The organism is Gardnerella sp. KA00243 (assembly GCF_049244105.1).
In the GTDB taxonomy this organism is placed as follows: Bacteria; Actinomycetota; Actinomycetes; order Actinomycetales; family Bifidobacteriaceae; genus Bifidobacterium; species Bifidobacterium leopoldii.
In genome coordinates this window covers 57,672-173,014 of the sequence record NZ_CP058375.1, presented here as the reverse complement: position 1 = coordinate 173,014, position 115,343 = coordinate 57,672, and the positions used below count along the sequence as shown (strand labels likewise).

Annotated in this window: 119 protein-coding genes, 2 tRNA genes and 3 pseudogenes (2 of these 124 cut by a window edge); 28 read left to right on the top strand and 96 right to left on the bottom strand. The window is 39.9% G+C overall.

Going from position 1 to position 115,343, the window contains the following annotated elements:
* Positions 1 to 51, top strand: partial view of a type II toxin-antitoxin system RelB/DinJ family antitoxin gene (locus HXT50_RS00785; protein ID WP_032842270.1) — the 3' end only. It extends 228 nt beyond the left edge of the window; 51 of the gene's 279 nt are visible here — the last part of the coding sequence; its start codon lies off the left edge, out of view; its stop codon occupies positions 49 to 51.
* Between the two features lie 371 nt (positions 52 to 422).
* A complete protein-coding gene (locus tag HXT50_RS00780; protein ID WP_421776902.1) occupies positions 423 to 662 on the top strand; it encodes an IS3 family transposase in 240 nt (79 codons plus the stop codon).
* 39 nt (positions 663 to 701) lie between these two features.
* Here HXT50_RS00780 and HXT50_RS00775 read toward each other — a convergent pair whose 3' ends face one another.
* The 7 genes and pseudogenes from HXT50_RS00775 to HXT50_RS00745 all read right to left on the bottom strand — a co-directional run bounded on the left by HXT50_RS00775 (position 702) and on the right by HXT50_RS00745 (position 8,009).
* Positions 702 to 947: a hypothetical protein gene (locus HXT50_RS00775; RefSeq protein WP_004573997.1), complete on the bottom strand. Its 246-nt coding sequence runs from the start codon at positions 945 to 947 to the stop codon at positions 702 to 704.
* Between the two features lie 371 nt (positions 948 to 1,318).
* Positions 1,319 to 2,259 (bottom strand): annotated as a pseudogene (locus HXT50_RS00770) (hypothetical protein).
* 123 nt (positions 2,260 to 2,382) lie between these two features.
* Positions 2,383 to 2,892 carry a GNAT family N-acetyltransferase gene (locus tag HXT50_RS00765; protein ID WP_116971426.1) on the bottom strand — a complete coding sequence of 170 codons (510 nt, stop codon included), beginning with the start codon at positions 2,890 to 2,892 and terminating at the stop codon, positions 2,383 to 2,385.
* A gap of 202 nt (positions 2,893 to 3,094) precedes the next feature.
* Positions 3,095 to 3,739 (bottom strand): helix-turn-helix transcriptional regulator, encoded by a 645-nt coding sequence (locus tag HXT50_RS00760; RefSeq protein WP_004573989.1) that lies wholly within the window; start codon positions 3,737 to 3,739, stop codon positions 3,095 to 3,097.
* Positions 3,740 to 4,136: 397 nt separating this feature from the next.
* A complete protein-coding gene (locus tag HXT50_RS00755; protein ID WP_004104912.1) occupies positions 4,137 to 4,433 on the bottom strand; it encodes a type II toxin-antitoxin system RelB/DinJ family antitoxin in 297 nt (98 codons plus the stop codon).
* Between the two features lie 149 nt (positions 4,434 to 4,582).
* Entirely contained in the window at positions 4,583 to 7,474 is a 2,892-nt protein-coding gene (locus tag HXT50_RS00750; protein WP_421776901.1) for an ATP-binding cassette domain-containing protein, read from the bottom strand.
* A gap of 100 nt (positions 7,475 to 7,574) precedes the next feature.
* Entirely contained in the window at positions 7,575 to 8,009 is a 435-nt protein-coding gene (locus HXT50_RS00745; protein ID WP_421776900.1) for a hypothetical protein, read from the bottom strand.
* A 771-nt stretch (positions 8,010 to 8,780) separates the two neighbouring features.
* Here HXT50_RS00745 and HXT50_RS00740 point away from each other — a divergent pair.
* Complete coding sequence (locus HXT50_RS00740; RefSeq protein ID WP_421776899.1) at positions 8,781 to 9,032, top strand: type II toxin-antitoxin system Phd/YefM family antitoxin; 252 nt, start codon at positions 8,781 to 8,783, stop codon at positions 9,030 to 9,032.
* Between the two features lie 238 nt (positions 9,033 to 9,270).
* Here the strand turns inward: HXT50_RS00740 and HXT50_RS00735 are convergent, their stop codons facing one another.
* From HXT50_RS00735 to HXT50_RS00720, 4 genes are all read right to left on the bottom strand, one after another.
* Positions 9,271 to 9,417 carry a hypothetical protein gene (locus HXT50_RS00735; RefSeq protein ID WP_162720527.1) on the bottom strand — a complete coding sequence of 49 codons (147 nt, stop codon included), beginning with the start codon at positions 9,415 to 9,417 and terminating at the stop codon, positions 9,271 to 9,273.
* Complete coding sequence (locus tag HXT50_RS00730) at positions 9,404 to 9,889, bottom strand: NUDIX hydrolase (RefSeq protein WP_004136341.1); 486 nt, start codon at positions 9,887 to 9,889, stop codon at positions 9,404 to 9,406. The genes HXT50_RS00735 and HXT50_RS00730 overlap by 14 nt, the downstream gene beginning before the upstream one ends.
* A 190-nt stretch (positions 9,890 to 10,079) precedes the next feature.
* Positions 10,080 to 10,571: an NUDIX hydrolase gene (locus HXT50_RS00725; RefSeq protein WP_421776898.1), complete on the bottom strand. Its 492-nt coding sequence runs from the start codon at positions 10,569 to 10,571 to the stop codon at positions 10,080 to 10,082.
* Positions 10,572 to 10,617: 46 nt separating this feature from the next.
* A complete protein-coding gene (locus tag HXT50_RS00720; RefSeq protein ID WP_004573940.1) occupies positions 10,618 to 10,956 on the bottom strand; it encodes a hypothetical protein in 339 nt (112 codons plus the stop codon).
* A gap of 129 nt (positions 10,957 to 11,085) precedes the next feature.
* Between HXT50_RS00720 and HXT50_RS00715 the strand changes: the two genes are divergently transcribed.
* A complete protein-coding gene (locus HXT50_RS00715) occupies positions 11,086 to 11,889 on the top strand; it encodes a sulfite exporter TauE/SafE family protein (protein WP_415707252.1) in 804 nt (267 codons plus the stop codon).
* A gap of 744 nt (positions 11,890 to 12,633) precedes the next feature.
* Here HXT50_RS00715 and HXT50_RS00710 read toward each other — a convergent pair.
* The 54 genes and pseudogenes from HXT50_RS00710 to HXT50_RS00445 all read right to left on the bottom strand — a co-directional run bounded on the left by HXT50_RS00710 (position 12,634) and on the right by HXT50_RS00445 (position 58,570).
* Positions 12,634 to 13,245 carry a CadD family cadmium resistance transporter gene (locus HXT50_RS00710; RefSeq protein ID WP_004573936.1) on the bottom strand — a complete coding sequence of 204 codons (612 nt, stop codon included), beginning with the start codon at positions 13,243 to 13,245 and terminating at the stop codon, positions 12,634 to 12,636.
* 511 nt (positions 13,246 to 13,756) lie between these two features.
* Positions 13,757 to 14,008, bottom strand: coding sequence for an integrase (locus HXT50_RS00705; RefSeq protein WP_421776897.1), 252 nt, complete (start codon positions 14,006 to 14,008; stop codon positions 13,757 to 13,759).
* A 159-nt stretch (positions 14,009 to 14,167) separates the two neighbouring features.
* Positions 14,168 to 15,058: a GIY-YIG nuclease family protein gene (locus HXT50_RS00700; protein WP_421776896.1), complete on the bottom strand. Its 891-nt coding sequence runs from the start codon at positions 15,056 to 15,058 to the stop codon at positions 14,168 to 14,170.
* A 129-nt stretch (positions 15,059 to 15,187) separates the two neighbouring features.
* Positions 15,188 to 15,466 (bottom strand): annotated as a pseudogene (locus HXT50_RS00695) (hypothetical protein).
* A 183-nt stretch (positions 15,467 to 15,649) separates the two neighbouring features.
* Complete coding sequence (locus tag HXT50_RS00690) at positions 15,650 to 15,829, bottom strand: hypothetical protein (RefSeq protein WP_004104935.1); 180 nt, start codon at positions 15,827 to 15,829, stop codon at positions 15,650 to 15,652.
* A gap of 443 nt (positions 15,830 to 16,272) precedes the next feature.
* Positions 16,273 to 17,751 (bottom strand): Lsa family ABC-F type ribosomal protection protein, encoded by a 1,479-nt coding sequence (locus HXT50_RS00685; RefSeq protein WP_004113321.1) that lies wholly within the window; start codon positions 17,749 to 17,751, stop codon positions 16,273 to 16,275.
* 107 nt (positions 17,752 to 17,858) lie between these two features.
* Positions 17,859 to 18,143, bottom strand: a complete 285-nt coding sequence (locus tag HXT50_RS00680) for a hypothetical protein (RefSeq protein WP_004114737.1) — start codon at positions 18,141 to 18,143, stop codon at positions 17,859 to 17,861.
* Between the two features lie 91 nt (positions 18,144 to 18,234).
* Positions 18,235 to 18,828 carry a hypothetical protein gene (locus HXT50_RS00675; protein ID WP_421776895.1) on the bottom strand — a complete coding sequence of 198 codons (594 nt, stop codon included), beginning with the start codon at positions 18,826 to 18,828 and terminating at the stop codon, positions 18,235 to 18,237.
* A 527-nt stretch (positions 18,829 to 19,355) separates the two neighbouring features.
* The gene (locus HXT50_RS00670) at positions 19,356 to 20,933 is read right to left on the bottom strand and encodes a recombinase family protein (RefSeq protein ID WP_421776894.1); all 1,578 of its coding nucleotides are present in this window, start codon (positions 20,931 to 20,933) and stop codon (positions 19,356 to 19,358) included.
* The gene (locus HXT50_RS00665; protein WP_421776893.1) at positions 20,930 to 21,340 is read right to left on the bottom strand and encodes a recombinase family protein; all 411 of its coding nucleotides are present in this window, start codon (positions 21,338 to 21,340) and stop codon (positions 20,930 to 20,932) included. Before HXT50_RS00665 ends, HXT50_RS00670 begins: the two co-directional genes overlap by 4 nt.
* Entirely contained in the window at positions 21,310 to 22,905 is a 1,596-nt protein-coding gene (locus tag HXT50_RS00660; RefSeq protein WP_421776892.1) for a recombinase family protein, read from the bottom strand. Before HXT50_RS00660 ends, HXT50_RS00665 begins: the two co-directional genes overlap by 31 nt.
* 60 nt (positions 22,906 to 22,965) lie before the next feature.
* On the bottom strand, positions 22,966 to 23,178 hold the full coding sequence (locus tag HXT50_RS00655; RefSeq protein ID WP_421776891.1) for an SHOCT domain-containing protein: 213 nt from the start codon (positions 23,176 to 23,178) through the stop codon (positions 22,966 to 22,968).
* Complete coding sequence (locus tag HXT50_RS00650; protein WP_421776890.1) at positions 23,165 to 23,572, bottom strand: LuxR C-terminal-related transcriptional regulator; 408 nt, start codon at positions 23,570 to 23,572, stop codon at positions 23,165 to 23,167. Before HXT50_RS00650 ends, HXT50_RS00655 begins: the two co-directional genes overlap by 14 nt.
* 145 nt (positions 23,573 to 23,717) lie before the next feature.
* Positions 23,718 to 24,638 (bottom strand): GH25 family lysozyme, encoded by a 921-nt coding sequence (locus tag HXT50_RS00645; protein WP_421776889.1) that lies wholly within the window; start codon positions 24,636 to 24,638, stop codon positions 23,718 to 23,720.
* Positions 24,631 to 25,050, bottom strand: a complete 420-nt coding sequence (locus tag HXT50_RS00640) for a phage holin family protein (protein ID WP_103014086.1) — start codon at positions 25,048 to 25,050, stop codon at positions 24,631 to 24,633. The genes HXT50_RS00645 and HXT50_RS00640 overlap by 8 nt, the downstream gene beginning before the upstream one ends.
* Positions 25,051 to 25,210: 160 nt before the next feature.
* Positions 25,211 to 25,555, bottom strand: a complete 345-nt coding sequence (locus HXT50_RS00635; RefSeq protein ID WP_421776888.1) for a toxin — start codon at positions 25,553 to 25,555, stop codon at positions 25,211 to 25,213.
* Positions 25,555 to 25,719, bottom strand: a complete 165-nt coding sequence (locus tag HXT50_RS00630; RefSeq protein ID WP_019260890.1) for a hypothetical protein — start codon at positions 25,717 to 25,719, stop codon at positions 25,555 to 25,557. Before HXT50_RS00630 ends, HXT50_RS00635 begins: the two co-directional genes overlap by 1 nt.
* A 67-nt stretch (positions 25,720 to 25,786) precedes the next feature.
* Entirely contained in the window at positions 25,787 to 28,594 is a 2,808-nt protein-coding gene (locus HXT50_RS00625) for a phage tail spike protein (RefSeq protein ID WP_421777136.1), read from the bottom strand.
* 12 nt (positions 28,595 to 28,606) lie between these two features.
* Positions 28,607 to 29,260 carry a hypothetical protein gene (locus tag HXT50_RS00620; protein ID WP_421776887.1) on the bottom strand — a complete coding sequence of 218 codons (654 nt, stop codon included), beginning with the start codon at positions 29,258 to 29,260 and terminating at the stop codon, positions 28,607 to 28,609.
* Between the two features lie 11 nt (positions 29,261 to 29,271).
* Positions 29,272 to 31,839 (bottom strand): hypothetical protein, encoded by a 2,568-nt coding sequence (locus HXT50_RS00615; RefSeq protein WP_421776886.1) that lies wholly within the window; start codon positions 31,837 to 31,839, stop codon positions 29,272 to 29,274.
* Positions 31,840 to 32,330: 491 nt separating this feature from the next.
* Positions 32,331 to 32,987 (bottom strand): hypothetical protein, encoded by a 657-nt coding sequence (locus HXT50_RS00610; RefSeq protein WP_421776885.1) that lies wholly within the window; start codon positions 32,985 to 32,987, stop codon positions 32,331 to 32,333.
* A gap of 288 nt (positions 32,988 to 33,275) precedes the next feature.
* Positions 33,276 to 33,641, bottom strand: coding sequence for a hypothetical protein (locus HXT50_RS00605; RefSeq protein WP_076002850.1), 366 nt, complete (start codon positions 33,639 to 33,641; stop codon positions 33,276 to 33,278).
* 17 nt (positions 33,642 to 33,658) lie between these two features.
* Positions 33,659 to 34,231, bottom strand: coding sequence for a major tail protein (locus HXT50_RS00600; RefSeq protein WP_076002849.1), 573 nt, complete (start codon positions 34,229 to 34,231; stop codon positions 33,659 to 33,661).
* A complete protein-coding gene (locus tag HXT50_RS00595) occupies positions 34,215 to 34,553 on the bottom strand; it encodes a hypothetical protein (protein WP_116691949.1) in 339 nt (112 codons plus the stop codon). Before HXT50_RS00595 ends, HXT50_RS00600 begins: the two co-directional genes overlap by 17 nt.
* Entirely contained in the window at positions 34,546 to 34,926 is a 381-nt protein-coding gene (locus HXT50_RS00590) for an HK97 gp10 family phage protein (protein ID WP_016815970.1), read from the bottom strand. Before HXT50_RS00590 ends, HXT50_RS00595 begins: the two co-directional genes overlap by 8 nt.
* A complete protein-coding gene (locus tag HXT50_RS00585; RefSeq protein ID WP_016815968.1) occupies positions 34,923 to 35,255 on the bottom strand; it encodes a phage head closure protein in 333 nt (110 codons plus the stop codon). Before HXT50_RS00585 ends, HXT50_RS00590 begins: the two co-directional genes overlap by 4 nt.
* On the bottom strand, positions 35,256 to 35,534 hold the full coding sequence (locus tag HXT50_RS00580; protein WP_016815967.1) for a head-tail connector protein: 279 nt from the start codon (positions 35,532 to 35,534) through the stop codon (positions 35,256 to 35,258).
* Positions 35,535 to 35,564: 30 nt separating this feature from the next.
* Positions 35,565 to 36,749, bottom strand: coding sequence for a phage major capsid protein (locus HXT50_RS00575; RefSeq protein WP_016815966.1), 1,185 nt, complete (start codon positions 36,747 to 36,749; stop codon positions 35,565 to 35,567).
* Between the two features lie 2 nt (positions 36,750 to 36,751).
* Positions 36,752 to 37,495, bottom strand: coding sequence for a head maturation protease, ClpP-related (locus HXT50_RS00570; RefSeq protein ID WP_103084279.1), 744 nt, complete (start codon positions 37,493 to 37,495; stop codon positions 36,752 to 36,754).
* Between the two features lie 116 nt (positions 37,496 to 37,611).
* Entirely contained in the window at positions 37,612 to 38,379 is a 768-nt protein-coding gene (locus HXT50_RS00565; RefSeq protein ID WP_004104990.1) for a hypothetical protein, read from the bottom strand.
* A 21-nt stretch (positions 38,380 to 38,400) separates the two neighbouring features.
* Positions 38,401 to 38,838 carry a DUF7689 domain-containing protein gene (locus HXT50_RS00560; RefSeq protein WP_421776884.1) on the bottom strand — a complete coding sequence of 146 codons (438 nt, stop codon included), beginning with the start codon at positions 38,836 to 38,838 and terminating at the stop codon, positions 38,401 to 38,403.
* Between the two features lie 383 nt (positions 38,839 to 39,221).
* Positions 39,222 to 40,469 carry a phage portal protein gene (locus HXT50_RS00555; protein WP_016815961.1) on the bottom strand — a complete coding sequence of 416 codons (1,248 nt, stop codon included), beginning with the start codon at positions 40,467 to 40,469 and terminating at the stop codon, positions 39,222 to 39,224.
* Between the two features lie 11 nt (positions 40,470 to 40,480).
* Positions 40,481 to 42,073 (bottom strand): terminase large subunit, encoded by a 1,593-nt coding sequence (locus HXT50_RS00550; protein WP_421776883.1) that lies wholly within the window; start codon positions 42,071 to 42,073, stop codon positions 40,481 to 40,483.
* Positions 42,074 to 42,204: 131 nt separating this feature from the next.
* Positions 42,205 to 42,429, bottom strand: coding sequence for a DUF7678 domain-containing protein (locus tag HXT50_RS00545; protein ID WP_421776882.1), 225 nt, complete (start codon positions 42,427 to 42,429; stop codon positions 42,205 to 42,207).
* Between the two features lie 150 nt (positions 42,430 to 42,579).
* Positions 42,580 to 42,864 carry a transcriptional regulator gene (locus HXT50_RS00540; RefSeq protein ID WP_421776881.1) on the bottom strand — a complete coding sequence of 95 codons (285 nt, stop codon included), beginning with the start codon at positions 42,862 to 42,864 and terminating at the stop codon, positions 42,580 to 42,582.
* A 163-nt stretch (positions 42,865 to 43,027) separates the two neighbouring features.
* Complete coding sequence (locus HXT50_RS00535; protein ID WP_421776880.1) at positions 43,028 to 43,192, bottom strand: hypothetical protein; 165 nt, start codon at positions 43,190 to 43,192, stop codon at positions 43,028 to 43,030.
* Complete coding sequence (locus HXT50_RS00530; RefSeq protein WP_421776879.1) at positions 43,176 to 43,826, bottom strand: virulence protein; 651 nt, start codon at positions 43,824 to 43,826, stop codon at positions 43,176 to 43,178. The genes HXT50_RS00535 and HXT50_RS00530 overlap by 17 nt, the downstream gene beginning before the upstream one ends.
* 98 nt (positions 43,827 to 43,924) lie before the next feature.
* The gene (locus tag HXT50_RS00525; protein WP_421776878.1) at positions 43,925 to 45,160 is read right to left on the bottom strand and encodes a site-specific DNA-methyltransferase; all 1,236 of its coding nucleotides are present in this window, start codon (positions 45,158 to 45,160) and stop codon (positions 43,925 to 43,927) included.
* A 14-nt stretch (positions 45,161 to 45,174) separates the two neighbouring features.
* Positions 45,175 to 45,960, bottom strand: a complete 786-nt coding sequence (locus HXT50_RS00520; protein ID WP_421776877.1) for an S-adenosylmethionine synthetase N-terminal domain-containing protein — start codon at positions 45,958 to 45,960, stop codon at positions 45,175 to 45,177.
* 12 nt (positions 45,961 to 45,972) lie between these two features.
* A complete protein-coding gene (locus HXT50_RS00515; protein WP_421776876.1) occupies positions 45,973 to 46,524 on the bottom strand; it encodes a terminase in 552 nt (183 codons plus the stop codon).
* A 158-nt stretch (positions 46,525 to 46,682) separates the two neighbouring features.
* A complete protein-coding gene (locus HXT50_RS00510) occupies positions 46,683 to 47,042 on the bottom strand; it encodes an HNH endonuclease (protein ID WP_410295943.1) in 360 nt (119 codons plus the stop codon).
* A gap of 151 nt (positions 47,043 to 47,193) precedes the next feature.
* Positions 47,194 to 47,622 carry an RNA polymerase subunit sigma-70 gene (locus tag HXT50_RS00505; protein WP_421776875.1) on the bottom strand — a complete coding sequence of 143 codons (429 nt, stop codon included), beginning with the start codon at positions 47,620 to 47,622 and terminating at the stop codon, positions 47,194 to 47,196.
* Complete coding sequence (locus HXT50_RS00500; protein WP_421776874.1) at positions 47,582 to 49,021, bottom strand: SNF2-related protein; 1,440 nt, start codon at positions 49,019 to 49,021, stop codon at positions 47,582 to 47,584. Before HXT50_RS00500 ends, HXT50_RS00505 begins: the two co-directional genes overlap by 41 nt.
* Entirely contained in the window at positions 49,002 to 49,292 is a 291-nt protein-coding gene (locus tag HXT50_RS00495) for a VRR-NUC domain-containing protein (protein WP_421776873.1), read from the bottom strand. Before HXT50_RS00495 ends, HXT50_RS00500 begins: the two co-directional genes overlap by 20 nt.
* Positions 49,264 to 49,599 (bottom strand): hypothetical protein, encoded by a 336-nt coding sequence (locus HXT50_RS00490; RefSeq protein WP_421776872.1) that lies wholly within the window; start codon positions 49,597 to 49,599, stop codon positions 49,264 to 49,266. The genes HXT50_RS00495 and HXT50_RS00490 overlap by 29 nt, the downstream gene beginning before the upstream one ends.
* Positions 49,600 to 49,996: 397 nt before the next feature.
* The gene (locus tag HXT50_RS00485) at positions 49,997 to 52,216 is read right to left on the bottom strand and encodes a phage/plasmid primase, P4 family (RefSeq protein ID WP_421776871.1); all 2,220 of its coding nucleotides are present in this window, start codon (positions 52,214 to 52,216) and stop codon (positions 49,997 to 49,999) included.
* Positions 52,210 to 52,578 (bottom strand): hypothetical protein, encoded by a 369-nt coding sequence (locus HXT50_RS00480; protein ID WP_421776870.1) that lies wholly within the window; start codon positions 52,576 to 52,578, stop codon positions 52,210 to 52,212. Before HXT50_RS00480 ends, HXT50_RS00485 begins: the two co-directional genes overlap by 7 nt.
* Entirely contained in the window at positions 52,571 to 53,362 is a 792-nt protein-coding gene (locus HXT50_RS00475; protein ID WP_065189430.1) for a phage antirepressor, read from the bottom strand. The genes HXT50_RS00480 and HXT50_RS00475 overlap by 8 nt, the downstream gene beginning before the upstream one ends.
* Positions 53,363 to 53,459: 97 nt before the next feature.
* Positions 53,460 to 55,436 carry a DNA polymerase gene (locus HXT50_RS00470; protein WP_421776869.1) on the bottom strand — a complete coding sequence of 659 codons (1,977 nt, stop codon included), beginning with the start codon at positions 55,434 to 55,436 and terminating at the stop codon, positions 53,460 to 53,462.
* 226 nt (positions 55,437 to 55,662) lie between these two features.
* On the bottom strand, positions 55,663 to 56,211 hold the full coding sequence (locus HXT50_RS00465) for a DUF2815 family protein (RefSeq protein ID WP_410311423.1): 549 nt from the start codon (positions 56,209 to 56,211) through the stop codon (positions 55,663 to 55,665).
* A gap of 1 nt (position 56,212) precedes the next feature.
* On the bottom strand, positions 56,213 to 57,343 hold the full coding sequence (locus tag HXT50_RS00460; RefSeq protein ID WP_421776868.1) for a DUF2800 domain-containing protein: 1,131 nt from the start codon (positions 57,341 to 57,343) through the stop codon (positions 56,213 to 56,215).
* Positions 57,336 to 57,644 (bottom strand): hypothetical protein, encoded by a 309-nt coding sequence (locus HXT50_RS00455; protein WP_421776867.1) that lies wholly within the window; start codon positions 57,642 to 57,644, stop codon positions 57,336 to 57,338. Before HXT50_RS00455 ends, HXT50_RS00460 begins: the two co-directional genes overlap by 8 nt.
* Positions 57,645 to 57,655: 11 nt before the next feature.
* Complete coding sequence (locus HXT50_RS00450; RefSeq protein WP_016815920.1) at positions 57,656 to 57,877, bottom strand: hypothetical protein; 222 nt, start codon at positions 57,875 to 57,877, stop codon at positions 57,656 to 57,658.
* Positions 57,878 to 57,937: 60 nt separating this feature from the next.
* Positions 57,938 to 58,570 carry a sigma-70 family RNA polymerase sigma factor gene (locus HXT50_RS00445; RefSeq protein ID WP_415693941.1) on the bottom strand — a complete coding sequence of 211 codons (633 nt, stop codon included), beginning with the start codon at positions 58,568 to 58,570 and terminating at the stop codon, positions 57,938 to 57,940.
* 360 nt (positions 58,571 to 58,930) lie between these two features.
* On the opposite strand from HXT50_RS00445, the gene HXT50_RS00440 reads away from it, so the two are divergent.
* The 6 genes from HXT50_RS00440 to HXT50_RS00415 are packed head-to-tail and all read left to right on the top strand — an operon-like array spanning position 58,931 to position 64,281.
* Positions 58,931 to 60,109, top strand: a complete 1,179-nt coding sequence (locus HXT50_RS00440; protein WP_020758843.1) for an ABC-three component system protein — start codon at positions 58,931 to 58,933, stop codon at positions 60,107 to 60,109.
* Entirely contained in the window at positions 60,093 to 60,317 is a 225-nt protein-coding gene (locus HXT50_RS00435) for an ABC-three component system middle component 7 (protein ID WP_020758844.1), read from the top strand. Before HXT50_RS00440 ends, HXT50_RS00435 begins: the two co-directional genes overlap by 17 nt.
* Positions 60,308 to 61,960 (top strand): DUF2326 domain-containing protein, encoded by a 1,653-nt coding sequence (locus HXT50_RS00430; RefSeq protein ID WP_020758845.1) that lies wholly within the window; start codon positions 60,308 to 60,310, stop codon positions 61,958 to 61,960. The genes HXT50_RS00435 and HXT50_RS00430 overlap by 10 nt, the downstream gene beginning before the upstream one ends.
* A gap of 1 nt (position 61,961) precedes the next feature.
* Positions 61,962 to 62,165 (top strand): helix-turn-helix domain-containing protein, encoded by a 204-nt coding sequence (locus HXT50_RS00425; protein WP_032839416.1) that lies wholly within the window; start codon positions 61,962 to 61,964, stop codon positions 62,163 to 62,165.
* Between the two features lie 23 nt (positions 62,166 to 62,188).
* Entirely contained in the window at positions 62,189 to 63,388 is a 1,200-nt protein-coding gene (locus tag HXT50_RS00420; protein WP_230469197.1) for a DNA methyltransferase, read from the top strand.
* On the top strand, positions 63,361 to 64,281 hold the full coding sequence (locus HXT50_RS00415) for a Bpu10I family restriction endonuclease (RefSeq protein ID WP_018645400.1): 921 nt from the start codon (positions 63,361 to 63,363) through the stop codon (positions 64,279 to 64,281). The genes HXT50_RS00420 and HXT50_RS00415 overlap by 28 nt, the downstream gene beginning before the upstream one ends.
* 329 nt (positions 64,282 to 64,610) lie before the next feature.
* Here the strand turns inward: HXT50_RS00415 and HXT50_RS00410 are convergent, their stop codons facing one another.
* Positions 64,611 to 64,811, bottom strand: coding sequence for a hypothetical protein (locus tag HXT50_RS00410; RefSeq protein ID WP_421776866.1), 201 nt, complete (start codon positions 64,809 to 64,811; stop codon positions 64,611 to 64,613).
* 345 nt (positions 64,812 to 65,156) lie between these two features.
* On the opposite strand from HXT50_RS00410, the gene HXT50_RS00405 reads away from it, so the two are divergent.
* The 7 genes and pseudogenes from HXT50_RS00405 to HXT50_RS00375 all read left to right on the top strand — a co-directional run.
* Complete coding sequence (locus HXT50_RS00405) at positions 65,157 to 65,870, top strand: TetR/AcrR family transcriptional regulator (RefSeq protein WP_004105048.1); 714 nt, start codon at positions 65,157 to 65,159, stop codon at positions 65,868 to 65,870.
* A complete protein-coding gene (locus HXT50_RS00400) occupies positions 65,867 to 67,612 on the top strand; it encodes an ABC transporter ATP-binding protein (RefSeq protein ID WP_018645403.1) in 1,746 nt (581 codons plus the stop codon). The genes HXT50_RS00405 and HXT50_RS00400 overlap by 4 nt, the downstream gene beginning before the upstream one ends.
* Entirely contained in the window at positions 67,605 to 69,377 is a 1,773-nt protein-coding gene (locus HXT50_RS00395; RefSeq protein ID WP_018645405.1) for an ABC transporter ATP-binding protein, read from the top strand. Before HXT50_RS00400 ends, HXT50_RS00395 begins: the two co-directional genes overlap by 8 nt.
* A 47-nt stretch (positions 69,378 to 69,424) precedes the next feature.
* Positions 69,425 to 70,009 carry an MptD family putative ECF transporter S component gene (locus tag HXT50_RS00390; RefSeq protein ID WP_004105054.1) on the top strand — a complete coding sequence of 195 codons (585 nt, stop codon included), beginning with the start codon at positions 69,425 to 69,427 and terminating at the stop codon, positions 70,007 to 70,009.
* Entirely contained in the window at positions 70,009 to 70,743 is a 735-nt protein-coding gene (locus HXT50_RS00385; RefSeq protein WP_004105056.1) for an energy-coupling factor transporter transmembrane component T, read from the top strand. The genes HXT50_RS00390 and HXT50_RS00385 overlap by 1 nt, the downstream gene beginning before the upstream one ends.
* A complete protein-coding gene (locus tag HXT50_RS00380) occupies positions 70,740 to 72,188 on the top strand; it encodes an ABC transporter ATP-binding protein (RefSeq protein ID WP_020759052.1) in 1,449 nt (482 codons plus the stop codon). Before HXT50_RS00385 ends, HXT50_RS00380 begins: the two co-directional genes overlap by 4 nt.
* 73 nt (positions 72,189 to 72,261) lie before the next feature.
* Positions 72,262 to 72,359 (top strand): annotated as a pseudogene (locus HXT50_RS00375) (type II toxin-antitoxin system Phd/YefM family antitoxin); the annotation flags it as partial.
* Between the two features lie 401 nt (positions 72,360 to 72,760).
* On the opposite strand, the gene HXT50_RS00370 reads toward HXT50_RS00375, so the two are convergent.
* From HXT50_RS00370 to HXT50_RS00320, 11 genes are all read right to left on the bottom strand, one after another.
* Entirely contained in the window at positions 72,761 to 73,441 is a 681-nt protein-coding gene (locus HXT50_RS00370; RefSeq protein WP_101889409.1) for a hypothetical protein, read from the bottom strand.
* A gap of 19 nt (positions 73,442 to 73,460) precedes the next feature.
* Entirely contained in the window at positions 73,461 to 74,399 is a 939-nt protein-coding gene (locus tag HXT50_RS00365) for a recombinase family protein (protein ID WP_421776865.1), read from the bottom strand.
* 280 nt (positions 74,400 to 74,679) lie between these two features.
* Entirely contained in the window at positions 74,680 to 76,098 is a 1,419-nt protein-coding gene (locus HXT50_RS00360) for a class I SAM-dependent RNA methyltransferase (RefSeq protein WP_421776864.1), read from the bottom strand.
* Positions 76,099 to 76,180: 82 nt separating this feature from the next.
* A complete protein-coding gene (locus HXT50_RS00355; RefSeq protein WP_004573927.1) occupies positions 76,181 to 77,002 on the bottom strand; it encodes a DUF3159 domain-containing protein in 822 nt (273 codons plus the stop codon).
* A gap of 24 nt (positions 77,003 to 77,026) precedes the next feature.
* On the bottom strand, positions 77,027 to 77,791 hold the full coding sequence (locus HXT50_RS00350; protein ID WP_004105066.1) for a DUF3710 domain-containing protein: 765 nt from the start codon (positions 77,789 to 77,791) through the stop codon (positions 77,027 to 77,029).
* 179 nt (positions 77,792 to 77,970) lie between these two features.
* Entirely contained in the window at positions 77,971 to 78,837 is an 867-nt protein-coding gene (locus HXT50_RS00345; protein WP_421776863.1) for an exodeoxyribonuclease III, read from the bottom strand.
* Between the two features lie 179 nt (positions 78,838 to 79,016).
* Positions 79,017 to 81,041 (bottom strand): dipeptide ABC transporter ATP-binding protein, encoded by a 2,025-nt coding sequence (locus HXT50_RS00340; RefSeq protein ID WP_004105069.1) that lies wholly within the window; start codon positions 81,039 to 81,041, stop codon positions 79,017 to 79,019.
* A gap of 24 nt (positions 81,042 to 81,065) precedes the next feature.
* On the bottom strand, positions 81,066 to 82,058 hold the full coding sequence (locus HXT50_RS00335; RefSeq protein WP_004105075.1) for an ABC transporter permease: 993 nt from the start codon (positions 82,056 to 82,058) through the stop codon (positions 81,066 to 81,068).
* A 12-nt stretch (positions 82,059 to 82,070) separates the two neighbouring features.
* Entirely contained in the window at positions 82,071 to 82,997 is a 927-nt protein-coding gene (locus HXT50_RS00330) for an ABC transporter permease (RefSeq protein ID WP_004105077.1), read from the bottom strand.
* A gap of 201 nt (positions 82,998 to 83,198) precedes the next feature.
* Positions 83,199 to 84,827 (bottom strand): peptide ABC transporter substrate-binding protein, encoded by a 1,629-nt coding sequence (locus HXT50_RS00325; RefSeq protein ID WP_101885958.1) that lies wholly within the window; start codon positions 84,825 to 84,827, stop codon positions 83,199 to 83,201.
* 384 nt (positions 84,828 to 85,211) lie between these two features.
* Complete coding sequence (locus HXT50_RS00320; RefSeq protein ID WP_421776862.1) at positions 85,212 to 86,180, bottom strand: tyrosine recombinase XerC; 969 nt, start codon at positions 86,178 to 86,180, stop codon at positions 85,212 to 85,214.
* 85 nt (positions 86,181 to 86,265) lie between these two features.
* Between HXT50_RS00320 and HXT50_RS00315 the strand changes: the two genes are divergently transcribed.
* Positions 86,266 to 86,559 carry a DUF6725 family protein gene (locus HXT50_RS00315; protein ID WP_391496356.1) on the top strand — a complete coding sequence of 98 codons (294 nt, stop codon included), beginning with the start codon at positions 86,266 to 86,268 and terminating at the stop codon, positions 86,557 to 86,559.
* 23 nt (positions 86,560 to 86,582) lie between these two features.
* Here the strand turns inward: HXT50_RS00315 and HXT50_RS00310 are convergent, their stop codons facing one another.
* The 10 genes from HXT50_RS00310 to asnB all read right to left on the bottom strand — a co-directional run bounded on the left by HXT50_RS00310 (position 86,583) and on the right by asnB (position 96,827).
* On the bottom strand, positions 86,583 to 87,686 hold the full coding sequence (locus HXT50_RS00310) for a prephenate dehydrogenase (protein WP_421776861.1): 1,104 nt from the start codon (positions 87,684 to 87,686) through the stop codon (positions 86,583 to 86,585).
* On the bottom strand, positions 87,680 to 88,678 hold the full coding sequence (locus tag HXT50_RS00305; protein WP_004573916.1) for a prephenate dehydratase domain-containing protein: 999 nt from the start codon (positions 88,676 to 88,678) through the stop codon (positions 87,680 to 87,682). The genes HXT50_RS00310 and HXT50_RS00305 overlap by 7 nt, the downstream gene beginning before the upstream one ends.
* 136 nt (positions 88,679 to 88,814) lie before the next feature.
* Positions 88,815 to 89,222 carry a hypothetical protein gene (locus HXT50_RS00300; RefSeq protein WP_004573915.1) on the bottom strand — a complete coding sequence of 136 codons (408 nt, stop codon included), beginning with the start codon at positions 89,220 to 89,222 and terminating at the stop codon, positions 88,815 to 88,817.
* Between the two features lie 42 nt (positions 89,223 to 89,264).
* Positions 89,265 to 91,190, bottom strand: a complete 1,926-nt coding sequence (typA, locus tag HXT50_RS00295) for a translational GTPase TypA (protein WP_004105095.1) — start codon at positions 91,188 to 91,190, stop codon at positions 89,265 to 89,267.
* A 191-nt stretch (positions 91,191 to 91,381) separates the two neighbouring features.
* Positions 91,382 to 92,221: a ParA family protein gene (locus HXT50_RS00290; protein WP_004105096.1), complete on the bottom strand. Its 840-nt coding sequence runs from the start codon at positions 92,219 to 92,221 to the stop codon at positions 91,382 to 91,384.
* Between the two features lie 48 nt (positions 92,222 to 92,269).
* Positions 92,270 to 93,229 carry a site-specific tyrosine recombinase XerD gene (gene xerD / locus HXT50_RS00285; RefSeq protein WP_004105098.1) on the bottom strand — a complete coding sequence of 320 codons (960 nt, stop codon included), beginning with the start codon at positions 93,227 to 93,229 and terminating at the stop codon, positions 92,270 to 92,272.
* Between the two features lie 93 nt (positions 93,230 to 93,322).
* Positions 93,323 to 93,706 (bottom strand): 50S ribosomal protein L20, encoded by a 384-nt coding sequence (gene rplT, locus HXT50_RS00280; protein WP_004105106.1) that lies wholly within the window; start codon positions 93,704 to 93,706, stop codon positions 93,323 to 93,325.
* Between the two features lie 67 nt (positions 93,707 to 93,773).
* Positions 93,774 to 93,968: a 50S ribosomal protein L35 gene (gene rpmI, locus HXT50_RS00275; protein WP_004128670.1), complete on the bottom strand. Its 195-nt coding sequence runs from the start codon at positions 93,966 to 93,968 to the stop codon at positions 93,774 to 93,776.
* Positions 93,949 to 94,686: a translation initiation factor IF-3 gene (infC, locus tag HXT50_RS00270; RefSeq protein ID WP_064621401.1), complete on the bottom strand. Its 738-nt coding sequence runs from the start codon at positions 94,684 to 94,686 to the stop codon at positions 93,949 to 93,951. The genes rpmI and infC overlap by 20 nt, the downstream gene beginning before the upstream one ends.
* 254 nt (positions 94,687 to 94,940) lie before the next feature.
* Positions 94,941 to 96,827, bottom strand: coding sequence for an asparagine synthase (glutamine-hydrolyzing) (gene asnB, locus HXT50_RS00265; protein ID WP_004105112.1), 1,887 nt, complete (start codon positions 96,825 to 96,827; stop codon positions 94,941 to 94,943).
* A 300-nt stretch (positions 96,828 to 97,127) separates the two neighbouring features.
* On the opposite strand from asnB, the gene HXT50_RS00260 reads away from it, so the two are divergent.
* The 4 genes from HXT50_RS00260 to HXT50_RS00245 all read left to right on the top strand — a co-directional run bounded on the left by HXT50_RS00260 (position 97,128) and on the right by HXT50_RS00245 (position 100,242).
* Positions 97,128 to 97,925, top strand: a complete 798-nt coding sequence (locus HXT50_RS00260) for a thiamine diphosphokinase (RefSeq protein WP_032835267.1) — start codon at positions 97,128 to 97,130, stop codon at positions 97,923 to 97,925.
* 372 nt (positions 97,926 to 98,297) lie between these two features.
* Positions 98,298 to 99,353, top strand: a complete 1,056-nt coding sequence (gap, locus tag HXT50_RS00255; RefSeq protein ID WP_004573912.1) for a type I glyceraldehyde-3-phosphate dehydrogenase — start codon at positions 98,298 to 98,300, stop codon at positions 99,351 to 99,353.
* Between the two features lie 176 nt (positions 99,354 to 99,529).
* Positions 99,530 to 100,030: a Cys-tRNA(Pro) deacylase gene (gene ybaK / locus HXT50_RS00250; RefSeq protein ID WP_004105119.1), complete on the top strand. Its 501-nt coding sequence runs from the start codon at positions 99,530 to 99,532 to the stop codon at positions 100,028 to 100,030.
* A gap of 137 nt (positions 100,031 to 100,167) precedes the next feature.
* Entirely contained in the window at positions 100,168 to 100,242 is a 75-nt protein-coding gene (locus tag HXT50_RS00245; protein ID WP_369803150.1) for a 50S ribosomal protein bL37, read from the top strand.
* A 68-nt stretch (positions 100,243 to 100,310) separates the two neighbouring features.
* On the opposite strand, the gene HXT50_RS00240 is transcribed toward HXT50_RS00245, so the two are convergent.
* Entirely contained in the window at positions 100,311 to 100,988 is a 678-nt protein-coding gene (locus HXT50_RS00240) for a sigma-70 family RNA polymerase sigma factor (RefSeq protein ID WP_174191522.1), read from the bottom strand.
* A 149-nt stretch (positions 100,989 to 101,137) separates the two neighbouring features.
* Between HXT50_RS00240 and HXT50_RS00235 the strand changes: the two genes are divergently transcribed.
* The 4 genes from HXT50_RS00235 (at position 101,138) to HXT50_RS00220 (ending at position 105,888) form a co-directional block, all read left to right on the top strand.
* Positions 101,138 to 101,917: an exonuclease domain-containing protein gene (locus HXT50_RS00235; protein WP_032842302.1), complete on the top strand. Its 780-nt coding sequence runs from the start codon at positions 101,138 to 101,140 to the stop codon at positions 101,915 to 101,917.
* A 25-nt stretch (positions 101,918 to 101,942) separates the two neighbouring features.
* A complete protein-coding gene (locus tag HXT50_RS00230; protein ID WP_421776860.1) occupies positions 101,943 to 103,748 on the top strand; it encodes a UDP-N-acetylmuramoyl-L-alanyl-D-glutamate--2,6-diaminopimelate ligase in 1,806 nt (601 codons plus the stop codon).
* A 134-nt stretch (positions 103,749 to 103,882) separates the two neighbouring features.
* Positions 103,883 to 105,124 (top strand): carboxylate--amine ligase, encoded by a 1,242-nt coding sequence (locus tag HXT50_RS00225; RefSeq protein ID WP_116442641.1) that lies wholly within the window; start codon positions 103,883 to 103,885, stop codon positions 105,122 to 105,124.
* 35 nt (positions 105,125 to 105,159) lie between these two features.
* Entirely contained in the window at positions 105,160 to 105,888 is a 729-nt protein-coding gene (locus tag HXT50_RS00220; protein ID WP_421776859.1) for an aspartate/glutamate racemase family protein, read from the top strand.
* Between the two features lie 13 nt (positions 105,889 to 105,901).
* Here the strand turns inward: HXT50_RS00220 and HXT50_RS00215 are convergent, their stop codons facing one another.
* Positions 105,902 to 107,359, bottom strand: a complete 1,458-nt coding sequence (locus HXT50_RS00215; protein ID WP_421776858.1) for a bifunctional folylpolyglutamate synthase/dihydrofolate synthase — start codon at positions 107,357 to 107,359, stop codon at positions 105,902 to 105,904.
* Positions 107,360 to 107,637: 278 nt separating this feature from the next.
* Here HXT50_RS00215 and HXT50_RS00210 point away from each other — a divergent pair, with 278 nt between their 5' ends.
* Together HXT50_RS00210 and HXT50_RS00205 are read left to right on the top strand one after the other, a co-directional pair.
* Positions 107,638 to 109,233, top strand: a complete 1,596-nt coding sequence (locus tag HXT50_RS00210) for an aminopeptidase P family protein (protein ID WP_004573905.1) — start codon at positions 107,638 to 107,640, stop codon at positions 109,231 to 109,233.
* A gap of 283 nt (positions 109,234 to 109,516) precedes the next feature.
* Positions 109,517 to 110,419, top strand: a complete 903-nt coding sequence (locus HXT50_RS00205; RefSeq protein ID WP_004105130.1) for a carbohydrate kinase family protein — start codon at positions 109,517 to 109,519, stop codon at positions 110,417 to 110,419.
* An 80-nt stretch (positions 110,420 to 110,499) separates the two neighbouring features.
* On the opposite strand, the gene HXT50_RS00200 is transcribed toward HXT50_RS00205, so the two are convergent.
* From HXT50_RS00200 to dusB, 7 genes are all read right to left on the bottom strand, one after another.
* Positions 110,500 to 110,573: transfer RNA gene (locus HXT50_RS00200), tRNA-Ile, on the bottom strand.
* A gap of 113 nt (positions 110,574 to 110,686) precedes the next feature.
* Entirely contained in the window at positions 110,687 to 111,367 is a 681-nt protein-coding gene (locus tag HXT50_RS00195) for an ECF transporter S component (RefSeq protein WP_032842304.1), read from the bottom strand.
* A 282-nt stretch (positions 111,368 to 111,649) separates the two neighbouring features.
* Positions 111,650 to 111,721 (bottom strand) — tRNA-Glu (locus tag HXT50_RS00190).
* 107 nt (positions 111,722 to 111,828) lie between these two features.
* Positions 111,829 to 112,647 carry a tRNA (guanosine(46)-N7)-methyltransferase TrmB gene (gene trmB, locus HXT50_RS00185; protein WP_410297418.1) on the bottom strand — a complete coding sequence of 273 codons (819 nt, stop codon included), beginning with the start codon at positions 112,645 to 112,647 and terminating at the stop codon, positions 111,829 to 111,831.
* Positions 112,648 to 112,806: 159 nt separating this feature from the next.
* On the bottom strand, positions 112,807 to 113,265 hold the full coding sequence (locus tag HXT50_RS00180) for a cell division protein SepF (protein WP_004105139.1): 459 nt from the start codon (positions 113,263 to 113,265) through the stop codon (positions 112,807 to 112,809).
* Between the two features lie 24 nt (positions 113,266 to 113,289).
* Positions 113,290 to 114,501: a cell division protein FtsZ gene (gene ftsZ / locus HXT50_RS00175; protein ID WP_032835254.1), complete on the bottom strand. Its 1,212-nt coding sequence runs from the start codon at positions 114,499 to 114,501 to the stop codon at positions 113,290 to 113,292.
* A gap of 202 nt (positions 114,502 to 114,703) precedes the next feature.
* On the bottom strand, positions 114,704 to 115,343 hold the 3' portion of the coding sequence (gene dusB, locus HXT50_RS00170; protein WP_004573903.1) for a tRNA dihydrouridine synthase DusB. Its footprint extends 515 nt past the window's final position; the window shows 640 of its 1,155 coding nt (coding positions 516-1,155); the start codon falls outside the window, past its right edge; it ends in the stop codon at positions 114,704 to 114,706.

Genomic DNA, 115,343 nt, shown 5'->3' with positions numbered 1-115,343 from the left:
CCATCGTATTCCTCTATGGAAGACCTTAAGAAAGCGTTGTTGCAAGACTGATGTACAACGTTAAGTTCACGAATGCCACATCAAGGCAGACTGGTTACTTGTTTATTTACTAGAGGATGATATTCTCACATTCACATTCGCACTTTTAGTAACTGCCATATCAACCAACCTCCATACACACACCATAAAATACTGTATCGCATATTGCAACACATTTGCACGAATGGGATTTTTTGACTGTCATACACGATTTTTATGTTCGCATTACTACATCAGATAGCACGATCAAGCACCGTGATGGTAGGAAGCCCCGCTTATTTTCTCGTTTGAGTTTGAACATAAAAATAGCAGATAAAGGGAAGGAAATGAATTTACACCAAAGTGAGGGCTTAATCGCTAACAGCATGCTCGCAATATAAAAATTGCAAATAACGTTCTCATTGCATAACTTTTTCGCAATTTGTCATCTAAGTCGCAGTAGCTGGGATAGTACAGAAGAATTACGTCAAGCTATTCATACTTATATTGATTTTTACAACAATCACAGAATTAAAATGGGGCTTAAAAGACAATTATGGAACATCGTGCTATGGTTGCACAAAATGTCTAAAAATTGTCCTAAGCCCCTTTTGTTTTCAATGTCAAGTAATGCTGAATGTTAAGCTTTTTTAGCTTAATAACAGCGAGTTTTCCGTGGTATTTCAACGATAACTCGGGTTTTTAGACACACTTTTTTGCCGCTTATCCTCAAAAATGGTTCCTTCATTAGGCAACGACATCGTTGTCATCAAAGCAAGCATGAACATAAGCGGACCGAGCGCATTCCCATACGTTTTGAACATCACACCAAAATCATGGCCGAATACCACCATCGACAAGTAAAGGAACATAAAATTCACAGCTGTAAACAGAACCAACTTCAGCACGAACATAAGAACCTTGTACATAAGAATATTCTCCTCACTTACTCCACGGAGTCGCACACCAAATAGGTTTAATACTCATTCTATCCAATAATTTTTTGCCATACAATTGTTGTTGTTATTTTTGATAACACATAAAATGTATAAGGTGTTCTAAGTTTTACTTGTAACAAATAGAAATAGGGTTATGCTGTCCCTTTCACGGAGATTTTTGCAGCAAAAACTAGGACTTTTTTGAACTTCTATTGTAATTACTTTTATAGTTACTTTTGCATAAACCACCCTGGGTGCATAGATAAACACCAAATTCTCAGCTGCAAGTCTTTTTCGATTATAGTCGATAAATTTATCATTTTTTACATTTGTTTCTATTATAAACGAAACAAATTAAAAATTCACCTTTTAGGGTGCTGCTTGATAACGAAAATAATATCGGTAAGCACAATACCAACAACTACGCTTATCCATGCCAAGCTCGGTGTAAGAAGCCAAGCGAGAACACCGAAGATAAGCAGTCTAAGCAATACAGCAGTAGTCAAAAAAGACCAACTTTTTGTTGGGCATTTCTGTTGGCCAGCCTTCAATGCTCCCATCAGAACCATAACCGCAGCCGCCGCGCAAGAAAATAGCATATTGCCCAAGAATATGACGAGTAGCGTGCTCCAGCCATCGATAGTACCCAGCATCCACCATTGCAGCATCAATGCAAGCACAAATATAACGACATCGTATACTGCTTCCATCAGCATATTCGCAACGATTAACGAGGAGAATGTTAGAGACACGCCTCTAGGAGTGTCTGTTTTACCTGCGCTCGCATGCTGTAATGCAATCATGTTGCTTACCTCTCGCGCTTTACGCGTTCTTCTTCAAGCATTTGAACGCCAAGCTCAACAGCTTTCTTTGAAGCTTCCTGTAATTGCGCATCCGTCATACCACGCTGCCAAGGCTTTTCAAAAACAAACAGCAATACACTAGTAATCGCTGCGCCAATAATAATGCTTAGCAGCGTAGTATTGGAAACAAGCAATAAAGCAATACCAGAGGTCACCAGCAGCCTGAGAACAAAATCGATGATTCCAATGAGCAAATCGCCAGACCCGTCATCTGGCCTTCGATGCCTATCCCACTGCAGATACGCTGTGCTTAGCAGGGAAAACACCACAACACTCAACGCGAGTATGACCACAGTTTCCCAACCTAGTACGCGGTGCCCTACGAACTGCTGTACAAGCAGCGCAATAATAAGCGTGCAAATGCCAGCAACAGTTTCTGTAATCACATGACCCCAAAAAGCATGCTTGAAAAGCACTGGCCTTACATTCGTCTCACTCATCATCTTTCTCCAGAAAATGCAATTACGGAATATCGTGCTTTGATTATACAAAATGTATAAAAAATTGTCCTAAGCCCCGATTGAGTGGTCAGTATAGATAAAATTTAATATTTTTTCTATATATTAATCTAGATTAATCCAATACCTTCTTGTCGTAACATTTCCTCTTGATAAGCTATTTTTCACTTTGTTCTCCAAAATTCCACCATTATTTTCTATAACTTTTATCGATCCAATATTGTCATCATCACATGTAATCAAAACTTTATGTAGATTCAGAGTCTCTTTACAATATGTAAGTGCCATAGAAAGCATTTTTGTTCCATAACCCTTCATACATTCAGATTGCCTAATTTCGTACCCTATGTGACCACCATAGTTAATTAAAAAAGAATTTAATTCATGCCTAATATTAATTTCACCAATAAATTTTTCATTATCTATCAGCCAAAATGTAGTAGCTCTAACATAATTTTCAGGCAGATTTATACCATGTTCATAGTTATAAGAACTCTCTATAATTGTGTCATAATTTCTAAAACGTCTTTCTGCATTCGGCCTAAAAATTTCATCTTCTTCATTTGCTTCTATATAACCTTGAATATATTTACTATCTGGTCTAATTAATTTCATAAGTTCTCCTTATTCTTAATATGCAATTCTAATAAGAATACGATTCTATTAAAATTAGAATCCATACCAGGCTGTTTAGCCTTAATAGTATTACTATTTAAAAAAAAACCACACATACAAACCTTATTAAAGAAAAATTTTTTTATTTTTCCAATAAGTGCAGGCTTTTCGAATCCATAAAATTTTTCTTTCCACCTATTTACTACTTATTACGAAGAAAACCAACTTTCATAAATTCCTTATCTCCAATACGGAACTTTTTACTATTAAACGCCACTCCCATAATTCTGCTAATAATATACTCATCAGTTATAAGCACGAAATACTGCTTATCTTTTTTATCCACCAAATAATACTGATCAGCCCCAAGAGTGGAGACAGCTTTACTGAAATCATATATGCCAAACAATGGCAATCCTCCAAGGAGAGTAGAAAACCATCCAACAAAATTATCCACTATCTTCTCAGATGAACTGTTATAAGTTTTAACAACAGTTAGCATATTGATTTCTGAGTCAGGATATTCATCTAAGACAATCTGCTCTTTAATTTTCGACTTCTTAAAACTGCTCACCCTACCGTCGAAACAATATTTATTGAGATTAATAGGCTTCTTAGTAATAGAAAAATCAACGCTATTGTTCTCATCCAAAAGATAATCAACGCTCACGCTTAGAGCAGATGCAATAAATTTCAGATTCTCGATATCCGGCAAACCCCGATTCGTTTCCCATTTTGCTACAGCAGCACGAGATACCATCAATAATTCCGAAAGCTCCTCCTGCGTCAACCCAGCTTCCAGACGAGCCTTTCTAATTTTTTCTCCCAAAGATATAACGCTACTCATAACACAACTCCTTTCAAATCACTTATTACACATCATGAAATTACTTGACGGAAACCAAATTAGTATTGAAACATTTGATTTAGATACCGCCTAATTACAAACTAACAAATAATTTACAACGGAAAAAGAAACAAGATGAAACACTATAGTTACCAACTGTAACAGCATAAGAAATCAAATAATGTAGGGAACTTTTTTACGACTATTGCGACGGTTTGTTCCCCAAAACACAAGCAACTAAATCAATAGGCACTCGAGTAAGAAACAGCCAAAACACGCTCAAAAAAACCGCTCCAAGCCAGCCTAAAGCCGTCGCATACTAAACTTTTTAACGATATAAAAAGCTATCGTTAAAAAGTTTAATTTTCTAAAACCAAGCTTACCTCACGGTTTCCTATCATCGTTCAAGCTCCTCAAAAACATCATCTATCGGATAACTATCACCTTGAACCGCCTGATCATAGCCTTTAGCTATCAAAGCATTAAACGTTTTCTCATCCATATCATCTTGTGCCGGAAGAGGCGTTGGAATAGTAAGCGGAAACGGAATTCCCTTATTAAGAATGATTTGACGGTAAAACATGTCAATAGCCGTAGCCCTAGAAATTCCAATCGTTTCCAAAATCTGCTCAGCCTGCTGCTTAATATTTTCTTGTATTCTCACATTCACATTCGCACTTTTAGTAACTGCCATATCAACCAACCTCCATACACAAATCATAAACACTGTATCGCATATCGCGACACATTCCACTTGTTGCTTCACAAACGTATACAGTATGCAATTACAATATGAATTCAAGCCCAACAATCCACCATCAGTAACGTCTCAACGAACGCAACTCACAGTACTTTTGGATTCTTATAATATTCATCAAAATTAATTACCTTATCGAATACATCACAATTAGTTTGCGCGTGCAACACAACTACAAGCTTGTTATTCCTCGTTTTAGCACATCTGATAGCTTGCATGATTATTTCACGTTCACTACAACCATCAGCATCAGTTACACTTTTGAACGTCTCATCCAACATAATAACAGTTCGCTGTTGAGAACCAATACATTTTGTAAGCGACGTGAAATCTGGAGCAACAATAGCACCGTCATCATCAAATAAGTAATCTTCAATCAGCAGACAATTCTGAGTATTGTTATGATCAAACCAATCTCGCAACAATACTGATTTACCAGCACCACTAGCGCCAATAATAGCAACTGAAGAAATACCACTATCAGCAATAGTCTTACTAAGATTCTGGTATGCTAATTCATTCCTCTTATACGCTTGCTGCTTACGCTCATAATTTTCCAAGCTGAAAACTCGTTGAGCAGTCTGGGTTAAAACTCCTGAATCTTGCAAAGTTTCAATCACATTTTCCAAGCTTGACGACAGCATTACCACAAAATACAACACAGCACTAGCAGAAGCAAAATTCATTGATGATACTGTAAGCATATAAAGTATTGAAAATTCCAACACTAAAGAGAGACTTTGCATCATGCAATTTCTCACTGTGTAAATATTGATAAAACGACGCATACGCTGCCAATACTTATTTTCTGACGAAGCATAATGATACTTGCGAGAACTATCAAAAATAGCACCTTGTGGTAAGCTTCGCGTTGATAATAACGACGATAATGCTCCTAAGAACTTATCGCGATATTGTGCTTGTTTATCCGCAGCCGTATTAAGTAATCGAGAACCGGCATACCATATTAGACAAGATAACGGCACCATAATAATCATTATGTATACGTACTGCGGTACTGCAGCAATTGTCATAGCAAGAACTATTACTGTTTGAACAATAATAAAAATAACGTGTGCAATAGCACTCGGAATACTCATCTGTAAGTCAGAAAAATCATCCCCAAGCCTACCTAAAACATCACCTTTATTATCAATATTTGAATACTTATGCAAACGCATAATCAAACGATTATGCAGTTTTGTAAGCCGCACAATTGGCACAGCATATACAGGAAAATTAAGAGCAATAATACCAACGACAATAAGCAAGCTTGCAAACAATGCAGAAGACTGAAGCATATTTAAGTTGGTGTTCGTAGCAATATTCTCTACAAACATTAACTCAGCAAGAACTATAAGTACTGTTGCTATCGGCAAACAAATAATACTAGCGGAGAACAATTCGCGCACAGTTCTAATGAACTTACCACGTGATTCTGCACCTGTAGGAATTTTCGATTCCACACAATCCGCTTGCATAGTTTTATCACTACCAGTATTCTGCAAATGATTTTCTTCAACCACACTATGCGTGACTTGCTTAGAGTTGTTACCATAAAACACACAAGGAATATACTCTGGATTACGTGCAAATAAAACAATATGATGAACTTGAGAACTTAGCATAGCTTGTGAAACTGTTTCTCGAAGCTCTGGATTTAACACAGAAAACACGTCATCAAGCACCAAATATTCCACGTCTTGAGCAAACGCCATAGCCAACACCACGCGTTGACGCTCACCAACAGATAACGTTTCAGGATTATGCAAAAACCTATCCGCAACCTCACGCGACACATTAAATAAACGCAAGAAGTTTTCGTACTTCTGACGAGTATCATCGCTCGCAATATCAAACCAAGCTTCAATAAGCCCCTGCGACATAATAGGATTACAAGGCACTAATATTTTACTACTGCTAACAATAGAATCATACGCATTCAACGCCGAGCCAGCTTCTTTAGACAAAAGAGCGAACTTATTATCAAACACAACAGAATCAGAAATATTAGTAGCATCCGCACGAGTATTCTTCATAGCATTTTGCTCTAATTGCACTAAATCCCTGTCCATTGGAAGAGCAAGCCGAATCACGCGATAATTCACAATATTATTCTGCATGGCACCATACAAATATTTAATCGCAAAAAGAATTCCAACATTAAACAACGCATTTGGAAAAATAGTTACATGAACAAGAACAACACCAGCAAGCAGTAATGTCAACCCACCTTGCTCAACAATATTACTCAATAGTTGAGGAAATATGCGCTTATACAACACTCTTTCTTCTGCTTTACGCGCATCTTCAATCGCCGTAATACCAACATTATAACGATACACTCTTGAAGCGTGAGGAAGTTTATCAATAATTTTACTGAGAAGATTACGACGTTTACCTTCTAAATCCACATAGTTCTTCCACAATACGCCAATCCAACGTATAAGGAACAAATTACCAACACATAAGAGGACTAATAGTAAAACCGCTACAATACTATTCTCGTGATATTGAACAACACAGATAGCAAAAAGAATAATAAACTGCAATATTGATAACACGAAATCAACACCATAAGCTATCTGACTTATCTGATTTGGATATGTTAATGCAGAAGACTGCAATGTTTCATCATCATTATTCTGAACAGATAAACGCACAAAACGATGGAAAGTAAGCTGACGAAACAAAGCGATAAGAAGCATCTCACAACGATCTTTAGCAATAAAACCCAATGATTGTAAGAAGAAAGATAACGCCAACTTAAACGCAACAAACCCTTCAAGAAGCGTCGAAGCAGAATGTAACGATCCCATCGTATAAATAAGCAACAACATTCCAGCAAGCTGTATCAAACCAGTAATAAAAACTGATAACACCTGCGGCATAAGAACTATAAAATATACTAAAGCACCTTTTGCACGTTGATGATTCGCAACGAACGAATCATAACGAGATACAACCCTATTTAACATATACCTCCAACATACATATTCATTCCAAACCCTCTAATCTACAAGTTTCATTAACTAATTCATCATCAGGGAAACGCTTCAAATTAAGTGCAAAATATTACTATTTCTTCTTATAACCTACAGCAACATTACCTGTTTTATTAATCCCTGGTACTTTAAGAACATCAGAACTTGACTTGTCTTTTAAATCAAATTTCCCAACTAAAAATAAAGCTTTAAGTCCTGGAGCAGGTAAATTGAACGATGAGTCAACTAACTTAATACGCTTATCTCCGAGGGTGACCTTAGACAAATCATAATGAGAATCCAGAATATCCCGCGACACAAAGAGATACAACTCATCCTTATTCATATAGTTTTCTGGTATACGAAACTCTTCCCTAGACACCGCCACCGTCTCCCAATGATACGACGCAAGCTCCGCCTTCTCATCATCGTCAGCGCATCCAGCAAGAAAAAAGAGAGTGCCTAGTAGCAGAAGTATAACAAGACAACTTTGAAAAATGTTTTTACAAAAAATAGTTTTACTTCTCATAACACTACTAGCCTCCTTTTCGTTAACACGACTCTGTATCAAATGATCATAAAACAGACTATTAAGTAAACAAGATCTACCATTCACTCTGATTACTGTAATAATCTTAATAAATATATTACTTTTTCGTACTAATTTGTCTAGATTATCAACGCTAATCTCTTCATTTACTAGCAAACTATACTCTTCATAAACAGCAAGGTTCACGAAACAGAAGAACCAGAAGAATCAATATCATCATGCACGTTTAATGCTTCCAACAATATTCCCTCATAAACGAAGCAATCACCTGCAAATCTTCACCTTCATAATACTCAACAAACAACTTCTTAAACTCAGAAACCTTATTTTTTGGAATAACCAGCAAGCCGTTACCATGAGAAATCAAATAATGTAGGGAACTTTTTTACAATTTTTATACCATTTTGTTCCCCAAAACATAAGCAACTAAATCGCACAACTACTCGACAGCAAGATCACGCTCAAAAACCACAAGAACCCAGCTTAAAGCCGCTTCGCATTAAACCTTTTAACGATAGCCCTCACTAAGCTTTGCTACACAAAGCCTAAAACGCAGCAACTAGACTGTACGCAAATAGGTATCATCAAAACGATATCTTGATTCAGTACGATTTGTAAAGGAGTGCTACTGATTCTGTATGGATTGAGAGAACTCCGAGTATAGCTACACTTTTTTAAGTGCCAAGCCACTAATATAATTGTAATCTTGATATGATTATGATACTTTTTTGATAAAAGGAGGTTAATAAAATGATTAATATTCGCCCAGTTTCCGATTTAAGAAATAAATTCCCAGAAGTAGAAGAAACAGTTATAAATTCAAATACACCAGTATTCCTTACAAAAAACGGTTATGGAACTATGGTTCTCATGAGCATCAAACAATACTCTGCCCTCACTGACGACATTGAAAGAAAACTCGATGAAGCAGATACTTTTGCCGCAAACACTTCTACGCGTCTTTCTAAAGCTGACGTCTTTGATAGCGTAAGGAGTAATTAATCAAAAAACACGAGAACACCCCTACTACAGGATTAACGTACGCAACTTTTCTGTTTTTTACGTTGTCATCGACGACACTATGGAAGTGCGCAGACTTCTATACTCAAAACGAAATATTGACGCACTACTGGAATAACTATTCCTAATAACTATCATTATTATGTTAACGATTATTAAAAAAGCTATCGTTAAAGGTTTAAGATTTGCTTAATAGCTTGATTCTTGAGTGAAAATATTACTACTTTTCCTTATAGCCTACAGCAACATTACCTGCTTTATCAATACCTTGTACTTTAAGAACATCAGAGACTGGCTTGTCTTTTAAATCAAATTTTCCATGTAACGATCTCTTACCATAATAGCGGGATTCATTAATATCTTTCATCTGAAATTATATGCTCTATTCCACTGTGCTCCGATTTAAGATATTCTTTCATAAATGTCGGGTAAGCCTTGCACTTATCAAGCTCATCTATAGGTAACCAATGCATTGTCTCTTTAGCACCTGACTCTGTAGTGCTTTGGCTCGTAAAATCTCTTTTGCCCATGGGCTTCATCATGTAGTAGAATGTCAGCTCATGGAAGTCTACTCCTTTTAAGCCAGAGCTGCCGATGAAGAAGTTCTCGTGTATGACAGCAAGATGATCGACCTCGTAATTAAGACCTGTCTCTTCAAATACTTCTCTCTTGACGGCTTCTTCTGATGTCTCGCCCATGTGAACCGCTCCGCCAACTGAGTAGAAATAGTCGTCCTCATCATTTCTTGCAAATAGCACACAACCTTCTTCGACTATGATGGCTGCTGCTCTATATCTAAATGCTTTTTTATCGTTAATAAATCCGCAATTATGTTCCATGGTTTACTCCTTCATTTTTTATCTAATGACTGTGACTTATGGTTCAAATGCAAACAAGTTCCCAATCTGAATTGAAAACCCAAGTGATTGATACATTTGTATATCACATTGTGCACAAGCAACAGTCATTGAACTTATTGCACTCGACCCTAGAGCGTTGATATCTTCCCTCAAACAGCCAAACTTGAATTTATATATCTATTGTTTTAATAAGTTTGATTGCCCTTGATGATACTAACTCGTCTTGGCTCATTTCAAAAAGGCTCTTTTTATCTACCCACTTATAATTAACCGTTTCTCCTTTTTGAAGAGCAATTGCATTTTTCTTACAATCGGTTACGCATAGATATTCAACATAAAGAGAGTGGTAAACATCCTGCACAAATCTTCCGATCTCCATAATTTTTGAAGCTTCAATACCTGTTTCTTCTTTTAATTCTCTTACTGCACATTCTAATGGTGTTTCATATTGCAATGCAGAACCACCTGCTGTCAACTCCCACATTCCACCGAATTTCTTTTCAAAATCTCTTTGCATAATAAGGTAAGTCCCATCTATATGTTTAACAATTACTTCGCCCACCAAATGATACATGCCGTCAGGAATTGGTTCTCCTCTCACTAATGTAATATTCTTTAATTTATTAAATTCTTTATCATACGCATCCCAAATCTCAGCCATAAAACCCTCCATAAGACCTGATTGTCAATTTCATTAAATATGAATTTTATCTTTCTCCAGTGGATACAAAGCCATTGTTCACTTCTACATAAAGCTTACCAATCTCAATATCCGTGATGAGCACTTGATTAGAATCAGATTCAACCTCACAAACTTCCACATCATGTGGCAAACTCACAACAATTTCAGGCATACCCTGAGTAAACCACCTCAGCCAATTCGAAGCTGAAACTTTTTTAGTTTGAATAAGCCTTATAACATTTTGCGCTTCCTCAACCCTCAATATATCTTGTTCACAGTTAACAAAGCTCACGCCAAATGTATCAGCACGTTTCACCGTTAAACGAACATCTTTCGTCTCTGCGATAAACTTCTTATTATCCATTACTTACGTTAATTAGATAAATAAATACATAAATTACAATTGAACTAGTATAGAAATATTCTATTTTTCATATAATCTAGTAAAAGTAGTGAATAAAGTACGAGGAGGTAATTTGTGAAGAAAAGATATATGTTGAGAAATATTTTTAAAATCAAATATAATTTCCAGAATATTGTTTTAATCGTTTTCATTGGACTATTAGCAGGTTTCTTATCAGGATTGTTCGGTGTAGGTGGAGGAATGGTGATAGTTCCTGCATTAACTGTTTTTATGAAATTTGATCAGCGTCATGCTAGTGCTACTTCTCTTGTTGCCATAATTATAACGTCGCTTTGTGGAAGCATTGTTTACGGTTTAAACGGCAAAGTGTCATTTTTATCAGCATTTTTTCTAATAATAGGTTCAGTTTTCGGATCACAAATTGGGGTATATTTTTCACATATTTTGCCTAAAAAAATATTTCCTTGGTGTTTTATACTTTTTGTATTACTAGTTATATGTTCTAGTCAAATTTGGATTCCGTTAAGAAATGTAGATTTTAATGTTAGTTTTTTAAAAGCTATATGTCTTATATTTATAGGCGTTGTTTCTGGTATTTTTTCAGGTATTTTAGGCGTTGGTGGCGGAGGAATTATAGTGCCATGCGTGCAACTTTTGCTCGGCATGGGAGACCTTATGGCAAGAGGAACTGCTTTGCTTGTCATGCTTCCTACAGCTATAAGTGGTAGTATTGCTAATGCTCGTTACCATTATACTCATTTTACTGAAGGAATTATTATCGGTATTTTTGCGACATTTACTGTAAACTTAGGCGCAATAATTGCGCGCAGTATTTCACCTTTTATATGCAATATATTGTTTTGTATTTTTTTGTTCAGCGTATGCTTACAAATGATATTAAAAACAGGTATTTTAGCTAAGAATAAGCGTTAAATATGTAAAGTCTTTGACTTTTATTTATTTGAAAAAATAGTTTTGAATATAAAAAGTGGGGCTTAGATTTAAGCCCCACGATATAGGAGAATGTTATAAAGTAACTTTTTACAATTATGCCATTTGAGTAACATCTCTTTTTGCTTGTATAAATTTTATTATCATGTTTTTTGCGTAATAAATAATTATGCAAACTATACTGTATATCCTCACTTCACAGGGTGGGTGCAAAGTGGCGAATCGACTTGCATGGGCGCTTTGACAGAGCTTGAAATTGTATAACGCATTTCAAGCTCCTTCAAAGCGTGATTTGGCTCAAATGTAAAGTCCAGTGGACTTTACATGCCAAATCAGCCGAACGGCTACTAATAGCCGTGAGGAATAACATAATTCGCGAATGCACTTCGATTCGCTGAGCTTGCTCAAAGTTGAAAGCACAGTGTGCTTTCAACGCAAGCGAAGTACGTTAACATCCTGTGCACTCGACCCTAGAGCGTAGATATCTTCCCCCATACAGCCAAAACACGCTCAAAAACCACAAGAACTCAGCCTAAAGCCGCCACACGCCAAACCTTTTAACCATAGCCCTCACTAAGCCTTGCTACACAAGGACTAAAATGCACCCACCTAATCAGCCTCCTGCATCTTATAGCACGGTGAAGCGCCGTGACGGTGGGAAGCACCACTTATTTTTCTCGTTTGAGTTTGAACATAAAAATAACAGATAAAGGGAAGGAAATGAATTTACACCACTTTTAGGACTTGACCTATGAAATAATTAATAGTTCCATTTTCAATCAATATATAGAGACCGAGTCCAATAAACACGACAGGTACAATTACTTTTTCGTACTTTTCCACAGTCTCTCCGATAGCAGAAATTGAGGCGAGATTTTGAGATAATTTGCATAGAATCAAAATCCCTAAGGCAAATATTACTAAACTTATACCAATCTCAATCAAACTCTTTCCTGTAAAATAGGGGATATAAATTCCCAAATTATCTCCACCCATTGCCACTGTTAAACTTGTAAATGCTAAGATTTTTGATCCATTTCCGGTAATTTTCCCCTCGATATCTTCTTCATCAATATCTTCATCCACAAAAATTGCTCTTATACCAAGACCTAGCGGAATTAGACCAAGGAGTCCGATAATCCAATCTTGTGGAATAAAATTTAAAAAGTAAGCGGCAATAAGACTAGCCAGTACAAGCAGTCCTGTACCTAAATACTGCCCTACATAAATTGATTTCAAACCTTTCTTTCCTTGACTAGCGAATAAAATAGTCAAAACAACTAAGTAGTCAATGGATGTAGAAACAAAAACTAATAAAGCGGATACTATTGTTTCCATTATTCCTCCTTTCAAAATGTTAAATTTTTTAGACAAGGGGGTGCAAAGTGTGTGCACTTTTTAACGTTAACATCCTGTGCACTCGACCCCAGAGCGTAGACATGTTCCCTCAAACAGCCAAACTGCGCTCAAAAACCGCTAGAACCCAGCCTAAAGCAGCCACGCATTAAACCTTTTAACGATAGCCCTCGCAAACCCCTGCTACACAAGGACGAAAACGCCACAACAGGCTGCAAGCACAGTAGAAATCATCAAAACGATATCTTGATTCAGTGCGATTTGTAAAGGAACGCCACTGATTCTGTATGGATTGAGAGAACGGGTAGTATAGCTACACTTTTTTGAGTGCACACTATGGATATTGGGTGCACCTTTTAACGATAGGAAAAGCTATCGTTAAAAGGTTTAAGATTGGCTTGATAACTTGATTATTAAGCATAAAAAACAGCCTAGAGATGATTCCCCTAGGCTGACTTTTGTAACATTTCAAACGCTCACAGTCTTTTGACTTTTACGATGCCCTTTCAATATTCACACTAATCTCTGATTTAAAAGTTACGCTGAACTTATCCTCGTAAACTTTTATTTTCTTGATGTACTTTCTTACCAGCTTCTCTTCATATTCACTAATATCGTGACGCTCACTTTTCAGAAAATCTTCCATTTCTCTGATTCGTCTTTTAGCATCTTCTTGACCTGCTTTTTCTATAAGAAGCTGCTGTTTCTTACCTTTAAGCTCATCAATCTCGTTGGCAGTTTTCATATATAGTTTCATAACGTGTTGAATACAATGAAACCTTGCCCTTGAACTCTGAAACTATTTATAGGAATCCTGAAACTTTGACTTGGAGCTCTGAAATCTTTGTTTTTATGCATAAAAAGGCGATATTACTACCGTTTTAATTATTTACACACAACATATTTAAATTTCTCGTTCTTCTAGCATTTTCAGTGAGATGCCATTTTCTGTTTTCCAGTCAGTCTTACCGTTTGTTGTCATTCCTAAAACAAATGAAGCAGCATAAGACGGGCTCTTAAACAAATAATTCTTAGTGAGCACGCCGTCTTTAATTTCGTTATTTTGTTTGCACCGCTGTCTTAGCTCTTTGATGGTATCTGGAATAGCATCAGAATCTGTTTCTTCAATCTGACTTCCCATCAATACCACAAAACCCTCGTTCGTTCGTTTGCAATGCGCTTCTATGCTTTTATGCGACCTTTTAATCTTTCGAGAAAGACTTAATACCAGCTCATTATCATCTTGTTCTTTAGCTGCAGGTGTTTGTGTTTTTACCAAAGGCACAAAAATCTTATAGCCTAAAACACCAAGCATCATCTTAAACTGCTCAACATAAACCTCTAACTCCGCCTCTTTTTCTTCCGTCACATTACCAGGGTTAGGATCATTACCATTCCTTACTTTATAACGATCAGTATCAATAGCAAGGTTAGTAAATTTGTTTTCAAGATAACTTATTTCCGTTGGCCCCCACGAATTGTCACTAGTCGTAAACATAACCGCTTCACTAAAGTAAAAATCGTCTTTTAGATGTTCATTAACTCTAAAAAGAACACCTTCACCATTTTTCCTAATACCAGCTTGCCCAATATATACTTCATCCTCATCATCATCATTCTTGCCAAACAAAAAATAAACGCCACACTGCTTGAGTTGTACTCTATTCTTACATTTATCTAGATAGGTTCTAGGAACTTTATAAGCTAAACCACTCCAGCTAGGAAGTGTGCATTTAATGCGCCCAGTAACCTCACCGTCCATTAAAAATAGGTTAAAAGTTTTACTATTACTCATAGGAAATTCTCTCCATCGATACTAAACTAATTCTATTATAATCAACATATAACTTTTTTAATAGCAAAAAAGCACATCAGCAAGCCGTTGATGTGCTTTTATTTTGCCTTGCCACATTTCCCTGTAAGATTAACGCTTTAGTTCTGTCTTGCTCCCATCAAGGAAAGTAAACTCAACCTTTCCATCTTGATGCACAGTTAGATAGTCAACCATGCTAAGCCAGACGTTTTCATCGAACACTGTTAACAAGTCCTGCTTTTTCAAATCCTCGATAAAATATTCAACTTCATCATGCCTCATTTGCTTGTCAACAATGCGAGCTTTTACTCCCTTAAGCCTTTATTCTACAGTATTAAACCTGTTCACTAGACTCGTATATTTTTTCTCATACTCATCCTGGTTCTGCAATTTCCGTGCATTTTCATTGATACAATTGTTAATCTTTTAACGATTACCCCTAATCACCGGCTAAACAGGACGGACATTGAGCCTGACTTTAAGATTCATAAAAAGAAGTGACTATTACTGACAGAAATCAGCAATAGTCACCCAACGTGAGATATTCAACTATTGACTTGAACCAAACAAAATTCAATCCGTCTTTCGAAGGACAGTCTTAAGCGAGATCACTGTGACACCAATAACAAAAGAGGTAAAACCAATTCTAATAGCAAGTGTGCCATCCCATATTAAGGCAACCAGCATCGCGATTAAGGCAACCGTCAAGCCGAACATCGCTACTTCACGGCAAAAACGAACGAGCTTGTCCATTTCCTTAAACACCTCCTCGTACACATACTAATAATCAGGTTTCATTTTACCTTTTGAGCTATATTTTCCCACTTCACAAGGTGGGTGCAAAGTGGGTGCACTTTTTAACGTTAACATCCTGTGCACTCGACCCTAGAGCGTCGATATCTTACCTCATACAGAAAAATAGCACTCAAAAATCACGCCAAGCCAGCCTAAAGCAGCCACACGCTAAACCTTTTAACAATAGCCCTCACTAAGCCTTGCTGCACAAGGGCAAAAATGCACCCACCTATTAAGCCCTTGACATCAATACGACAGTCTCACGTGTATCAAGACTACCCTTATGATAACCATGCATCAATAAAAGAGCCTTAACGTTCATTGCAGGAGAGAAACTGGCAAGGGGAATGTCGTATGATGATAAAAGTCTAAGGCACTACAAACTGGGATTTGGATTTTACTTAAAATTGTATTATTTTATTAGCGATATCTTCTACAAATCGCTTATCGTGTTCCACAAATATGAGTGTAGGCTTTGCTTCTTTTATAATTTCCTCAATCTGTATTCTTGATATTACATCTATATAATTCAGTGGTTCGTCCCAAACAAATATATGAGCTGGCTTTGAGAAACTTACAGCAATTAAAACTTTCTTTTTTTGTCCATCACTATAATTCTTCATATCCATTTCAAATAATTCTCTTGAAAAATCTAATTTTCTTAGAATTGTTTTACACAATGTTTCATCAACATCTTGCTTGTGAATATATTCATTTAGGCTACCTGTTAAATTAGATGTGTCTTGAGGAATATACGAGATTTTTAAATTACCTGCTAATTTTATCTCACCTGTATACTCGTGATTTATACCTAATAAAATTTTAATCAAGGTTGATTTTCCGCTACCATTACCCCCATATATAGCCACTATGTCGCCTTGCTTTATCTCGAAACTTACATTATTTAGGATCTGTCTCTCTCCATAGCATGATGATAAATTGCTAACCGATATTAGAGGATTTTTATGATGATGTAATGGATGCAATAATAGACTTTCCTTTGTTTCGATATCTTTTAGTAAACTCTGTTTTTCTTCTATTGCCTTGTTTTGTCTATTCTCCAAATTCTTAGATTTTTTCATCATCTTGGCTGATTGATGACCTATATGTCCTTTGTCTGGTTTTACACCTGATACTTTTACACCATTTTTAGTATTTTCAATTTTATCAGACCAAATTTGACTTTGTCTTGCAGACTCTTTTAATCGTTTAATATCTTTTCTTAATCTCTCATTTTGACTAATTTCAAATTGGTCTTTCATCACTTTGTTTTCATACCATGATGTAAAATTTCCCGATTGGACATCAATAGAATTCCTGTTAATAGAAATAACATGATTGATACAACCATCTAAAAAATCTCTATCATGAGATATAAGCAAAAATCCTTTTTTACTTTTCAGATATTCACTTACAATTTTTCTTCCGTCCATATCTAAATGGTTTGTTGGTTCATCAATAAGTAAAAAGCCATCTTCTCTTGTAAACAAAATAGCTAAAAGGATTTTTGTTTGTTCCCCTTTAGAAAGCGTTTCAAACTCTCTGTAAACAAGGTTCTCATCTACATTTAGCAAACTGAGTTCTCTAAATAACTTCCATTCTTCATCATCTGATATTAGTTCTTTATATAACTCAATTCCTAATTTTGAAGTATCGCTTATATTTGGTGGAAATTTAATAAATTCAACATCCTTGCTTATTTTACCTTGATAAGTTTCTTGATTTAAAAGTAACTTAAATAGAGTTGATTTACCGATTCCATTTCTTCCTATCAATCCCGTTTTCCAGTTTGTATCAAAGGAAAACGATACATTTTTAAATATGGGTTTTACATATCCATAATATGAGAAAGTGAGGTTTTCAATTTTAATTACTGACATAAAACGCCTCCCTAAATTATCATTTACCGCCCGGGTGCAAAGTGTGTGCACCTTTTAACGTTTAGTTTTTCATGTATTACTACGGTTATCACTGCTTTGCTTTTCAGTCATTTCAATTCTCGATTAGGTAATTTTCCAGTTCTCAAAGCGACAGTAACAAACTCAACCTCTTGCAAGCACTTCTCGCAAAGTTCATAACCTTCATTGAAGTTCACTCTTGACCTAAATGTGCTAGCAATGAATTCGCATGGTGAGGTGATCCTTTCAACTACACCGCACCGTTCGCACTCAGCATACACATTCCCATCCTTAATCGGAATAAACATTCCATGATCTTTCTCATTTCCCATGACGCTAACATCTTCGAAATCATCAAATTTTACATAGAGCATATACGGCTTCCTCCTTTATCGGTATGTCTATATACGCTCTAATTCCAACTTATATCAAGTTTTATTGCTTCTTTTTTGATCTATATGTCTGCTACTTCGCAATAGCTTTCCCATTAAGACAGTGCACCATGTAATGCGCAAATCCATCGTTTTTACAATTTACCTTCTTCTTATCTGAAACCTCGGTGACACCATTCTCACAATCTACTTCAAGGCTTGCATCCTTGGTGATTGTTCCTTCTAAAATACTCATGCCATTTAACGTATCAAGCGTACAAACATGAGTTACTTCTACGTTTGTTGCTGAAGCCAACCCATTATAACATTTAAGAAAGACATCATCCGCCTTCAAATTAACAACTTCTACCTTGCCATTGTTCACTTCTACATAAAGCTTACCAATCTCAATATCCGTGATGAGCACTTGATTAGAATCAGATTCAACCTCACAAACTTCCACATCATGTGGCAAACTCACAAGAATTTCAGGCATACCCTGAGTAAGCCACCTCACCCAATTCGAAGCTGAGACTTTTTTAGTTTGAATAAGCCTTATAACATTTTGCGCTTCCTCAACCCTCAATATATCTTGTTCACAGTTAACAAAGCTCACACCAAAGGTATCAGCACGTTTCACCGTTAAACGAACATCTTTCGTCTCTGCGATAAACTTCTTATTATCCATTCCTTAAGCACCTCCTCGTGCACATACTAATAATCAGGTTTCATTTTACCTTTTGAGCTATATTTTCCCACTTCACAGGGTGGGTGCAAAGTGGGTGCACTTTTTAACGTTAACATCCTGTGCACTCGACCCCAGAGCGTTGATATCTTCCCTCAAACAGCAAAATCACTCTCAAAAACCGCTCCGAGCCATCTTACAGTCGCCACGCATTAAACCTTTTAACGATAACTCTCGCTAAGCCCTGCTACACAAGGGCAAATTTGCACCCACCTATTAAGCCTTTGACATCAATACGACACTCTCGACGTGGATTGAGAGAACTCCAAGTATAGCTACACTTTTTTGAGTGTACACTATGGATATTGGGTGCACCTTTTAACGATAGGAAAAGCTATCGTTAAAAGGTTTAAGATTGGCTTGATAGCTTGATTCTTGAGCATAAAAACAAAAAACAGCCTAGAGAGGATTTCCCCCCCCCCCCTAGGCTGAGTTTTGTAACATTTCAAATGCTAAAAGTACTTTGGCTTTTACGATGCCCTTTCAACATCCACACTAAACTCTGATTTAAAAGTTACGCTGAACTTGTCCTCGTAAACTTTTATTTTCTTGATGTACTTTCTTACCAGCTTCTCGTCATATTCACTAATATCGTGACGCTCACTTTTCAGAAAATCTTCCATTTCTCTGATTCGTCTTTTAGCATCTTCTTGACCTGCTTTTTCTATAAGAAGCTGCTGTTTCTTAACTTTAAGCTCATCAATCTCATCAGCTATTTTCGTGTAGTCTTTTTTAGCTTTAAGCAAGGCTAGTAGTATCGCTTGTTTGTCCGCGATTTTTTTATCAACCGTTTCAATCTCGCTTAAGTTGTTGCCAGCGATAATTTCTCTAATATTGTTATTCAACGTATCCAATACTTCATCCGGTATACTAAACACCTTGTTTATGGCTTTCACTGTAGCAGACTGCAGTTCTTCCTCTTTTACTGTCGGAGCATCACAAGCACTAGGACCATTTTCCCATCTGGTACAACAACGCCAAACAACAGAACGCACTCCTCGATTGTTCCAAGCAATTCTTCTGTAAACATCCCCGCATTTAGAACAAACACATAGGCTGGATAAAGCGTACTTGCTGGAATAAACTCTTCTTTTTTTGTTCTCCTCACCACTAAACATGTTGGCTCGTCTTACCATTTCTTCTTGAACTTTAAAGAAAATATCTCTTGGAATAATCGAAGCGTGGCTATCTTTTACATAATACTGTGGTTCTGTTCCATCATTTTTTATACGAACATGGTTAATAAAATCTGTCGTGATGGTTTTTTGTAAAAGAGCATCACCAATATATTTTTCGTTTTGCAAGATGGTTTTAATATTAGACAAGTGCCATTTTAAATGCCCGGCACCGTTTTTAACACCGTCTTTTTCAAGACCCTCCGCTATATCTCTAAGGCTTGCTCCTTCTAAATATTCTCTATAAATCCTTCTTACGACTTTTGCTTCCTGTTCAAGAATTACAAGATTTCCTTCATCGTTTTTTGTGTATCCTAAAAACCAGTTATGGTTGATTTGCACTTTGCCTTCCTGGTAGCGGAACTTAAGTCCAAGCTTCACATTCTGAGAAAGTGACGCGGATTCCTGTTGAGCTAAAGAAGCCATGATAGTAAGCAATAGTTCTCCACTTGCTTCCATGGTGTTGATGTTTTCTTTTTCAAAAATGATCGGAATGTTTTTGTCTTTCAACTGTCTAACAAACTTTAAACAGTCGATAGTGTTTCTCGCAAAACGGCTAATCGACTTAGTGATAACCATGTCTACCTTACCGCTCATGCAATCGTGGATCATGTCGTTGAAACCGACACGTTTTTTCGTGCTAGTTCCTGAAATACCGTCATCAGCATAAATGCCGGCAAACTCCCAGAGAGGATTTCTTGAAATATAATCCGTATAATGCTGAACTTGCGTGTCATAACTTGTTGCCTGTTCTTCACTGTCAGTACTGACACGACAATACGCTACTACTCTTAACTTCGGCTTATCTTTATGCTTATCTACCGTATTCCCCGCTATTTTTCTTGGTGGAATAATTGTAACGTTGGCACTCATTTTACACCTCCCTTGATTTGACTGTACGCGTATGCTGCTTGCCGATAAGGATCATCATGTTTCTTTTCTATAACGCCTATTTCGTACGTAACATTTGTTGTTATTAAAGGTTTTAGCTCTGTTGTACGAGGTCTTTTTCTAAAATTGTTGGCTCTTAACTGCTGAACTTTATAAAAAGTTTCTTCATCTAAAAGACTCGGGTAAAGCGATGTTCCTAAGTACGTTTTATTTTTCAAAATATTGCTAATTACAGAGTGTGTTTTATCAATGTTCACTGCTCGAGCCGTTTCAGAAATCGTTCCAAATTCTAAGAATTTACGGAAAAGTTCTCTAACTTTCAGAGCTTCTTTTTCGTCTATAACCGCTTTACCGTCTACTATTCTGTAACCATATGGGATGTGTGCCATGTTTCTTTCACCTCTTCTTCTAATTCCAATCCGCATTTCAAATGAAAAATAAATTCTGTTCTGCTTTTAACTACGACATCGTCTACAAAATCCAGAAAATCCTCGTCCTTAAACTCGCTAAATACTTCTGTGACGCTGACGAACCGTTGAAGTTTTTGTGCCTCGTTTAAGTGCGTTAAGTTACCGTTTAAACTGTTGGAAAGCTGAAGTTTTTCCTTAAGACAAGTATCCATTTCCTTTTTAAGCTGATTGCTTTCCAGATAGTAGGAATCCATCTCAATGTAGCCACCGGCTAAAAGCTTACTGAGTACTTGCTCCTGTTCTTGCAGCTTAGCTATTTTTTCTTCGAGTTCGATAACCTTGTTCAATCCGTCTTTATTATTCACGTTTCTTAAGCTTTTTATGAAAGGCGTTAATATTTGAGCGTATGTTGCTTTGAACTTGTTAAGCATTTGAAGAAAAGCTAATTTAACATACTCCTCTTTTACAGCTTTCATAGGGCAGCATTTAATTTCACGTATATGCTTGGTACAACACCAAACAACATAGGCTCCATCTTTTTTATGCCGGTCGTGTTTCTTTAACCTACTGTGACAATTACCGCAGTAAAGTTTCCCTGAAAACACATATCTAGCAAGGTATTTATTACTACCGCCGGTAATATTTAGTTTTAATTTCCTCTTCTGTCTCAGATCATGCACAAGATTAAAAGTTTCATGACTGATGATAGCCTCGTGATGGTTTTCAATAACATACTGTTTTTTCTCGCCACAGTTTTTATGGCGGTTAAAATTATCGTCTGTAAATGTCTTTTGAAAAACCACATCCCCTGTGTATGTTTTATTGTTCAAAATAGCGTTCACGGTAGTCGAAGACCATTTAGCTCCTCTTTTCGCAGGAATCTTTTTAGCCGTCAGCTCATTAGCTATCACATGCCCGCCTTTACCTAAAAGTGCCATACTAAAGATGTCTTTTATAACCTCAGCTTCCTTTGGAACGATAATCATTTTCCCGTTCTCGTTTTTATACCCATACGATGGGGAAGAAATGACATAGCTTCCGTTTTCGAACCTTTTTTGAATTGACCACATGCTGTTTTCCGAGATAGATCTTGATTCACTTTGTGCAATGGAACTTAAGATAGAAAGCATGAGCTCTGAACTCATATGCTCGGTATCAATGTTTTCTTTCTCAAAATACAAATAAATACCAAGACCGGTAAGTTTTCTAACTATTTCAAGACAGTCAACCGTGTTTCTTGCAAGCCTACTAATAGACTTTGTAACAATCCTGTCTATCTGACCACTTTCACAGTCTTTAAGCAGTTGTTTAAGACTTTCACGCTTATCGATTTTCGTGCCGCTAATACCCTCGTCAAAGTAAAGCCCCGCATACTCCCAGCAGGGATTAGACTTAATATAGTTTTCATAATGCTCCTTCTGTACCTCTAGACTGAGAAGCTGCTCATCACTGTCGGTAGAAACTCTCGCATACGCTGCAACCCGCGTCTTTTTCTCAAAACCAGTTTTTCGCATTGTAGAGTCTATTTTTATTATTTCTTTCACTATTTCCCTCACTTTCAGCTAATACTATTCATCACTCTAAAAGCAGTGTTTATCAAGCTTTTAACCCAATAATTCCTTGTAAAACGGGTGAAATTTTTCCCTGTTAAGACGGCTTATTTTTTCTTTTTCTTGCTCGCTGATAAGCCCTTTTTTAAAGAGTGAAACGGTAAGTTTTTCGGCTATTTCAAAACGAAAATCCGCCTGCATACTCTCTTTTGTCCAAGCTCTAGCTTTAACATCCCTTAGCCCGTGAGCATCATTACTTATCTGCATGATGCTCACCTCCAAAACGATGCTCTATATAGCAGGCGTGGCAGCAGTATTTTCGAGTCTTATTACCGTAGGATGTAAAACTTTCACCACAGTTACAACAGACACACTCATAGTTTGCCTGTCTTTTTACCAACTGTGTATGCTTGTTCCACCACGTGTTTCTACACGCGTCAGAGCAGAAACGTTTAACTTTACGACCAGCATTCTGTTTAACAGGCTTAGCGCATAAATCACATAATTGAACGCTATTGCCAACATTTACGCCGCCAAGATTGTTGCGCTTACAGTAGCTTTTAACCGTATCAACTGAAAGATTTAACTGTTTAGCTATTTTCGTATAGCCCAAGCCTTCACTACGAAGTTTCATTACTTGCTGTTTTTCTTTTATATTCATTTGCCTGTGCCTCCTTACATCACAGGCAAAGAAAAAACAGTGTTTTTTAACCTCTTGACTTGATAATTTAACCTTAAAAATAAAAAAGCCCGAGGATTGCTCCAATGTAGGAACAAGCCTCGGGCTTTACATGTTTCAAACTGTTTTACAAGAGTTCGTTTACTCGTTTTTGTACCGTATCATAATCGTATCCGGCTTGAGTTAGACGCTGTTTACGCGTGCTACCGTTACCCCAAGCGCCTCGGATTACTTCACGGGCAATCTCATCAACCGACTTTCTATAAGCTTTAACACCGAGAAGCTCATTAACCTTATTTTGCACGCTCGCATAATCGTATCCGGCTGAAGTTAAACGCTGTTTACGCTCATTTCCGTTACCCCAAGCGCCGTTAATAACTTCTCGCGCCACCTCATCAATACTTGACGTGCGCGCAGCTTGATTGGAGCCGCCGTTTTTACACCCGTTTAGGCCAGCGTTTTTAATAATGCTCGGATAATCCACGTAAGCATAATCCATGTCAACTCTGCCGGCTACTCCAGGCACACTGCCACTTGACGAGTATTGCCAAAGACCATACGAACCTTGATAATTGCAGTGCGTGTTCCACTGTGCGATCCACAAAGCGTAACGGTTTCTAACATGAGATGACACAAGATTATTAGCAGTTGAAAGCGAGGTGTAAAAGCCTGCATAATACCCGTAAGTTTCCAGTTTGCTGCAAAAACCGGTAATCAGCGAATCGCAGAAAGCTCGCCCACGGTTAAGCTGGCTTTTTTCTTCCAAATCAAAGTAAACAGGGTACTCAAAACTCTTACCTGAAAGCATGTTCACGCAGCTTTGAGCTTCCTCAGCCGCCTCAGAACTGGAGTTTGCGTACGAATACCAGTAGGCTCCAACATCAAGACCGCATGTTTTTGCTTTACGATAGTTCTGTTCAAACCACTTGTCTTTGCATCCGATACCGTATCCTGCTCGAATGATCACAAACTCAATGCCGGATGCTTTCACAGCGTTGAAATCAATGTCACCCTGCCACTCTGATACGTCTATTCCTTTTTTACTCATGAGTATTGTCCTTTCTGTTCTTGTCGTGTAATTGTTCTAAAACGTTTTTTAATTTCTCAGGCACGGGAAGCCCTAGGTGAGCCGCGTTTTCGGTTAAAGATAATCCTTCGTTAGATAGGTAGAAGAAGATTACTGCGGTTCTCATCACGCTTCCTTGTTTCAAAACATGAAAATCTATAATGTTTGCTATGCCAACAAGCATAAAAATGAGCACCTTTCTAAAGATGCCCTTAAAACCAATGCTGCTAGACAGTTTCTTATCCGTGACCGCACACATCACGCCTGTAATATAATCCGTTACTACAAATAAAACGAGTGCGAGGATAAGCCCGTCGCACCCGCCTAAAAAGTATCCCAGCCAGCCGCCTACTAGTGTGAAAGCCAGTTGAGCACTATTCCAAAATCCTCTCATAATTCTCCTTACAAGTTTTCCTAACATTTGCCAGTACTCTTATAAAAACAAAAAACAAAAAGTAGAAAGTAATAAAAAAGGGCAGGCATGGTTTAAACCACACCTGCCCTAGCATTTCAACATTTCAGTATTTCAACTGATATTATTTTTCAACACATGACTACTCCTTACCATCTTTTACACCTTCCTCAACCATTCCATCTTTTACACTTTTCCCAGCCGTTTCATCTTTTTCAGTTTTTTCGGCTTTTATTTTCAAAATTTCGTCGTTAAGTTCGCGTTCTCTAGAGTTAAAATAGTCTTCTAACTGTTTCACATACGCTTCATATTCCATCGAGTTTTCCGCGATCACTGCCGAACGCATATCAGATAATACGCTTGCAACAATGCCTTCTATCATGTAAGTAGGTATTGGTATTTGCTTATTCAACTCGACTATTTTTTCGTTTAACTCAGCCTTATATTTTTGCACAGCTACCGCGTAGCTAATTGTCGGTTTTACCACTACTCTCCTCCAATCTTTTTTAGAATAATATCCAGCTTGTGGCTGATTTCGCATAAAATTTTCGTATTATCAACTACAGGTGTCGTAATACTTTCTGTCACGTCTTTTAAGCGCGTGCCTTTATTAGCCACTATTTTGTTTGTGTGAATAATTAGTTTTTCCATAACAAATTCTCCCTTTATTTTTCTTTCAAGTTCGCTTCACGCTACTTAACGCTTCCACCCGCGCTTTTTAATAGTATTTAACTTTCATGAGTATCCCGTTTTTAAACACCATGTGAGCGTTAGAACCCCATTTTGCAGCTTTACCATCCTGGTTCATTTCAATAATCTGCACATAGTTAATATCCGCGTCTACTCCTGCACCGTCTTGCCAAACAGGATCTATAATCTTGTTACCGTGCATGTAAAAGTTGCATCCAGCGTGAATACCATACTCTTTATAAATGCTTTGTGAACGTGAAAAACACAGCATAGTAGCGTATGTTTCTTCATCAGCTGATTTACGCTGCGCGAAAGCCATATACTTTCCGTCGCTAGTAAGATGAAAAACTAGACCCTTGTGAGAATTATCTTCTTCCCACTCGCCGGTTCCAACATAGCCAATATACACGCCGTTACGGTAGAAGTTGTTCCCATTTTTATCAAAAACAGCTCTTTTATGATCCTCATCAACTTCACCATCGTAAAGCTCTATCTGCCCGGGTGTTATTTGCACGTATTTACTCGAATGGTTAAACCCGAGAAGGAAACTGTTATAGTTTTGCTGCATGAAACTACCAAAATCACCTTTTTTAACCATTGAAGATATGGAATCTTCTACTATGGTTAGTTTAGAAATAGCCTTATCAGCCGTGAATTTAGCAGCCTCAATGTCTTTATCTTTAACTCTTGCCCAAGCGAACGTTCTAAAACTACTTATACTGTCAGCTGAAACGTAATGCCACAGTTTGCTTGTCCCACCTTTATACGGGTGTTCAGACTCAGGATAATTTTCACCTTCAACCTCAATAATGTTAATATCTTCAGGCAGTTTAGACACGTATCCTGAAATTTCTCCTGAATACTCTTTTTTAATGCTATCAATCTTAAAACCATAATTGTCAAACGGAGACCAGTTAGTTCTAAAATGTAGCCAAAACTCGCCTGATGGAACAAACACTGTTGCACCAGAAATTTTTTCACCAGTTAAACCCGGTATAGCGTAAATTTTATCCTCATACTTGTAAAAAATGTCTACAAAATCGTCAAAAGCTGATTCCGTATGCGACTTCTCATTAAATTTTACGGCTAAACTTTCCTGCTTAACAATAAGCCTGTAAGCGTAGCCGGTTGACGTGTCGTAGAAAAAATCACCAACATGCTGCATTTTTTCACTATCAGTCAGCCACAAGCTCATAGGAGCGTTAAAATGGCTTGGAGTATACGAACCGTAATAGTTACCGTTTTTCTGTTTAAGACTATGGTTAACGCTTTCAACACCAGCCTCAATCTTACCGTCTGTAACATTCAGTTTCGTGTTGATTTCACTTATCGTGTAATAGTTTTCAAGCCTCCTACCAGTGTCTTTTATAGCCTCGTTTTTTGCTTTACTAATCTGCTTTTCTACCTGCGAAGTGTAAGAAACTGAAAGTTTTTCCGCGTCAATCGAATGCCCGATAATCCTGTCACCATACACCATGCCGTCAAGAGTCATCGCAGTACTGTAAGGGCCTGAAAAACCGTTATGGCTTCCAGCAATACCATTCATATTAACCTGTAAAACTTTCGTAGCAGTGTTCTTATCAGGCGTATCCATGTAAAGGTCACGAACCCACATGCCTTTACTATCGTATTCGCTTATCTTATAGCCGCTTTGAGAATTACCCATTTGCGCTTTAATATTATCTATCGCAGCTTTAACACGCTCGTTATCAATTTTTCTAGTTTCAACCGCTTCTTCTTTTAACGTTTGAACAGCATACGACACGTTTTGCACATACCCTTTAGAAATCCTGCTCGCAAGCACGATTCTAACTTCGCCTGGTTTTTGAATCGGTATAGTCTGTTTTACTACAGGAAACACACGGTCCATGCCAAATTGTGGAGCGAGACAACGAACCCTATCCCCACACTCAATCGTCGCATAATGTAAACCTAACTCGGATAAGTCAACCGCGCTAAGGCTTATTTCTACATGCTCAAACTGGTTATCCTGTAACCATTTAGTAGCTTTGCGCATAAGATTAGTTGGAACTGTCACATTATTAAAATTAATAACTTTACAAACCCAGCCGAATGTTTTTTGCGCTTCACGAGATACTATATAGTTTTTCCCATTGTTTATTGAAGTAATATCAACATGCTTTTTAAGAACCTCGTTTTCACCATTCTCGTTTTCCAACTCTTTGCCGAGAGGAATAACCGCTGTAGTAACATCCTCTGCTGAAAGGTTTTCCGCGTATTCAAGCAGGTTCAAGCCGAAACTAATATGCTGGCTTGTAGCTTTACCTATTTCTTCTAAACGTAGGTAATCTAAGTAAAGTTTCCCGTCTTCTTTCCTAAGCCGCAAATATCCGCCAAGCTTTTCAACCATTTTACCCATAATCGCTTCAAGCGTTGTCTCGAAATTAGTAAACCTGTAGAGTGAATCATTCGAGTCAGATACTGTGACGAAACCAATTCTTATTTTCTTATAATCATCTACCTGACTGTTATGAGCTTGTAAAAGTTTTTCTAAAAGCTGGTAGGAACTCTGATCATGATATTCTTTCTGAGGTTGAATACTATCCGCTAAATAAGTTAACAACCCTACGCAAGTTACTTTCTTACTACCATACAAGTCTTTTACTTGCTCTCTAACCTCGCCGAAGAAAATCTCCTCATCGTCACGCCACACGCTTACTATTGATTTCCGGTTTTTAATAAGCTCATAGCAAGGGTTTTGACTCGGGCAAGTAAACGTTAACGTTCCTGCAGTGTTAAGCTCCAAGTTTAACGTAATATCATCAAGTACCGCTTTGTCATCATTTGGATAGTAAATCGTATTATCATCAAGCATGATCCTGTACACTCACAACCACCCCCTTTTATAGGAAATATTTACCATCCCGTTTCCAACAAATGTTAAACTCATGCTTATTTTTGAACGAAGCTGTGGGAAACAGTTAACACCTGTTTTAATCTCATACTTTTTACCATTAGAATCCAGTAGCATACTGTTAGACGACAGGTTGTTAAATTCTGGAATCAGCGTCATGTCAAAATCGTGAACGAGTGTTATTTCACGCTTATCATCTACTTGCATACCCCATATTGTGTGAACCCCATCCGAATCATCTACACTATACTTATACGGTTGCAGCTTATAGTTGAGTGTGAGAGTTGAATAGTTTTTATCCGATTTAAAATCACTAACCCACACTCGACCCTGATAGTAGAACAATGGTTCATCATCAAGAGACAGTTTCACACTCTTGCCGTGGATTAACGTTTTAACACTATGGCATGTTTCACTCCACTTGTTTTTGTTTGCGACAATGAATTCGAAACAGCCTTCACGCATCTCGTATAACACTTCACCGGCAAGACTTTCACTAATATCAATACTTTCCTGCCTGCCTGGTATTTGCAAATACTCTAATTTAGGTTCTGGAAGTTGAACGCGTGGACGGCTTGTAGCAACAAGCCCTAAATCGTTAAAACTATGCAACCCGTTTATTAGCATCCCATACACTTTTACCACCCCCTTGTTTTTCTTGTTTGAAGTTTGAAAAGCTCACTGTCCATCCTGCTAGCAATACCACCCACTAGTTCACCAGTGTCGAGCACAATACTCTGGTTGGAAAACTGTGGGAAATACGCGTCCATAATCGTTAGAATCTGGTTCATAACATTAAGCATTTGCGTGTTCGCTCCAACAGTCATGTTTTCTAAACTATTCAACCCCATAATCACTTCCGGGCCTTTCTCTCCGCCGCCAAGCATACGCCCGTTTTTCTCACCGAAAATAGTCGCCCCGTTTAACAGCATCGGCTTGTTCATTGCTTTCTTATACCAGTCGATAGCAAGATACGGTACAGACGGTGGCGTAAGAGAGAATTGTCCTTTAATACTAAAATGAGGCAGTTTAATATGAGGAAGACTAAGTTTTATGCCAGAGAAAAACCCTGTTATAGCGTCGATTACTGCTTTAACCTTGTTTTTCGCAGCTTCAATCGGAGTAATGATCGCGTTTTTAATACCATTCCAAACTGACACAACCGTGTTTTTAATACCGTTAAACACAGACTTAACCATGTTTGCTACTGAATTAAACACTGTTGAAATGCTTGTTTTAATACCGTTTACCACGCTCATGATCGCAGTTTTAATACCATTCCAAACACTTGTTGCAGTGTTTTTAATACCGTTTAAAACGTTAGTGAAAAACGATACGATACCATTCCAAACATTCATGAAAAAGTTTTTCACACTCGACCACAGTTTGTTCCAACTAGTGCCAAAGAAAGACAAAAACACGTTAAAAACGTTTTTTAACGTGTTAAATACTGTCATGAACGTGTTTTTAACCGCGTTCCAAACAGCAGTAAAAATTTCTTTTACACCATCCCAAAGCTGAGACCAGTTACCGGTAAACAATCCTATAAAAACGTCTAAAACGCCTGTGATTAAATCAAGAACGGTTTTGAAACTAGTAAAACTTAAATTTAAAGCGCCTTCAAACAGTGGAGCTAGAATAGCACACAAACCATTCCACACTGTTTTAAGCCCTTCAACAATACTCGTAAAATCAATACCAAGGCTTGACAGTTTTTCTTTAACACCATTAACAAAACCGGTGAAAGTTTCCTTAATTTTCTCCCAAACAGCAATAACACTGTTTCTAAACTCTTCGTTCGTGTTCCATAAGGTTACAAAAGCTGCTACCAGAACACCAATAACCGCAACAACCGCGAGTATTGGCGCGGATACTCCACCTAAAACAGCGCCTAACCCTTCAAGAATACTAGAGCCGGAAGTAAAACTTGCGAACATTTTACCTATAAACAAAGCTAGTTTAGAAAACCCTTGTATAGCAACACCTATTTTAGAAATACACGTTCCAAGAACCACTAAAAAAGGGCCGACTGCCGCAGCAATCAGCCCAAGTGTCACTATAAGTTTTTGGCTTTCTGGAGAAAGCTGTTTAAATTTAGAAAGCCATGCTGATATTTTCTGCATTAATGGTGTTATGACGGGAAGTAAAACATTACCAATAGTCGCAGCAATATTCTGCAACTCTGTTTTTAGAATCTTCATAGAACCCGAAGCGCCCGCAGCTTCACGCCCAGCCTGCCCTTGAGCGTCAGCAGTCTGCTCCATAATAAGAGCCAAAGTAGCAGCCTGTTTCGCTTGCAAGCTCATCGCGCCTCTACCATCATGCAAACCCATGGCAAGAGCTTTAGCTTTAATAGTCGCCTCGTTAACACCCATACCATAATTGTCAAGCATCGCATTATTACCTTTAAGCGCGCCTGTTAAAGCAAGAACAGCAGACTCGGTTGTGCCACCAAACATAGCAGACAAGTCGCCTGCAAGAGCAACCAGCTTCTGACTCATCTCAGCTGCTTCAGCATCACTTTTCCCACCAATATTTTTCAACATCGCGCCCATAGTATTCGCATACTCTAAAGCTTGACCTTGAGCAATACCATAATAGGATTTCAAACTTCCTGACCATTTAAGCATTCTGTTAGCAGACTTACCGTAAATCTGCTCTGTAGCCCCCATAGCATCCTGTAAGTCTGCTGCAGCAGTAAAACCAGCAGTACCAATAGCAGCAATCGGCAGCGTAACTTTCGTGCTTAAACTTTGACCAAGAGATGACATACCATCTCCTAGTTTCTTTATCTTTTTGCTCGTACTATCAAACTGGCTACTAAGCTTGGTTAAACTAACACTACCTACCTGTTTTAATTTTTCTTTTAAACTATCAAGATTATTTTCTGTCTCAACAATCTCACGCTGCAACGCATCATACTTGTCTCTGCCAAGCTCCCCGTTTTCCAACTGTACTTTAGCCTGCTTATCCGCCTGTTTCAAAACGTTAAGCTTATTAGACGTTTCTTGGATTTCTTTCTGCAAAAAAGCCTGCTTTTGGCTTAAAAGCTGCGTGCTAGTCGGATCAAGTTTCAAAAGCCTATTAACATCACGAAGCGACTGTTCGGTTGAGCGAATAGTCGAATTCACCTGTTGTAAAGACTTATCTAAGCCTGTAGTATCCCCACCAATTTCAACAGTAATACCTTTAATCCTGTTTGCCATAACTTCACCTCCTTCCTAAAAATAGGCATGAAAAAAGCACCTACTATTTAGTAAGTGCTAGAAATAATCTTCCATGATTAATTTATCAGTAAATCAATCTATTCAAGTTCTTTAGTTCTATTTCATTTATATTTATGTTCGTATAGCCGTCTTTCAATAATTCTACTCGTACAGATCTAAATAAATCCTCACATACATCTGGACGATTTAATGTTTTTAATCGATCATCATAATGTACTGTAGTTGTCAGAAATAACTTATCACAATCTATTCTAGTTGGTCGCGTAAATGGATTCCTAGATATATCTGGCTGCTCATCATGATAATGAACCATTGGGTTTCTAATAAGCATATAAGGTTTTAGTGTTTGACATTTAATATACTCATACACTGTACCCGAATGTTTATTACAAATATACATATGTGAAGCCACAGCCATCCCATCCGATATAGACGGATAAGGCACTTTCATCCTCACAACATCTTTTTCGTTAATCAATCAGAAGCCTCCCTTCTTCGTCAATATCGACGAATACTGGATTATGGAGTTCTTCATTTTCCGCAAGAGTAAGCATCATATCGAAATGTTTCTCCGTAAGTAATTCCGAATCAGATTTTGAAAATACAAAGTATTTTTTATCTAAATTTATAATTTTTGAGTTTTCTACCATATTTGTTGAATACATTGCATCTAATGCATCGATCAGTTTTTTATCATTATAATTGAAGTCCGATTCATCTAAATCTACTTGATACTCACCAGACACAATGCGATTTTCTTTTGATTTCCAAAGATTCATCTGATGTGTAAGATCAGATAATTCCTTTTCCGTCATAGTACCAACTATAAAAGCGCATTTTTCAGCCCTTTTAACATTAATAGCTTCAACATTTTTATCATACGCATTCTGAGCCGCCACATTAAAGCTTGCTCTTTCCTTAGTATAATCTCCCCAAACATTACTAAATACCGGACCTTTTTTATACCCTCTTAAATGACTAAAATCAGGTGTTTCTCCAGATACTTTCGTAAAGGCTTCATAAAACAGCAAAAATTTTTGCAACTTTAAAGGGGCCTCATATGATGTATTGTCATTATTCTTTAGCCAACCACTTAAATATAGTTTTCTTTCATTTGAATAAATCATATTCATACTCCTTTCGTAAATCTTTTCATTTTACATCAATCTGATATTAATGTAAATATATTTTCCCATTTTTTGTGCTTATTACTATATTTATCATTATCATACCAAAAATACTCAAGTCTTTAAATTAGAACTTATCAAACTCTGCTTGGCTTGCGAGCTTATCGTATTTCACACTATCGTTTGCTTTCTCCGTCCACATGTCTAAAACCATGCCAATAGTTAAAAGATCCAGTTCGCAAATACTAATCCCGATTTCTGTGCATCTAAGAAGAAACAACGCGGTTGTCATTTGCCGTGTTGTTGTTTTAAATTTTTTTTAGATTTTACTTCAGTTTCCAAGTTTGCTCCCCAAAGTTCTAGAATTTCAGGAAGAATCTCGTAGATAGAAAACATTTCAAACTCGTCAAGCCACTCATCAATACTCGCTGGAATAGTATTATCCGCGTGATAAGCCATGATATAAGCCACGTTTTCAAAAATTTCAAGATCTGCTATTTCAAAAACACCCTCGTTGATTTTAAACGACTGCTCTAATTTTGACAGGTCTTTGAAAATATCACGCTTGAATTTAATACGATACAGTCTTGGAATAGTTGCGGAAGAACGAAACTTCACGTCTTTACCATTTACTTTTACTGTTTTTTCTAACACGTTTACCCCTTTAAAACTTATTTGTTTTCCGCGTTAGCCTGCGGAACATACACGCTCTTATACCAGTTCTCATAGGTTTCTTTTGAAGTAGTGTCACCGCTGCGAGATTTCACCAAACCATCTTCTCTAGGATCAGCCGTAAGCGACAAAGTTTCCGTACCCGGTTCTATAGTGTCTTCCTTAGTTTCTGACTCAATAGACGGTCGTGTTGCTGAACAGTTATATAAAACGTGTCTGATCGCGTTCACGTCACCATCAAACTCAAACAGGAGCGCGAATTTTTCTGTTTCACTAATCTTCGCGTTCTCAACCAGCACACCGTTTTTATCTAGTTCTTCTCTCAGTATTTCCGTCCTAAACCATTCAGGTATAAGAGCAATTTCCAAGTCGCCACTGTAACCGTTGTTAGCAGTCGACCTGAAGTAAACAATCCCGTCAGCGTAAAACGGTGAGGATTCACCCTCAGCCTCAAGGCTTATACTCACCGCCCCCGGAATCGGCTTAGGCTCATCGTAGGAGAAACCACTCGAATCTTTTTTAAGTTTTGCCGCATACACGTTTTTCAGATTGTATTTAACCTTGTTTCCCATTTATTGTTACCTCCATTTCAAAAATGTAGAGTGTTTCATAAAGCTGTTCCGACTCTATGAACGCTTCTGTTTTGTTATAAAAAATGCCGTGCCTATCAAGCACGGCCTCAACTTGTTCTTCCAGTACGGGGTTCTTATAGTCCGCGTATAGTTCAATATGAACTTCGTTTGCTTTAAAATACGTTTTCCCGTCTGCCGCAAAATTACTGCTCGCAGGCGTTAAAAACAGGAGAAAAGGCGGATTAGGTGATTCTCCCTCAGCAAAATGGTGATAAGCGAAAGGAAAACCTATCTCCCTCATAATGTTTAAAAGATTACCCATTTTTAACCGCCTCCTCTATTTCTTTTTCAAAACTTCGTACTGCTTTACTTTCAGCCTCAGCAATGTGTGCTCTAGCTTCCACGCGTCCGCCTCCTCGTTTAGCATGACCGTACTCTAACAAGTGTGTAAGCTGATACTTGTTTCTAGAATGCACTACGAGAACTAGCCTGCTGCCTGTTTCGCTTAATGTTTTAACAGCCCAACTTTTCGCATACGCGCCAGTTCGTTTAGGAGCTGTCACGTTAATTTCTTCTTTTGCTGTTTTACCAGCGTTTTTTACTGCTTCTTTTACTTTCCCGGTTGTAACTTTCGCGTAAGTTTTAAGCTCTCTAATAACTTCTTTAGAGAGGCTTCCAATACTTACTTTGCTCACTTTTTACACCTCTTACAGTGAAGTTTCAGGCTTTTCTTCTTATAATTCATGTGGTCAACACCTAAAATCTCATAAACCGTATCACGGAAAACAATCCTGTAACCAAGCGATGAGACTACAGCGGTTTCTTTCGAATATCGGATAGTAAAATCTATTTTTGACTCATCCCACACGTTTCCTGCATTAGTCTGCTCAGATGGGCTTTCAGCACTCACCGTAGCGTAACACTCGTAATATTTACTCCACTTAATCTTATGATTACCAACCTCATCAACCTCTACACTGTTTTTAAGCAGCACAATACGCTCGTTTAATAAACTTATTCTCATTTAAAACCCCGTTTTTCTAACAGTAAAAAGCATCGAACGTAAGGTGAGAGTTAGCGCGTGATGGTCTGCTTCTTCCCGATGCTCATACAAGTAGCCTGTAGCGTATAAGACTGCGAGCCGATACTCGTCAAAGTTTTCACTAATCAAACTAGTATCGTTTTTACGAGCTACTCCCTGGCAGAGTTTTTCAGCAGAATGAATAAGGGTGTTGATAAGCTCATCATCTTCTTTACTATCCACCCTAAGATAGTTTTTTGCTTCCTCGACTGTAACTATCATCAACACCCCTCCTTAACTTTTAGCCGTCTTTTAAGCTGCTACGCTTGTTTTAACAGGTAGAATCTGTACTGCTTCTTTAAGCACGAGTTTGCCGTCTACACGCTCTTTAGCGACGAAACCTATCATGCCGTTTCCAGCGAAAAGTTCGGTAAGTTCTTTAAACGAGCGTGAACCACGGTCGCCAATGTTGTAGTACGAGTAGTCGCCAAAAGCCACCATGTTTTCAGGCGCGTAAGCAGACGTGTATACCGGGTATCCGAGAATCCTGTTCGGCTCATCATCCTGGTATGAAGGCTGCCAAACGTACGCGCCGTTATTGTCTTTAAGTTTTCGTATGCTCGCGACTGTTTTATCGTTCATAATAAAACTCGCGTTTTTACGGTATGGTCGCCTCAAAGCGTGAATAAGATCAATCAGATCATCAGTTTTAATACTGGTAGTTTCTTTAAGGAACGTGCCGCCGTCTTTCTTGTTGAAAATACCAGTTGGTTTTCCAACGCCATCCCCGTTAAGAAAAGCGTCTTCCTCAGCGTTAGCCAGCGCCATGCCGAAGGATGTGAGAAGATGATTCTCGAGGTTAAACGCATTATCATGCAAGAGTTCTTCAGTAACTTTTACTGCAACGTGAAGCTTATGAGCGTCAAGCAGGATTTGCGCGAACTTGGAATCCCCAAAGTTAAGGCTTGCGCCTTCTTCAATCCAAGCTGCTGCAGGATCACTCATCGCAACATTAATCTTATGCTCTCCACTAGTGGTAATCGTGGTAGCAAGAGAGCGAATAATGTTTTCTTCTTTCAACGTTTCAATCAGACGATTATCGTATTCTTCCGGCACAAGATACCCGCCGTCAGCGTCCACGCCTTCCTGCAACACGTTATCGACTCGTTTAAAATTACTTCTAAGAGCTGTAAGCATTGCCTGCTTATACTCGTCACGCGCACGACCTTGTTTTTCAAGGTTCACACCTGTTTTCATAGGTTTTGCAACAATCGCCTCAGATGTTGGTTTTGAAAGCTCCTTATCCATTTTTTCCATCTGTTCCAAGCGTTCAATTTCCTTACTGTAAGCTTTCACTTTCGCTTCCATCTCATCATAGGTTTTCGCGTCTTCTTCTGAAATAAGCCCGTCCTTGTCACGTTTAGACTCAAGGAAAGCTTTTGCACCCTGCCAAGCCTTATTACGTTTCTCAACCATGTTTGAAATAGTGTTCATCATGTTTACCTCCAATTTTTGATTAAAAAAAGACGATCCATAAGATCGTCTGCACTAATATTGTTTGTTTCCTTACCGCTTATCCGGCAGGCTTTAGATATTTTTTCCAATAACGTGTTTTGCACGCTTAATTTTGAATACAATGTTGAAACTTGTGGTATGCCAATATCAGTGGTTTCACCTCTAGTTAAAACACCGTCCGCGAACCCGAGTTCTACCGCCTTGTTAGCATCCATCCACGTTTCCGAATCCATTAAATGCGAGAGTTTCACACGGTTAAGCCCTGTTTTAATCTCGTAAGCGTTAATAATGGACTCTTTGACCTCATCAAGCATTGATATTGCTTTTTCCATTTCGCTTCTGTTTCCAAAAGCAACAGTCATAGGATTATGAATCATAAGCATTGACACCGGGCTCATATAAACCTTTGTCCCAGCCATAGCAATAACCGAGGCAGCACTTGCTGCAATACCGTCAATCTTTACCGTCACGCAACCCTTGTAATCCATGAGCATGTTATAGATTTGTGCCGCAGCCACACAATCGCCGCCAGGTGAGTTAATCCACACGGTAATATTTCCACTACCAGCGTTTAACTCGTCTTTAAAAAGTTGTGGTGTAATATCATCATCAAACCATGATTCTTCAGCAATCGTACCGTTAAGAAACAGTGTCCTCTCAAAAATCTCATTATTCTCATTAGTCTCATTGTTTTCCTTTTGGTTTTTCCACTGCCAAAACTTCCTCATTACCTTTTTCCTCCTCTCTTATATAAAGAAGCGACCAAGATTTTCTTGGTCGCTTCATGTTCGTATAACACTCATATAATACCTAAAGAACTAGCTTTACAGTTAAATAATCCACCTTACTTGTATGCTCTTCCATTTAAGGAAACTAGAGAATCAAATAATTGTGTTTCATCTAGAATACTCTCAGTTGGAGTTCTTTCCGTTATTGCAAGTTCTTTATACTTACTAGTAATTCCCTTAACAGCTTCTAATATCGATGGTTTAGAAACTTTGGAATCACTTTTCCTATACTCTTTAATTAAATCAGAAACTGCAAAAATCCCTAATTCCTTAAATTTCTGAGTTCGGTCATGATCATTCAAAGTTTCATTATTACTGATTCTTTCAACATTAAACCTTGTATTGTTTACTTTTTCGTCATAAGCCATCCTAAACTCTAACGAATTTTTCCAACCATAGTCAGAATTGTAAACAAACTTTTCGCCAGTTATGTCTTCAATAGCCATAGCTAGAATATATTCATAGCATCCAGCATCTCTACTATCATAAATAGCATCGTAAAGAGGTTTAATTGCCTTCAGTCCCAGTTTCAATATTCTTTGATAGTTTTTAGAATTCCTAATAAACTTTCCTGGATGTGCCTGCATAGCCACTTGTGGATTAGTCTTCGTCTCAGTTTCTAATTCCACCATCAACTTATTCATGGATCCCTTTATATCATCTAACGTTTCAGCATAAGCTACGTTTACTGGCATCAATTTATGAGCTATATTCCCACTATTCTTTGATGCTGGATTATTTCCAATAATAAAAATTCCAGTAAATACAAATAGAACCAATAAAAGTAAAGTTCCTAGCGAAATATACATTTTTTTCTTAGACATAGTATTACACCTCCTAGAATTCTAATTCGCAGTGTATTTGTGTTGCAAAGAACCATAAACAGAATTAGGGTAATAAGGATCATGACTACCATGGTTAAACAGCTCCAATTGTCCCCATTTAGCACGGCACCACTTAAGACCAGTAACCTTTGCAAAATGAACAATTTTATCAGGAGAATGACCATACGCTAGAATAAATGGATCATATTTATAAGGTCTATAACCTTTCTTTGCCAGATAATTATCCAATTGCGCTTTAGTAGCACCATCATCACCAAAGTCACTAGGCCATTCGTACGTCATACTACCAGTTGCAAATCCTAGACAATTATATGCTGGCGTAGCCTTATCGCTATAAAACCATGTCCATGAAATACTATCATAAAACGATTTTGGTTGAGATAAAGTATACGCATAAGCAACAGAATTGGATGTGAAAAACAACATTCCAACAACCATTACATAAGTGGTTATTGCTTATAACATCTTTCTTTTTCTAATCATTTGTAAGCACCTCCTTAAAAACAACATCTTTAACTAAGATTGAGATTAATCAGATTTTATCTCGAATGATCACTATTCTTGTACATTTTATGATTTTTTTATAATGTCACATAAATTATTCCATCCTTTCTGCTATTATTAATTTGTTGTATACTCTCATAGTGTAGGATATTATCTTAGCTAAGTATCCATAGAGATTAAATTCTATTTTTCGCTTAACGTTAAGATAATTCGTTATGTCTTCGTTGCCTAAATGATTCATCCACTGTCTAAACAGTTATACTATAATAATGTTAATATAACATGTTATATTAATATTATCAAGACACAAATTCATCTTAATCACCTAACTTATTTCTACCAATTACAGTGAACGCTCCAGCACGGTTAAGCGGGAGCATGTTACCGTTAATCAAATACAAGTCACCACCCTCACAGGCGGGAATCTTATCCAAGTTTTCTAACTGTCTAATATCGTTTGCGCTCATCCAACCGTTTTGACGAGCGGTAGCATAACCATTCATACGACTCTGATAGTCTCCTCGAAGAAGACCATCCACGTTAAACTTCACATAATAGGTTTCTTTCTCCTTATCAGTAAAAAGCCGCCTCGTAATAGACTGTTCAAAACGCGCCACCCAAGGATCAAGCGTGTATTTCACAAACTCCAGCGACTGCTGCTCAATATTAGAAAAACTTGATTTTTCCAGATCACCAACCATGTGTGGTGGGACTCTAAAAATACGAGCGATCTCGTTAATCTGAAACTTACGAGTTTCAAGAAACTGTGCTTCGTTAGGCGAAATAGAAATAGGCGTATACTTCATGCCTTCCTCTAAAATCGCTATCTTATGCGAGTTAGAACCCGAGAACCCCTTATTCCAACTATCCCTCATACCAGACGGATCTTTTACTGTTCCGGGGTATTCCAAGATTCCGCTTGGTGTAGCACCGTTAGCGAAAAACGATGCACCATACTCTTCCGTAGCTATCGCCATACCGATAGCGTTTTTTGCCATCGCAATAGGCGAATAGCCAACAAGACCGTCAAAACCAAGACCGGGAATATGAAGCACGTCAAAAGGTTTAAGTTTCACACTCGTTTCTTTACCCGCTAAAACATCACTATCATTTAACGTATACTCGTAAAAAATTTGACCACTCTCATCCCGGTCAACTCTCATACGATCAGGCATTAAAGGGTATAAGCCTAAAACCTCGCCTTTACCGTTTCGAATAATCTGCGCGTAAGCATTACCCCATAACAGTAGATGCGTCATCAATGTTTCTCTAAACACGAAGCTTGTCATTTCAAGATTCGGCTCATCATGAAGCACCTTATACAAAGGATGTTTAACAGCTTTAGCCGTACCCGTACTCGTCCGCTCATACACGTGAAGCGGCAGACTAGCCACCGCTTCAGACAAAATACGCACACACGAGTAGACAGCCGTCATCTGCATCGCCGAACGCTCATTCACCCTCTTACCAGAAGAAGACATGCCACTAATAAACCTTTGAGCATTCAAGTTGAAACGATTCTCCGGCTTATCTCTACTCTTAAAAATCTTACTAAAAATATTCATGACCCACCTCCTTACATGAATAGGATTCCTCGAGCGTCATACACGCTCTCCGTGTTCGCGTTACCGCATCTGATAGCACGGTCAAGTGCCATGATGGTGGCGATAGCACCATCAATTTTCTCGGTTGATTTTTCCTTATCTGCCTTAATGTTTCCTGCAGGATCTGTCCTAATAAATATGTTGTCCATGTTCCAGCGAAGCACCGGATGCCCAGAGTGTGCGATTTTCTGCTCGAGTGTAAGCTTCATAAGCTCCTTGGTAGGCGGACTCATATCCTTGAATCCCTGTCCGAACGGGACCACGGTAAACCCCATGTTTTCAAGGTTTTGCACCATTTGTACCGCGCCCCAACGGTCGAAAGCAATCTCACGAATATTGAAACGTTCGCCTAAAGTTTCGATGAATTTTTCAATAAACCCATAGTGAACAACGTTTCCTTCCGTAGTTTTAATAAACCCTTGTTTTTCCCACACGTCATACGGCACGTGGTCTCGTTTCACGCGCATATCCAAGGTTTCTTCAGGCACCCAAAAATAAGGTAGGATACGAAACTTATCCGACTCATCTAAAGGCGGAAACACAAGCGAAAAAGCCGTAAGATCAGTGGTGCTTGAAAGGTCAAGACCCCCGTAGCAGACCCTGCCCTCGAGTTCTTCCTCATTCACCTGAAAACCGCAAGCATCCCATTTTTCCATCGGCATCCAACGAATAGACTGTTTCACCCACTGGTTAAGACGAAGCTGACGGAAAGCATTCTCTTCACCAGGATTCTGGCGAGCGGACTCGAAAGCAGCCTTAACTTTCTCCATTTGAACCGTCACCCCAAGAGAAGGATTAGCTTTCTTCCACACCTTCGGATCAGTCCAATCATCCGAATCTTTTGCACCATAAATCACTGGGTAAAAAGTTGGATCAATTTTCCTACCCTCGAGAATATCCACTGCTTTCTGATGAGTCTCATAGCAGATCGAATGCGTATCCGTACCAGCCGTGGTAATCAGAAAATACAGTGGCTGCATGCGAGCATCCCCGGAGCCTTTAGTCATCACGTCAAAAAGTTTACGGTTAGGCTGCGTGTGAAGCTCATCAAACACGACACCGTGAATGTTAAACCCGTGTTTAGAGTAAGCTTCAGCCGATAAAACCTGGTAGAAACTGTTAGTTGGTAGGAAAATAATACGTTTTTGCGAAGCTAAAATTTTAACCCTACGATTAAGAGCCGGACACATTCTAACCATGTCAGCCGCCACATCAAACACGATCGTTGCCTGCTGACGGTCCGCCGCACAACCATAAACTTCCGCACGCTCCTCATTATCCCCACAGCACAAAAGCAGTGCCACTGCCGCGGCAAGCTCACTTTTACCCATCTTCTTAGGTATCTCAATATAAGCAGTATTAAACTGACGGTAACCATTCGGTTTCACCACGCCAAACAAGTCCCTAATAATCTGCTCCTGCCAGTCAAGGAGCTTAAAAGGCTTACCAGCCCACGTTCCCTTCGTGTGTGTTAAACATTCGATAAAACTCACGGCATAATCCGCTAAATCCTTACTATACGTTGAATCTTCTTTTTTAAACTTAGTAACCTCGTATTTTTCCAACTTAAGCTCCTCCTTTCTTTAGGCATAAAAAAAGACGCTTACTTGCGTCCACATCATTTCTTATCTTTCCTACGAGAAACAGGGCCTAAAAAAGCCCTGCTACTTTTAACTAAACTTAAAGTTTTTACTCTTTAGTTTCTAGCGTCAAGGATCATTTCTAAAGCCTCGTTTGCAAGCTTGCCTGTTGGCATAATATCCCAGCCTCTATCATAGTTTGCGATAACCTTGTTATTGTTTTTCAAAGTAAGCTTGGAAATTCGCCCCTGGTTAATCCCATATTCGCTTGGCTCTTCAAAAACCTTCATACTGTAGCTTACAACCTGATTTTCTACTTTAAGCGTATCTTGTTCCCACATGGTTTTGCTCCTTTGTTTCTGTGTTTTTTGCTAGTACTATATATCACTCTAAAAGCACGCAATAGCAAGCCGTAAACGAGAAAAAATCGCGGATAATTCCACGATTTTTCTCCAGCCTTCCAACCCTATGGCTGACTATCCCCCTTTCTTTTAGCTTCTTGCTTGTTGAATCGCTTGATAAGCTTTTTGAATATCCTTGTCCAAGGTTTCAGCATCCGCAAACAGTTCAAACTCCGTATCGTTTAGTTTTCCTCCGCTTACCTTCCAAAGCTCCTCGTGAGCTTTACTGGCGCAGGTTTTTGCTGTTTGCGCAACGTCGAGCATGCTGATAGCCGAACTAATTTTCCCTTCTTCAGCTTTTTTGACCGCGTTTAGCGCGTAGCGTCTGCATATTTTAACTTCGTTTGCGAGGTTTTGTAAAATTTCTTTTTTCATGAGTTTCTCCTTTGTTTCTGTGCTTTTTGCTGATACTATATATCACTCTAAAAGAGCGCAATAGCAAGCTTTTAAGCCAAGAAACACCGGGGATTTACACGTTTTTCCCCACCAGTTTTCGCTAATTTTTTTACTCTTAAAAACCGTTAAAATGTTTCTAAAATCATGCGGAAATAATCATCACCCAAAAATCATCTACTACAGTCAAACATGCTTTTACAAAAACCTCGTTCTCTTGCTCTAAAATCGCGAAAATTTCTTCAACCAAAGAACCTGTAGAATAATCTTCACTCAACTCGTACGCCTGGTCTTCACTCGAATACAGCATTACGCTCACCCCCGTTTCTAAAAGCACAGGACCCTTCTAAACGGGAAAGCATAATTTTCCTGTCTTGTTTAAACTCATCTCCTATAAACCCGAGTCTAAGAAGAAAACATCTGAAAGCATACTTATCGTTAACCGGCTCACGCTTACTATTATTAACGCGTTTAATTTCCACGCTCATTTTACAAAGACTGTTTATAAACTTCGCATAGGATGCCAAGCCTGGTTGGTTAGCCTGCTCAAACCAAGGAAAAATAAGCTTATCATCTTCTTCCTTAATATTAAGACTGTTCACTCCTAACGCTTTTTTAATAAGATCACCCTTATTATCAAGAATTTTCCTAAGCTTTACCACATCAGCCTTATCTTTAGGAAACTCAACACTAAAACATTGCGTACCATCACACGCGCAGACTGGAAGACTTATACCATAGTCAGCATCTAACATGTTTTTTAAATCATCTAAATTTTCTTCACTACTACACGTGACCGTACCATCTTTACTAATGTTGAAAACACCTATCCTGTAAGACATACTCGGAGTTTTTAAGTAAACAGCCTTTACTCCCGTAGAATCCTCTATAGCTTTAATAAGCGGCTGCCTATCTTTTCCTTTTAACCCGTATTTTAATTCCATTTTTCCTCCTTTAGATTTTTTCGGGTACATATATAAATCACTCTAAAGAAGGTTTATAGCAAGCGGTCGCAAACTATTTTTCATATAAAATACGAGTCTTACTCGTTAGCACATACTTCAGTAAACGAGTATTCTTTACCGCCTCTTAAAACTTTCACACTCTTATCATTTCCAACCTGCTCAATATAACGTTTCACAATCACGTCACAATATTTCTCGTCAAGCTCGATAGCGTAGCAGACTCTACCAGTCTGCTCGCAGGCTATAAGCGTGCTACCACTTCCAGCAAACGGATCTAACACAAGCGAGTTCGTCATACTCGAGTTTTTAATCGGATACGCTAAAAGAGCTATTGGTTTCATGGTTGGATGATCAGCGTTTTTCTTAGACTTTTCAAACTCCCAAACTGAAGTTTCTTTCCTACCCGCATACCACTTGTGTTTACCTTTTTTCTTCCACCCATACAAACACGGCTCATGCTGCCACTGGTAAGGGCTTCTACCCAACACCAGAGACGGTTTCTTCCAAATACAACAACCTGAAAGATAAAACCCCGCATCCTGGAATGCTTTTCTAAAATTCAAACCCTCCGTGTCAGCATGAAACACGTAGATAGACGCATCATCTGCCATCGCCTGCTCCATGTTCACGAACGAGTTGAAAAGAAACTGGTAAAACTTATCATCCTCCATATTATCGTTTTTAATTTTCCCAGCAGAACCCTCATAGTTCACGTTATAAGGCGGATCAGTAACCACCAGATTCACTTTAGTATCCTCAAGAAGCGTCTTAAATGTTTCTAACTTAGTAGCATCACCGCAAATAACACGATGCTTACCAAGCGTCCACATGTCACCCGTTTTAGAAAAACACGGTTCTTCCAATTCTTTTTCAACATCAAAATCATCATCACTCACGTCTTTATCAGCATCAAAAATACTGGAAAGCTCCGCCTCGTCAAACCCGAGAAGATCAAGATTAAAATCAGCTCCTTCAAGCTCCGACAACTCAACAGCCAATAGCTCACTATCCCATCCTGCGTTAAGTGAAAGCTTATTATCCGCAATAATATAAGCACGCTTTTGTGTTTCAGTTAAATGATTTTCTTTCACACACGGAACTTTTTTAAGACCCAGTTTTAATGCCGCGGCAAGCCTGCCATGCCCTGCAAGAATCGTATTATCCTCCGCCACTAGAATCGGGGATAGAAAACCAAACTCGCGAATACTTGCCGCTATCTGAGCTACCTGCGCCTCAGAGTGAGTGCGAGCGTTTCTCACATACGGAATAAGCTCACTTACGTCAGCCAAATAATACTGCATTTCTTTTTCCATAAGCTTTCCTCCCGTTAGAAAAGACCCCAGCAAGCCAGCTTTTCAAAACCACCCACCGAGTCAATATAATCTTTCGCAATTTTCACAATCTGCGCATACGGTTTACCATCAACCATTTCATCCCCGATAGCGCAAGAAAACTCAACCACCCGGCCGGTTTCCTGCGCTTTCAAAAACGCGTAAATATTAACCGACACGTCAGCTTTCGTAAGATCCTTACCATGAAGACCGCCACCCGTAACAGCATCAGCCATGTCTGAGCCGAGTTTTCGGTTAACCGCTCCCGTATCCACGCTGATACCACCCGTCCAGTCACCTAAAGGATTAACAAACGCACTCGGATACTCTTTCAATAAGTCTTCTCGTTTAGCGTGAGACTGGCAGATGATAAGCTTTTCACCATCAAGAACATACTTGCCGTCATACGGATACTTTTCATAAACCTTTCGAGCAATAGCAGAAAGCTTCTTCTGCTCGTCTGTTAATGGTACGCCTTTAAAAATCCCGTTATCACCGCAACGGACCATACCGTTTTGGTTTCGGCTTAAATGCTTATCCTGCGGCACAACCGTAATATCAATCTTTACTTTCCCAGGGCTTAAACGGTGGATAATATTTTTAATATCCTTAAACTTAAACATCACCGTGCTTTCAATACACACGGCACACTTACCATGCCCGAGCATCACTTCAACAGCAATCTTCGGATTCTCATCCAGCTTGTAAGCCAGATCAACAATTGCTCCAGCAATACGATCCGCAATCTTGTCCGGGTGACTTGGATTTACTTTTTCTATCATAATTTTTTCTCCTTATATGTTTTTACGTGTAATAAGCAGGCGTTCCATTAAATCGTTTTGAGGTGAAACGCCATCAAACTCAGTCGAACAGTTTTCTTTCACAATTTGGAAAATCTCATTCCAAAGCCTGACCGCCTGATTCATGTAGTTAATACCAATGTTGATAAAAGGCGATGGTATCGGTTTACCCGTAGTCGGATGCTTGGAAAGAAACCCGAGTTTACTGGTTACTTCCTCGCATTGAATCCAACGAGCACAGCTCATCGCATACCGTTCAATAAGAGGAGACGGGACTTTACTGCTAACACCAATGTCTTTTAGCCACTTCCACGTTTCAGCATAAATTTCTCTAGCCTGAAGCTGAGTACCGTCTTTTTGCGTGGCGGATAAAAACTCGTGAGGCTGAGGCATTTCAGCACCTTCAAGCTCCGGAATATCAAGAACGCTTAAAGGCCTGCCACCAGGGTTTCCTTCACTCGCTTTTTCAACAACCGCTTTCTTTTTCCGCCCGGCACCCACGCGTCTGCCGCCACGACCGCCGATATTATTTGATTTTGTAGGCAAACTTTCCGCCTCCTTCCCACGTGAGTTTTAACTACTAAAAAATTTCGTGTCTGATTTTGCCTATTACCCTTTTGAATACGCTGTTTTTACGCAAAATACCCTGCGCCCGTTCCCCATGGGGTAGGCTCGTAGAGATTTAAACCCCCCTAGGGGGTGGGTTATTTGTTATGCCAGCGATCTCCACGCTTAGCGTGAATTTTAGAGTGACAGGATTTGCATAGAGAAATAAGATTATTCCTCTCATGCGTTCCGCCTTCAGCAATCGGTTTAATATGATGAACCTGCTCAACAGGAACAAGCATATGGTTCTTAAAGCAAAGCTCACAGAAAGGATGCTCTTTCACATAAGAGTCCCTTATTTTCTGCCATGCTCTGCCGTAACGCTTGTGAGCATCATAAGGACGCTCGTATTTTTCGTAGCGTCGGTTCTCTTGTTTTAAGTGTTCCTCGCAAAACCTGCCGTCAGTTAGATTCGGACAGCCTTGATAAGAACACGGTCTTTTAGGTTTTCTTGGCAAGACTTATCCTCCCTCGGGCATGAAAAAAGCCCTGAAAGATTACTCTTTCAAGGCTTAGTATTTACAGTTTTTGCTAAGTTTATAATACCATATAGGAGGCAGTGCCATCTCATGCCAAACCATGCCAAAGCATGCCAACTTTTCTCAATTTTTAGATTCGAATAGGGTTTTCAGGAAAAACAAGATGCTCTAACGCATTACCATGCCATCTGATAACTGTTCTGACACCTGCATGGAGTTCTTTACCAATATCCTCCCACGTCATGTTACTCATGTAACGGTAGCGTAAAATCATCTGCTCATCCACGCTTTCAAGTTTAGAAATCACATCCAAAATCTGCTCTTTCAAACTGATAAGCAGCGTGATCTCCATGTTAATCTTTGCTTCTAAATCCATAACCCTTATAAGAGCTTTCACAAACGGAGCTTCCACGCTTCGAGTCGTCTGCACATACTCTCGGTCGTATCTTAATGAAGAAACACTTGTAGCAAGCTCACGCAGTCTTACTACCTCATCCATGTCAGCCTTAATCCGCTTATCAAGAAGATAGGCTTGCCGTAAGTATTCTTTTTTGTTCATTCTTACCTCCATTTTGAGGTAAGTTCTCTCTAGAACCCCTTTCCCTCACTTCATTAATTGATAGTCTTGCTTTAACCGACTCGATTAAAGCATCCTGCACTTTAGCCTTCATGCTTAAAGCCCTCATCACATCCTCATCAATCGTGTCCTTAGTGATAATGTGATGGATTACAACCGTGCCGGTTTGACCCTGACGGTTAAGTCTAGCGTTCGCCTGCTGGTAAAGTTCCAAACTCCAAGTCAGAGAAAACCAGATAAGAGTTGAACCGCCAGCCTGTAGGTTAAGACCATGACCTGCAGAAGCCGGGTGAATCAACGCCACAGGAATCATGCCGGCATTCCAGTCAGCAATATCAGCACCCGTTTTAATCTCACGCACGTTAAAACGATTCTTAATCCGCTCAAGATCATGCTTAAACCAGTAAGCTACAAGCACCGGTTTACCGTTAGCAGCCTCGATTAAATCCTCTAAAGCATCAAGCTTACGATCATGAATATGAACGCTTTCTTTTTTCTCGTTATAAACCGCGCCGCCTGCCATTTGAAGAAGCTTATTTGAAAGAGACGCTGCGTTAATCGCATCAACCTCTTTACCCTCCAACGACACCACCATATCCTGTTTCAGCTCATCATAAAGTTTTCGCTCCTTACCAGATAACTCTACTTTCACCTCGTTTATCACACACGCAGGCATTTTCAAATAGTCTTTCGACTTCATCGAAATCGTAATATCAGCTATCTGCTTATAGATCAAACTCTCAGCACCATCTTTAGGCTTATAAGAAAAAACCATGTGCTGGTTACGCTTATCAGGATCAAAAAAGTTCTGCCGATAATACGTAATATAGCGACCTAGCCTTTGACCCATATCAAGCAGCCTAAACTCAGCCCACAAATCCATAAGCCCGTTAGAAGAAGGAGTTCCCGTAAGACCTACAATCCTTTTAACTTTCGGCCTAGCCTTCAGTAATGCTTTAAAACGTTTCGCCTGATACGATTTAAAACTTGAAAGCTCATCTATCACAACCATGTCAAAATTAAACGGCAGGCCGCTTTTCATTATCAGCCACTCCACGTTTTCACGGTTAATAATATAAACGTGAGCAGGCGTTTTTAGTGCTTGAATCCGCTCCTTCTCACTGCCCGTCACAACAGAATAAGTAAGGTGTTTTAAATGCTCCCACTTTTCTAACTCTAAAGGCCACGTAGCGTTCGCAACCCTAAGAGGAGCGATAACCAGAGTCCTGGAAACATCAAAAGAGTCAAGCATCAAGTCGTTAACCGCTGTAAGACTTATCACACTCTTACCAAGTCCCATTTCAAGCAAAACCGCTGAAACCGGGTGTGTGATAATAAAATCAGTCGCATACTTTTGATACTCATGTGGCTCGTATCGCATCAATCACACCTCCAATCTGACTTTTCTCATCAACCACGAAAACCTTAAAACCTAAATCCTGTAAGTCTTTCATCCGTTTCACCTGTAAGACTCTAGGCTTTTTACCTGGTGCTTTAAGCTCGACAAAACCAATCTTTCCACTGTTTAGTAAAACCAGCCTGTCTGGAAGCCCGTCAACAGAAGGACTCGTAAGCTTTATAGCCATGCCTCCAGCAGCTTTAACATCACGGACGAGTTTTCGCTCAGTTTCCTTTTCTCTTAAAAAGCCCATCAGACACCTCTTTTGCCATCTCAATGATTTTCTTATCAACTTCGTTTCTCGGCTCATCAGAAACATCGCCATAAAACACGTCAATATAGTGATTGCTTAACTGTGGGTGATCTTTGAACATATTGTCCTCAGCATGCGAAGATACTTCATCAATCATGTTCATGGCTTTTAACAGTCTGTCTTGATCTTTCACTAAAAGCACCGGGCTAATATCAACCACTAATTGGTCAATCAGACTCTTAGTCAGTCGCATTGCTGCTCCTGCTTGCTTGTAGGTTTCTACTGTTCTCTCATTTTTGTTAATCATGGTTTATTCCACCTTTCTCAAATCTTATTTTTCATTTATTGAATAGAGTTGTTTCATTCGTTGGTTTTGCCCGTTTACATCAGGCGAATGTTATTTGTGTAGCCATGTATGCTTTAGACCCATCTTTTACTTTTCTCTATATACACTTATATTTCTTTTATTTTTTCTTCTTATATAAAAAGTAAAGAAAAAGGGTACACTACAATACAAAACCCCTATTTATCAGGCTTTTCTTTCTTGAAAACGTGCATGGTAGCGTGTAGGCAACGCCTATTTTCGTGTATGAAAAAATCCTATAGAACATTTTTCTCTGAACCCAGTTTTTACCACGTAAAACATTTGCCTACACGCCAATACATTTTTCAGGAAGTATCTTTCAGTTTTACCGTGCTTTACATCAAAGAAAATCCTCCTGTGCCTGCAAATTCGGATTAATGGAAAGCCCACACCACTGGTAGCCCTTACCCGTCCGTTTTTTGCTATAACCCGCTAACAGTAAAGCCTTAGAAAAATCCCTATCGTTTCTAACATATTCACCGTTAAGGTTTGCCCACTGGCGGTAAGACAAGTAAAGACTCCTACTCATCTCCGTTTCATTCACGCCCTTAATGCAATAATCAGTGATGAAATGGCCTATCCAGTCGTTTTCAGCCCGATAAGCGTCCTTAGCCTGCTCTACCACCTTACAAGTAGGGAATTTATAACTGTTTTGGATATAAAGCTTGGCTCCTTCAATCATCCATTGAAGTATTGCCCCACCTGCTTTTTGCAAAAGTTCATCAACATAGTCTGTTTTCGGATTCTTGATTTCTTTCGTAAACGGTGCGACAAAGATTCTCCGCCACGTTCCCTTATCGTTCGAACCGACTTTCGGCAGATGGTTCGTGTAGAGAATAGTTGAGTGGCTTGGCGTAAACGTAAAAGGAGCATAATATTTCCTCTCAGCTGAAATATCATCCACGCTTGCTATCTGTTTCAGCATGGAAATAGAAAGCCTTTGCCCTTCCTCAGTTTCCGAGGCAAGAATAAACCTTTTACCGCAAAGCTCCGCTAAATCCACTTTCACGTTTTTAGCCCGAGTGGTTAAAGACTCCGCAGGTATTTTCCCCGCATAATCTCCAAGCACATGTGCTTCCGCGTTAAACACGGTCGACTTACCGTTGCCACCTGACCCGTACACCAGCAAAAGCGATTCTTCAAACACTTGACCTATAAGCGTACTACCCGCATGGCTTTGAAGAAATGTCTGAAACTCTTTATCACCTGCGGTAACCATATCAAGCGTTGTCTGCCACAATCCCATGTTCTCCCGTGAAGGGCAAACAGCGGTCATTTTCGTACAGTACGAACACGGATCATGTGCTTTTAGCTCTCCAGTCTTTAAATCCACGATTCCGCAAGGCGTGTTTAGAATGAAAGCATCACGATCCAGTCCTTCGTTTGCAACTTCCAGCATGGATTTAGCAAGCTTTAATATCCCGGACACTTTACTGTGATCATTCATCTTCTTAGCAAACGAAAGATACTGTTTTGCCTGATTCACTTCACTCTTTGCTTTATCCGCCTGCTCTTTATCACCTGATGATTCGGCTTGAACGAACTCTTCGTAAGCTGTCTTAAACTCGATACCAGCATTTTTCAAAACCTTTTTAGCAATAAGCATGTAAAGTTTCATAACTTTAAGCTCAGACGCTTCCCACTTCTTGCCCGTCCAGTAAAGCCAGCCGGCAGACATCGTATAAACAGCCTTATTCTTGTTATGTTTGGCAAAAACCTCAGCCATCGCAATATCTGTTAAATCATCCGGCTTATACTCCTCATAGCTTTTGCCATACTCGCTAGGCGGAATATAACCTTCTTGACTTGCTACTTTAAGCCCGAACTTTTTAGCCGAATACCAGATTTTAGATAATTCTGCGTCAGGCAAAGGAGGATTACACCGTTCTGCTTCACTCAAAAACTTCTCATGTGCTTCATCTGTCGCCCCATAACGTTTGATGAGTTTTCCTGCGATATGACTAAGCCTAGAGTTTCTCTGCCCTGATGGTATTTCTTCTGTTCCTGCATCAAATTCACTGAAATCTTCTTCCGAGAGAAAATCAGTGACTGTTTTTTCACCATCGTAAAGTTCTACCTGTGGAGTTTTAACACCGTAGAGAAAACGTGCCGCATCAAGAGCGTTACTGTCAAAATACGGGAATACTGATTGAATCCTTGTTTTAAGCTCTACATAAGCTTTAGCATCGCTTACTTCTTCAATTGGAAAATAAACGTGAAAACGTGGTCTTGCACACTTCCCATGCTTGTCTTTCATGTGGTTTCTACTATAAGACGCGTAAAAGCACACGTTCGGAAACGCTAAAGCAACATCAAAAGGCGTCACCCAGTCTTTACCAACATCAGAATGGTCGTTATCACAGTCCATCGGAATACAGGTAGATGAGAGAAAATTATCTTTAGACCTATAACTGTTAGTAAATTGTGCTGTGACATGGTCAAAAGAGATAGCCTTATTAAAGCTATCTCGATCACAGACTTTTATTTCGCTAGGATACAAGCAGTTACTACTGTTTCCCACACAGGAAGCTGTATAAATTTTGCATTCAAGCATCAACATTCACCCCCTAAATCCTTATCCGTAAAATACTTAATCGGCTGCCTGCGTTTTTCTGCCAGATTGATTTCTACTTGCATGCCGCCTGTGATTTTTTCTCCGAACACCCACAGTTCGTTGCACTTGCCTAAGAGGATAATGTCCATAAACATCGCATCCCCTCTATGCTTTTGATTCTCATCATTCATAAACGGGAAAAGCAGGTGTGGAGTGATAGGGATTGCTCCGCGTGAATACGCGTAAGCCGCACACCGGATAGCGTAACTCACGTTTCTTTCTTTATCTCCACGGTAGGGAGCACAGATGTAGACGATAGGCTTAAAATTCGGTGTCGTTTCTAAATGTTTTTTATAAGACTTACTCATCTTTAGCCTCCTGTTCAATCAACGGGTAGATACCGTGTTGTGTCATGAGGTGATAGATGAAAAGCCTGCCTTTCTGAGTCCAATAAGTATGCATTTTTGAGTGTGTAACACCATTAGAATCCTCGTATGTATTTGTGCGAGATTTCGTATATTCCTGATTGGCATACTTTTGATATAAAAGCCAAATATCAGACTGCTTATACTGCACACCGAGTTCATGCAAAAAGTTATTCATCCACTGTGCTGACTTGCCATAATCTTTTGCAATCACACGCATAGAGATTATGTCTTTGCATTTAAGCACAACATCGTAATAGCTGGCTTTTGGCTTAAGCTCAGCTATCTGCTGTTTTTGCACAGCAGTCGTAAGCTCTAACGCTTCTCTTTTAGAACGCTCTTCTTTCAATGCGTTAAAAACAGCGATAGCCATATCAGGATTGTTGATAAGCTCATCTGTCGCATACATGCCGTGCTTACGGATACTTGGAAGAACCTGTGATGTAACCCATCGTTTAAACTGACACGCTTTAGGTAGCTGACTTCTAAGAATAAGACTGTATAAACCAGACTCGTTAATAACATACATTTCTCGGTTCTGACCTGAGTCGGTGAAACACCGAGTCAGCTTATCATCTTCATCTACATGCCTTTTCAGTGCATCAGATGTATCACGATAACCAAGAATCTCAGCCACGTCCTTGCCCACGAAATATGGGATACCATCTACTACTGTTGTGCGAACAGAGCCAAGCTCTACATTCTTAAATACTTGTAATTCATTCATAAAATTACCTCCTATGATTTTTTCTGAAGGCGGTATTACCTTCTAAATCACAGGCAAAGAAAAAGAGCAGGTTTTTAACCCTGCTCCTAAAATTTTTTTAATCTTTTTTGTAAAACTCGCACTCGTAGCCGTCAGCTCTAAGAAGTAAACCTTCTGCCCAAGGTGGTGTTCTTCCCATTAGCTCACACACGCTTTGAACACTCACATTCTTATCGGTTTCGATAATGGCTTCATCATGCACGTGCGCGACGATGCGATATTCTTTCAGTGTTTGCATGGCGTAAAGTAGAATGTCACGAGCTATAGCTTGCGTAATGTTTTCCACGAATTTAGGCCCGTAGCTTTCCAGCCGCTCCCATTTTTTAGTAGATCCCACACCCTCATAGGTGACCGATTCGCCACCGTACTTGTTTTCTTCCACACGTGGTTTCACATAGTAAAGGCATCTTTTTGAAGGCAGTTTGATGATAAGAAACCCACTTTTGTAAGTGAACATAATATTGTGTGTTCGAACAGATGCGTGTTCGTGTACGCACTGTTTTACCGCTCTGTCCACATCCCACCACAGTGTTGTCACCATCGGGTTAGATGATCTCCACGCGTCAACAAGAGGTTGAAGCTCCTCTTCGGTAAGACCCATGTCGAGTGCTCCCATGGCTTTTAACGCTCCAACAGAGCCGCCGTATCCAAGAGCGAGTTCCGCTATCTTACCTTTCTGCCGCAGGTGCCCGTTTACTCCGTGTTTTTCAACAGGTACGCCAAACATTTGAGAGGCTGACGAGCAGTAGATGTCTTTACCTTCCGCGAATACTCGCATACGCCATTTTTCACCTGCAAGCCAGGCAAGGACTCTAGCTTCGATTGCTGAAAAGTCTGCGACAATAAACTTAAATCCCGTGCGTGGGATAAAAGCAGTGCGGATAAGCTGGGATAAGGTATCCGGAATATCCTCATAAAGCATTTCCAACGCTTCAACATTTCCCTGTTTTACAAGACTTCTAGCCTCAGCTAGATCAGGCAGATGGTTTTGTGGCAGGTTTTGTAATTGTACGAGCCTTCCAGCGAACCTTCCTGTACGGTTTGCGCCATAGAAGCGAAACATGCCACGCTCCCGATAATCCATGCATGCAGCGTTTTTCATCGCCGTATACTTTTTCACCGATGATTTGGCAAGCTGCTGTCGAAGCCGTAAAACTTCAGCCAACTCTTTACCCACTGTTTTAAGTTCTTTAGCGACTTCTTTTTTACCAAGCGACTCCATTTCAAGACCATGCTTTTTAAGCCAAGAGCGCATCTGTAACACGGAGTTCGGGTTTTCTAAACCTGTAACATGCTTAAGCTCACTCATGAGATGCGTTTTCACCTCCTGGTCGAGTTTTATAGCTGAATCAACGAAAAGAGGATCTACTCCTATCCCACGGTCGTTAATGGTTTGGTCGAGATAAAACTCCTGCCATAAAAAGTCTGGCACGGGAAAGCGTGAGAGCTTTTCTTGAATACTCAGCTCAACTTCCACATCACGCTTGTTATACGATTTAAACAGCTCCCACTTTTCCTTATCGTGGAAATACTTGTTTCTTGTTCTTCCACCGTTTACTTTCGTAGGATTACACGGTAAGCAGAAGTATTTAATAAGATTCTTACCCTCAGTGAGTTTCTGCTTATCAAGGCCCAGTACTGTTCCCACGTTTTCAAGCGACATGGGTAGCCCCAGGGTGGCTGACCAGATCATTGTGCAATGCCAGGAGCTTGGGTTTAAAAATAGGCCTTCACTTTTTCCTGTCTTACAAGGGTTAACATTGATGCCTTTATCTCGCAGGTAGCGTGATAAGCAGACTCTTTCAAACTGAGCGTTAAACGCCCACTTGGTCACTGTTTCATCTGTTAAAGCAGAAAGCACGGTATCCGGTATGGTTTCACCTTGTGCTAAGTCAACGACCTGAACTTCACTACCGTCCACACTGTAGCCAAAGAGCAGTATTTCAAAATCCTCTGATTCTGCGTACTTGTAAACACCACATTTTTTAAGGTCAACGGAGGAAAACGTCTCCAAATCCACACTCAAATTTTCCAAATTACACCACCTCCAAGTTAATAAAAGAGGTGACAGAAAACCTGCCACCCCACTTATAGAATCTTCTAATTCCTGTTTTTCAGGAATCTTCTAATTCCTATTTAGAATGTGTTTAATATCAACGTAAAGACTCACGAGTTTCTTTACCGTGAAATCAAGAAGTAATACTCCTATAAACACTGAAATAAAAACCGCTATAACAATTTCCATAATTAACTCACGCTCCCTAGGCTAGAAAATCATCATCTTCTAAAGTCGTGAAATCATCGGTTGCGAGGCTACGTCCGCCGAGTGGTTCACCGTCTCGGATTTTTTGAATGTTGCCAAGACCGCAAGCAACTCCCTTATTACCGTTAGAGTTAAAAGCGTAGAAGTTGATGGAAACTCTCGCATAGCAGCCTGAATACACTTCACTGCGGTCCATGATTGGTTTTACCTGTTTGTCTACAATCTGCGGAGCCGTGGTTGAGTTCGCGTTAATGAAGTAATGTCCTTTATACGCTTCATCATCACGCTCAATATCCCCGTCCCTGAGTGGTGTTTTAAGAGCAGCCTTGTTTGGTTTCTTACCGCCGAACTTGCCAACACCTTCCTCGATAGCAGCATCAATAGCTTTCTCAATAGCATTTACTGTTTCAACATCATCTTTAGGAATAAGCAGTGAAACACTGTATTTTTCAGGACCGCCGTTAATAGACTTTGGCTCCCAACCGTTGAAATAGGAAAGACGCGTGTTCTTACCTGTAATAACCTTAGTTTTGTTAAATCCGTTCATTTTACTTTTCCTCCTTAAATTCTTGATTAATATTTTGAACGTTAACTTTTGCCCGCTTATCCGAGTCTGGTACGAGCGTAAGTTTTCCGGACGGTTTTATAATGAGGTCGCCCAGAATATCCTCAAATTTTTTCTTGCCCATCAGCTTTTGCATTTCTGTTAAACCGATAAGACTAGTTTTGAAAATGTCGGTAAAGCCTGCGGCTTTTGCTTTCTCAATAACCGCTGTCTCGTCCTTAAACTTGCGAACTGATCTGCCTTCCACGAGTTTGAAACCGCTCCACTCTTTGCCGTGGTTTATCGCGGAATCTGTGGCGTACGCTAAAACATCATCAGCCCACTTCGTTAACTGTGGGATAAGCGTGAGTACTTCTTCAATCTCACTATCTGTTAAAACAGATGGCGGTTTGAACTCAAGTTCTGCAAGTTTAAGGTTTTCTTCCGCACGTTTACGGCACGTGGCTTTTGCCCTGCAAAACCTGCACCAGTCTCCAGCTTCAAATTCGCCTTCGCCTTTAATAGCAAGCTCCGCTTTAGGTTTAAGCACGCTTTCAGCCCAACAGATAAGCTCCGTGACAGGTAGTGTGAAAGTTGATACGTTGTCACGTCTTGGCTGAAAAATACTCATCTCAACAGTTTGTATCTCGTACAAGCTGTCGAAAAGCGTTAAAGCTCCAAGCGCGTAGCATTTCATCTGAGGATTCTCGTAAGCGTCCACTAGCACGCCTTGACCGTACTTAAAGTCGATAACCTGCAGCGTTTTTTCGCCTACAATAATGCAGTCCGCTGTACCAAACCCGTCCGGCACGTAAGCTGAAAAATCAACTTTCTGCTCTATGAGAAGGATAGGATCTTGGCAGTTAAGTTTTGCCTGCTCGTATTTTTCCATTACGAAATCCACGTAAGCGTCCGAGCATTCCTGCATCTCGTTTGAGTCATACTCTGTTGACGGTTTTTCGCACGGACGGTTAAGAAGCTTATTCAGCTTGTACTCACACCACGCGTGTGCCGCTGTTCCTTCCTCAGCCGCCACAGAAGTAGTGTTTTCAAACTTTTCTTCTAAAACAGCACTAGGAGTACACTTAATCCACCTGTGAGCAGAAGAAGGGGAAAGTAAAGCATGCTTAGTCACTTGTCATACCTTTCGCCTCTTCAAGAAGCTCAGCGTACTTACTTTCATCAAGTTCTGAAAGCCTGTTAGCTCCGAACTTGACGATAAGCGCTTTTACTTCCGCGGTTTTACCATGTTGGCTAAGTTTTGCTAAAACCGCTCGCACATCCTCCAAACTCACCTTTTTAACAGACTCCTTATTATTAGGAACTGTTTCTTTACAACCAGCACCAGAAGCACCGGCATCATCAAACAGCGTTTTAAGATGAGCTGTTAAGTTTTCCAAGTCTTTGATGACTTCTCTCATGATTTCGTTTTTCACTGTTTTCCTCCTTAAACTTCTTTGACATCAACTGACTGAACACTTTTCCCGGGATCTAATAGGTAGACTTGCGAGTAATCACCAAATAACCAGCGGATAAACCGTTGAGGTAATCGCATCACAGCTCCACGTAGAACCTGTTTCTTCTCACCGTTTTCACCGGTGACGTTAATAACGATCTTGTGTTTCACGAGTTTTGCCTCCTTTCTATAAGGGGTTTCTTCCTTACACATCACAGGCAAAGAAAAAAGAGGAGTTTTTAACCTCCTCCTAAAAAAATTTCTAGAATTTTTTTAACGCGTTTTTCTAAGCTTTTCGAGAGCCTTATCCAAATGCTTTTTCACGCCAGCAGACGAAATACCAAGCATGCTCGCAATCTCTGACTGAGTGTATCCTCCAAAAAACATCAAACGAATAACCTGACGCTGCTTGTCAGTGAGTGTTGAAAACGCATGCTCCATTTCTTCTGACATTTCAAAACCATAATCGTTGGTAATAAAACCATAATCATCAGTAGTACTGAGAGCCTCAGCAAGATGACTTTTATCTAGTTCAAGCTCACCATATGCATCAAAATCAAGCGAAAGATTATAGTTACGTGGAAAATGCTCTTCAGCAGCATACTCCACGTCGTCCTTGTTAGGCTCATAACCATGCTTCGCTTTGAACTGCTGGATATACTGCTTCTTCCACGCCTTACTTTCAGCTTTTTCTTCAGCAGTTCTATTAGGACGCAGGTTCTTATTGTTGTAGTAAACCTCGCTGTCATCCATTGAGTGAAGCATCTTAATATCCGCAACGGTTACACCATTCTCGCCTGGTTTAATCTCGAGCGTTTTTTCATCATAACCGCCCGATTTGTTCGGAACAAAATAGGTGTACTTATAGGTTGTGCGATTGTTACTGCTTGTTTTACGAGTCTTCATAAAGAACTCCTTCCATCGATTTCGATGAAGGAATCCTTTGAATTCAGCTAAAACGAGGCATAGCAAAGCCACTACAAGCTAAAAATGAAGAATTCCTTCATTTTGTTACTTGCAGCTGCCTCATTCAGTAAGACCGCTGACATTATTTAGTTGTTCTACACAAGCTCTGAATCATCCTGGTGATCAAGTAGGCATACTTGTGTAGATGGTTTGAGACTTACGTCTTTTCTCAAAGTAAAAATCCTTTTATCAGACTTTTACTTTGCTCAAAGATGTAATCGAGTGATACACTTTGCATATCAATGGATTTTTCTTTGATGATTCGATCCTATAAAATCGAGATTTTTTCTTGGTTCTTGTTTGGATCAAAGTGGTTCAAAGTGGTTCAAAAAGAGGGGGACACCATTGGACTTCAAAACCTTTTACAGTCTTTTACGTAATCACATTAATGACGGTCATGATGCTTCTACATTTGTAAAAGAATTAATCGCAATGATTACTGATGTATCTGAGGAAGAATGGGGAACGAAGAAAGACCCTTCTGGCTCGGTAAGCCCTGTCACATATCGCAATTTTTCCAAGAGGGGTATTTCAAAGAGGGTTGCCAGAACTATTTGCTATCGTCTTACACCAAAAAACTTTATAAAAAATTTGAACTCTAGACCACAAGCTGTATTAGAAGTATTAGCAGAAGACTTGTCATCATATGATTCGGATGTCACTTCTGATAATGTGGCAGAAAAATTAGCGGATATATTCGTCAATATTATTAGAGAAACAGCAGGAATAATCACACCTGATGCATTGGAGCAGCAAAAACAGCTACAATCCTCTGCTGATTTAAAAAAGACATACGGAAAATATTTACTGCAAGAATGTGAAAATCATTGTGTAATGAACGGTTGTTCCAAATCACTAATACTTTCTAACAATTTCAATGTTTCAGAAGTCTATGAAATAAGTCGTATCGATAAAGCTAAAGAACCAACTATTAATAATCTTGTGGCTCTTTGCCCACAATGTTTTGCTATGTATCAAATGGATAATACTAAAAAAGTTACAAGCCTTTTATCCAAAAGAAAAAAAGTCCTAGCCAACCACATGGAGAACTTGAGCATACTTAGTTCTTCACAGTTGGAAGAGGGATTGACAAATGTCATTTGCAAAATTGCTAAACTCAATGAAAAAGATTTATTTGATTTTTCTCTAGACCCTAAAGAGTTAAAAGAAAAAATAGATCCGCATAAAAACTTTCATATTTACATGATAGTTAAACAAAATGTAACTACTTATTTTGTTAAAGTCCAAGAAATATTGACCAATTTGGACAAGCGTAAAGTCATTGATTATGAAAATTTACAAGATCAAATGCGATCCATTTATAAAAAACTTAAAAAAGCCAAACGAAGTGATACGGAAATCTTTGAAGAAATTTCTGAAAAACTACATGATCTAACTCTTCAAAGCGTATCGGATTGTCAAATAGTCGTTAGCTACTTTGTACAGAAATGCGAGGTATTTGATGGAATTACCAAATAAGCTATACCCATATGAAAAAAGCACTTTGGCAACATTGCCAGTAGTGCTTGAGATAATACGAAACGGTAAAACTGATATAAGGGGTATTTTTCAATCTACTTTGAGTTATTTAGATGAACCATCAGATTTTTTATCTGTTATGGATTGTCTTTATGCTCTTAATGCAATTGAAATGACCGATGAGGGTAAGGTGAAATTATGCTTATAGAAATTTATTCTCCAGCTTTCAAGGAAAAGAGTAAAATTAGACCAGCTATTCGATTTAAGAATGGTCTTAACGTAATCCAAGGAACACAAAAAGGCTCTAACTCCATCGGCAAATCATCCACACTTTTAGCCATAGATTTTGTTTTCGGCGGCGATACATATCTTAAAAGCGATGGAGTAAAATACGTCGGTAATCATGAGATATATTTTTGCTTTAAGTTTGATCATCAATACTTCTTTAGCAGAAGCACTGCTGATGCAAACACAATTAACATTTGTAATGAAAAATATGAACCTACTGATAAAACTCTGACTAAACAAGAATTCATTGGGTGGCTGAAAGAAAAATACGCCAGCAATAAAACAGATCTTTCTTTCAGGCAGTTAGCTAGTACATTTTTTAGAATTTACGGTAAAGACAATAGGGATGAAAACTATCCTCTTCAGGGATATAGGAATCAGCCAACAAAGGAATCCATAAAAATTCTTATGAGTCTGTTTAACTACTACAAGGATATAGAACCTTATCACAATCAATTAGATATACAAGCAGATAAGCTGAAAACATTTAAAAATGCAAGAAAGTACAGTTTCATATCCAACCTTGTAGGCGGAAAAGCCCAGTACGAAGAAAATGTCAATACGCTTTCAAATCTTCGTGCAGAATTAAATGCACTTACATACAATTATGACGTGACAGCCAGTAACGAAGAAATCGAAAATAGTAAATATAAAGAGAATCTAAAAGCTACTAAATTGTCGCTTGAAACACAGCTTGAACAGTTACAACGCCGCTCAAAATTGCTGGATATAAGTATAGAATTTGGATTAAAGCCGACAGAAGCTGATTTACAGGCATTGTCTGAATTCTTCCCAACTGTCAACCTAAAGAAAATTTATGATATCGAGCGATTCCATAAAAAACTTTCTGCCATATTAAAAAACGAGTTCGAAGCCGAAAAAGAAACACTTGATGCTAAGACAAGAGAGGTAAAAGCTGGCATAGAACAAGTTGTTCAAACAATGGAAGAACTAAAAATCCCAAATTCTATCTCTAAAGACTTTCTGGATAAGCATTCTGAAATAATCAAAAAGATAGATGCTTTGGAGGAACAAAATAAGGCTTACTTGGAAGAGTCACAATTGCAAGAGTCCAAAAAGGTTGCAGCACAAAACTTAGAGAAGAATGTGGAACATATCCTAATGGAAATTGGACTCTGCCTCAACAACAAGATGCATGAATTTAATGACAGACTTTACGCTGAAAAAAGAAACTCGCCAACGATAGAGCTGAAAAACTACAATAGCTATACGTTCTTCACACCTAAAGACACAGGAACTGGAACAAACTTTAAAGGTTTAATTCTCCTGGATCTTGCTGTTCTGTACTCATCTTCTTTACCAGCTTTGGCTCATGACTCATTATTCTTTAAAAATATTGACGATGAGGGTATTGAAGGGATTATGAAAATATATACAGATACCGCGAATCTGAACAAACAGGTCTTCATTGCCTTTGATAAACAAAGCTCCTACAGCAAGGAAACATATGAAATCCTACAAAACAACAAAGTCCTTCAACTATACAGTGGCGGAGGCGAACTCTATGGAAAATCTTGGAACAGAGAAATTAAAGGAGTGTAAAATGAAATTTAGTTATAACAAACTATGGAAATTACTTATAGACAAAGGGTGGACTAAATCCAAACTCCGTGAAGAGGCAAAAATAAGCTCTTCATCTATGGCGAAACTCAATAACGGAGGAAATGTAACCACAGGAATACTGATAAAAATATGTAGCGCTTTAGATTGTGATATCAGTGATATTGCAGAAATTGTAAAAGACTAAAAATGTTAACAAAAAAGAGGAAAATGATAGGAATGCGTTTTTGTAATATACCAATTAATACATCAGAAATACCACAAACAGATTTGAATATAGCCGAAAAAAATAGATCCAACCTATTCACATGGAATGGACAATTCTCTCCTCAATTTGTAGAAGCAGAGCTGACTAAATATGCGGATAAGAATTATATTGTACTCGATCCTTTTGCCGGGTCTGGAACAACACTTTATGAATCAGCTAGGAAAAATTTGCTAGCATATGGGATAGAGTTGAATCCCTCGGCCTATTACATGGCGAAAATCTATGAGCTGGTAACTGCAGATATGGTTGAGAGAAACCGTTTAATCAAACATATTGATAAGTTAGTATGCAAAATTAAAAATACGGATAACATCCTTAATGTTCTGACGGATTATGCAAAATCAGATGACCACTACAGCGTAAAGAATGTACTATCTACCCTTATTATTCTCATGGATATTTATAAAAATGAAGTAACATTCGAACTTGTAGTAAATAAATGGGGGGAGCTTAAAAACACAATATTAGAACTTCCATTCAGTAATAGACCTATTTGCGTGTCAAATGGCGATGCTCGAAAAACTTCTTTAAAAACCGATTTAGTTGATCTTGTTCTAACTTCACCTCCGTACATTAACGTTTTTAATTACCATCAGAATTATAGAAAATCCGTGGAAGCATTAGGATACAACGTACTAGAGATTGCAAAAAGTGAGTTTGGGGCCAACCGAAAACATAGAGGAAATCGATTCTTAACTGTAATACAATATTGTATCGATATTGCCCTATCCCTAAAAGAAGCAAGCAGAATATGTAAAGATAAAGCAAGAATGATATATGTAGTCGGCAGAGAGTCTACAGTCTTAGGATATTCTTTCTGCAACAGTGAATTAATTTACAGAATTGGCACAGAAATCTTGGGGTTTGAATTTGATATTCGTCAAGAGCGAGTGTTCAAGAACAGATACGGTCATATGATCTACGAAGACATATTGCATTTTATAAACAAAAAGAATAACTCAAAAGATAAGAACGATATTCAATCAACGGCAAGGAATATTGCTGTTGAAATGCTTCTCGATCGCTACAATTCAATAAAAAACAACAAAAATGCTGAATTAATATTGGACGCTATTCATAAATCAAATCACGTAAATACTTCGGAGGTTTTGTTATGCGAGGAACACACGGCGAAAAAATAGTAGCTGCAATTGAGAGTAAAAAGATGCCGCTATCTGATATTGAAAGGTTAAAGAAAGCTTTAAAAATATACGACAAATGGGTGGTATCTTTAAACACGATTGAAGCAGATACCCTGCCAGAACTAGTAGTCGCACTTGTAAATTGTCTAAATGAGTATAAGTTCTACATTGACGTAAACCTTATCTTTGATAGTACAGAAGATTTTTTGTATCGTCAAAAAGGCCAATTAAAACTGGACAATACTGTAATGGAGGAATTTCTACCAATTTTTGTAACCCGATGCATAAATAAGCAATTTGGGAAGTGCGACATGAAAATTGGTTCTCAAACCTCTACTTTTTCTTCTATCTATTTTGCGTCCAGTGTTAGCAATCCCGGGATTGGAGGTGGAATCAATATAAAAACTAAGGATCAGGATTTTTCAATGTGTCGTCCACTATACATAATGAGTTCTTATGATCCAGACTTTAGCGAACTTCAGACGACCCGACTCACCACCTATCTTGGATACATTCTTGCCGAGTTGAAAACTAATCTGGATAAAACAATGTTCCAGGAGGCCTCAGCAACAGCCCACGATGTTAAACAAGCTGTTACAGGAGCGAAGTACTACTTATTATGCGATTATTTGGATATGACACCGATTAGTACAACTACGACGGATATTGATGAAATTTTGATTACGCGAAAAGCTAAAAGAATTAGCTCCAACATCCGAAAAGATTATGCCACATATGAAGGTAGACAAAGAAGACGAACGGCGTATGTGGACTACCTAAAGAAGAATCCTTATTCCTCAGAGGTTTTCCAAAGATTTATAAATCACATACTTTCTCAAATGCAAAATGAAGATCTTATTGAGGAAAGTGTTTTAGATATAGGATATTTCTAGTGAATTTTCCTAAGATATCCTAATTACTTCACCTTTTCTTAAGAAATAGCAGCACAACAAAGCTTAGCCTTTGCTTATTGTATATACTTCATTAGGGCACGAAATAATTTCTGGGAAACTTATCTAAATCAGATAAGTTTCCCAGAAATTCCTTTTTACTTTTTCATAAATCATTAAAAGTTTTTACTTTGTTGAATTCCATATAAATCTTGACGTTGGAGCTAAAAATACGACATACAATAAAAGTATAATTGGTAGTGTAGGAAAAGTTGGTGTTTGGTCCTAGGGGTGACAGCCAACTGCTTGAATTTATTTTCTGTATTATACCATCATGCTATCTTTCCGTCTGCGTCTGCTAGGCTGAGCGCTGTTTGTACAAGCAATCGAGCTCGTTTGTAAGTCTCTTCATTTGGCGCTGGTTGTTCTTTGTTTGGCTCACTTAAAAGTAAAAGTGACTCTTCAGATATCCAGCTGCGACAAGACCAGTCTTCGTCTTGCTCAGCTAGTACTGCGCCAATTAAACGAATCATAGCCCAAAAATACACGAACGATTGAACTTTTTGTACTGTGGTACATATATGCAAACTATAAATACGGTATGCGTTTATGGATTTGCTGAACTATTGCCTAGTTTCTTATGAATTTTATTAGCACAAGCAGGCACTCTTCTAACCAGCATCGACAAATAGTGTTTACTTTCAAGCAAGAGCTTGACAGTAAACACTATCTAACTTATACTGTATATATCGACGCATTCGTCGATAGGATGACGACCCCTTAGATGTAGCCAAGGCGCGAAGACTTTTTACGCGTTGACTCATGACAACTATTTGGCGTGTTAACCCTTTACTAGCTTGTGGTGTGAGGTGAATTGCATGGCTCGTAATAAGCGGCTTAGTTTTGATGAACGCAAGCAAGCAATAAAGCATGCTGCTATACGTATTTTTGTCAAACAAGGCTTTGAGAACACAACCATGGAAGACCTGGTAAAAGAAACGGGCTTATCAAAGGGTGGGTTTTATCACTACTACAAGAATACAACCGACATACTCCACGACATCATGCTCGATGGCATCGCATACCGCAACACCATCATGATGAAATCTATAGAGGATGGCAAGCAATGGAGCATTGATCTTCTTGCTGATGAAATGGCCAGAAAAGCAGTTGATAGCAATGCGCTTATGCCCGTCTACGTGGAACTTTTGTTGGCTAAGAAGAGAAACCCCCAGCTTGAACAGGTATATAGACAGCTTGAACACACTGCTTTTGATACGTTTAAAGCACATAACATCGATGCAGAAACGCTTTCTGTTAAGTCTTCGAATTTTGAACTTATGGCGTTTTTTGTAAACGCGATCATTCTTTCTGCGCATGTGCTCAACGAACACAAGCTTGTACAAGATAATCAAGCGTTCATTAAGCAGCTGCTCTTGAATATTTTGAAACAGGACACCGCTCAATCCAGTCACGAGGGCAACAGCCGCAGCGCTACTCGCTCCAGCGACGATGGAAACAATCAGTTAGGCAGCATGCAAGAGTCTGTTCAAACATCTTCAACTTCTTTACCAGCAAAGGAGCTCTCATGAACACATACCGTAAACTGTTTGCCTATATTCCGCAGTTTAAGGGTTTAGCTATTGGAGCGGTACTCGTTTCAGCTTTGTCAGCTCTACTAACTACTTGCGGATATTATGCGATACATTGTTTTTTGCATGCGCTTATTATTGACGAAAACTTGCCTGTCGCTCAAAATTTTGCATTCGTCATTGCACTGCTTTTACTTACCGGCAGTTTATGTCTTGGCACGTCGGGTCTTATGGCTCATTACGTGGGATTCAATTTAGAAAATGTTTTGCGCAAACGCGGTGTTGAAGGCTTAAATCGTGCAAGTTTTACATTCTTTGACACACATTCATCTGGAACTATTCGTAAAACTATTGACGACAATGCAGCGCTCACTCACACGATTGTCGCACACATGATTCCTGACGCTACGCGCGCAATCCTTATGCCATTTTTCATAATTGCATTCAGCTTTTGCATAAGCTGGCGCGTAGGTTTATGCATTCTAATACTTACTATTGTCGGTAGCGCTATTATGGCTAGCATGATGGGCGGCAAGCAATTCATGAAAATGTACCAAGACGCACTCGATAATCTATCAGCAGAAACAGTCGAATATATTCGTGGCATTTCTGTTATCAAAATATTTGGCGTTTCAGTAAGTTCCATGAAAAAGCTATCCAAACTTATTCACAATTATTCAACATATGCTTACCAATATTCAAAGCATTGCAAGGCAGGATACGTTGTGTATGAATGTCTTTTCTTTGGTATTATTGCAATACTTACACTGCCGTTGGCATTTTTCATGGACGATTTGGGCAGTCCCAAACGTTTGGCTCTCGATTTAATTATGACGTTTTTCGTATCGGGATTAATGTTTGCAGCATTTATGCGCGTTATGTACATTGGCATGTACTCATTCCAGGGTAATCATGCGGTTGATTCGCTTGAGAAGCTTTATGCTCAAATGTCGAAAGAAGAAATACATTTTGGCAATGAAGATCATTTTGCAAATCACAACATTGAGTTTCATAACGTTTCGTTCTCGTATGACAAAAAAGAAGTTTTGAAAAATCTGTCCTTCAATTTAGCAGAAAATAAGATATATGCTCTAGTAGGAAAATCTGGATCAGGTAAATCTACAATTGCTAAACTGATGTGCGCATATTACAACATAAGTTCTGGAGAAATTTTAATTGGCAATAAACCTCTTAACACATATTCTCAAGAAGCGCTCATGCAAGAAATTTCCTTTGTTTTTCAAGATTCTAAGTTGTTTAGTGACACACTATATAACAATGTTAGCTGCGTAAAACATGACGCAAGCCACGAGGAAGTAATGTCTGCGATTTCTGCAGCAGGACTTGATTCGGTATTAGATAAATTAGATAAGCGAGAAAATACCATAATTGGAACAAAAGGCGTGTATCTTTCAGGTGGAGAAACTCAACGCGTTGCGATTGCTCGTGCCATTTTAAAAAATTCTCCCATCGTAATTATGGACGAAGCGTCTGCTTCTATTGACCCCGATAATGAGTATGAGCTGCAAAAAGCCTTTAGGCGACTGATGCGCGGAAAAACGGTCATTATGATTGCACATCGTCTGACGTCCATTACGGGTGTGGATGAGATTTTGCTTGTTGACCACGGGCACATTGTTGAGCGCGGTTCACATGCTCAGCTTATGGCGCAAAATGGCCAATATACACATTTGTACACAATTTACACCCAAGCTAATGAGTGGAGGGTTGTTAATGATTAAGTTTTTAAAAAATACGTTTGCTCTTACCGATCAAGGTGTACGAGGCGCTTTTAAATCGGGTGTACTTAGTTTTTTGGTATTTGTTATCAATATGGTTCCTTCAATGCTGCTGCTATTGTTGGTAGATCATCTGTTACTACGCCATGTACATAGTACAGCCATCTATCTTGTGTGTTCTATTGTGACCTTGGTGGTAATGGCAGTGCTATTGAGTTTTGAATACGAAGCACAATATAACGAAACATATAAAGAAGCAGCTCATTTGCGCCTTAATATTGCAGAGAAACTTTCGCGACTAGAAATGTCTTACTTCGCAAAACATGATCTTACCGATCTCGCTCAAAGTATTATGGCGGACGTAGCATCACTTGAGCATGCAGAAAGTCACGCAGTTCCGAAACTGCTCGCGTTTTGTTTATTCTTACCATTTCTTTCTGCATTAATGTTCATAGGGAACTGGAAAATGGCAATTTGCGCTATTGGGCCTACTCTACTGTCATTTTTGCTTATTGTGTTGTCAAAACGTTATGTGCGAGAACAGTACAACAAACATTACTTGCGTCTTCGCGAAAACTCGCAAGCTTTCCAAGATCGCATTGAGCTTTCTAAAGAAATTACCGCTTTTAATCTTGCAGAACGTATAAAAACAAAGCTTTATGCCAAGCTTGATGACACATTGCGCGTCCACTGGAAAAGCGAACGCAACGCTGGGTTCTTGCTGATATTTGCCGATATTTTCTCGCATTTTTCGTTGGCATTCACGATTATCGGTGGCATTTTTCTTATGCAAACTGGCGAAATTTCTGTGCTATATATGCTAGGCTACGTGCTTGCTTCCATGAAGCTCAAAGAATTTGTGGACTCGAATATGGAATTCCTTATGGAAGTTTTCTATATCAATTCGGCTGTGAAGCGTATTCGTGAAATTCGCGACGCAAAGGTATTAGATGTGCAGACGGAAGCTGCTACAGACGTACACACTACAGATACACAAGCTACAGATAAACGCGCTACTCAATTTGCTAATTTTGATATAGAGATAAACAAGCTCAGCTTTTCTTACGATGACACTACTCCTGTGCTAAACGACGTAAGTTTTACTGTGCCGCATGGAACAGTTTGCGCACTTGTTGGGCAGTCAGGCTGCGGAAAAACAACTCTGCTTCGACTTATAGCGCGTCTGTACGATTTTAATTCTGGTAGCATTCGTATTGGCGGCGTAGATATACGGAAAGTTTCTACTGAAAACCTGTACCGAAATATATCTATCGTTTTTCAAGATGTTACTCTCTTCAACACAAGCATTCTAGAAAACATTCGCATCGGTAGAGAAGATGCTACAGATGAAGAAGTAAAACATGCAGCTCAGCTTGCACACTGTGACTTTATTGACACTCTCCCAGATGGGATCAACACCATTATCGGCGAAAACGGTCAGCAGCTTTCTGGAGGCGAGCGTCAGCGTATATCAATAGCGCGCGCGTTTTTGAAAAACGCACCAATTCTTATTCTTGATGAGATTGCTTCAAGTTTAGACGTTGACAACGAGATTAAAATTCAACAATCGCTTACCGAATTGGTAAAAAATAAAACTGTGATTATTATTTCTCACCGCATGAAGTCAATTGAAAATGTTGATCGAATAGTTGTGTTAAAAGATGGTCACGTTGAAGCATGCGGTACACATGCCGAGCTTATCCAGATAAGCCCTACTTATCAAAATCTTATTGATAAAACGTGTGCAGCAGAGGAGTTTTCGTATTAGTTTGAGCGCGTGTAGAACGCACATGATAGAAAAAGGAGGAATTTGTTATGGAACGCGCAACTAAATTAAGTGGTCATGACCTGATAAACATTGGTATATTTGGAGCCATTTATTTTGTTATTGTATGTGTAATATCAATGCTTGGGATAGTACCCGTCTTTTTGCCGCTCCTTGCGGTATTAGTGCCAATTATAGGCGGTATTCCTTTTATGCTCTTTTTGACCAAAGTTAAAAAGCCAGGAATGATTTTTATCATGGCAATCATGATGGGTCTATTGATGGTGCTCACGGGCATGGGAATGTGGTCGTTGTTAACAAGTGCGATTGCTGGTTTGATTGCAGAAATTGTGTTCAAAAGTGGCAACTATGCCAGTGCTAAAAAAGCTGTTTTGACATATGGATTTTTTAGCCTGTGGATGTATGGCAACTATATGTCACTGTTTCTTGATCGCGAACAATATTTTGCACAACGTGCAAGCTTTGGTAAAGCTTATGCCGAGGCTGTTGCTCAGCTCCTACCAAATTGGATGGCGTTCGTTCTGCTAATTGTATGCTTTATCTGCGGTATTTTAGGCGGCCTGTTTGGTCAGAAAGTTTTGAAAAAGCATTTTGAAAAAGCTGGTCTTGTTTAATGGCATATTCATCTCTAGCAACGCAAAAGAACAAACGCAGTTTTCTAGATCCACGCGTAAAAATAGTCCTTGTTTTGCTATTAGCAATATTCGTAATGGGCGGCGTGGGTGGCGCACGCATGAAAGATATAAGTTTTGTATTATCTATCATTCCTTTTGTGCTGCTTTTGATAGAACAACAATGGGAAAAATTTTGGCATGCAAGTATCATGCTCATAATAGGTTATGTCTGTCTTTTGGTGATGCCATATTTGCCTAGTACGATAAAACCTATCGCTTTAATGTGCGGATATATTCTTACGCGCTTTGTAGCAACAGTTGCAATGGGCAATTATGTTATAGCTACGACTTCGGTGAGTGAATTTATTGCAGCAATGGAAAAAATACATATGCCACGAGCCATTATTGTGCCAATGTCAGTTATGTTTAGAATGTTTCCAACGATTGCAACAGAATGGAAATCAATTTGTCGCGCTATGAATATGCGTGAAATTCATATAGGAGCAGTTGGTATTGGAAAAATATTAGAGTACCAATTAATTCCTATGATTAGTTCGAGTGTACGTATTGGCGAAGAACTATCGGCAGCAGCGTTAATTAGAGGATTAGGCTCCCCTATCAAGCGAACTAATATTTGCCAAATTGGTTTTCGAATACAAGATTGGTTTTTATTACTCATTTCTTTGTCGGTCATATGTTTTTGGTTGTTGTGTAGCTTAGGAGTAATCGTATGATCGAATTTAGGCATGTTTATTTCCATTATGGAACTGAAGATGACCAGCATACAAGCAATGAAGCTAACACAAATGACAATAAACAGCATTCAAGTGAATTAAATGATATTAATTTACGCATTGAAGATGGCGAATTAATTTTAATAACCGGACCTTCGGGTTGTGGTAAAACAACGCTGTTACGGCTGATAAATGGTTTAATTCCACGCTTCTATCAAGGAAATGTAAAAGGCTATATATTATTAAACGGTCGATCTTTTAAAAATAATGAATTATATGATTTAGCAAATGTTGTAGGCACGGTTTTTCAAAATCCTAAGTCACAATTTTATAATGTTGATACAACGAGTGAACTAGCGTTTGCGTGTGAAAATCAAGGACTACCAAAATCTGATATTTATCAGCGTATTGATACAACAGTTGCTGATTTGCACATGGAAAATTTGATGGATCGCAATATTTTTCATCTATCTGACGGCGAAAAGCAAAAAATAGCTTGTGCGTCAATTGAAGTAGCAGGATTAAACATAATTTTGTTAGATGAACCTTCAGCAAATTTAGATTATGACTCAACGTTGATGCTTAAAAAGTTGATTTTGCATTGGAAAGAACAAGGAAGAACAATTGTTGTAGCTGAGCATCGAATAGCTTATCTTTGGGATATTATGGATCGCCTAGTGGTTATGCAACAAGGTGAGATCGTTAAAGATATTAAAGCCGAACAAAAAGATGCTCTTAACGACATAGATTTGCAAAAAATGGGACTGAGAACACGACTTATGAAATCACCCATACAAATTAATAAAATGCCATCTGTCACACAAGACGATCAGATAATCGCATTAAAAAATTTCAACTTTGCGTATCATGGCGTAAAGAAGAAAATAGTCAATATTGAATCGCTTGCTATTGCGCGTAATCAAATTACAGCAATTGTAGGAAAAAATGGAGCTGGCAAAACCAGTTTTCTCAATTGTTTTTGCGGTTTAGAAAAAAGCTGCAAAGGTATTTTTAAATACGAGGATCGCGTTTTAAGTAATCGAGCACGTAAAAAATTATGTTTTATGGTGATGCAAAATACAGGCAACCAGCTGTTTACAGAAAGCGTTTTAGATGAAGTTTTAATTAGTTTGCCTAAGCGCAGCAAAAATAAGAACGATGTTGCGATGAATATATTACGACAATTTGATTTGGACTTTTTGGCACACCGTCATCCGCAGAGTCTATCGGGTGGGCAAAAACAGCGATTAGCAATTGCATGCGCGCTGGCAACAGGTAGAGAAATTCTAGCGTTAGACGAGCCTACGAGCGGATTAGACTATGCGCATATGCAAGAACTAGCACAGCTACTATCAAAACTTAAGTCAATGAATACAACAATTGTTGTAGTAACTCACGATAGTGAACTCATACATGCATGTTGCACAAGATTGATTCATATGTAAAGTTAGCTCTCGAAATGCATAGAATTTATTTATCTTGAACCACATACTATGACCTCCCCAAAAGGGAGTATGAATGAATATAAACGCAGATGAACTCGTTTCTTTTCCGAAGCAAATCAAAATTGTTCTAAAGTTGCGCGCCTTGTTGACACATACGATTCAACTATTATTTAATCATACTGTGCATTAATCGTGCTTAATTAACATTTCCTAACTTCTAGCTGGGTGCAAAGTGGGTGCACTTTTTAACGTTATCCATCCTGTGCACTCAACCCTAGAGCTTCGATATGTTCCCTCAAACAGCCAAAATACGTTCAAAAACCGCGAGAACCCAGCTTAAAGCTGCCACGCATTAAACCTTTTAACGATAGCCCTCGTTAAGCCTTGCTACACAAGGGCAAATTTGCACCCACCTAATCAGCCTTTGACATCAATACGACACTCTCAACGTGAGATTTTTAGGCTATTTCCAAACTAGACAATATACTTATAAAAGTATTTATTTTAATAGCATTACATCTATAGTATTTAGACTGATTATGTGAATCTTAATTAGGCTATTTATGATTTCATTATCTTATTTCATTTACTCTATCTGCAGCTGGATCCACTTCAAAGCAATGATCTGGGTTTCGCTTGCACTGCAAAGCAGGCACTTTTTTTGTAACCTTACGTTTTGTTTTTCCATCAGGATATGTTGTATTTCTCCATTCTACAGCATTATTGAAATATTTCATTGTGCCACCACATATAGGGCATTTGTCAATATGAATTTTTTCTATCGTAAGTTTTCTTCCAAGACCACTAATTGCATAATTAAAGAATAGCGGGTGCCTAATTTCTCTTTTAGTAATATTTCTTAACCGTGCAATAATTGCCAAAAGTATAATTACTATAACTAAGATCCCCAAATATATAATAACTAAGATCCCCAAATATATAATATTATTGTTTGCATTTATTTGAATACTTTTATTGGTAAATAAATTAATTAAAGGTTCAGATAGTTTATAAAAAGATTCAAATAGTTTATAAAACGGGAAAATTCCTATCAGGGAAATGAAGATTCCCATCCATGATAGAATTGCCATTGTTATAGGGCTTCTCCAAACAGGTTCAGTCGTATATGTAGCAGTCTTTCCCGATGAACTCCCATTAAAATCTGTATTGTTTCCTGAAACAATATTAGTAGGTCCATTAAAAACATTACCTGAAACAGTGTTAATATTTGACTTAGAAAATTTATCCCTCATATATTTTCTCCTATGATTTTCATCTTTTCGAGCTATATTTTTTCTTCTTTCTTATAATAGTTCCGTCCTCTCCAACTTCCACATTACTCCGAGCCGCCATCTCAAGCTCAACCGCTTCAAACTTCTCTTTAGAAATAATGCCTGCATGATGATCTGTATTCAAATACTGACAATCCGCATTTCCCGGAACAGCAATCGCCACATCGCCTGTATATTTACGCCTAGTCAAAGTGCTCTCAACAGCCCGTTTACTCCAAATATCTTTTCCCTTTGGAGACTTAACACCTCTACTTTTTAACCTTTTAATAATACCGCCGATACTTAATCCTTTTAAATACCAGTCAAAAATATCTCTTACCACTTGTGCTTGGTCTTCATCAATAATAAGCATGCCATGCTTATCTTTTTTATAACCATAACAAGCCCTGCTATAAAGACCTGATGTGCCATCTTCTGCCCTACGTCTTAATCCCCAAACAATATTCTCGCTACGCCAATCATTCTCTGCTTGACTACAAGCTTGAACCACACTGATTAAAAGTTCATCATCGACAGTTTCCGTATCAATCTTATCTGTCTCAAAAATAATTCTCGTGCCACATGATCGAATCTTTCTAATAGCCTCTAATCCTTCTTTCGTATCACGACCAAAACGGCTCACACTTTTAGTAAGAATAATATCAATATTACCTTTCTCGCATTCTTCAATCATTCGATTAAACTCGTTTCTTGAAGATCCAACCTTAGCTGAAGCAACATCAAGAAAAATATCAGCAACAAACCAACTCATGTGAGAAGCAGCAAGACGAGTAAGACCAGACACCTGAACAGCAAGACTATCCAACTGCTCTTTACGATTTGTGCTCACACGAGCATAAACCCCAACCGCATAATCCTTAATTACACGCTGAGGATGGATGACTATCACATCTTTATTTAGCTCATCTATCTTATCCATAGCCATCTCTCCTTATTATTAGACTAACGAAACTTAGATTTCTTCTCCATGATAATTAGCCTAAACCTTATTTTCCCACTTCACCACCCTGGGTGCAAAGTGGGTGCACTTTTTAACGTTATCCATCCTGTGCACTCGACCCTAGAGCGTCGACATGTTTCCTCAAACAGCCAAACTGCGCCCAAAAACCGCGCCAAGCCAGCTTACAGCCGCCACACGCTAAACCTTTTAACGATAGCCCTCGCTAAACCCTGCTACATAAGGGCAAAAATGCACCCACCTAATCAGCCCTTGACATCAATACGACACTCTCGACGTGGTGAGTGTTGGGATATATGTCGAACGCGCGCAAAGACTGAACGCTGTAACCAAGCTCCTTAAACGTGCCAACATCGCGAGCAAGACTGGTCGGATCGCAAGCAACATACACAACGCTTCTTGCTCCAGACTTCGCAATCTGCTTACAAACTTGAGCTTTAGCACCAGCGCGAGGAGGATCCAACACAACAACATCCGGATGCGCAAATCGGCGCACAATCTTAGATGACTCACTCGCCTTAAACACCTGCGATTCAAGCGTTTGCGCAACATCGCCTTGCAAAGCTTCAACAACATCTCTGCTAAGACCTGCGCGCCCAATGTTTCGCCTTGCATTCTTTACAGCAATCGGCGCACCCTCAATACTAAGCACACGGACTGGCTCTGCAGAACCAAAAGCGCCAGCAGCGCAAGAAGAATCTCCGCCAATATTAGCCAAAGTCGCAAGCGGAATCGTAAACAAACCAGATCCAGAATACAAATCCCACAAAACCGTATTCTTAGTACGCCCACCAAGCGCAGAACGGACTAATCCCAAAACGTAGTTCACCAAATGCTCTGGAGCTGCGCGATGAATCTGCCAAAAACCACGCGCGTCAACATCGTAATCAAAAGTACGCGCACGCGATGAATCACCATCAACCGCAACGCGCACGCGCTCTCGCAACAAAGCCGATCCTGCAACCAACTCATCATTTACTATAAGCGCATAATTTTCGCCAATCGCACTAAGGAGCGCAGACTTATCACCAGAAACACCAAAGTCCAAACCCTCAACTCGAGGCTCTGGAACAGCAAGGCGAATTTGCGAATTTGGCTCAAATTCTCGATTCCACAAATCCAAAGAATTCGCAACAGCTAAAACAGCGCGCGACGCAAGCGGCATAGTATCAATCGCAATGCGATCATGCGACTCACGCTTTCGCATAGACAATCGCCCTTCATCATCAGCAACCAACTCCATGCGCGTACGCCAATTAAATCCGTTAAGCTCCTCATCACCTAGCATTCGCTCAACTCTAACATCGTTATCCGCAACATCCATATGCGCTAAACGCTGGAATTGATTGGCAATTACGGAAGCCTTCCAACGAATCTGCCCAGGCAAAGAAACGTGAATTAAATCCGCTCCTCCAACTCCACCACCCTGAGCCAAAGGACCAGCGAGTTTCCATTGCGGCTCTACACGATCCGCGCTAGGCTCCAAAACTTCCACAACTTCGCCAGTAAAAAAGTGCGCTTTTGCACGCATCGGCTCATCCATGCGCACAACAACCAGCTCACCAGGTAGCGCAAATCGCACGAATACAACGCGTCCGTCAAGATGACCTACACATCTGCCTTGATCCGCATATCGCTCGATTCGCATCGTCACTTGCATAAACTACCCCTTAGTTTTGCGTTTTGTTAAGCCGATTTTTTGCTAAGCTTATTCTCTAACACTGATTTTAGTTAAGCTGATTTTAGTTAAGCTGATTTTCTTCGCTATGCTTCTCTTCACGATTTTTATGATGTAGACGCATAAACGGCGTTGCAATAATCAAGTAAGAAACCCAAATTGCGAGCGCCCAGAACGGCAATCCCATAATCAAGCGAACGGTACCAAGCCACACAACGTGATTCGTCAAATATAATGGCACTTGCAAAACGAGCCTCAGCACAAAAACAGCAATCCACAATCCTGTCACATACATATACGCTCGCTTAAGCGGCTTATAATCGAGCCATTCGTGAAGCCACGCACCAAAGTTTTCTGTAGGCATTTTGCGAATTGACTCAATCACAATCCCTAAAGCAGGCACGCGCACAATCAGCGAAATAGCAAGAAGAGCACCATAAACAGCATTCGTAATAAAGCCCATCATATAGTAGTCGCGCGCTTGGTGACTCGTCCACACCCAAACAAGGCAGATTCCAATGGAAATAAGTCCACTAATTGCTCCCATAAGCGATTGCCTCTGAATAAGACGAATCACAACTTGCAAAACAGCAATCACAGCTGACACAATAACCGTTGTTTGCACATTTCGTGTTACAACAAAGCAAATAACAAACAGCAAGCCGGGCAGCATGGATTCGATTACGCCTCGAACGCCACCCATTGAATCAATTACAGAAAATGTAGACCCTTCGGCTCCGATTGAAGCCAATGTCGCTAGTCCTGAGCGTTTTTTGGTTCGCGCAGAATCGTTGGTTTGCGCAGAATCGTTGAGTTTTACTTCATTTGAAAACTCTTGCGAAGAAAACTCTTCTTCGGATTTCTGTAAAGATTCTTGTGAATCCATTCAATTAACTTTCTACTACTTGCATTATCTAATTTCAGCAAACATTGGACCGCGTGTAAGCGTAGTTTTTACTTCTACTTGTTGGTCGTAACCTAATGGTTTATCGTCTTTTTTTAGTGCATTATTAGCATCTTCATCAGACGTATTATTTTCCCCATCTTTACCGCTATTTTCTGCATTTAAAGCAGCTTCTTTTTCTTCTCTAGTTATTGGATCATGCATAGGAATAAAATCGCGAGGCGCAAGCGGCTCTTCACCACGATTTACAACAATCCCCTTAAACCATTCGTCTAATTGTTTTGTTTCGTTATTATTATCTGCAAGCTCTGTTGCTGCAGGTCCAGAGAATACTCCGCGAAGCATCCACCTAGGACCATCAACGCCAACAATACGCGTTGTAATGGTTTTTTCTCCAACTTTTACAGGTAACAGTAGCTCAGTACCAAATTCGCCTTGTACTGTACACGCTTGACTATTACCATCAAGCAAATCTTTGCACACTTCTAGCCAGATACCAGATGTTTTAGGCGCAGCAAAAGCTTCAACTTCTACGCTTGAAGAACCATAAGTTACTGTCATACCAAGAACTTGCGATGTTTCATGCTGCTTTTTTACTCGCAACTCAATGCCTTGAAAGTATGGAATATAGATTGAACCAAAATCTAGATAATCGCTAAAATCAGGAGCATCTTCATCATTGAAATCCCATGGACCAGTTTTTACCTCTACGATTTTGTCTTCAACTTTTGAAGATTTTTCTTCTTCATGTCGGCCAAATAACCAACCCATTATTCCTCATTTCTTAAAACAACAAATCTACAAAAATATATTTATTACTTATTATTGTAAATTGCCTAACTTCACCAGAATAGCACAAGCAAAGCACTGAAAAATTTGCGTATATAGTACATTCATATACACATGTGATTACTTAGTTATTTCACATTATGCAAATTAATACTTACGCATCACACGTCATACTTTATACTTAACGGCGCGTGATCAGACCATCGCGCATCATAGCTTTCAGCACGATCGATCACAAATCCGCGAGCGCTTTCCGCAATTTCAGGAGTTGCGAACTGGTAGTCTAATCTCCAACCAACGTTATTGTCGAAAGCTTTACCGCGCTGGCTCCACCAAGTGTATGGTCCTTGAATATCTCCTGCAAGCATACGCATAACGTCCACAAATTCATATTCGTTAATCCAGCGATCAATATACGCACGTTCCTCTGGCAAGAATCCTGCACTTTTTTCATTAGCTTTAGCGTTTTTAATATCAAGTGAAGTATGCGCAATATTAAAGTCACCGCACAAAATCGCTTGATTTCCGCCACTTGCTGCTGCATCTCGAAGCTCCCCTAAACGAGTAAGCATTGTGTCTAAAAAGCGGAATTTTTGTTTCATTTTTTGCGGATCGTCCACATTTCCAGCGTGAACATACACAGAAGCAATAGTGATTTCATAGCCGTCAGGAGTACGCACGTCAGTTTCAACCCATCTACCAGAATCAACATCCTCGCTTAAGCCAGGCAAACCGTAGCGTTTGTTTACTACAGGAAGAGACGTAACTAGAGCTACTCCAGCTCGACCTTTTACACGACAAACTTCATTCGTATAAGTAAAATTATCGTTTTTTATAGAATTTACGATATTTTCAGACGTACGATATCCCATTTCAATTTTTGTCATAATTGGGTCGATTGCATCCTGCGGAGCGCGCACTTCTTGCATACACCACACGTCTGGAGTATGCGCGTCAGACCAGTTAAGCATACCTTTGCGCTCAGCTGCACGAATACCATTTAAATTCGAAGTCGTAATTGTAATCATGTAATCAACTCTAATATGCACACAACACAAACAGCTCCATCACTAAACAACGGACATAAATCACGCAACCAACACAGATTACAAGTTATGGATTACTCAACCAATAAACACGGAATTAATAGAAAAATAAAAAGGTGCAGATTCTATAAAACCTGCACCTTTTTATCAGCTTGTACTATTTAGTCTAAACCAAGCTCCAAATTTCCTCCTGGAATTGCATCGAGCAAATCGCGAGTGTATTCCATCTGTGGATGATCGAATACCTCATCTGTAGTTGCATGCTCAACAAGCTTTCCATGCTGCATAACAACAACTTCGTCTGCAATCTGACGAACGACAGCCAAATCGTGTGTGATGAACAAATAGCTCAAACCACGCTCTGCCTGCAAATCGTTAAGCAAGTGCAAAACCTGATCTTGCACAAGCACATCCAAAGCAGATACAGCTTCATCGCAAACTATAACATCTGGGTCCAAAGCCATAGCACGAGCAATTGCAATTCGTTGACGCTGTCCTCCAGAAAGTTCGTTCGGGAATCGAGTCATAACTGAAGCAGGCATACGAACCATGTCTAGAAGCTCTACCACACGGTTTTTACGACTCTTTTTATCACCAATCTTATGAATACGCAGAGGTTCTTCAATTGAACGATAAATTGAGTACATAGGATCCAAAGAACCATACGGATTCTGGAAAACTGGCTGCACATGGCGACGGAAGTCAAGCAAATCCGCACCCTTTAAATCGGAAATATTCTTACCTTCGTAAGTAACAGTTCCACTTGTTGGCTTAAGAAGTCGCAAAACCATATTCGCAACGGTAGATTTACCTGAACCAGATTCACCAACGATAGCTAACGTTGTACCACGCTTAATAGAGAATGAAACGTCGTCAACAGCCTTAAAAAGCTCTTTCTTGCGAGGAAGCTTAAACTCACGAGTTAAGTGATCCACAGTAATAATATGCTCACTTTTTTCAAGAGTTTGCTCACCTACTACGTGATGCTCAAGCAAGTTATCAGCGTTACCACCGTGTTCTTTAACAGAAATAATGCGCTGAGAAGCTAAGCTTGGAGCGGCAGCAACAAGTCTCTTTGTATACGGATGCTGAGGATGCTGCAAAACTTCCAACGATGGGCCAGATTCAACAACACGACCCTTATACATAACAACAACATGCTGCGCGCGAGAGGCAGCCAAGCCTAAATCGTGTGTAATGAAGAGAACAGAAGTTCCGAGCGAATCAGTTAGTGTATGCAAATGGTCAAGAATACGCTTTTGCACAGTAACATCCAAAGCGGAAGTTGGCTCATCTGCAATAAGCAAGTCCGGTCGGCAAGCCAAACCAATAGCAATCAAAGCGCGCTGACGCATACCGCCGGAAAACTCATGTGGGAACTGACGTGCACGAGTTGCAGCATCTGGCAAACCAGCTTCGTCAAGCAAACCAGCAATACGATCTTCAACGCTTGCACCTACAACATACTTTTTGGCGATTTCCCAAGCTTTGTCGTCATTCACACCATATTTGATTAAATCGTCTGCTACGCGCCAACGAGTTTCAGAGCCTGGAACCCACTCTTTCTTGTAGTAATCAATAGCTTCATTGAACTTTTCAGCATCATTATGCTCATCAAGCCCAACTTCTTTCAAAGCTTTCTTAGCGACTTCAATCAAATCTGGTAATTCTTTAGAGCCAAGGAATGTTTCATCCTCATTGCTTTTGACTTGAACAGAATCGCCTGCAAGAGCCTCAGCTAATGAAGAACGCTTCTCGTGATCAACGTCAACACCATTTGCGATTAATGCTTCTTTAACTTGTTCGCCAATACGCCACACGGGGTTCAAGTTGCTCATAGGATCCTGCGGAACTAGACCCATTGCAGTACCACGCAAAGCAGCAATCTCTTTTGGCTTCAAACTGCTAATTTCTTTACCCTTGAGCTTAATAGATCCACCTGTAACATGACCGGTTCCAGGAAGAAGACCAAGAACAGCCATTGCAGAAGTGGACTTTCCTGAACCAGATTCACCTACAATTGCAACCCACTGACCAGGATAAACACAGAAGCTAGCATCTCTAACAGCATGAACAGCTTTTTTTGAGTCTGTTGTGAAATCAACCTGGAGATTTTTTACTTCCAACAATGGCCCTTGCTCTAGCTGCATGGCGCGAATGTCTATATCTTTACGTGTTGTATTCATAAGTTTTATTCCTCCACGCTAAATTCACGCCTTACGGCTCTTCGGATCTAATGCATCCTTTACAGCATCACCCATCATAATAAAGGCGAGCACAGTAATTGCGAGTGCAATAGACGGATAGAACAAGACTTCTGGGTTCGTAGTAAGAACATTTCTAGCGGTAGAAATATCTCCACCCCAGCTGACAGTAGTACTTGGTAAACCAATTCCAAGGAAGCTTAATGTTGCTTCCAACACAATATAAGTTCCAAGCGAAGTTGTTCCAACAACAATGATTGGAGCCAAAGAGTTCGGGATAATGTGTTTGAAAAGATTACGTATTGGAGTAGATCCTAAAGCAGTAGATGCGGTATTGAATTCAAGATTTTTTGATTCCATAACAGCGCTTCGTGCAATACGAGCAACGCTAACCCATCCAAAAAGCACCATAACAAGCACAATTTTCCAAATTGATTTAGATGTACGGAACATTTGTAAAACTACGATTGCACCAAGAAGCATTGGTAAAGCCAAGAAGATATCAGTTATTCGGCTGAGAATAGTATCAACCCAGCCTCCGAAGAATCCTGCTAACGCACCAATTAAAGAACCAACAAGTACAACCAAAATAGTTGCAAGCAAACCAACACTTAGCGATGTACGAGTACCATAAACAACTCGAGCATAAATATCGCAACCTTGCATATCAAAACCAAATGGATGCGCGGCTGAAGCTGGCTCAAGAGAGTGTTCCAAAACGCAATAATTAGGATTGTGCTTTGTAAGAATGCTTGGGAAGAATGCAACAAAAATAATTGCAATAATCAAAACTGCAGAAACAATAAACAATGGATTCCTGCGCAAAGTTCTCCAGGTATCTGCCCACATACTCGTTGCAGCAGCGGATTCGTCTACGGAATCCACTTCTTGAATAGGCGTATCGTCTAATGGTGCAACGTAGCGTTCTTGCCCCGGTAATATATTGCAATTTGAAGCATTATTTGCAATCAAATCATTTTTCATCAAATTATCTTCCATAGTGTACTCCCCTCACGCGTAACGAATGCGCGGATCAAGAGCCGCGTACAACATATCAACAAGAAAATTGCTAAATACAAATATCAATGTCAAAAGCGTGACAATGGAAACAACAAGGTTTCCTTCTCCTTTTAGAATCCCTTGATATGTGAGGAATCCAACGCCATGAATGTTGAAGATTGTTTCCGAAATCATTGCACCGCCCATAAGAGCACCCAAATCCTGGCCTAAGAAGGTGACGACAGGTATAAGCGAGTTGCGCAAAACGTGGCGAACAATAACAGAGCCTTCTTTTAAGCCCTTTGCACGAGCTGTACGCACATAATCAAGCGAAATATTTGAAGAGATTTCAGATCTTGTAAGTCGAATGATATACGCCATAGACACAGAACCAAGAACCATTGCAGGAAGAAGCAAATCGAAGAATCCAGGATCGTTACTAGCTGTAACTGGTAATATACGCCATTTAACACCAAATAAGTATTGTCCTACGAAACCTGTCACAAATGTTGGAACAGAAATAAGAAGAAGTGATACAACCAGGATCACACTGTCATACCACTTGCCTTTCTTCAAACCTGAAATTATGCCAAATATGACACCAAATATTGCTTCGAAAGCGAATGCCATAATTGCTAGTTGAACAGTAACTGGGAATGCACGACCAATTTCATCGATAACTGGTTGACCTGCAAAAGTATGACCAAAATCGAGGGTAAGAGCATTCTTTAAGAATAGTAAATATTGAATAATAAATGGTTTATCTAAGTTATACTCGGCTCGTATTTGTGCAGCCACTGCAGGATTAACAGGTTTTTCTCCAAACATTGCTTTTACTGGATCTCCAGGCAAAGCAAATACTAAAGCATAAACTAATAATGTTGTGCCGAGAACAACAGGAATCATCTGCAAAATACGACGCAGAATGTACTTACCCATCGAATTCTCCTTGAATTGTTAAAACTTACTCAAAAAACAACAAAGTGCCGCTCCAGCTCAATAGTTTTATTTAACTAGTTTAGCTGGAGCAGCAATTTCGCAATAAGCGATATCAAATTATTGAGAGGAACCAACTAGTGTTACTTACTAACTTTCTAAAAAGTATGTAACACTATGCTGTTTTCTTAATTAGCTACCAGCTTATTTGTGAAGCTGATAGTACAGCGGCATATTCTGCCAATCCATTGTGAAGCCCTTCAAAGTTGGAACCATTACAGCCTTAGCGTTCGAGTAGAACAATGGGACAGATGGAAGATCCTCAAGAAGGATTTCGTTTGCTTGCTGATAGAGCTTAATAGCCTCTTCTGGCTTAGAAGATGCAGCTTTCTTAAGTAAATCGTCGAACTTTGGATTCTTATAATCACCTTCGTTAGAGCCATTGCCATCAGCTGCAACGGAAGCAAATTCCTGAGTCAAGTAATTTTCTGCACTTGGATAATCTGGCATCCAACCTGCACGCCATGCACCCTTAATCTGACGCTTAGCGCAAGCATTACGGAATTCCTGGAATGTAGGAATTGGGGTGGTTTCAGCCTTGATTCCGAGATTATTCTTGAGGGAATTCACAACAGCATCAAACACAGACTTTGCATTTCCATCGGCATTGTAGGAGAAAGTAAGAGATCCATCATACTTAGAAATCTTATCTGCTTTAGCCCAAAGTTCCTTAGCTTTCTTTGCATTAAATTCTACGTTCTCGTGACCCTTAAGATCAGCCTTATAGCCTGGAGTCAATGGAGAAGTAAATTCGTTTGCAGGAGAAGCAGTGCCATTGAGAATCTTGTCGATAATCACCTTACGATCTATAGCCATAGAAATAGCTTGACGACGAAGCTTACCTTCTTCAGTCTTTACATCGAAGTGTGGGAGGCTTGAAGGAATAGTGAACTGCTGGATTACAGAACCTGGACGGTTGTAAGCCTTAACAGTTGTATCCTTCTGGAAAGTCTTAGTTTGGGTATCTGGAATATTATCAGTCATATCGAGGTTTCCAGCCTGCACATCGCGGTATGCAGCGTTACCATCTGTATAAACCTTGAAGGTTACGCCATCATTCTGAGCTTTGCGCGGACCATTGTAATCAGGATTCTTTACAACTTCGATCTGCTTGTTGTGATCCCAAGACTTGAACAAGTATGGACCAGAAGAAACAGGCTTTTCGCCATAAGCCTTTGGATCCTTGTAGAAGGATTCCGGAAGTGGAGCAAATGCCAAGTAGCCAACCTTAATTGGGAATACAGAATCTGGCTGTTCCAGATCAACGGTAAAAGTATTTTCATCAACAACCTTCAAACCAGAAAGCTGTTCGTCACCCTTAGTACCATCCTTCTGCAAATCAGCATAACCCTTAATGGTTTGGAAGAAGGAAGCACACTTCTGAGCATTCTTAGCGTTAGCGACGAAGCTCCAAGCCTTCACAAAGCTTTCGGCTGTAATAGGAGTGCCATCGCTGAACTTCTTTCCTTTCTTAACCTTCACGGTGTACTGGGTAGCATCAGCATTTGGAGTGATGCTTTCAGCATCCTCATTTACAGGATTACCTTTTTCATCGAAAGTTACCAACGTGGAATTAACCAACATGGCAGGACGAGCGCCAGCATTTTCGTTAATGTTTCCAGGGACTAATTCGTTTTGTGGCTCAGAGTTTGAAACGGTAATAATAACCTTGCCACCGTTTGTTTGTGCATTCTTAGCGGAAGAGCCACAGCCACCAAGTAACATTGCCAGCGAGCAGGCAGCAGCAGCGAAAGCCAAAGCCCTATTCTTCATATATTTTCTCCTAACGTCTGGTAGGCAGGATTGTCATATCACAAAAAGCCAAGCATCAGCTAAAACATAAAAATCCATCCGGTTTTTATTGCCAGATGGATTCTCGCAAGCCAATGACGAGGCCTCTTCGTTGATTAAAATTCAATGATACGTATTTTTACAAACAATGCAATAGTAAAAGAAAATTGAAAAAAATATTGTATATTAGTAATAATTAATTATTTAAGTCTAGATTTAATTATAAATACCGAAAATTTTATTATTTATATAGTAAAATTTATTGTTTTTTACAGGTATATGTATATTACAAAAATGTAAATTAACATATTTATTATGTAAAAAACATGTTAAATATGAATAATTGAATACTTAAAGCATTTAATATCATGCACGCGGAAAAGCTTGAGAATACTTACGTTTTAAAGATTCAATAGAAACATGAGTGTAACGCTGAGTAGTATTAAGCGATGAATGACCCAATAATTCCTGCACTTCGCGTAAATCTGCCCCTCCATTCAACATATGCGTAGCAGCACTATGCCGCAAAGCATGAGGAGAAATATCCGGAACATGCGCACTCTTAGCCTCATCATGCACAATCCGCCTTACCAAACGCTGATCGATACGCTTTCCGCGAGTACCAAGAAATACTGCCTCTTCAACAGAATTCCGCAATAAAATTTCTCGTCCATCTTTAGAAATCCAAGCAGATAAAGCTTTATAAGCAGGAACCCCAAAAGGCACAACACGCTGCTTATTTCCCTTACCAGTAACTTTTATAGTGTGCGAGGAAAAATTAATATCCTGAATATTTAAACTAGTAAGCTCACCAACACGAATACCAGTCGCATATAAAAGCTCCAGAATTGCAGCATTGCGAAGTCCTACAGCTTTCTGATTTTTGGTACACGAAGATGAAACATTAGCTTTAGAATCAACATTATTCATTAATGATTCTGCTTGATGTTCATCCAAAACAGATGGTAGCATGTTTTTAATTTTTGGCGTCATTAAAATTTCTGCAGGATTACTGCTTATGTATTCAACATGCTGACACCACGCAAAAAAACCACGCACCGCAACTACTCTGCGAGCCAAACTTGAACGCGCATGACTTCGCGACTCATCAGCCATCCACGAACGCAAATCATCCGTAGTAAGCTCTGAAATATTATTAAATCCGTGCCGATTACACCATGCTAAACATTGCAAAATATCACTGGCATAAGCTTTCTGCGTGCGTTCACCCAAGCCTTTATTAGCACGAACATAATCAATATAATTATCTATTAAACTCATATATTTAGAAGGTAAACCTAAGAAATTTTCAGAAACAAATTTATTGTTGCTCATGCTTAACTCACCCTTCCATAAAAGTTTAAAACAAAACGTTTGCCATATACTTCAGTCACATGCATAATACAACAAGGAGCATGTTATGAACACACAAACACGGAATTTAACTACACTACCACAGCAAATACCTGCAGGCTCGCGCATAGTAGTAAGAACTTACAAAATTATAGAAGACAATAACAATGGAACACAAAAAATCGAGTATCATGATGCGATTGGGCACGTACTCGAGTGGGACGGGGTAATGCTTCACTTACTTCGAGATCCTGCAGCAAACGGCACTAGAGCTGCCGAAGAAATGTTCATTGATGCCAACACTATTTACCGATTAAAGCCAATCCCAGAACGCAAATTCCAAAAGCCGCTTAGTGTGTAGAATTGTCTGATGAGGAGCAAGTTTTACACATTTCTCAAGGAAGCATCTGAGCGCAATAGTAGTTGCGAAGATTCGTTGGTATTAAATCCGTAAAATTCAATAATGAATTCACCTGAGCGCGCGGATTCTAGTAATTCCTGCTGCCAATTGATTTGAGAATCATACTTCCACAATCTGCTATTTGCATCATCATTTTGCTTAGCATCGTCGCTTTGTTGCGTACTAGTTTTAGATGAGTTGCGCTGCTGGTATTTATATTCTCTCCAAGATTGAGCTTTAGCAAAAAACTCTTGCTCTAAAGCATCCGCGATTTCAACATCATTATCTAACATATTTGCAGCAAAAGTTAGCTCAGAAATTACGGAACGCAATAATTTCGCAGTATTATGCCGATTTTCACTTACCATAGCACGAGTGCGTTGAGGATCAGTAAGAGCAACTCGTGTCATATCTCGCCAGGAACCTGCAGATAGTTGTAAAGCAATAGCACGATTAGATTGTTCACATAATACGTTTGCAAGAGCTGTTGCAACAACATGAGGCGTGTGAGAAATAAGAGCTGCAGAATTATCGTGCGTTGCATCATCCAAAACTATTGCGCGATTCTTGCATAACGAAACAATCATTTGCAAAATATTTCTAACTCGCCAAAACTCAGTAGAATCATCAACAGTTAAAGCCCACAAAGCACCATTTAAAAGCTCATCACTAGAAGCTTTCCAACCAGTAAATTCACTACCAGCCATCGGATGCGCACCAACGTAGCAATCTTGCAAACCTGCGTCTTTTACTTGCTCTCGAACTAAAGTTTTTACGCTGCCAACATCGCTAATAGTTGTGCAAGATTTGTCAATATAAGGCGCAATTTCATGCAAAATACTTGGCATAGCGGCTAAAGCATTGCATAAAATCAAAACATTTGGACGAAGTTTTGCTAAATCCTGCACTTTTTCTACGCAAGTAATTCCTAAACTTTTAGCTTCGTCATAAGGCTCATTATGACGATTCCATGCATATACGTTGCAATTTGCCAGTTTAGCAAGTCGTTTTGCAAGAGATCCACCAATAAGACCAAGACCTACAATGCCAACAGAAAATTTTTGCGAAAATTCAGCATCTTCTACCATAATAATTCTCTTTCTGCACGCATTACGTTCAAATTACGTAAAGCATCAACTGAAGGTTCAACGCACACTCCACCATGAGGTAGCATCCAATCATTCATCACCGGATTCTTGCGTTTATCAGAAGAATACACTGCTAAAACTCGAACCCAATCACCATGTTCAACAACCTCTTGAATCATAGCTTTACACGTAGAATCCCAAGGAGCAGCATCAACAGTTGCAATAAAACTGTATAAACCATCCTGCCCTTTAATTGGTCTAGACATAAAGGAAGTCATATTAAGGCCATGATCTCGCACAACATCAAGCAAATTTGCTAACACTCCAGCACCTGTAGAACGCGGAATAAACGCAATAATTGATGAAAAAGATGAAAAATTTTCTCGCTGCACATTAACAAAATCTAAAGCCTGATCTCGAGGAGCTAACACTAAAAATTCAGTGCGCGCGCCAGAAAAATCTTCAACTGCTTCGCTCACAATCTGCCTATTGTATAAATCAGCACAAATTTTAGGACATAAAGCAACTTCGCCAGGAACTAAATCCCTACAAGCAGCAGCATTTGAAGACGCAGTTTTTTCTTGTAAACCGCGCTCTTGAGAAAACTTACGACATTGCGCCAACGCGTGAGGGTGAGCAACAATAGTAGAGCAATTATCGATTGAATCTGATTTGCAAACAACAGCATCAAAACTAATATCAACGCCTATTCGAGCAATACCAACCATATTCTTTGCATCAATGAGTAAATCTAAATTAGGTATTACAACGCCTTCAATATTGTTTTCCCACGCAATAACACCCCAATGGTGATGCTCTTCAATTTCACTAGCAATACTAAGAACATTCTCGCAAGCAGTTGGAATAAGTCGCAAATTATCAAATGATTGACATTGTTCTTGAACTTTTAAAGATGCATGATGAGTAAAAGAACCTTCCGGTCCTAAATAGCATAATTTACGAGCACTCTGACTGTTCTTATTACCATTCATGACTATTCCTTAAAAACTGTTGCAGTTAAGAATATTGTAATCAAGACTACTGTAAAAAATACTGCTTAATACTGCTTTTATGCAAAACTTAACTCTAAGTCACACTTAGATTATTGCAAATTCTTTACTTATTTTACTATTCAATAACAAACCAACGCTGAGGCATACAAAGCAAAACTAAGTGAGCAACAAGAATGCCGAAAAGCCAAAAATATCCAACATATTGCGAACACCATGGCAACGGTATTGTGAAACCAACAGGTACAAGAATTGCGCTACCAACAAAATCTAAAGCAATAAGCCAAGCTACAAATGAAAAAACTATTGCGTGAATAAATAATCCACTCCAACCACTACGAGATCTTGCACACCAAGCAGACAAAAATAGCAAAAGCATAGATAATGCAAATCCGTAAGGAATATTATCCACTGCACCGCAGCGATGAGCAAACGTACCAATCAACGCGCATATTAGCGCAGAAACACACGTGGTCGCATACCTGCCCCACGAAGGCAAGCGATGCGACCACGGTTTCGACGACATAATAAGCCTAACGTTCCATCACTAATTGGTATATTGCGATTATCATGCAGCGTTGTTGTTTTGACGACGCTGCTTAGCACGCCACTTGTACCACTCATCGCGGCTCAAAATAATCTTGCGCACGCGAATTGCTTCAGGCGTAACTTCCACGCACTCGTCTTCGTTAGCGAAGTCAAGAGACTCTTCCAAGCTCATCTTAATTGGTGGAGTTAAAGTTTCAAGCACGTCAGCAGTTGAAGAACGCATGTTAGTCATGTGCTTAGCAAGCGTAATATTTACATCCAGCTCATCTGGCTTATTGTTAATACCAACGATTTGTCCTTCGTAAACTGGGCTTTGTGGATCAACGAAGAAGATACCACGAGCTTGCAAACGCTGCATAGCATAAGGAGTTGCAACACCCTTGCGATCGCAAACCATGGAACCATTCTGACGAGTCACAATCTGACCAGCCCATGGAGCATAACCAGCGGAAATAGAGCTTGCAATACCAGTTCCGCGAGTAGCAGAAAGCAAAGCAGTGCGGAAACCGATAAGACCGCGAGAAGGAACAGTAAATTGCAAACGAACCCAACCAGAACCGTGGTTGCTCATAGAATCCATACGACCCTTACGATCAGCCATAAGCTGAGTGACGGTACCCATGTATTCTTCTGGGACATCAATCGTAGTGCTTTCCATAGGCTCATTAATTTGACCATCAATAGTCTTGGTAACGACCTGAGGACGACCAACTGTAAGCTCGTAGCCCTCGCGACGCATCTGCTCAGCTAACACAGCCAAAGCAAGCTCGCCACGACCTTGAACTTCCCAAGCATCTGGGCGCTCAGTTGGAATAACCTTAATAGAAACGTTACCAATAAGCTCGCGATCCAAACGATCCTTAATCATACGAGCAGTAAGCTTATGATCTTTGCCTTCAGTTCCAGCAAGAGGAGAATCGTTCACGCCGAAAGTCATAGAAATTGCAGGATCGTCGACATGAATCAATGGAAGCGGCTTTGGATCATTCTGGTCAACGATAGTTTCACCAATCATAATGTCGTTCACGCCTGCAACAGCCACAATATCGCCAGGACCTGCAGAAGCTACAGGAGTGCGCTCCAAACCTTGAGTGCGAAGAAGCTCAGAAACACGGAAGTTTTCAATGGAACCATCGACACGAGAAAGACCGTAAGTCTTGCCCTTTTCCAAAGTACCATTGTAAATTCGCACTAAACCAAGACGACCCAAGAAGTCAGAGGAATCAATGTTTGCAACATGAGCTTGAAGAGGAGCGCCTTCTTCGTATTCAGGAGCTGGAATGTTTGAAATAATAGAATCAAACAATGGCTCCAAATTATCGTTATCCGGAAGAGCACCATTCGCAGGCTGATTAACAGAAGCATAACCAGCTTTAGCAGCGCAATAAATTACTGGCAAATCAAGCAAAGCGTCGAGATCGAGGTCAATACCTTCCTCAACAACATCCTGAGCCAAGCCAAGAAGCAAATCTGTAGATTCGCCAACAACTTCTTCAATACGAGCATCTGGACGATCTACCTTATTTACGCACAAAATAACAGGAAGCTTAGCTTCCAAAGCTTTACGAAGCACAAAGCGAGTCTGTGGAAGAGGACCTTCAGAAGCGTCAACCAACAAAACAACGCCGTCAACCATAGAGATACCACGCTCGACCTCACCACCGAAATCAGCGTGACCTGGAGTATCAATAACGTTAATAGTGATACCTTCTGGATGACCATACTTTTCAGCTAATGGACCTGTGTACTGAACAGCAGTGTTCTTAGCAAGAATAGTAATGCCCTTTTCGCGTTCCAAATCATTGGAATCCATAACGCGATCTGGAACTTCTTCACGCTCAGAAAATACGTGCGACTGCTGAAGCATGGCGTTTACCAGAGTGGTCTTACCGTGGTCTACGTGCGCCACAATTGCCACATTTCGAATATCACCGCGAACAGTCATCACAAACCTCTTCCATTCTTCGCGCTTAAGTAATTATTAACATGCAACCATTTAAGCTATAAACATCAACTAAAACAGTAGCCATATACCTTATTGACGAGCGCCCAAATAGGTAAGCTGCCAAACCGCACCGATTTTACTAGCGAGCTAAGACAGCTTTACAAAACATACTAACGCAGAATCACAAGAACTTAAGCAACAACACCTTTAGCAATAAGCTCACGCGCAACTTCGCGGTACTCTTTTGCAGTCTTGTGCTCAGGAGCAAAAATAGTGATAGGAACTGCAGCAACTGTAGAATCTGGCAGCTTAATAGAACGCGAAATCACGGAATGCAAAACTTTATCTTGGAAAGCTTCATAAATGCGCTGCAACACTTCCTCACTATGAAGCGTGCGAGTATACATAGTGACAAGAACTCCAAATACTTTAAGATTTGGATTAATACGAGATTGTACCTTCTCAATTGACTGCATAAGAAGAGCCACGCCTCGAAGAGCAAAGAACTCTGCAGCAAGTGGAATAATCACGCCATCAGCTGCTGTTAACGCATTTACAGTAAGCAAGCCGAGAGAAGGCTGGCAATCAACTATAATAACGTCGTATTCGTCACGCACTTTGCGTAATACACCTGCTAATATTTGCTCTCGTCCTACTTCGGTTACTAACTGAACTTCAGCTGCAGATAAATCAATATTTGCAGGAATAATATCAATATTTTCTGTTTCAGTATGACGAATTACGTCGTGAACGTCCACAGACGAATCAAATAATGCCGTATAAACTGTATTATCAAGCGCATTTGCGTTAATTCCAAGTCCAACTGTTGCCGCACCTTGCGGATCGAAATCAACAATCAAAACGCGACGACCATACTGACTTAGTGCGCCAGCAATATTAATGGAACTTGTAGTTTTACCAACTCCACCTTTCTGGTTGCACATTGCAATAATGCGAGCAGGACCGTGTGAAGTTAACGGCTCTGGTGCATGAAAAGTTTCGTATTCGCGTCCAAGTAAATCAGTAGGCATGCTCCCCACTTTATCAACAGGTATACTCACGAAACTCTGAGCATAAAATTATTTAGCTCGAGGATGACTCATTACGTAAGCTTCAACTAATGCGTCAGGACTAATATGCGTATAAATTTGAGTTGTTGTAACTGAAGCATGTCCAAGTAACTCTTGAACTGTGCGCACATCAGCACCACCTGCAATAAGATGCGTGGCAAGAGAATGGCGCAGCGTATGCGGATGCAATGGTTTGTCAAGTTTTGCACGCTCGCCAGCTTGCGTTACTATTGCCCATGCTGATTGGCGAGAAAGTGCATTACCTCTCTTATTTAAGAAAATTGTGTGCAATTCACGTTTGCCCTTGGACGCTAATTCTGGGCGAGATTTCTCCATATAGTTACGAAGAGCACGAACAGCACACCCACCAATCGGAACTAAACGCTGCTTAGAGCCTTTACCTGTAAGTTTTACAACGGACTCATTTAAATCAATATCTTCGAATTTTACGCCAACTGCTTCCGAAATTCGCGCTCCAGTAGCGTATAAAAACTCGAGAAGCGCAGTATCTCTAATCGAAATAGCATCGGAACTTCCAAAATTCCCTGCAGCTTCAATAACTCTATTTACTTCTTCAATACTTAAAACATCCGGTAAGTAGTCTGCTTGTTTTGGAGCTTTTACTTGCGCTGAAACGTCAGCTTGTATGTCACCATGAGCAAGCATAAAGCGATGCCACTCGTGAATACTTGCAAGTCGACGCGCAACTGTCCTAGTCCCCAACCCTAATTCATTCAAAGTTCGAATATATGATTCAATATCTAATTGAGAAATAGTAGTAATATCTTTTATTTTTCGTTCGTCGTAAAGCCAGCATGTGTAATCTTGCAAATCTGAAGCGTATGCAGATACTGTTTTTTTCGAAAGACCACGCTCAATATCAATATGCGCAATAAAACGTTGAATATGAAGTGCAAACTCTTCAGGAATATTATTTTTCCTATTGTCAGAATCAAGATTTGAGCGCATAAAAATAATTATAGCTAATAAGTAAATTTGTTGATTTAAAGAAAAAGCCCACCTGAATTGGTGGGCTTAAAATAAAACTCTATTAAAGCAAAATCAGGCTTCAACTGGAGCGTTTACATCAGCTGGCAACGCAGCCTTAGCAGCTTCAACAACAGCCTTGAAAGCTTCAATATCGGAAACTGCGAGCTCAGCAAGAGCGCGACGATCCAATTCGATGCCTGCCAAGTGCAAGCCCTGAATGAAGCGATTGTAGGTGATGCCTTCAGCGCGAACTGCTGCGTTAATGCGCTGAATCCACAACTTGCGGAAATCACCCTTGCGAGCCTTGCGGTCGCGGAAGTTATAAGTGAATGAGTGGAGCAGCTGTTCCTTTGCCTTGCGATAAAGACGGGAGCGCTGACCGCGGTAGCCAGAAGCCCTCTCAAGAACAACGCGACGCTTCTTGTGAGCGTTTACTGCGCGCTTTACTCGTGCCATAAGTATTCCTCAGCTTTCTTAAAATTTTCGATTGCGTATTCGTTTACAAGCAATTCTTACTTGTTACTTACTTAACGAGCAAGCCCTTAAGCTTCTTGCTCTGCGCAGTAGCCAATACTTTATCTTCAGAAAGAGCACGACGCTTACGAGCCGACTTGTGCTCCAAGTTGTGGCGCATGGCGCTACCATCGTGCATCACCTTACCGGTACCGGTAAGACGAACGCGCTTGGACGCTGCGGAATTAGTTTTCATCTTCGGCATTGCTGCCCTCCTTGTGATGTTGATCGGATTGCATAGCATTTACTGCAGCTGCAGCTTGTGACTGAACCTCTTGCTTAGCTGCAAGACGAGCAGCCTGACGAGCTTGACGCTCAGCGCGAGATTCAGCGCCACGACGACGTTGCTCAGACTGTGTATGAATTTTCTTGCCTTTTGGAGCAAGAGTCATAATAATATTTCGACCTTCTTGCTTTGGCGCAAACTCTACTGTGCCACTTTCAGAGACCTCATCTGCAAGTCGGCGCAACAATTCAACGCCACCAACCGGACGAGATTGCTCACGGCCACGCAACATAATAGTTACTTTTACCTTGTCTCCGCCGTTCAAGAAACGAAGCACATGACCTTTCTTCACATCGAAATCGTGATCGTCGATCTTGAGGCGGAAACGAATTTCCTTAACCTCTGCGACAGTCTGATTACGACGTGCTTCACGAGCCTTAATCTTTTCGTTGTACTTGTACTTACCGTAGTCAATAAGCTTGGCTACTGGAGGCTTAGCAGTAGGTGCAACTTCGACAAGATCGAGGTTAGCTTCCCTTGCAAGGTTTAACGCGACAGAGGTTGCGATAACTCCCACTTGCTCGCCCTTTGGACCAATAAGGCGCACCTGAGGGACTCGAATTTCCTCGTTAATGCGTGGTTCGTCGCTAATGATGACTCCAATCCTTCTAAATACTTGTAAGATGTAATACACCAAGAAGTCCAAGAGCTTAAGATTCACTACTTCATATCAATAAAACGCTATATAACAGCGCAGCAAGCAGCACAAGAAGCTAACTTGCGTGACCGAAGTCATGAACCCGAAACCACAGTAGGCTTCCAGGTGGGGACATCCCACTTTCTTGATTACTCAAGCCGAATATCTATTCTACTAGAAGCCTTGACAAAAAGGCAGTCAACACACGAAACGTGTTTTGACTGCCACAAATCAAAGCTAGAACTATGCGATTTCTACGCTAACTGCATTGGCTCAGGCTTCAATCCATCGTGATTAAAGTACACATCATACCAAGTCAGGAATGTGTAAACTGTCCAAATCTTACGGCGATCGTCATTTTTCTTTGCATAATTATCGTCAATCATACGAAGTAAAGCATCTCTATCGAAGAATTTAGCAGCATCGTCACTTTCAAACGTTTTACGAACAATCTTATAAAAACGTTCCTCACGCAACCAATCCTTAACTGGCACAGGGAAACCAAGCTTTTCTCTGTCATACCAAGCTTTTGGCAAATGACGGGAAGCAGCTTGTCGGAAAGCAAACTTCGTATTTTCATCAGTAATTAAATATTTAGTAGGAACTTTTTCTGCAACATCCATAAGAACACGATCAAGCAAAGGCACGCGAAGCTCCAAAGAATGTGCCATAGTCATTTTATCTGCCTTAAGCAAAATATCTCCTGGCATCCATTGATGCATATCAAGATATTGCTTTTTCTTCACTTCAGAAAGTCCCTTACCAGCAATTCTATTGTAAATAGCATCGACAATGCTGCGAACGCTAGGACCCTTGCGATACTCAGGTTTCAAAAGTTTTACAGCATCTTCCTCATTGAAAACCTTTGACTGACCGATAAAATGCTCCTCAGCTGGAGCCAAATTAGCGTACAAATGCCACGCTCCGTGGAAATGCTTACCCTTTGCAGCTCGACCAATCGCGTAACGCAACTTTTTTGGCAACTTTGCAAGCATGCGAGTCACAACTTTAATAAGTTTAGAACGCGTATGAACACCATAATCAATGTATCCTGCAAATAATTCATCTGCTCCCTCACCGCTTAGCACAACGCGTAAATCTTGCGAAGCTAATTTTGCAAGGAAGAATAATGGGACGCAAGAGAAATTAGAATCAGGTTCGTCCAAATACCACTGAATTTGTGGAAAATAACGGAATGCGTCAGCAGCGTCAATAATTTCAGATTTATTGTTTAAGCCAATAATTTTTGCCAATTCGCTTGCTTGTTTGGATTCATTGTATCTTCCACCAGCAAAACCAATAGAATATGTGTGTTCAGGGCGTGCAACAGCTGCAACATAACTTGAATCAACTCCAGAAGAAAGGAACGAACCAACTTCAACATCCGCAATTTGGTGAGCTTGAACAGAATCACAAACTGTTTTATCGATAGAATCAACTAATTCATTCAAGCGTTGCTTTGTTTCTTTGAAATTAGGATCGTAATATTGCTCAATCTTCATTTCGCCATTCTTATACGTAAAGCAATTACCTTCACGCAGCTTAAAAACGCCCTTGAAGAAAGTTTCGTTAATTGCAGGATATTGGAATGTCATAAACGGCTTAAGCGCATTTTCGTTAAGCTCCTTCTTAAAATCTGGATGGCGCAGTAAAGATTTAATTTCGGATCCGTACATAAAAGTACCATTCATTTGCGCATAATAAAAAGGCTTAATACCGAAATGGTCGCGAGCGCCGAACAATTCTTGAGTACTTTTGTTCCAAATAACGAATGCAAACATTCCGCGTAAACGATTAAGTAAGCCTTTACCCCACTCTTCGTAGCCGTGCACTAATACTTCTGTGTCGCAATCAGTGTGGAAAGTGTGACCAGCTTTAATAAGTTCTTCGCGAAGTGGCTTGTAGTTATAAATCTCACCATTGAAAGTAACTGCAAGATTCCCATCCTCGTTGTACATAGGTTGGGATCCACCGTGAAGATCTATAATGCTAAGTCGACGAAAACCGAGTGCTGCATGTTCGTCAATCATAGTTCCATATTCGTCAGGACCACGATGCGCAATCACATCTGTCATATCTTTTACAATTTGGCTTTTGACGTTAATTGGGGTGTCATTAATGAACCCTGCAATTCCGCACATTTATTTCTCCTCGTAGAATATACAACACAGCATTACGTTAGTCTACTAGCAAATAATTAACGAAAATCCATAATAACTTGGAAAATCTAACTTGCCATGCAATACTACACCAAGCACTTTATGTTAAGCGAGTATTAGTCTAAAAATTCCTGTATTTGCCGGAATAAAAAACAATCAAATGCGCTAATATCAAATCCGAAAAATGGCATAAAACGTAGTCAAATGTTGATTGACACTACGCTTATAAACTCTTGTTATAAATGTATGTCATCAGTACAAATGCAGCGTTATTATGTTGTTATGGAACCTTTGCAACGCTGCGTAGTATTAGCAGCAGGAGATTATTACGATCATACGCGTGAACATGTGCCAGATCGCGCTTTAACAATTGCAGCTGATGGAGGCTGGGATCATGCATGTAAATTAGGTTTGCATGTGGATGCGCTCATCGGCGATTTTGACTCTGTTAGATTAAAACTTCCTACTGATGCAGTTATTACTAGATTGCCTGCAGAAAAAGATGATCCTGACTTACTTTCTGCGTTGAAAGTCGGTTGGGCTAAAGGCGCTCGAGAATTTCATATTTTTGGAGGATTAGGTGGTCGAGTTGACCATACTATTTCTAATATTCAACTTATGGTTCGTTTAGCGCGCCGCGGCGGAATTGGATTCTTGTACGGCGACGGTCAAATTGTTACAGCAATACATGATGGATCTCTTGATTTTCCAGCATCATCTGGAGATGATTTGCGCATAGTTTCCGTTTTTTCTCATACTCCAGTTTCTAATGATGTAAATGAAGTTGGATTAAAGTATCAGCTTAAACACGCAACCATGCATGGAGATGCAGTACAAGGTTTAAGTAACGAATTATTAAATGATACGCCTGCTCATATTGACGTTCATGAAGGAACACTTATTGTAACCTTCCCTATTAATGCTCCATTACCACAGGTAAGCTGGTTTAAAAGACCAATTGGAGATTTAGGCGAAGTCGATACTTCTATATCTGAGGCATTAGCAGTTCCTCTTGAAAGCGAGACTACTCCAACATATTCGACTACTGCAGCTGCTGAAGCAATGACGTATAACGAATAGGCGCAAACTTTAGTTTATGCAAATGGCTGACGAGGTTCTTTTACTTGAAAAACTCGTCAGCCTTTTTCTTTTTAAAATTACACTCGTTGTTCAATTGAACAATATTGATTCGTAAAATGTTATGCAAAAACGCAACTGGAAACTATCAAAAAATTCACAAAAACACTCATAAAACACAGCATGTTAACGCTCACTGTTCTCATAGTGCATGATTGCAATAAAAGTGAGCTATATTACAACTCTTCGTACATACCGCACACTAAAATGAACACCGTTAATTCAAATAACGATGACCTAAATGCGTGAGTTTTCATCGCGAAAATAGCGCGACTTAAAACGTTGCGCACGAGGTCTCACTCAAGGGAGAACCACATGACAGTCAAGATTGGTATTAATGGTTTCGGTCGTATCGGTCGTCTCGCATTCCGTCGTATTTTTGAGCTTCAGGCTCGCGGCGGTCAAGCAGGTGACATCGAAGTCGCAGCCATCAACGATCTGACCACCCCTTCGATGCTCGCCTACTTGCTCAAGTATGACAGCACCCACGGCACATTCCGCCACGATGACGGCACCCCAGTTGAGGTAACCTCCACCGAAGACGCAATCGTTGTAGATGGCAAGACTTACAAGGTTTACGCCGAAAAAGACGCAAATAACATTCCATGGGTTAAGAACGATGGCGTTGAATTCGTTCTCGAATGCACCGGTTTCTACACTTCTGCAGAAAAGTCCCAGGCTCACTTGAACGCGGGTGCTAAGAAGGTTCTTATTTCTGCCCCTGCTAAGGATGAAACCACTCCAACAGTTGTGTTCGGCGTTAATCACGAAATCTTGAAGGCTTCTGACAACATTGTTTCCGCTGGTTCTTGCACCACCAACTCCATGGCTGCAATGGTGAAGTTGCTTCAAGACAACTGGGGAATCAAGTCCGGCTTCATGACCACAATTCACGCCTACACCGGCACTCAGATGATTCTCGACGGTCCACGCGGCTCTAAGCCACGCAATAACCGTTCCGCAGCTTGCAACACCATTGAGCACTCCACCGGCGCTGCTAAGGCAATCGGCAAGGTTGTGCCAGAAGTTAACGGCAAGCTCCAGGGTCACGCACAGCGCATTCAGGTTCCAGACGGCTCTGTTACCGAGTTGACCACTGTTCTTGAGAAGCCAGCAACCACTGAAGAAATTAACGACGCTTTCAAGAAGGCTTTCGAAAACTGCGAGTACTTCGGTTACAATGCAGACAGCATCGTGTCTTCTGACATCATCGGCGACACCCACGGTGGCGTTTTCGATCCAACTCAGACCGACGTGAACACTGTTGACGGTGTAACTTTGGCTCGTACCGTTACCTTCTACGACAACGAGTACGGCTTCACTTCCAACATGATTCGCACTCTTCTTTACTTCGCTGAAATCTCCGAGTGATTTCGCTAAGCATCAATCAGCAATAGCTGGTTGTGCGAATATTTAATATATAAACCCCTTGTGCTGCTTTCTAAGCTCCACAAGGGGTTTATATGTTTAATATACACTAAGTCAACAGTCGGTATAGCATATCATGTAACACAATTTGACAGTTGAGTATAAGGCACGGTAACAAAATGAGTAAAAAACATGCAGAAACCGGAAAAGCAACTCCAGCTATTGCGCAACTCGAAAACGCAGGCATCACCTTCCGCATAGCGCAATACGAGCATGACGCTGATCACATGGACGACGGCTATGGAATTGAGGCTGCTGAGAAGCTAGGCGTAAGCGCAGCTCAAGTTTGCAAAACTCTTATGGTTGACACTGGTGAAAAGCGAGTAGTTGGAATTGTTCCAGTAAACGGACGTCTCAATATGAAAGCAATTGCAGGAGCAGTACACGCAAAGAAAGCAAGTATGACAAGCCCAGAAGTTGCGCAACGAGAAAGCGGCTACGTAGTTGGCGGAATCTCACCATTCGGACAAAAAACGCACCATGAAACAGTACTAGATAGTAGCGTAATGCAATTTGATGAGATTCTTGTTTCTGGAGGAAAACGAGGATTGGACGTAGTTCTTAATCCTCAAGATATCGTAACATTATTAAACGCAACTGTAGCTGATATAGCAGCATAAGCAACATAAGCTTTATTACTGCAAATATTGTTACTAACAAGTGATTACTCACACGAGATTAGTACGTTGACAAATATAACGTCTTGGCAACGTGCGATAATCCCTAAGGTTGTTCATTAATCGTTAAGGAGTGCATTATGGGTATGCGTGGCCGCAAGCGCAAGGCGCGTCGTAAAAAAGCAGCGAATCATGGCAAAAGGCCAAATGCTTAAGCTATAAATTCGCTTATACATACTGTAAAGCCCACGTCAATCGTGGGCTTTTTCGTTTTAGCATACTTTTATTCACCACAATAATCAGAAAGCTCACGTTTAAGTTGCATGCGAGCGCGGTTAAGTCTGCTCATAATAGTGCCTATTTTTACGCCTTCTTCTTGGGCAATTTGTTTATAAGATTTACCTCGAATAGCGACTTCAATAAAAACTTTTCTACGCTCAGGCGGCAACTTACTAAGCGCAGCAATAATCTCTTGTGGAGCAAACCCTTCTAAATATTCTTGTTCAGCAGAAAGCATTCCTTTTGCACAATGATTAGAAGCCTCATAAATATCCCAATCATTGTAGTCGCCAGTTTCATCGTTAGCACGTTTAGGGCTTCGTTTTGCTTTCGCGTACTGATTAAAATACAAATTTCGTTCAATCCTGTTAATCCAGGCAGCAAAATTTGTGCCAGGCTGAAAAGTTTCAAAAGATTTAAGAGCACGCTCAAAAGTATCTTGCACTAAATCTTGCGCATCCTGCGCATTTTGCGTAAGACGCATAGCTTGAGTGTACAAAGGATCAACGCAAGTAGATACAAGTTGTTCAAATCTTTTGCGTCGACTTTCCATTGCAGAACTTTGCTTAGTATCTACTAAACGATCACTAAATAAGCGAGCATTACAATTTTTTGCACTTTGTTTTTTAGCTCTTACGCTTTTAGAGCACATAACATTTGTCTTCTCGATTTGCTCACTCATATAGTCAATAATACTTTTACTTTGCACATATAGCTACTAATTTGTCGTGTTGCATAGTGTAGCGCAGCGCGAGATGATAACACATCGCAGCACAATAATGCAGCGCGGCATAGTGTGACATTGCGTGACATTGCGGTAGTATTGTGACTATGCCAACTCATATTCAAGAATTGTTAAATGCTTTAGATTTAGCACCTAAGCAAGCTGAGAATACATTACTTGCTGAATCATGGTTACTTGGTTTCGACACTGAAACTACAGGTGCAAATATTGGTAAAGATGCCATTGTTTCTGCAACTCTAGTATTACGCAATCCTGAACTAGCTCACGCTGGAGATGTGGTATCAACTTGGTTAATTAACCCTCATCAGCCTATGAATCCTAAAGCAAGCGAAGTAAATGGTTTCACAGACGAATACCTTCAAGAACACGGCGGAGAGCCTGAAGAGGAACTTGAATTCCTTGCGCGCGCAGTAAGCATAGCTCAAGCTAAGAATATTCCACTACTTGCTTATAACGCTCCATTTGATATTGCAATGTTACGTCACGACTTGAAGCGTTGGCATCTTACTGCGTTAGAAGAACGCGCAACTTGTTCAATACATGCACTAAACGCTAATGACATTCTTACTGTTGATCCTCTTGTTATCGATAGAGCTGTTTCTAGAAGATCCGGCAAGCGCACTCTCACTATTACATCTCAATTTTATGGAGTTGAACCAATCGGAGATTTCCACGATGCTACAGCAGACACAGTTGCAGCTCTTGATTTGATTGCTCCAATGAGCAAACTATATGAGTCAGTAAGTTGCATGAGGCTGAATACTATGATGGATTGGCAGCGCGAAGCTTATATTAATTGGCGAGATAGCTTCAATCAATGGCTGCAATCTCACGGGCGTGAGCCTATTACTGGAACATGGCTATAAAACATTTTGTGAAAAGAAGTAAATTATGATCATGTATAACACGTTGTCATTAGCAAGCGCAAGTGAAATTTTGCAACACTATGGTTTGTTGCGCGAAATGATTCAATATTGTAAAGCAGAAGATACTAATAGTGCCAATACTGCTAATACTAAAGAAAAAACTGTAGACTCTACTCATTCTCGCAATGAAATATGGTCTTTAAATCCGTATTATTTCCCAAATATTGATGCAGACGAGTGCTTCACTAACGCAACTTACGATACTCGCGATATTACACCTGGAACACTTCTGTTTATTAAAGGCAATTTTCAGTCGGAATATCTTTTAGATGCAGATAACAAAGGACTTGCTGCATATGTTGCTGAACAAAGCTACGCACAATACACAAAAGCTGTTGGTTTAATTGTTACGGATGCTAAAAAAGCAATGAGCGTGCTTGCAGCAGCATTCTTTGGAAATCCACAAGAAAAACTCACTATTGTTGGAATTACTGGAACTAAAGGCAAAACAACTACAGCCTACTTTACTCACGCTATTCTAAACTCCCATTCGCACGGTAAAGCAGCACTGTTTTCTTCAGTAGATAATTGCGTAGACGGAAAAAATTACGTTGAATCTAATTTAACTACTCCTGAAAGTTTTGATGCTTTCAAAATGATGCGCGAAGCTGTAGATAACGGCATGAAGTATCTTGTTATGGAAGTTTCTTCACAAGCTTATAAGGTGAATCGCGTATATGGTCTTAAATTCGATGTTGCAGCATTCTTAAACATTAGCCCAGACCACATTAGCCCTATTGAGCACCCAACTTTTGAAGATTACTTGTATTGCAAACGACAAATTATTGCAAATACTAAGCGTTTAGTATTAAATTCTGATACAGATCACGCAGATCTTCTTTTACAAGATGCAGAACGCAACAATGTGCTCGTAACAACTTTTGCTCGCATTAAAAAAGATGAAATAGAAAGCGACGCTTGCGAAAATGACAATTTCGATGATCTTGACGACGATCGCATAAATTATTGCGCTCCTGCTAACGATGATGACTACACAGAATTACTTACTCCTGACTACATTGCAATGCCAGTAGAAAATAGTGAATCACATTGCATCGCTATGCGAGACTCAAGCGAAGACGACGACTATGAAGATAACGACTACGAAGAAGACGTGCACTACTGCCCTATTGACGAATTCGCATTGTCTATTGCAGGAGATTTTAACTACGAAAATGCTTTAGCTGCAATCGCTATTGCAGGAGAATTGGGAATTAATCAAGATACTGATTTACACGCATTACACGCTATTGAGAACGTGAAAATTTCTGGACGCATGGAAGTTTTCAAAGACACGCACTCAAATATGATTGCAGTTGTCGACTATGCGCATAACTACATTTCTACAAAATCAGTTCTTGACTTTGTAGAAGAGCGCTACGGCAAATTTAATCCTCGAATTACGCTAATAACTGGTTCCACAGGAGATAAAGCTGTCGACCGTCGTAAAGAAATTGTTGAAGCAGCGCAAAACCGCATAGAACAGTTTATTTTCACTACTGAAGATACTGATACTGAAGACGTAATGCATATTTGCGAGGATATGCAAAGTTATGTTACGGACCCAAATGTTTCTTCACGCATTATTATCGACAGAGCTGAAGCAATAGAATACGCTTACAACGATGCTGCAAACAGCGAACAAAAAAATGGAAAATTAAACATTCTTCTTGCTATTGGTAAGGGCGATGAACGTTGGATTAAAAACAAACGAAAGCATGTGCCGTATGAGGGTGATTCATTCGTAATAAAGCGTCTTTTTGGTCTGTAATACGCTTATGCGAAAGTATGAAAATATACGAATAAAATAAACGCAATTACTACATAAACTAAATAACAAGCTAGCTAACAAACTAAATAACAAACAAGTTAAATAACAAATTAAAACAAATGAAGAAGATACAAATGAATAATCAACAATTCCAACCTGTGTTACTCGGTAGCGATATAAACGCATATGGCATGGCTCGAGCATTCCATGAAGAATATGGCATTACTTCAATTGCTTTTGCGCACTTCCAACTTTCACCTACGAAATTTAGCAAAATTGTCGATGTGAGAATTGTTCCAGGCTTTGGAGAACTTCCTACATTCCGCAATACAATGCTTAATTTTGCTAAATCATGGCATCAAGAGCATCCTAATACCAAGCTTCTGCTTATTCCTTGCGGCGACGTATATGCGAACCTTCTAAGCCAATGCGGTGATGAATTGCACGAATATTTTGCTTTCCACACATTGCCAAATTCGCTCAATCGCCAGCTTAGCCTTAAAAGCTCATTCTATAAAACTTGTGAAAAATACAATCTTCCTCATCCAAAAACTAAAGTTGTAAACGCTCAAGAAGTAGCAGCGCACGCTTATGAAGATTTGCCATTCAGCTTCCCTATTGCTATGAAACCAGCAAATAGCACTAAATGGCTTGATATTGATTTTGAGGGACGTAAAAAAGCTTTTATTATCAATACTCCGCAAGAACTTGATACTCTTATTCAACGCTCGTACAAAGCTGGCTACGATGATGAAATGATTTTGCAAGACTTTATTCCTGGAGACGACAGCCGCATGCGTGTGCTAAATGCTTACGTTGATAGCAATCATCATGTGCGCATGATGTTTCTAGGACACCCTCTACTGGAGGATCCAACTCCAGAAGCAATCGGCAATTATGCAGCTATTATTCCAGACTACAATGAGGAAGTTTTCCAAAATATTAAAGCATTTTTGGAAGATATACGTTACGTTGGCGTAGCTAATTTTGATATGAAATACGATGAGAGAGACGGAAAGTATAAGCTTTTTGAAATCAATTTACGCCAAGGACGTTCAAGCTATTTCGTCACTTTAAACGGATTTAATATTGCTAAATATTTTGTTGAAGATTTAATTGACCATAAGCCTTTTGACGGGAATACTGTGTTCGGCCGTGGAGAAAAGCTGTGGATGGAGATTCCGCGATCGATATTTTGCAATTATGTAGCAGAAGGCGATGAAAAGAAGCGCGGTCTTAATATGATTCGTCGCGGCGATTGGGGCACTACGCTAGAATATAAAAAAGATATGAATCTGCTACGCTGGTTGATGATTCGTCATATGTTTTCAATTTACACAAGACGTTATGCAGAATTTTTCCGCAATAAAGCGTGAAAATTATTACGTAACTTTGAAGGGAATATGAGACAATGAAACGTCCGTTTTTTGCTGTACTTGGCGGCATGGGCACACTTGCAACAGAAAGCTATATTCGTTTACTTAATAAAGAAACGCATGCGCATAACGATCAAGAGTTTTTAGATTATGTGGTGTTCAATGATGCTTCTGTGCCAGATAGAACAGCATATATTGTTGGCGAATCATCCGAAAGCCCATTCCCTACTCTTGCAGACGACATAGCTAAAGCAACTGCGATGGGTGCTTCATTTATTGTGCTCACGTGCAATACTGCGCATTACTTTTACGATAAGTTCCAAGCGCTTACCGACGTGCCAATTATGCATATGCCACGTGGTGCTGTAGCTGAAGTTTCTAAACGTTACCCAAGGTCTAAATGTAACCGTATTGGCTTCTTAGGTACTGCAGGGTCGCGTAAAGCTGAAGTGTATCAGCGCGCTATAGAAGAAGCAGGATACACATTCGTAGCACCCGACGACGATTTACAAAAACGCATTACATCGCTTATTTATGATGATGTAAAAGGCACAGGCGATCTTAATTTACGCCGTTACGAGTCCGTTTTAAGCGACATGCTCGATCCTGCAGGAGCGTGCCGTTGCGACGCACTTATTTTGGGTTGCACAGAATTAAGTGTGCTTAATGAAGCTTTCCCTCTTCCGCAAATACCGTTAGTTGACGCTCAAGCAGTACTTGTAAAAAATACTGTAGAAAAAGCTAAATCTTTGCGAATGAAGTAGCAAAAATAGCTTATCAGGACTCGTCAATATTTGGGTGGATTGCTACGCGCTGATCCTTTGGCTTTTTTAGATCCGGATTCACGTGCTCAACAAGCATTGTGCGCGCGTCTCCTGCAGTGACGAAACTACCGCAAATAAGCACTCCATGACCATAGCCCACACCAAGCTCATCGTCTTCATCAACTAAATCAACGGCAGTTTGAATAGCATCCGGCAACTCGTCAACACGAATTACGCGATCCTCGCCAAATACGCCTACAGCAATCTTTTCGAGCTCTTCTGGATCCATAACACGGTCGCGCCAAGAATTACGCGTAACAACAATCTTCGTCAAAATAGGCTCAAGAACACCCAAGTATTCTTCAACTTGCTTATCTGCCATCATTGCTACAACGCCAATAAGCTGCTCAAAATGATAGTTTTCTTCAATAGTTTCGCGAAGAGACTCAGCAGCATTCACGTTATGTCCACCGTCAATAATGATCGTAGGCGAAGTACGAACCTGCTCAATACGACCAGGAACCTTAACCTGGCTTAAAGCCTCTGCAACTAAAACGCCATCCAAAGCACCATTTACAGGCAGCACAACCTCTGCAGCGGCAAGAGCTGCCAAAGCATTATGAGCCTGATGTTTGCCAAACTTGTCAATCGGAACATCCTCATAAGTGCCAAGAGGCGTACGCAAAGTAACAACCTGTCCGCCAACTGCAGGAGTACGAGACACAACTTCAAGCTCGCCATCTCCATAAGAAGAATCGCGCAATAATGTAGCATGATTGCGCTCCGCAACTTCCTTAATAATTGGCAAAACCTTAGCTTCATGCGGCTGAGGACCCAAAATAACAGTGCAATTTGGCTTGATAATACCAGCCTTCGTGCGAGCAATCTCTTCAACAGTGTTTCCAAGCCATTGCATGTGATCCATATCAACCGGCCCAATAATTGCAGCATCAGCATTCATAACATTGGTGGCATCCCATTCACCACCCATGCCAACTTCCATAACAGCAACATCAACAGGAGCATCCGCAAAAGCCCAAATTGCCATGGCTGTAAGCACTTCAAAAAAGCTCATTTTTGGCTTACCGTCAGCCTCCATGCGAGCGTCAACCATGTCGATAATGTCTTTCATTTGATCCCACACATCAACGAACTGATCGTCACTAATTTCCTGTCCGTCAATCATAATGCGCTCGTTTACGCGCTCCAAATGTGGAGAAGTATATAATCCGGTTCGCAAACCGTATGCTCGACAAATCGACTCAGCCATTCGAGCAGTAGAACCTTTGCCGTTCGTACCAGTTATGTGAATAACACGCATAGACTGCTCTGGATGACCTAAAATATCGAGAATAAGACGCATGCGGTCCAAGTCGAGATTAGTTTTATTATGTTCTGGAGCTCGGCTCATAATATTGCGTTCAATATCAACAATTCGCTCATTATTGCGATTTGGATTTTCAATAGACATAACTACTCCCCCTAATTTTTACGCTCGCTCACTCATTTTCCAACTATCTAGATTAGTTGATACCAACAACACACGCATATAAATATGTTGTGACAATATTCACATAGCAAAAGCGTTTTATACGCACTTTGTAAATTGCGTATAAAATCTTGCTATTTTGCACTAAAAAACTCGCATAAAACACTAAATAAGACTATGTTAGTTTATTGACTGTTTATTTACTATTTGTATAATTTGCGCAAGCAAAAATTAACAAGCAAAAATTAAGGAGCCTCATAATGGCAGAATATACGCCAACTGAGCACGGCGAAGAGCTAAAGGCTGACGGAACACAAAAGACAGAAGATCGTGTAAATAACCGTTCACTTCGTCCAAACAGTGATTCTTTTAAAGATTTTATGACGAATAACTGGGATAACCAGGAGCCAGAAGTTAAGGCTCTTGAATCTAGTAGGTATATTCCAGCTCGTTTAGAGGCTCTTTCAAAACGTTTCCCAGGCGAACGTTTAGTTATTCCTGCAGGACAACCAAAGGTGCGTAATAACGACTGTGATTATGCTTTCCGCCCAGACACTACATTTGCCTACTACACTGGATTAGGTCAAGACTATGAGGCTGGTGCTGTGCTTGTTATGGAGCCAGTCAACAAAGATAGCGAAGAAGCTAAGGCTGGAAAAACACATGTACCTGAGCTTTTTGTAGCTCCACGCGCAGATAACAGCACTTCAGCATTTTACAAGGATCCTCACTATGGAGAATATTGGGTTGGCCCTCGTGCAGGCTTAAAAGAACTTAAAGCAATGACCGGCATTGAAACGCGCGATATTGCAGAACTTGACGACGCTATTGCAAAGAATGTAAGCGACGACGCTAATGGTGAGGGCATTCGCGTGCGAATTGTTCGAGAAACGGATCCTGAGCTTACTGCAAAAGTTGAAACAATGCGCGAAGCAAGTGGATTTACTGATGAAGATGCAAACACTTGCGCAGACGACAAATTGCACGAATTCGCTGCAGAAGCACGAATGCTTAAGGACGACTACGAAATTCGCGAAATGCGCAAAGCTATTGCAGCCACAAAACTTGGTTTTGACCGCATGCTTACGCGTTTGCCTAATGCTTTAGGTCATGAGCATTCCGAGCGCATGATTGAGGGTGCTTTTAATTCTGTTGCTCGCGAGGAAGGAAACGAAGTAGGCTACGACACTATTGTTGCTTCAGGCAAGCACGCACCAATTTTGCACTGGATGCGCAATACTGGCGTTGTTTCCAGCGGAGAATTGCTACTTATTGATGCCGGCGTTGAAGTTAACAGCCTCTACACTGCTGACATTACACGCACTTTCCCAACAAATGGCAAATTCACTGACTTGCAAAAGAAGCTTTACCAGTGCGTTCTTGACGCTCAACAAGCCGGTTTTGAGGCAGCTAAGCCAGGTGCAACCTACTCCGATATTCACCATGCTTGCATGCGCGTTCTAGCCGAACACTTACACGAATGGGGAATTTTGAAAGTTAGCGTTGAAGAATCACTTTCGCCAGAAGGCCAACAGCATCGTCGTTGGCACGCTTGCGGCGTGGCTCATCATCTTGGTTTGGATGTGCACGATTGCGCACAAGCACGCTATGAGTCTTATCAGGGCGCAAAAATTACTCCAGGAATGATATTCACTATTGAGCCAGGATTATACTTTGCAGCTAACGATTTGATGCTTCCTGAAGAAATGCGCGGAATTGGAATTCGTATTGAAGATGATGTGCTAATGACTGAAAACGGTCCAGAATGGCTTTCTATTGACATTCCAAAGCAAATCGATGATGTAGAAGCATGGATGGCTGAACAAGCTCACAAAAGTGATATTTTCCAACATTAAGCAGCAAATCAAAGTAATAGGAAAATATAATAAAACGAAATAATAATATAGTACGCCAGCATAAGCTAAGTTAAACGTACGCAATATGGCACTTATGGTGCGCTCTATAGAAACGTAACACGCATTGCGCATGTTACTTATCGAAAGGGCGCACCATAATTGTTTATATAGCATTTTTACAAGCAAAATTTGCATCAAAATGCTTTTGAAGAAGCGAGAAGATATTTAGTAAAAAGTATAGCTCTACAAATTTGCTGCACTGACGCGCGCGAAAGGAATATTTATGACTAAGCCAATTGTTCTTTCACTCGGCGAACTTTTATGGGATTTACTCCCACACGGAAAACGTGTTGGCGGAGCGCCAGCAAATTTTGCATATCACGCACAGTGTCACGGAGCGCAAAGTTGCATGATTAGTGCTGTTGGTCAAGACCAACTCGGCGATGAGCTGATTGACAAAGTAAACAAAGCTGGCATCGCTTCAATTATTCAACGCAACGCTTGGCCAACAAGCACTGTAGAAGTAACACTAAAAAATGGAATACCAGAGTACACTATTCTACGAAATATAGCATGGGATCATATTCTTTACACTCGAGAACTCATTGATTTAGTAGAACGAGCAGATGCAGTATGTTTTGGCACTCTAAGCTTACGTTCTCAAGAAACTCACGACACAATTTTACAATTGTTAAAGCATACTAAGCCTGGAGCAATGAAGTTCTTCGACATTAATATTAGAAGCGATCACTACTCTAAGGATCTTATTGACACATTACTTCAAGAAGCTACAGTATTTAAGCTTAACGATTCGGAACTATTCTTATTGCGCGACATGTTCAATATTCGCGACACTTCAGACGAGGAAGCTTGCAAGTGGTTCCAAGCTCGTTATGCACTAGATTATGTGATTCTTACAGGCGGCTCTACTTTTAGTACGATTACTACTAGCACTGGAGAAAGCTCAACTATCCCAACTCCACACGTTGACGTTCTTGACACAGTTGGTGCTGGGGACTCGTTCTCAGGAACATTCACAGCGCATATTCTTAAAGGAGAAAGCTTACAAGAGGCGCATCGCGCAGCTGTTAATACTGCAGCATTCGTGTGCACTCAAGAAGGAGCATGGCCTAAGTATCCAAAACAAATACCAGATTACTTGTCATTGGCAGAAAATAACAAATAGAACAAAAAATAAAATTTAAATTATAAGATACAAAAATGCCACTTCATAAACCATAATGAAGTGGCATTATTAATATCTTGTGGGGCCTCAGGGGCTTGAACCCTGGACCGACGGATTATGAGTCCGCTGCTCTAACCGACTGAGCTAAAGCCCCACGCTAACAAAGTTAGCAACGACTAGATTAGCACATACCCATAAACGTCGCCAACTCAGTGAGTCGAATTTTTGACCTTGCTTAGGATTACTGAGCTTGAAATCCCGATGATTTCAAGCTCGGTCAGAACGTCCAGATGCGAAGTTATCAAGAGCACCAGTTTTGCGCAAAGCTAAATACACAAACCACACAAGCACTCCAGAAAGCAGCAATCCACTAATAAGCTCATTAAGCATGTGAATAGTAATATAAGTTGGAGCCTTACCTTGATACTTAGTAAATGTTAAGTAAACTCCATACTCAAACGCTACCAATAATCCAGATACAACGCTTAAAGTCAAATTAAACTTTCGCAAACGGAAAATTAAGAACGGAATCTCCGCAAACACACCCTGCAAAAGTGCGGAAATAAGCGTATCTCGCATATTAAACGGAGTTCCAAGAAGCACCTGTACAAATGCTGCAACAACATTTACATACACTGCAGAACCTGGTTTACGAATAAGCAAAACTGCAAGAGTTCCAGACAAATACCAAACACCATGCGTGATGCTTGCAAAACCAGGAAGAACAGCTGCATTCAAAGTACGAATCAAAGGAATAAACACCAAGCCATAGCCATACAAGATAACGCCAAAAACAGCAGCAAGAGCAGCACCTAATGCGATATCTGCAACACGCCAACGCATGCTTACAACCCTATTAATACTAAAAGCAGCATTACTATCCACTTGATCCGTTACACAATTAGATGATTCTAATCCATTATTATTTGTATTGAAAATATCGCTCATAGGAAATCCTTTTTTAAGCTGCTGCGCATTGTAAATTACTGAATTGAATACTTCCTGACCTACACAGCCCGGGCAGAAGTACCAATGAGAAAGTGTATCATCTCTAAAAAGCACAATATACCTTTTGTGATATTTAATACATTGTCAAATGTTATATCGATTTATAGAAAAAATATATGAAAAACTAATTGCTGCGCAAAAATAGGGTAAGCAGTAAAAATAGAAATACAAAAATCAGAAATACGAAAAACGCCGCTGAAAACCCAGCGGCGTCGTAATTTGTACCCCCTAAGAGAGTCGAACTCTTGTTGTCAGATTGAAAGTCTGGTGTCCTAACCGTTAGACGAAGGGGGCTTCGAACCAAACCATATGATATTAACACTCAAAAAAGCAGTACGCAACTCACGGCGTGTTGAGGCTAAGTACAACTGCAAAGCTCCGAGAACAGCGGCGGCAAAGCATTATTGTGCTATGTAGGTGAAGTCGTGAATCGTGCGACCAGCTTCCAAGCCTTTGCGCTCAAAATTCGTAAGAACTCGACCAGCAAAGCGCTCAGACTCGCTAAAATCTGCGTGCGGAAGAGCTGCTGCAGTATCAGCTGTACCTTTCCCTACATGCTCAATTGGAAGACTTGCGTTTAATTCGCCAATATTTGCAAAATCTTCGCGAGAATCCATAATCTCATGCACATGCAAAGCGTAATCCTCAATATCTGTAGCAATGCGCCACGCACCCCCTCTACGCAACGCCTGGTGTATTGTAGAGGCAAGCTCTGGCTGCACAATACGACGCTTATGGTGGCGCATTTTAGGCCATGGATCCGGGAAGAAAGTCCAAACTTCTTCTAAAACTCCGCAGTCGCACGCAGCGAAGAAATCAGGAGCGTTAATTTGCGCAATACGAAGATTAGTCAAACCTTGCTTTCCAGCAAGAAGCATTGTGTGAGCAACGCCTGGATCATAAACTTCAAGCGCTAAAAAGTTAGTTTCCGGCAAACGTTCAGCTGCAGCAACAATGTTTTCGCCTTGCCCGGAACCAATTTCAACAATAAGCGGATTATCATTCCCCCACTTATCGCTAATCCAATCATGCGTAATGTTCAAATTTTCGCGCAATCTAAATGAGCCAGGCGCTTCAGTAACGTCTAGCAGGTACTGACTTGCATAACGCTCCTGAGCGTGCTGTAAACGCGCATCTAAGCGCCCAGAACGACGCACAAACGACAATACAGTGCGTTGCTTGGCTTGCATAGTGTTTTCGTTTTCATTTTCAGTGCTCATGAGATTACTTTCGTTATTTGGGCTATATGCCTTTAGTTTAAATTCGCATGATTTTAGTTATGCTCGTACGCATCGCTTTTATGCTACCAAAAAGTATAAAAAAGCAGCGAAAGTTGTTAAACAAACGCTGCTCAATTAATTCTTTAGCAAATACAATTTTTAGGAGAACAAGTCACGCGCAGTATTGTCGTTCGGAGCATCCTCTACTTTGATATTCACTTGTGCTGGGCTTAGCAAAAATACCCTAGGAGTCACACGCTCAATAGAACCGCGAACACCAAATACAACTCCAGCAGAAAAATCAACAATACGATACGCAACCGATTCAGTTACACCAGTAAGGTTTAAAACCACTGGAACACCGTCACGCAAAGCACGACCTACCATTTGCGCATCATCGTAAGACTTAGGATGAATTGTAGTGATACGACTCATACGACTAGCATTCGCACGAGCAGAACCACCACGCAAATCATTACCATGTTGCGACACAGCAGGAGTTACCGAGCGATCATTATCGAATGACGTTTCTTGAACATCAGATTCAGCATAATCATCATCCTCAGGCACATCTGCCATACCAACGTATGACATCACGTTCTTCATAAAGCCAGCCATGAAGCAACCCTCCTCTCGTCACGCTTAACGCAGAAAATCAGGAATATCTAATTCGTCAGGTTCGGCAGGCTGCTGTACAGGAGCTGCCGCAGGAGAATATTGCTGATTCATTGCAGGCTCAAACATAGAAGGCATAGAAGCAGGTTGTTCTACTTGTGGAGCAGCTTGAGCTTCCTCTTTGAAAGATGAGGTAGACTGTGCAGGAGCTACAGGCTTAACATCTGCTTGCATATCAACAAACTGACCAGCTTTAGCTGAGGACTCCTCCGCCTTAGGATGAGCATCAAATCCAGCAGCAATAACCGTAACTCGAACCTCATCGCCGTAAGAATCATCGAGGGAAAGACCCCAAATAATTTGAGCTTCTGGATGAATAGCTTTACGAACAAGTTCAGTTGCAGCAGAAGCTTCCTGAAGCTTCAAATCACTTGGACCTGCGATATTAATCAAAGCACCGTGAGCACCCTCAATGCTTTCTTCCAGCAATGGGGAGCTAATAGCAATTTCAGCTGCCTGAGTTGCACGATCCTCGCCTTTTGCAGCACCAATACCGAACAATGCGGTACCCGCTCCGCGAAGAACAGCTGTAACATCAGAGAAATCAACATGAATGTAAGAATTCATGGTAATTAAATCAGTAATGCCTTGCACACCTGCGAGCAATGCAGTATCTGCCGTCTTAAATGCTTCAATAATTCCAATAGTACGATCAGAAATTTCCAAAAGACGATCGTTTGGAATAACAATCAACGCGTCAACTTCTTTGCGAAGATTCTCGATACCAAGTTTTGCAGATGCAGCACGTTGTGGTCCTTCAAAACCGAATGGACGTGTAACAACAGCAATAGTCAAAGCACCTTGCTGATGAGCTGCACGAGCCACAATTGGGCTTGCACCAGTACCTGTGCCGCCGCCTTCACCGCAGGTAACAAACACCATGTCAGCACCCTTAAGTGCCTCTTCAATGTCTGATTGATGATCCTGCGCAGCCTTAGCACCCTTTTCAGGATCAGCACCAGCGCCTAAGCCTCGGCTCGAAGCATCAGATAATGAAATCTTTACATCAGCATCAGAACGCAGTAAATCTTTAGCGTCAGTATTAATGGCCACAAACTCTACATTCTGTAGGCCCTCGCTGATCATCCGATTGACGGCGTTACCGCCGGCACCACCGACGCCGACTACCTTGATGATGGTTTTGTCGTTGAAATTGTCAGTCTGGGCAATCTCGCTCACCGTTATCTCCTGTCACTCACGCACGTTTACACAATATTTTAGCGCAAAACGCTCGATACTGACGACGTTTTCACAATAAACTGAAAAAATGTCACTGCTTTGATAATACACCGTGCTATATGCAAATATGAGCACAAGGTGATTTTAATAGAATATTCTCGAAATAATCAGAGCAAAAAAATGACGAAAGCCCTAGAAAACACTAGTAACTTGCATCCATTGGATCATCACCAAATAACGCCTCTCGCTCTTCGTGACTAGTTGTACGAGAATCTAACCACCCATACGGCAAATGAACTTTTTTAGCAAATCTAACTCGTCCACGCGGCGTGTCTAACACCTTTTCTGGCAAACGAAGAGAACCATCAAGCATATCGAGATTACGTTGAACATCCTCAATCGACTCGCACTCCATAAACGCTTTACGAGTGCCACCGCCAACAGGAAAGCCCTTTAAATACCAAGCAACATGCTTACGCAAGTCGTGAACAGCCATACGCTCGTCACCATCATAAAACTCAACTAAAAGCTTCAAGTGACGCAAAATAACGGAACCAACTTCTGCCAAAGTAGGATTCACACGATTATCGCTACCTTCGCAAGCATTGCGAATATCAGCAAACAACCATGGGCGACCTTGGCATCCTCGACCGATAGCAACGCCAGCGCAACCAGTTTCCTTAAACATTGCGAGCGCATCTTCCGCACCCCAAATATCACCATTGCCAAAAACGGGGATATTCAGCGCCTCTACAAGCTCACCAATACGCTGCCAGTCTGAATGACCACCGTAATATTCTGCAGTTGTGCGAGCATGCAAAGTTACAGCAGCGCATCCTTCT

What these genes read in the sequence shown, in the direction of transcription:
- HXT50_RS00225 (WP_116442641.1), top strand. Translation starts at nt 103,883, where the DNA reads ATGAATAATCAACAATTCCAACCTGTGTTACTCGGTAGCGATATAAAC.
- HXT50_RS00405 (WP_004105048.1), top strand. Translation starts at nt 65,157, where the DNA reads ATGGCTCGTAATAAGCGGCTTAGTTTTGATGAACGCAAGCAAGCAATA.
- HXT50_RS00300 (WP_004573915.1), bottom strand. Translation starts at nt 89,222, where the DNA reads ATGTCGTCGAAACCGTGGTCGCATCGCTTGCCTTCGTGGGGCAGGTAT.
- HXT50_RS00335 (WP_004105075.1), bottom strand. Translation starts at nt 82,058, where the DNA reads ATGGAAGATAATTTGATGAAAAATGATTTGATTGCAAATAATGCTTCA.
- HXT50_RS00680 (WP_004114737.1), bottom strand. Translation starts at nt 18,143, where the DNA reads ATGCTCTATGTAAAATTTGATGATTTCGAAGATGTTAGCGTCATGGGA.
- HXT50_RS00310 (WP_421776861.1), bottom strand. Translation starts at nt 87,686, where the DNA reads ATGGTAGAAGATGCTGAATTTTCGCAAAAATTTTCTGTTGGCATTGTA.
- HXT50_RS00745 (WP_421776900.1), bottom strand. Translation starts at nt 8,009, where the DNA reads ATGAGAAGTAAAACTATTTTTTGTAAAAACATTTTTCAAAGTTGTCTT.
- HXT50_RS00410 (WP_421776866.1), bottom strand. Translation starts at nt 64,811, where the DNA reads ATGATTCGTTTAATTGGCGCAGTACTAGCTGAGCAAGACGAAGACTGG.
- HXT50_RS00445 (WP_415693941.1), bottom strand. Translation starts at nt 58,570, where the DNA reads ATGAAGACTCGTAAAACAAGCAGTAACAATCGCACAACCTATAAGTAC.
- rpmI (WP_004128670.1), bottom strand. Translation starts at nt 93,968, where the DNA reads ATGCCGAAGATGAAAACTAATTCCGCAGCGTCCAAGCGCGTTCGTCTT.
- HXT50_RS00320 (WP_421776862.1), bottom strand. Translation starts at nt 86,180, where the DNA reads ATGAGCAACAATAAATTTGTTTCTGAAAATTTCTTAGGTTTACCTTCT.
- gap (WP_004573912.1), top strand. Translation starts at nt 98,298, where the DNA reads ATGACAGTCAAGATTGGTATTAATGGTTTCGGTCGTATCGGTCGTCTC.
- HXT50_RS00480 (WP_421776870.1), bottom strand. Translation starts at nt 52,578, where the DNA reads ATGAGTAAGTCTTATAAAAAACATTTAGAAACGACACCGAATTTTAAG.
- HXT50_RS00735 (WP_162720527.1), bottom strand. Translation starts at nt 9,417, where the DNA reads ATGAAAGATATTAATGAATCCCGCTATTATGGTAAGAGATCGTTACAT.
- HXT50_RS00555 (WP_016815961.1), bottom strand. Translation starts at nt 40,469, where the DNA reads ATGAATATTTTTAGTAAGATTTTTAAGAGTAGAGATAAGCCGGAGAAT.
- HXT50_RS00475 (WP_065189430.1), bottom strand. Translation starts at nt 53,362, where the DNA reads ATGAATGAATTACAAGTATTTAAGAATGTAGAGCTTGGCTCTGTTCGC.
- HXT50_RS00670 (WP_421776894.1), bottom strand. Translation starts at nt 20,933, where the DNA reads ATGAGTGCCAACGTTACAATTATTCCACCAAGAAAAATAGCGGGGAAT.
- HXT50_RS00740 (WP_421776899.1), top strand. Translation starts at nt 8,781, where the DNA reads ATGATTAATATTCGCCCAGTTTCCGATTTAAGAAATAAATTCCCAGAA.
- HXT50_RS00240 (WP_174191522.1), bottom strand. Translation starts at nt 100,988, where the DNA reads ATGAGTGAGCAAATCGAGAAGACAAATGTTATGTGCTCTAAAAGCGTA.
- HXT50_RS00525 (WP_421776878.1), bottom strand. Translation starts at nt 45,160, where the DNA reads ATGGAAAAAGAAATGCAGTATTATTTGGCTGACGTAAGTGAGCTTATT.
- HXT50_RS00615 (WP_421776886.1), bottom strand. Translation starts at nt 31,839, where the DNA reads ATGGCAAACAGGATTAAAGGTATTACTGTTGAAATTGGTGGGGATACT.
- HXT50_RS00290 (WP_004105096.1), bottom strand. Translation starts at nt 92,221, where the DNA reads ATGCCTACTGATTTACTTGGACGCGAATACGAAACTTTTCATGCACCA.
- HXT50_RS00505 (WP_421776875.1), bottom strand. Translation starts at nt 47,622, where the DNA reads ATGAACAAAAAAGAATACTTACGGCAAGCCTATCTTCTTGATAAGCGG.
- HXT50_RS00545 (WP_421776882.1), bottom strand. Translation starts at nt 42,429, where the DNA reads ATGTGGGAACAAGATACGCTTAAAGTAGAAAATCAGGTTGTAAGCTAC.
- HXT50_RS00530 (WP_421776879.1), bottom strand. Translation starts at nt 43,826, where the DNA reads ATGGAATTAAAATACGGGTTAAAAGGAAAAGATAGGCAGCCGCTTATT.
- HXT50_RS00715 (WP_415707252.1), top strand. Translation starts at nt 11,086, where the DNA reads ATGTTGAGAAATATTTTTAAAATCAAATATAATTTCCAGAATATTGTT.
- HXT50_RS00205 (WP_004105130.1), top strand. Translation starts at nt 109,517, where the DNA reads ATGACTAAGCCAATTGTTCTTTCACTCGGCGAACTTTTATGGGATTTA.
- HXT50_RS00490 (WP_421776872.1), bottom strand. Translation starts at nt 49,599, where the DNA reads ATGATTAACAAAAATGAGAGAACAGTAGAAACCTACAAGCAAGCAGGA.
- HXT50_RS00350 (WP_004105066.1), bottom strand. Translation starts at nt 77,791, where the DNA reads ATGGGTTGGTTATTTGGCCGACATGAAGAAGAAAAATCTTCAAAAGTT.
- HXT50_RS00485 (WP_421776871.1), bottom strand. Translation starts at nt 52,216, where the DNA reads ATGTTGATGCTTGAATGCAAAATTTATACAGCTTCCTGTGTGGGAAAC.
- HXT50_RS00755 (WP_004104912.1), bottom strand. Translation starts at nt 4,433, where the DNA reads ATGGCAGTTACTAAAAGTGCGAATGTGAATGTGAGAATACAAGAAAAT.
- HXT50_RS00620 (WP_421776887.1), bottom strand. Translation starts at nt 29,260, where the DNA reads ATGCTAATAAACGGGTTGCATAGTTTTAACGATTTAGGGCTTGTTGCT.
- xerD (WP_004105098.1), bottom strand. Translation starts at nt 93,229, where the DNA reads ATGCGCTCAAATCTTGATTCTGACAATAGGAAAAATAATATTCCTGAA.
- HXT50_RS00390 (WP_004105054.1), top strand. Translation starts at nt 69,425, where the DNA reads ATGGAACGCGCAACTAAATTAAGTGGTCATGACCTGATAAACATTGGT.
- HXT50_RS00215 (WP_421776858.1), bottom strand. Translation starts at nt 107,359, where the DNA reads ATGTCTATTGAAAATCCAAATCGCAATAATGAGCGAATTGTTGATATT.
- HXT50_RS00705 (WP_421776897.1), bottom strand. Translation starts at nt 14,008, where the DNA reads ATGAAAACTGCCAACGAGATTGATGAGCTTAAAGGTAAGAAACAGCAG.
- HXT50_RS00235 (WP_032842302.1), top strand. Translation starts at nt 101,138, where the DNA reads ATGCCAACTCATATTCAAGAATTGTTAAATGCTTTAGATTTAGCACCT.
- HXT50_RS00610 (WP_421776885.1), bottom strand. Translation starts at nt 32,987, where the DNA reads ATGATTTATTCAAATGAAAGAAAACTATATTTAAGTGGTTGGCTAAAG.
- HXT50_RS00435 (WP_020758844.1), top strand. Translation starts at nt 60,093, where the DNA reads ATGGAATTACCAAATAAGCTATACCCATATGAAAAAAGCACTTTGGCA.
- HXT50_RS00220 (WP_421776859.1), top strand. Translation starts at nt 105,160, where the DNA reads ATGAAACGTCCGTTTTTTGCTGTACTTGGCGGCATGGGCACACTTGCA.
- HXT50_RS00720 (WP_004573940.1), bottom strand. Translation starts at nt 10,956, where the DNA reads ATGGATAATAAGAAGTTTATCGCAGAGACGAAAGATGTTCGTTTAACG.
- HXT50_RS00430 (WP_020758845.1), top strand. Translation starts at nt 60,308, where the DNA reads ATGCTTATAGAAATTTATTCTCCAGCTTTCAAGGAAAAGAGTAAAATT.
- HXT50_RS00355 (WP_004573927.1), bottom strand. Translation starts at nt 77,002, where the DNA reads ATGGATTCACAAGAATCTTTACAGAAATCCGAAGAAGAGTTTTCTTCG.
- HXT50_RS00650 (WP_421776890.1), bottom strand. Translation starts at nt 23,572, where the DNA reads ATGAATATAAAAGAAAAACAGCAAGTAATGAAACTTCGTAGTGAAGGC.
- HXT50_RS00760 (WP_004573989.1), bottom strand. Translation starts at nt 3,739, where the DNA reads ATGAGTAGCGTTATATCTTTGGGAGAAAAAATTAGAAAGGCTCGTCTG.
- HXT50_RS00585 (WP_016815968.1), bottom strand. Translation starts at nt 35,255, where the DNA reads ATGAGAATAAGTTTATTAAACGAGCGTATTGTGCTGCTTAAAAACAGT.
- HXT50_RS00540 (WP_421776881.1), bottom strand. Translation starts at nt 42,864, where the DNA reads ATGAAAAAAGAAATTTTACAAAACCTCGCAAACGAAGTTAAAATATGC.
- HXT50_RS00570 (WP_103084279.1), bottom strand. Translation starts at nt 37,495, where the DNA reads ATGAGGAAGTTTTGGCAGTGGAAAAACCAAAAGGAAAACAATGAGACT.
- HXT50_RS00415 (WP_018645400.1), top strand. Translation starts at nt 63,361, where the DNA reads ATGCGAGGAACACACGGCGAAAAAATAGTAGCTGCAATTGAGAGTAAA.
- HXT50_RS00560 (WP_421776884.1), bottom strand. Translation starts at nt 38,838, where the DNA reads ATGGTTGTTGGAATGTTGTTTTTCACATCCAATTCTGTTGCTTATGCG.
- HXT50_RS00400 (WP_018645403.1), top strand. Translation starts at nt 65,867, where the DNA reads ATGAACACATACCGTAAACTGTTTGCCTATATTCCGCAGTTTAAGGGT.
- HXT50_RS00725 (WP_421776898.1), bottom strand. Translation starts at nt 10,571, where the DNA reads ATGGCTGAGATTTGGGATGCGTATGATAAAGAATTTAATAAATTAAAG.
- HXT50_RS00420 (WP_230469197.1), top strand. Translation starts at nt 62,189, where the DNA reads ATGATAGGAATGCGTTTTTGTAATATACCAATTAATACATCAGAAATA.
- HXT50_RS00690 (WP_004104935.1), bottom strand. Translation starts at nt 15,829, where the DNA reads ATGGACAAGCTCGTTCGTTTTTGCCGTGAAGTAGCGATGTTCGGCTTG.
- HXT50_RS00450 (WP_016815920.1), bottom strand. Translation starts at nt 57,877, where the DNA reads ATGTGTAAGGAAGAAACCCCTTATAGAAAGGAGGCAAAACTCGTGAAA.
- HXT50_RS00340 (WP_004105069.1), bottom strand. Translation starts at nt 81,041, where the DNA reads ATGAATACAACACGTAAAGATATAGACATTCGCGCCATGCAGCTAGAG.
- HXT50_RS00710 (WP_004573936.1), bottom strand. Translation starts at nt 13,245, where the DNA reads ATGGAAACAATAGTATCCGCTTTATTAGTTTTTGTTTCTACATCCATT.
- HXT50_RS00625 (WP_421777136.1), bottom strand. Translation starts at nt 28,594, where the DNA reads ATGCTTGATGATAATACGATTTACTATCCAAATGATGACAAAGCGGTA.
- HXT50_RS00425 (WP_032839416.1), top strand. Translation starts at nt 61,962, where the DNA reads ATGAAATTTAGTTATAACAAACTATGGAAATTACTTATAGACAAAGGG.
- HXT50_RS00665 (WP_421776893.1), bottom strand. Translation starts at nt 21,340, where the DNA reads ATGGCACACATCCCATATGGTTACAGAATAGTAGACGGTAAAGCGGTT.
- HXT50_RS00685 (WP_004113321.1), bottom strand. Translation starts at nt 17,751, where the DNA reads ATGTCAGTAATTAAAATTGAAAACCTCACTTTCTCATATTATGGATAT.
- HXT50_RS00495 (WP_421776873.1), bottom strand. Translation starts at nt 49,292, where the DNA reads ATGGGCTTTTTAAGAGAAAAGGAAACTGAGCGAAAACTCGTCCGTGAT.
- HXT50_RS00765 (WP_116971426.1), bottom strand. Translation starts at nt 2,892, where the DNA reads ATGAAATTAATTAGACCAGATAGTAAATATATTCAAGGTTATATAGAA.
- HXT50_RS00750 (WP_421776901.1), bottom strand. Translation starts at nt 7,474, where the DNA reads ATGTTAAATAGGGTTGTATCTCGTTATGATTCGTTCGTTGCGAATCAT.
- HXT50_RS00775 (WP_004573997.1), bottom strand. Translation starts at nt 947, where the DNA reads ATGTACAAGGTTCTTATGTTCGTGCTGAAGTTGGTTCTGTTTACAGCT.
- HXT50_RS00600 (WP_076002849.1), bottom strand. Translation starts at nt 34,231, where the DNA reads ATGGGAAACAAGGTTAAATACAATCTGAAAAACGTGTATGCGGCAAAA.
- HXT50_RS00595 (WP_116691949.1), bottom strand. Translation starts at nt 34,553, where the DNA reads ATGGGTAATCTTTTAAACATTATGAGGGAGATAGGTTTTCCTTTCGCT.
- HXT50_RS00305 (WP_004573916.1), bottom strand. Translation starts at nt 88,678, where the DNA reads ATGAATGGTAATAAGAACAGTCAGAGTGCTCGTAAATTATGCTATTTA.
- HXT50_RS00655 (WP_421776891.1), bottom strand. Translation starts at nt 23,178, where the DNA reads ATGCAGATAAGTAATGATGCTCACGGGCTAAGGGATGTTAAAGCTAGA.
- HXT50_RS00180 (WP_004105139.1), bottom strand. Translation starts at nt 113,265, where the DNA reads ATGGCTGGCTTTATGAAGAACGTGATGTCATACGTTGGTATGGCAGAT.
- HXT50_RS00195 (WP_032842304.1), bottom strand. Translation starts at nt 111,367, where the DNA reads ATGAGCGATATTTTCAATACAAATAATAATGGATTAGAATCATCTAAT.
- HXT50_RS00230 (WP_421776860.1), top strand. Translation starts at nt 101,943, where the DNA reads ATGATCATGTATAACACGTTGTCATTAGCAAGCGCAAGTGAAATTTTG.
- HXT50_RS00575 (WP_016815966.1), bottom strand. Translation starts at nt 36,749, where the DNA reads ATGATGAACACTATTTCAAACATGGTTGAGAAACGTAATAAGGCTTGG.
- HXT50_RS00730 (WP_004136341.1), bottom strand. Translation starts at nt 9,889, where the DNA reads ATGGAACATAATTGCGGATTTATTAACGATAAAAAAGCATTTAGATAT.
- HXT50_RS00675 (WP_421776895.1), bottom strand. Translation starts at nt 18,828, where the DNA reads ATGGATAATAAGAAGTTTATCGCAGAGACGAAAGATGTTCGTTTAACG.
- HXT50_RS00385 (WP_004105056.1), top strand. Translation starts at nt 70,009, where the DNA reads ATGGCATATTCATCTCTAGCAACGCAAAAGAACAAACGCAGTTTTCTA.
- ybaK (WP_004105119.1), top strand. Translation starts at nt 99,530, where the DNA reads ATGAGTAAAAAACATGCAGAAACCGGAAAAGCAACTCCAGCTATTGCG.
- HXT50_RS00360 (WP_421776864.1), bottom strand. Translation starts at nt 76,098, where the DNA reads ATGCAAGTGACGATGCGAATCGAGCGATATGCGGATCAAGGCAGATGT.
- typA (WP_004105095.1), bottom strand. Translation starts at nt 91,190, where the DNA reads ATGACTGTTCGCGGTGATATTCGAAATGTGGCAATTGTGGCGCACGTA.
- asnB (WP_004105112.1), bottom strand. Translation starts at nt 96,827, where the DNA reads ATGTGCGGAATTGCAGGGTTCATTAATGACACCCCAATTAACGTCAAA.
- trmB (WP_410297418.1), bottom strand. Translation starts at nt 112,647, where the DNA reads ATGAGCACTGAAAATGAAAACGAAAACACTATGCAAGCCAAGCAACGC.
- HXT50_RS00630 (WP_019260890.1), bottom strand. Translation starts at nt 25,719, where the DNA reads ATGGAAAAACTAATTATTCACACAAACAAAATAGTGGCTAATAAAGGC.
- HXT50_RS00330 (WP_004105077.1), bottom strand. Translation starts at nt 82,997, where the DNA reads ATGGGTAAGTACATTCTGCGTCGTATTTTGCAGATGATTCCTGTTGTT.
- HXT50_RS00500 (WP_421776874.1), bottom strand. Translation starts at nt 49,021, where the DNA reads ATGCGATACGAGCCACATGAGTATCAAAAGTATGCGACTGATTTTATT.
- rplT (WP_004105106.1), bottom strand. Translation starts at nt 93,706, where the DNA reads ATGGCACGAGTAAAGCGCGCAGTAAACGCTCACAAGAAGCGTCGCGTT.
- HXT50_RS00370 (WP_101889409.1), bottom strand. Translation starts at nt 73,441, where the DNA reads ATGAGGGATAAATTTTCTAAGTCAAATATTAACACTGTTTCAGGTAAT.
- HXT50_RS00565 (WP_004104990.1), bottom strand. Translation starts at nt 38,379, where the DNA reads ATGTCTAAGAAAAAAATGTATATTTCGCTAGGAACTTTACTTTTATTG.
- HXT50_RS00580 (WP_016815967.1), bottom strand. Translation starts at nt 35,534, where the DNA reads ATGATAGTTACAGTCGAGGAAGCAAAAAACTATCTTAGGGTGGATAGT.
- HXT50_RS00210 (WP_004573905.1), top strand. Translation starts at nt 107,638, where the DNA reads ATGGCAGAATATACGCCAACTGAGCACGGCGAAGAGCTAAAGGCTGAC.
- HXT50_RS00325 (WP_101885958.1), bottom strand. Translation starts at nt 84,827, where the DNA reads ATGAAGAATAGGGCTTTGGCTTTCGCTGCTGCTGCCTGCTCGCTGGCA.
- HXT50_RS00380 (WP_020759052.1), top strand. Translation starts at nt 70,740, where the DNA reads ATGATCGAATTTAGGCATGTTTATTTCCATTATGGAACTGAAGATGAC.
- HXT50_RS00395 (WP_018645405.1), top strand. Translation starts at nt 67,605, where the DNA reads ATGATTAAGTTTTTAAAAAATACGTTTGCTCTTACCGATCAAGGTGTA.
- HXT50_RS00260 (WP_032835267.1), top strand. Translation starts at nt 97,128, where the DNA reads ATGGAACCTTTGCAACGCTGCGTAGTATTAGCAGCAGGAGATTATTAC.
- HXT50_RS00535 (WP_421776880.1), bottom strand. Translation starts at nt 43,192, where the DNA reads ATGCTGTATTCGAGTGAAGACCAGGCGTACGAGTTGAGTGAAGATTAT.
- HXT50_RS00520 (WP_421776877.1), bottom strand. Translation starts at nt 45,960, where the DNA reads ATGATAGAAAAAGTAAATCCAAGTCACCCGGACAAGATTGCGGATCGT.
- HXT50_RS00640 (WP_103014086.1), bottom strand. Translation starts at nt 25,050, where the DNA reads ATGAGAGGATTTTGGAATAGTGCTCAACTGGCTTTCACACTAGTAGGC.
- HXT50_RS00465 (WP_410311423.1), bottom strand. Translation starts at nt 56,211, where the DNA reads ATGAACGGATTTAACAAAACTAAGGTTATTACAGGTAAGAACACGCGT.
- HXT50_RS00315 (WP_391496356.1), top strand. Translation starts at nt 86,266, where the DNA reads ATGAACACACAAACACGGAATTTAACTACACTACCACAGCAAATACCT.
- HXT50_RS00345 (WP_421776863.1), bottom strand. Translation starts at nt 78,837, where the DNA reads ATGATTACAATTACGACTTCGAATTTAAATGGTATTCGTGCAGCTGAG.
- HXT50_RS00700 (WP_421776896.1), bottom strand. Translation starts at nt 15,058, where the DNA reads ATGAGTAATAGTAAAACTTTTAACCTATTTTTAATGGACGGTGAGGTT.
- HXT50_RS00645 (WP_421776889.1), bottom strand. Translation starts at nt 24,638, where the DNA reads ATGAGTAAAAAAGGAATAGACGTATCAGAGTGGCAGGGTGACATTGAT.
- HXT50_RS00365 (WP_421776865.1), bottom strand. Translation starts at nt 74,399, where the DNA reads ATGGATAAGATAGATGAGCTAAATAAAGATGTGATAGTCATCCATCCT.